Source organism: Streptomyces tibetensis (genome assembly GCF_007655005.1).
Taxonomy (GTDB): domain Bacteria; phylum Actinomycetota; class Actinomycetes; order Streptomycetales; family Streptomycetaceae; genus Streptomyces; species Streptomyces tibetensis.
Map to the genome: position 1 here is coordinate 1 of NZ_SZVW01000012.1, position 114,914 is coordinate 114,914.

Genomic DNA, 114,914 nt, shown 5'->3' on the forward strand with positions numbered 1-114,914 from the left:
GCGGACGGGGCATGCCGCCCGGGGTCGGACGCGCGCCGCCCGGAGCCTGCGGACGAGGACCGCCGCCGGCACCCTGCGGACGGGGACCGCCCTGGCCGCCCTGGCCCTGCGGACGCGGGGCGCCACCGGGCGCACCGGGGCCGCCCGGACGCGGGGCACCACCCGGACGAGGCGCCTGCGGGCGCGCCATGCCGGTGGAACCGCCGGAGGTGAAGGGGTTGTTGCCCGGACGGGGACCCGCCGGACGGGCACCGGGACGCGAGGCGCCGCCACCGGGGCGCGGAGCGCCGGGACGGTCGCCGCGGTCACCACGGCCCTGGCCGCCCTGGCCGGAACCGCCCTGACGGGGGGCACCCGGACGCGGCGCCTGGCTGGCCGGACGCGGGGCGCCCGGACGCGGGCCGGAACCCTGACCCTGGCCCTGGCTCTGGCCCTGGCCCTGGGAGGCAGCCGGTGCGGCGGGAGCCGACGGGGGTGCCGTGAACTCGGGCGTGGTCGGAGCCGGGGACGCCGGGGCGGGCCGCGGCGCGGGCTTCGGGCCCGGGGTGGGACGGGGGCCGGGAGTGGCCGGCGCGGCGGGAGCCGCGGGCGTCTCGGCGGCTGCCGGCTTCGGGGCCGGCGGGCGCGGGGCGGCCGGACGGGCAGCCTGCGCGGGAGAGGGGGCGCCCGGCTTCGCCGGGGCAGCCTTGCGGGCAGGGGCGGACTTGCCGCCTCCGCTGCCCTGCTGGAGGGCGTCCGTCAGCTTGCGTACAACAGGCGCTTCGATCGTCGAAGACGCCGAACGGACGAATTCACCGAGTTCCTGGAGCTTGGCCATGACGACCTTGCTCTCGACGCCGAACTCCTTGGCGAGTTCGTAGACCCGGACCTTAGCCACTTCGCTCCTTTGAGGTCCGGGTTGCGTCCGGACCGTCGCTAGTTCATGGGCGTACTCATCGCGTACTCATCGAGTGCTCATCGCAATCTCGACCTGCTTTCGACTCGCGAGGTACCTAGCCGCACGGGGTTCCGTACGGCACGTCTTACCGTGTTGCCTGCTCGGCAACTGTTGTCTGCTCGACGTACTGGCGCAACGCCTTTGTGTCGAGCGGTCCCGGGACGCGCAGTGCCCTCGGGAACGCCCGGCGGCGTACCGCCTGGTCGAGACAGACCGGTGCGGGGTGAACGTACGCACCCCGGCCGGGCAGCGTACCGCGTGGATCAGGGACGCATGCGTCCCTGATCGCTACGATCCGCAGCAGTTCGGCCTTGGCCGCTCGCTCCCGACACCCCACACAGGTGCGTTCAGGGCATGCGCGGGCGCGCGTCCGGCCAGACACTGCTAAGTCTACCTCCCCGTACGCTCCTCACCCCTTTGGGGCAGGATTCGAACAGTTGCCGCGCATGAACCTGACGTGATCTGAACGGCGCGCGGCTTGGATCTATTCCTCGGAACCGGCCGCGGCCGGTTCGGTGTCCGGGCGGATGTCGATCCGCCAGCCGGTCAGCCGGGCCGCAAGGCGGGCGTTCTGCCCCTCCTTGCCGATGGCCAGGGACAGCTGGTAGTCGGGCACGGTCACCCGGGCCGACCGGGTCGCCATGTCCACGATCTCCACCTTGGAGACCCGGGCCGGGGACAGCGCGTTCGCCACCATGTCGGCCGGGTCGTCCGACCAGTCCACGATGTCGATCTTCTCACCGTTCAGCTCGGCCATGACGTTGCGTACGCGGCCGCCCATGGGGCCGATGCAGGCGCCCTTGGCGTTCAGGCCGGAGCGGGTGGACCGTACGGCGATCTTCGTGCGGTGACCGGCCTCACGGGCGATCGCGGAGATCTCCACCGAACCGTCGGCGATCTCCGGCACCTCCAGGGCGAAGAGCTTCTTCACCAGGTTGGGATGCGTGCGCGAGAGGGTGACGGAGGGCCCGCGGACGCCCTTGGCCACCCGGACGACGTAGGAGCGCAGGCGCATGCCGTGCGGGTAGGTCTCCCCCGGCACCTGCTCCTGCACGGGCAGGATGGCCTCGAGCTTGCCGATGTCGACGAGCACGTTCTTCGGGTCGCGGCCCTGCTGGACCACTCCGGTGACGATGTCGCCCTCGCGGCCGGCGTACTCGCCGAGCGTCGCGTCGTCCTCGGCGTCGCGCAGGCGCTGCAGGATGACCTGCTTGGCCGTGGTGGCGGCGATACGGCCGAAACCGGACGGGGTGTCGTCGAACTCGCGGGCCTCCTGGCCCTCCTCGAGGTCGTCGGGGTCCTCCTTCGCCCACACGGTCACATGGCCGGTCTCCCGGTTGAGCTCCACGCGCGCGTGGCGGCGGCTTCCCTCGGTGCGGTGGTAGGCGATGAGGAGGGCCGACTCGATCGCCTCGACCAGCAGGGGGAAGGAGATCTCCTTCTCCCGAACCAAGCCCCGCAGGGCGCTCATGTCGATGTCCACGGCTACGCCTCCTCTTCCTTCTTGTCCTTGCGGCTGAATTCGACCTGGACACGCGCCCGGACGATGTCGTCGAAGGCGATCCTGCGCGCGGTGGCCTTGCGGCCCTTCACGCCGGGCACCTCGGTGTCGACACCCTCGTCGTCGACCTTCAGGATCCTGGCGACCAGCTCGCCGCCCTCGGCCAGCTGGAACTTCACCAGCCGCTCCGTGGCGCGCACGTAGTGGCGGTGCTCCGAGAGGAGGCGCTCCGCGCCCGGGGTGCCGACCTCGAGGGTGTACTCGCCCTCGCCCATCGCGTCCGTCTCGTCGAGCTTCGCCGAGAGCGCGCGGCTCACATCGGCGATCTGGTCCAGGTCGGCGCCCGTGTCCGAGTCGACGACGACGCGCAGCACACGCTTGCGTCCGACGGAGTCCACCTCGATCTCCTCGAGATCCAGGCCTTGGGAACTGACGAGCGGGTCCAGTAGCTCTCGCAGCCTCTCGCTCTGGGTGGTGCTCATCCGGGTGACTCCTCGGCCGCGTGTGCTGTTGTGGGATGGGTCGCGTGTCTGGTCAAAGGGTATCCGGTCGCGGGGAGTGTTGCCGTCCACCCGGTCACGAACGGTGCCGCTGAGTGATGCCGGGCGGAGGCCCGGGTACCGTGATCACGGGCGCGCAGCCCGTGCGGTCCCTTCTTTCTCTGATCCTTCTCGAATGTTTCTCGACACGAGCCCCGAGGACGTCTGACGTGCCGTTCCCCCCATCGCCGCGTACCCGCTCGGGGCCGCGCAGAAGGAGTCTGCTCGCCGTCGCCCCGGCGGCCCTCGCCCTCACGGGCTGCACCGGCGGGGACGTTGGCGGCCCGGCCGCAGACGGTTCGGCGGCCGCCGACCGGGCACGCGCGCGTGCGGCCCGCGACAGCGAGGAGCTGGCGGAGCGCTACGACGCGGTGATCGCCGCCCGGCCGGGGCTCGCGGGCCTGCTGCGGCCGCTGCGCGAGGAGGTCGTACGGCACGCGCGGGCGTTCGGCGGTGGCCGAAAAGCATCGCCGTCGGCACCCTCATCCGCGTCACCCTCTTCGGCCTCTTCGGCCTCTGGGACCGCAGCCCCGCCCGCGGCCGTGCCGGGGAACGACAAGGACGCCCTCGCCGGGCTCGCCGCGGCGGAGCGGGAGCTCGCCGACCGGCGGGTCAAGGCGCTGGGCGGGGTCCCGGGCGAGCCGGCGCGGCTGCTGGCGTCGGTGGCGGCGGCCGGGGCGGCGCATGTGTATCTGCTGACGAAGGGTGACGCGTGAGCGCGGAGAAGGACGGGGAGCTGCGGGCTCTGCAGGCGGCGCTGGCTGCCGAGCACGCGGCTGTCTACGGGTACGGCGTCGTCGGCGGGAGGATCGGCGAGGAGCAGCGCGCCGAGGCGGTCACGGCGTACGACGCGCACCGGGCGCGCAGGGACGCGCTGGTGCGCGAGGTGAAGGACCTCGGGGGCCGGCCGGTGGCCGCGTCGGCCGGTTACGCGCTGCCCTTCCAGGTGCCGGACGCGGCGGCGGCCGTGCGGCTCGCCGCCGAGCTGGAGGACCGGGTGGCCGGGGTGTACGCCGACCTGGTGCGCGCGGCGGGCGGCGGGCGGCGGGCCCTGGCTGCCGAGGCGCTGCGGGAGGCAGCGGTGCGGGCGGTGCGCTGGCGCGGCGAGAGCGTAGCCTTCCCTGGGCTCGCCGAGCGGGCCGGCACGGCCCCGCCCTCGGCGGCGCCGACGGCGTGACCCGCGCAGGGCGCGCACCGCGGACAGCACGAAGGGAACGACTCGCGCATGGTTTTCGAACCGCCGAAGCGTCTGGTGAGGGCGCTCGGTGAGACGGCGCCGGACGGTGACGACTGGCTGGAGAAGCTGCCCGCGGCGGCGCAGCAGGCCGTCGCGCTACGCGAGTTGACCGTGGAGCGGGTGCAGGTGCCCGGTGGCCGCAGCAGCCTGGTCGTGCTGGTGCGGGCGGCCGACGGGACACCCGCCGTGCTCAAGCTGGCGCCGGGCCGGGCCCGTCCGGAGGCGGAGCGGGCCGCGCTCGCGCACTGGGCCGGGCGGGGTGCGGTACAGCTGCTCGAACCCGTGTCGACCGAAGGGGTGCTGCTGCTGGAGCGACTGCATCCGGATGTGTCGGTGCGGTCGCTGCCGGAGGCGAAGGCGCTGCTGGAGGCGGCGGGAACGCTGCGGCGGCTGTGGGTGGAGCCGCCCGCCGACTTCACCTTCGAGACGGTGGCCGAGCGGACCGGGCGGCAGGCCGAGGCGATGCGGGCGCGGGCCCGGGCCGAGCCCGAGGTGGCCGCGCTGGTCGAGCTGGCGCTGGCGGCGCGGGAGGAGTTGATCGCCGCACCGCCCGAGCACCGGCTGCTGCACGGCACGTTCCGGCAGAGCAAGGTGCTCGGCGGGGAACGGCTGCCGTGGCTGGCCGTGGGGCCCGACCCGGTGGTCGGCGAGTGCGCCTTCGATCTGGCCCGGCTGGTCCGGGACCGGGTGGAGGACCTGATCGCCCAGCCGTCCGGCGCGGCCACGACCCGGCGGCGGGTGAAGCGGCTCGCCGAGTCCCTCGACGTGGACCAGGAGCGGCTGCGGGGCTGGACGTTGTTCCGGGCCGTGGAGTCGGGTGTGCGCGCGGGGCGGGTCGGGCGGCCTCGGGACGCGGAGCTGTTGCTGGAATTCGCGGGGTGGCTGTAGGACGTCGGGGCCGAGGCGGTGGGGTTCGAGGGAGGGGACAGCGAACCCGCACCCGCGGTTCGGCCCGGCCCGGAACCTGGTCGGCCCGACCCTGAACCCCAACTCGGACCGGCCCGGAACCTGGTCGGCCCGACCCTGAACCCCGGCTCGGACCGGCCCGGAACTCTGGTCCGGCCTGGCCCTCAACTCCGGCTCGGACCGGCCCCGCACTCCGGTTGGGGCCCTGCTTTGAAGGCCCGAGGGCCCGGGCGGACTGAAGAGGTCGGCCCGCCCGGCCCTCTCGGTGCTACGCCGTGAGGCGGGCGACGGCCTCCTCGACCGTCAGTTCCTCGCGCTCGCCGGTGCGGCGATCCTTCAGTTCCACCACGCCGTCGGCCGCGCGCCGCCCGGCCACGAGGATCTGCGGTACGCCGATCAGCTCGGAGTCGGTGAACTTGACGCCCGGGGAGACGCCGGGGCGGTCGTCGACCAGGACGCGGACGCCGGCCGCAGCCAGCTTCTGGGAGATGTCCAGGGCCAGTTCGGTCTGGAGGGCCTTGCCGGCGGCGACCACGTGGACGTCGGCCGGGGCGACCTCGGCGGGCCAGCACAGGCCCTTGTCGTCGGCGCTCTGCTCGGCGAGGGCCGCCACCGCGCGGGAGACTCCGATGCCGTAGGAGCCCATGGTGACGCGGACCGGCTTGCCGTTCTGGCCTAGGACGTCGAGCTTGAGGGCGTCGGCGTACTTGCGGCCCAGCTGGAAGATGTGGCCGATCTCGATGGCGCGGTCCAGGACCAGCCCGGTGCCGCACTTCGGGCAGGGGTCGCCCTCCTGCACGACGACGACGTCGACGTACGTGTCGACCTCGAAGTCACGGCCCGCGACGACGTTCTTGGTGTGGGTGCCGGCCTTGTTGGCGCCGGTGATCCAGGCCGTGCCGGGGGCGACGCGCGGGTCGGCGATGTACGTGACCTTGTCCAGGCCCTGCGGTCCGACGTAGCCGCGGACCAGGTCGGGACGGGCGGCGAAGTCCGTCTCGGTGACCAGCTCGACGGCGGCCGGGGCGAAGTGCGCCTCGACCTTGTCCATGTCGACCTCGCGGTCCCCGGGGACGCCGACGGCGACGATCTCGCCGTCGACCTTCACGAGGAGGTTCTTCAGCGTGGCGGAGGCCGGGACACCAAGATGGGCGGCGAGGGTCTCGATGGTCGGGGTGTCGGGGGTCGGGATGTCCTCGGCGGCCGGCACGTCCGAGCCGTCGACGGGCTTCAACTCGTACGCGACCGCCTCGGTGTTGGCGGCGAAGTCGCAGTTCGGGCAGTCGGCGAAGGTGTCCTCGCCGGCCTCGGCCGGGGCCAGGAACTCCTCGGACTTGGAGCCGCCCATCGCACCGGCCGTCGCGGCGCAGATGCGGTAGTCGAGGCCGAGGCGCGCGAAGATCTTCTGGTAGGCCTCGCGGTGCAGGGCGTAGGACTTGGCGAGGCCCTCGTCCTCGGTGTCGAAGGAGTAGGAGTCCTTCATGAGGAACTCGCGGCCGCGCAGGATGCCGGCGCGGGGCCGGGCCTCGTCGCGGTACTTGTTCTGGATCTGGTAGAGGATGACCGGCAGGTCCTTGTAGGAGGACGCCTGGTCCTTCACCAGGAGGGTGAAGATCTCCTCGTGGGTGGGGCCGAGGAGGTAGTCGCCGCCCTTGCGGTCCTGCAGGCGGAACAGCTCGGGGCCGTACTCCTCCCAGCGGCCGGTGGCCTCGTAGGGCTCGCGCGGGAGGATGGCGGGGAGCAGGACCTCCTGGGCGCCTACGGCGTCCATCTCCTCACGGACGATCCGCTCGACGTTGGACAGCACCTTCTTGCCGAGGGGCAGCCAGCTCCAGACGCCGGCGGCGGTGCGGCGTACGTAGCCGGCGCGGACGAGGAGCTTGTGACTGAGGACCTCGGCGTCCGCCGGGTCGTCGCGCAGCGTCTTCGCCAACAACTGGGACATGCGCTGGACCGGTGCGTTTGCCATGGTTCCTCTGCTCCTGCTGCTGGGGGTCCCCCGCTCGAGCGGAGCCGAGAGCGGGGGAAGGTGATGGCAGGAGGTTATCCGGGGGGTGCGCGGCGGTGGAAATCGGTTATCCGCGGCGCAGGGGCAGGGAGGCGCCCATCACCGCGTAGGGCTTCGGCGCGCTGGGGAAGAGGACCTGGCGGGCCAGGTCCTGGTAGCCCAGGGAGCGGTAGAGGGCGCGGGCCGGGCTGTCGGTGTCGATCGCGGAGAGGATCGAGCGGGGTTCGTCGGCGCCGTCGGTGATCGTGGTGATCAGAGAGCGTCCGAGGCCGCGGTTCTGGTACGCCGGGTGGACGTGCAGTTCGGTGATCACGAAGGAGTCGTCGAGCCAGTGGTCGTTGTGCTGGGCGCGGAGGTAGGGCTCGACGACGGTGGACCACCAGTGGGTGCGGTCGTTGGGCAGGCCGTAGACGAAGCCGACGAGCCTGCCGTCGGCTGTGGCGCCGAGGGCCCTCGCCCCCGGGTAGGTCATGTGGCGCAGGACGATCTGGCGGCGGACGGCCACCTCGTCCGGGCCCAGGCCGAAGGCCACGGCCTGGACGGCCAGCGCTTCGTCCACGTGGGCGGAGAGGTCGAGTGGGCCGATCACCAGGTCCATGGCGGGGAGCCTACAGGGGGGTTGCCGTTCATGGCCGGGTGCGGTTTGGATGTGGCTGCTCGCGCGCACGCGGCGGAGCCGCACATCCATCCGGTCCCGCGCCCCCAGAAAGAGGGGCTCGCTTCAGAACAGCACGCTCATGAAAGCGCCGACCTCCTGGAAGCCGACCCTCGTGTACGTCCTCCTTGCGGCGGTGTTGAAGTCGTTGACGTACAGGCTCACGACCGGGGCGACGTCGGCGAGGGCGTAGCGCAGGACTGCCGCCATGCCGGGGGCAGCCAAGCCGGTGCCCCGGTATTCGGGGGCCACCCAGACGCCCTGGATCTGGCAGACGCGGTCCGTCGCGGCGCCGATCTCGGCCTTGAAGACGACCTTGCCGTCCGCGTCGAAGCGGGCGAAGGCGCGGCCGGAGCCGACGAGTTCGGCGACGCGGGCCTGGTAGAGCAGGCCGCCGTCGCCGGCCAGCGGGGAGACGCCGACCTCTTCGGTGAACATGGCCACGCACGCCGGCATGATCGTCTCCATCTCGTCCTTGCGGACGCGACGGACGTAGGGGTCCGGGGTGACGCCGGCCGGGAGACGGTCGGTGACCATGAGCGGCTGGTGGCGGCGGACGTCGCGGGCCGGGCCCCACTGGGGTTCCAGGAGCCGCCACAAATCGGAGGTGGCGCCGGAAGGGCCGACGATGGAGGAACAGCGGCGACCGGCCCGGCGGGCGCGGTCGGCGAAGGCGCGGACGGCGCGCGGGCCCGCGCAGATCGGGACCAGGTTGGCGCCGGCGTAGCAGAGGGAGGTGAGTATGCCGTCCTCGTACCAGCCCCACATCTCACCGCCGAGCCGCCACGGGTCGAGTCCGGCGATCTGAACGCGGGACGTCACGAAGGCGTTCGCGACCGGCTCGCGGTCGAGGACGGCGAGCGCGGCGTCCAGGTCGCTCGGTTCGAGGACCCGTGAGGTGGTCTGCGTCAACACGTGCGGGCCTCACGAACTGGGGTTGCTGGTCTCCGCACTATAGCTGCGCTGCCTGGGTGAGACGCCTGGGAGCCCGGGAGCGACGGTTTTCCGGCGTCTGCGGGTGCGGTGTGGCTCGGCGCGCAGTTCCCCGCGCCCCTGAAAAGCAGGCACGGGGAAGCCGCCGGTCCGTGAAGCTCAGCCCGCGACCGCCACCGACGGTTCGCCCGAGGTCACGCCGTCCTTCTCCATCTGCTCGGCGAGCTTCATGGCCTCCTCGATGAGGGTCTCCACGATCTTGGACTCGGGGACGGTCTTGATGACCTCGCCCTTGACGAAGATCTGGCCCTTGCCGTTGCCGGAGGCGACGCCGAGGTCGGCCTCGCGGGCCTCGCCGGGGCCGTTGACGACGCAGCCCATGACGGCGACGCGGAGCGGGACCTCCATGCCGGTGAGGCCGGCCGTGACCTCTTCGGCCAGCTTGTAGACGTCGACCTGGGCGCGGCCGCAGGAGGGGCAGGAGACGATCTCCAGGCCGCGCTCCTTGAGGTTCAGGGACTCCAGGATCTGGATGCCGACCTTGACCTCCTCGGCGGGGGGCGCCGAGAGCGAGACGCGGATCGTGTCGCCGATGCCCTGCGAGAGCAGCGCGCCGAAGGCCACGGCCGACTTGATCGTGCCCTGGAAGGCGGGGCCCGCCTCGGTGACGCCGAGGTGCAGCGGGTAGTCGCACTGGGCGGCGAGCTGCTTGTAGGCCTCGATCATGACGACCGGGTCGTTGTGCTTGACGGAGATCTTGATGTCGCGGAAGTCGTGCTCCTCGAAGAGCGACGCCTCCCACAGGGCCGACTCGACGAGGGCCTCGGGGGTCGCCTTGCCGTACTTCTGGAGCAGGCGCCGGTCGAGGGAACCGGCGTTGACGCCGATGCGGATCGGGGTGCCGTGGTCCCGGGCCGCCTTGGCGATCTCCTTGACCTTGTCGTCGAACTGCTTGATGTTGCCGGGGTTGACGCGGACCGCGGCGCAGCCGGCCTCGATGGCCGCGAACACGTACTTCGGCTGGAAGTGGATGTCGGCGATGACCGGGATCTGCGACTTGCGGGCGATGGTCGCGAGGGCGTCGGCGTCGTCCTGGGTGGGGCAGGCGACGCGGACGATCTGGCAGCCGGAGGCGGTGAGTTCGGCGATCTGCTGGAGGGTCGCGCCGATGTCGGAGGTGCGCGTGGTGGTCATCGACTGCACCGAGACCGGGGCGTCTCCGCCGACGGCCACGGATCCGACCTGGATCCGGCGGCTCTTCCGGCGCTCGGCGAGCTTGGTCGGAACGGACGGCATGCCGAGAGAAATCGCAGTCATCTGCTGTGCAACCCCAAGTCGTGGATCAAGGTCCGGTCCCGTGAGCAGCGGGCTCCGAGCTTCGAGATTACGGCACATGCCTCGGGGCGAGCACATCCCACCCGCCGTGCCACCCGATGGGGGGCGGCCCGGCGAAAAGCCTGCCGGGCCGCCGTGAACGCCGTATGACTAGGAGATTTTCACCGGGTTGACCACGTCTGCGATCAGCACGAGGATCGTGAAGCAGATGAAGATCCCCGCGACGACGTAGGCGACCGGCATGAGCTTCGCCACGTCGAAGGGGCCCGGGTCCGGCCGGCGCAGCACCTTGGCGAGATTGCGGCGCAGCGACTCCCACAGCGCGCCCGCGATGTGACCGCCGTCGAGGGGCAGCAGCGGGAGCATGTTGAACAGGAACAGCGAGAGATTGAAGCCGGCGACCAGCATCAGGGCCATGGCCAGCTGCTGGGTGGGCGGGATGTCGAGGGTGAAGATCTCACCGCCGACGCGGGCCGCGCCGACCACGCCCATCGGGGAGTCGGCCTCGCGGGGAGCGCCGTCGAAGGCCGCGTTCCACAGGGCCGGGATCTTGCCGGGGAGGGCGGCGAGGGAGTCGACGGCCTCGCCGATCCGGTCGCCCATCCAGGTCACGGAGTCGCCGAAGTCCTGCTTGACCACGCCGGTGGCCGCGCTGAAGCCGAGGAAGCCGGCGGAGACGTACTGGCCCTCGACGATCTGGCCGCTGGAGTCCTTCTTGGCGACCTGGTTGGTGGCGATCTTCGCGTGCAGGGTGACGTCCTGGCCCTTGCGGTCGACGACGATCGGCACCTCCTTGCCGGGGGTGGCGCGGATCAGGTCGGACAGCTCGTTCCAGTCGTCGGTCTTCACCCCGTCGAAGGAGACGATCTTGTCGCCGGCCTTGAGGCCCGCCGCGGCGGCGGGAGCGGCCGGGTCGCCCTTCTCGCACTTGTCGCGGTTCTCGTTCTGCGCGATGACGCACTGGGAGACCGAGCTGACCGTGGTGGTCTGCTGGGTGATGCCGAAGCCCATCAGGACGGTGAGGAACAGCGCCACCGCCAGGATCAGGTTCATGAAGGGGCCCGCGAACATCACGATCACGCGCTTCCAGGGGGCGCGCGTGTAGAACATGCGCTTCTCGTCGCCCGGCTGGAGTTCCTCGTAGGCGGCGGTGCGGGCGTCCTCGATCATGCCGCGCCACGGGGAGGTGGAGCGGGCTTCCATCCGGCCGTCGGGGCCGGGCGGGAACATGCCGATCATGCGGATGTAGCCGCCGAACGGGATGGCCTTGATGCCGTACTCCGTCTCGCCCTTGTTGCGCGAGAAGATCGTGGGCCCGAAGCCGACCATGTACTGCGGCACGCGGATGCCGAAGAGCTTGGCGGTGGACAGGTGCCCCAGCTCGTGCCACGCGATCGAGACGAGCAGGCCGACCGCGAAGAGGACTATGCCGAGGATGAACATCAGGGTCGTCATGCACGGGCCTCCGCCGTCTGTGCCGCCAGTTCCCGGGCCCGGGTCCGCGCCCAGGTCTCCGCTTCGAGGACGTCCGACACCGTGAGCGAGGTTCCCGCACGCGGGGTTCCGTGCTCCTCGACGACCCGGGTGACGGTGTCCATGATCCCGTTGAAGGGCAGTGCCCCCTGACGGAATGCCTCCACGCTCTCCTCGTTGGCCGCGTTGAACACCGCCGGGGCGGTGCCCGCGAGCTCGCCCACGTGCCGGGCGAGGTTCACCGAGGGGAAGGCCTCGTTGTCGAGCGGGAAGAACTCCCAGGTCGAGGCCTTGCTCCAGTCGAAGGTGGGGGCGGCGTCGGGCACGCGCTCGGGCCAGCCGAGGCCGATGGCGATGGGCCCGCGCATGTCGGGCGGGGTCGCCTGGGCCAGTGTCGATCCATCCGTGAACTCAACCATCGAGTGGACATACGACTGGGGATGCACGACCACCTCAATGCGGTCGAAGGGAATGTCGTAGAGGAGGTGTGCCTCGATGACCTCCAGGCCCTTGTTGACGAGGGTCGCGGAGTTGATCGTGATGACCGGGCCCATGGCCCAGGTGGGGTGCGCGAGGGCGTCCTCGACGGTGACGCTCGCGAGCTCGGCCTTGGTGCGGCCGCGGAAGGGGCCGCCGGAGGCGGTGACGACCAGCTTGCGGACGTCGGCGCGGGTGCCCGCGGCCAGGGCCTGGAAGAGGGCGGCGTGCTCGGAGTCGACCGGGATGATCTGCCCGGGCTTGGCGAGGGCCTTGACCAGCGGGCCGCCGACGATGAGCGACTCCTTGTTGGCGAGCGCCAGGGTGCGGCCCGCCTCCAGGGCGGCCAGGGTCGGGGCGAGTCCGATGGAGCCGGTGATGCCGTTCAGGACGGTGTGGCAGTCGGACGCCGCCAGGTGGGTGGCCGCGTCCGGGCCGGCGAGGAGCTCGGGGAGCGGCTCGCCGGGGCCGTACTGCGCGGTGAGCGCCTCGCGCAGGGCCGGTACGACGTCCTCGCGGGCGACCGCTACCGTCCGCACCCGCAGCCGGTACGCCTGCTCGGCGAGGAGGGCGATCCGGCCGCCGTTGGCCGAGAGGCCGGTGACCCGGAACCGGTCGGGATTGCGCAGCACGAGGTCGATGGCCTGGGTGCCGATGGACCCGGTGGAGCCGAGGATCACCACGTCCTTGGGACCGTCGCCCGCGACCGGGTCGTAGACGAGGTGCGGGTCGGCGAGGGGGGCTGGACTGTCGCTCATTGCTCCATTGTTGCCGTAAGGCCGGTGTGTGAGGACAGCGCATCCCCTTCCCGGGGGCGCGCGCCACACCTGCGCACGCCCCCCAGGAAGGCCGGGCCTAACGGATCGGCCGGTGGACGTTCTCCTTCTGGCTCGGTCCCGGTGTCGCGTCCGCGATCCAGGGGCCCTCGCCCGACGGGTCGACGATGCCCTGCTCCAGCCACTCGTACGTGCCGGACAGGACGCCCTTGACGACCTTGCGGTCGAGGTCGTCGGTGTTGGTCCACAGGCGGGTGAAGAGCTCTTCGATCCGGATGCGGGACTGGCGGCAGAAGACGTCGGCGAGCTGGTAGGCCTCGCGGCCGTGGTCGCCCTGGCTGCGCAGGAGCTCCGCCCGCACGCAGGACGCGCTCATGGCGAACAGTTCGGCGCCGATGTCGACGATCCGGCCGAGGAAGCCCTGCTTGGACTCCATCCGGCCCTGCCAGCGGGACATGGCGTAGAAGGTGGAGCGGGCGAGCTTGCGGGCGGTGCGCTCGACGTAACGCAGGTGGCCGGAGAGGTCCACGTCGCGTTTGAACTCCCCGTAGGAGGCGGGCAGCTGGCCGGGGCCGGCGACCAGTTTCGGCAGCCACTTGGCGTAGAAGACGCCCGCGTTCGCACCCGCCCTGGCCTTGTCACCCAGGGACTTCTCGGGGTCGATGAGGTCGCCGGCGACCGAGAGGTGGGCGTCGACGGCCTCACGCGCGATCAGCAGGTGCATGATCTCGGTGGAGCCCTCGAAGATGCGGTTGATGCGCAGGTCGCGCAGGAGCTGCTCGGCCGGGACGCCGCGCTCGCCGCGGGCCCGCAGGGAGTCGGCCGTCTCGAAGCCGCGGCCGCCGCGGATCTGGACGAGTTCGTCGGCCATCGTCCAGGCCATCTCGGAGGCGTACAGCTTGGCGAGGGCGCCCTCGATGCGGATGTCGTTGCGGTCCTCGTCGGCCATCTGCGAGGCCAGGTCGGTGACGGCCTCCAGGGCGAAGGTGGTGGCCGCGATGAAGGAGATCTTGGAGCCGACCGCCTCGTGGTGCGCGACGGGCTTGCCCCACTGCTCGCGGGCCGCCGACCACTCGCGGGCGATCTTCAGGCACCACTTGCCGGCCGCGACACAGGAAGCGGGCAGGGAGAGCCGCCCGGTGTTGAGGGTGGTCAGGGCGATCTTCAGGCCCTGGCCCTCCTCGCCGACCCGGTTGGCGGCGGGGACGCGGACCTGGTGGAAGCGGGTGACGCCGTTCTCGATGCCGCGCAGGCCCATGAAGGCGTTGCGGTTCTCGACGGTGACACCCGGCGAGTTCGTCTCGACGACGAAGGCGGTGATGCCGCCGCGGTGGCCCTCGCTCTTCGGAACCCGGGCCATGACGACCAGCAGGTCGGCGACGACGCCGTTGGTGGTCCACAGCTTCACGCCGTCGAGGACGTAGTCGTCCCCGTCGGGCACGGCCGTGGTGGCCAGGCGGGCCGGGTCGGAGCCGACGTCGGGCTCGGTGAGCAGGAAGGCGCTGATGTCCGTGCGGGCGCAGCGCGGCAGGAAGCGCTCCCGCTGCTCCTGGGTGCCGAACAGCTTCAGGGGCTGGGGCACACCGATCGACTGGTGCGCGGAGAGCAGCACGCCGATCGCGGGGCTCGCGGAGCCGGCCAGGGCGAGCGCCTTGTTGTAGTACACCTGCCCGAGGCCGAGGCCGCCGTACTTGGTGTCGATCTTCATGCCGAAGGCGCCGAGCTCCTTCAGCCCGTCGATCACCTCGTCGGGGATCCGGGCCTCGCGCTCGATGAGGGCCCCGTCGACCTTGGTCTCGACGAAGTCGCGGAGCTTGGCGAGGAACTCCTCGCCGCGCTGGGCCGCCTCGTCGGCAGGGAGGGGGTGGGGGTGGATGAGGTCGAGCCGGAAGCGGCCGAGGAACAGCTCCTTGGCGAAGCTGGGCTTGCGCCAGTGCTGTTCCCGGGCGGCCTCCGCCACCTCACGGGCCTCCCGCTCGGTGACGGCGGGACGGGAAGAAGGGGTGGTGGAAGCGGACATGAGGGGCACCTCGCCGCAACTAGGAAGATGGAGGATCGTTTCGTTACCGACCAGTGCTACTGGATCGTTGGTACCCGAATCCGGACGCTCCCACCAGTCCTCGCGCGTCCGTTCAGCCGAAGGAGGGCGGAGCGCCCCCGGCACTTGTCGCGCGCCTGACGACGGTGTTGCATCGAGATGCCGTCCCGGTGGCGACTCCGGCCCTGAAAGCACTCGGGGAAATCCGCATCGAAGCGCTTCGACAACCTATGGACACCCACCTCTGCTGGGGCTACTGTCGAACCACCCCCACCCACCCGTATCAGTTGCGCGCACTGTCGAAGCGCTTCACAAGAACTTGGAGAGCTGGATGGTCACCCTCGCCGAGGTCGCCCAGCACGCCGGAGTCTCGGCGAGCACGGTGAGCTATGTCCTCAGCGGCAAGCGGTCCATCTCCGCGAACACCCGGCAGCGGGTCGAGCGGAGCATCCGCGAGCTCGGGTACCACCCGAACGCCGGGGCCCGCGCCCTGGCCAGCAGCAAGTCGAACATCATCGCGCTCATGGTCCCGCTGCGCACGGACATGTACGTGCCGGTGATGATGGAGATCGCCATCGCCGTGGCGACCTCCGCCCGCGCCCACGGGTACGACGTGCTGCTGCTCACCGGCGAGGAGGGCCCCGACGCGGTGCGCCGTGTGGCCGGCAGCGGGCTCGCCGACGGCATGATCCTCATGGACGTCGAACTCGACGACGAGCGGCTGCCGCTGCTGCGCGCGACGGACCAGCCGTCCGTGCTGATCGGGCTGCCCGCCGATACCTCGGGGCTGACCTGCGTCGATCTGGACTTCCGGGCGACGGGCGCGCTGTGCGTGGAGCACCTGGCCAAGCAGGGGCACCAGGACATCGCCGTCATCGGTGAGGCCCCGGCCGTCTACGAGCGGCACACGGGCTTCGCCGAGCGCACCCTCGAGGGGCTCAGGTCCCGTTCCGGCGAGCTGGGCGTCCGGTTGCTGCACCGGCCGTGCGAGGGCGGGTACGACGCGATGGCGGTCACCCTCGCCCGGATCCTCGACGAACGCCCCGACACCTCGGGGCTGATCGTGCAGAACGAGTCGGCGATCGAGCCGCTGCTCGCCTTGCTGCGGCAGCAGGGCAGGGCCGTGCCGGAGGACGTGTCGGTGGTCGCGATCTGCCCCGACCAGGTCGCGATGCAGGCCTCGGTGCGGCTCACGTCGGTGGCCATCCCCGCCCAGGAGATGGGCCGGCACGCGGTGGACCACCTGGTCGCCAAGCTCGACGGGCGCGCCAGCGACGAGGTCGTGCTGATCGCGCCCGAGCTGACGGTACGGGGGAGCACGAGTCCGGCGCCGAGCCGGTCGCGGCACCGGTAAGCCCGACCGGGCACGCCCAGCAGCACCAGTACCGCCAGTACCACCAGGCCACGGCGCGACGGTCGTGGGCCCGACCGTCGGCAGCGCCCTTCCCCCACGCCTCGAACACCCCCACCCGCCTCGAACACCGCCCTCCTCTCAGGGCACCCCCATGTCCGCACTCCTCCAGGAGCACAGGAGCACGCGTGAATCAGCCTGCTGAAACCCAGCCCCAGGTGAGTCTGGCGCAGTCCTCCCCCACCGTCGGCACGTTCCGTGAGCGGGACGGCGCGCTGGAGTGGAGCGGCCGCCAGGAGACTGTCCGGATCGAGCCGTGGGGTCCGGACGCGGTCCGGGTGCGTGCCCGGCTCGGCGGCCCGGTCCTGGAAGGGCTCCCGGGCGCCCTGCTCGACGAGGCCCCCGCGACGCCGGCCACGGTGAAGGTCGAGGACGGCACCGGTCTGCTGACCGTCGGCGCGCTCACCGTCGAGGTGAGCGCCGAGGGCCTGATCCGCTTCCTGCGCACGGAGGACTCCGCCGAGATCCTCGCCGAGGACCGCGCCCACTTCTGGTGGCCCGGCTCCCGTCTCTACACGGCCGTCGGCAACGGCCACCACCGCCTGGAGCAGCGCTTCGCCGCCTACGACGACGAGAAGCTGTACGGCCTCGGCCAGCACCAGCACGGGCGCTTCGACCAGAAGGGCCTGGTGCTGGACCTGGTCCAGCGCAACGCCGAGGTCGGCATCCCGGTGCTGACCTCCAGCCGCGGCTACACCCTGCTGTGGAACAACCCGGCAATCGGCCGCGTCGAGCTGGCGCACAACGGCACACGGTGGGTCGCCGACTCGGCCCGGCAGATCGACTACTGGATCACGGCCGGCGATCCGGCCGGCGGCCAGCGCCGCTACAGCGCGGTGACCGGCCGCAGCCCGATGCTGCCGGAGTGGGCGGCGGGCTTCTGGCAGTGCAAGCTGCGCTACCGCACCCAGGACGAACTCATGGCGGTGGCCCGGGAGTACAAGCGGCGGGGACTGCCCATCTCGGCGATCGTCTGCGACTTCTTCCACTGGACGCACCTCGGCGACTGGAAGTTCGACCCGAAGGAGTGGCCGGACCCGGCGGCGATGGTGCGCGAGCTGGAGGAACTCGGCATCAAGCTGGTGGTGAGCGTCTGGCCGTCGGTGTCGCCGCTGAGCGAGAACCACCCGGTCCTGGAACAGCGCGGCTGGTTCATCGGCACCCAGTACGGGCCGATGGCGCACGCCGACTGGCCCGACAAGGAGGTCGCCTCCACGGTCCAGGTGGCCTTCTACGACGCCACCAATCCGGACGCCCGGGAGTTCGTGTGGTCGAAGGTGAAGGAGAACTACCTCGACCCGTACGGCATCACGGCGTTCTGGCTGGACGCCTGCGAGCCGGAGCTGAAGCCGGGCTTCCAGGAGAACCTGCGCTACTGGGCGGGACCGGGCCTGGAGGTCGGCAACGCCTACCCGGCGGAGAACGCCCGCACCTTCTACGAGGGCCTGCTCGCCACCGGTGAGGAGGAGATCATCACCCTCAACCGCTCGGCGTGGGCGGGCAGTCAGCGCTACGGCGCCGCCCTGTGGTCCGGTGACATCGGCACGGACTTCCCCACCCTGCGCCGCCAGATCGCGGCCGGCCTCAACACGGCCCTGTCGGGCATCCCGTGGTGGAACACCGACATCGGCGGCTTCCACGGCGGCGACCCGGACGACCCGGCGTACCGGGAGGTGATGGTCCGCTGGTTCCAGTTCGGCGCACTGTCCCCGCTGATGCGGCTGCACGGCTTCCGCGACCCGGGCATGCCGCTGGGCCCGGCGATGACCGGCGGCCCGAACGAGGTGTGGTCCTACGGCGAGGAGGCCGGGGCGATCCTGGAGCGGTACCTGCGGCTGCGCGAGCGGCTGAAGCCGTATGTGCTGGACGTCATGCGGGCGGCCCACGAGGAGGGTCTGCCGGTGATGCGGCCGCTGTTCCTGGAGTTTCCTGAGGATCAGGCGGCTTGGGGGGTCGACGACGCCTATCTGTTCGGGGCGGATGTCCTGGTCGCGCCGGTACTGACCGCTGGTGCGACGGCTCGTACCGCGTATCTTCCGGCGGGGGCCGTCTGGACCGACGCGTGGACCGGGGAGACGTACGAAGGTGGGGCCACGGTGACCGTGGAGGCTCCGTTGGACCGGATTCCGTTGTTCCTGCGGGACGGGGCGCGGTTGCCGATCCAGGATGTGCCGCGGTAGGTCGTGAGTCGGCTGCGGGCCGGTCGTGGCCGGTCGCGCCCACGCGGCGGAGCCGCAGATCGACACAGCCCCGCGCCCCTGAAGACAAAGGGGCGCGGGTGCCCTGTCAGTTGCGGCAGATCGAGGGCAGGGCTCGGATCAGGGCGCGGGTGTGCAGGGCGTCCAAGTGGTCCTCGTGGTGGACCTGGAAGGCGGCCAGGGCCAGTTCGGGGCGGCAGACGAAGGCGCCGCAGTCCGCGGAGGTGTCTGCGAGGGCTTCGACGAGCGCACTGGTGACCTGGTTGATCTTCTGCCGTACGACGTTCAGGTCCGGCTTGGTCGTCGGTGCCTGGCCGGGGTGGTCGGTCCAGCGCTGGAACAGGCCGCGCTGGACGACCTTGTTCGCCTCGATCTGGTCGCGGAAGATCACCCGGATCTCGTCCGGGTCGGCGCCGAGCTGCTGGGCCTGGGCGGCCACGTTGTCGAGGACCTGCTGTTCGCGGGCGGGGTCGTCGATGGGGCTGTCGGTGCCCCACTTGGCGGCGGCCACGAGGTCGGCGGTGGCCAGGCGCTCGGCGGCCAGATCGACGACGGAGTGCAGGGGGGACAGCGAGACGGCTGCGGCTCGGGGGGCCGCCGCGGTGCCGGAGACCGGAACCGCGACCGCGGAACCCGTCGCCGTGAGGACGACGGCCGCGGTCGCGGTCACGGTGATCAGGGCACGTCGGAGGGGGGCGGAGGTGCGCATGTCCCCATCAAACCCGACGTTTCCCTAAGATAAGGTCAACTGCTGTTCACGGTCAGGTTGTTGGTGGTGAAGTTCAGCCCGCCGGACGACGAGGTGACCTCGTAGCCGAACTGCACGTCACCGATCGTCTCGTTACCCATCCACTTCTTGGTGTCCTTGATCCACTTCAGGATCGACAGGATGTTCACGGTGCCGGAGCTGGAGTTGGAGGTGCGGATGAACGAGAACACCTCGTTGGAGCCGTTGGTGCCCTTGAAGACGTTCCAGGAGTGGCCGCCGAGGCTGACACTGCCCTGCGAGGAGCCGATCGGGCCGACGGGTCCGGTCTTGTTGACCCAGAGCATGATCTCGTAGTCGTGGTCCGTGTCCCAGATGTCGTACGAGGTGTTGTACGCGCCGGACGACGGGACGCTGACGTTGTAGCTGGAGGAGAGCGAGCCCAGCGAGGTGATCGACTTGTTGATCGCCTTCGTCTGGTTCGGGTAGGACTTGATGCCGCCGGTGTTGGGGTGGTTGGCCCAGATTCCCCAGTTGGTACCGGAGTTGGCCCAGATGCACTGGCTGCCGGCGCCGCCGCCCCAGATGTTGTTGTAGAGCGTGTAGCCGTTCAGGTTGGTCTGGCCCCACTGGTCGCAGGTGTTCCAGACGGCGGCGGAGGCGGGGGCGGAGGCGAGGCCGACGGTGGCGCCGAGGGCCAGGGCGGGAGCCAGCAGGGCCTTGGTGACCCTGCTCAGCGTGCTTGATGCCATGGTGTCCCTTCCATGGGTGGGGGGGTGGGGGGGTGGGGGGAACTACCACGTCCTCACGGTGAGGACGTGGTCTTCTCCGGCGACCAGGTGGAGGGATTCTGCGCCGGAGGAAGTCCGCAGTTCGACGCGGTGGGTGCGGCCCGGTCTGATGACGGCGGTGGCGCCGTCCCGCGTCCAGGTGAGATCGAGCTCGGCCCCGAAGCGGGTGCGCACCCCGCGCAGGGCGCCCTCGGGGTACGCCGCCGGCAGCGCGGGCAGCAGGACCAGCCGGTCGGGGGTCGACTGGACCAGCATCTCGATCAGCACGGCGGGCAGGGTGTGCGCGGCGTCGGCGTTGTAGACGTCGCGGCCGGGGTAGTGCGCGCTCATCAGGGAGGCGTGGAAGAAGTCGCCGTCCAGGACCTGACCGAGGGCGTGGGCGACACGGCCCCCGTCCCTGAGCCGGGCCGCGATCAGGGCGTGGTGCAGATGGCCGTGCGCGGAGTCGTTCTCGGCGCCGCGCAGTTCGAGGGCGCAGTGGGCGGCGGCGGCGAGTTCGGGGCTGTCGTAGGGGGTGATCTCGTCGAGCGGCCACACGCCGTAGAGGTGGCTGAGGTGGCGGTGGTCGTAGGAGTCCGTGAGGCCGGGCCACGCCCATTCGGCCAGGGCTCCGTCCTCGTTGATCCGGTGCGGCGGGAGCCGGTCGGCGAGGGCGTGCCAGCGGGCGGCGTCCGCAGTGTCCGGGTGGTAGGCCGCCGCCGTGCGCAGGGCGTGGCGGGCCGCGGAGAGGTCCATGGCGGCGTTGATCGTGCCCCAGCTCGCGTTGGCAGGGCGGTTCTCGGGCGAGTAGGAGGGCACGACGACGAGGTGGCCGTTCTCGTCGGTCCTGGTCAGGAAGTCCTCGTAGAAGACGGCGACTTCGGCGAGGGCGGCGGCGGTGCGCGGGTCGCGGGTGCCGTGGGTCTCGTCGTGGTCGACGAGCGGCTTGAGCAGCCAGTCGGCGCCGGCGGTCCACAGGTGGAGCGGGTACTCGCGGCTGAAGTGGTAGGAGTGGCCGGACTCGCCGTCGGTGTGGGCGGGGGCGACGACGCCTCGGGCGCCGAAGATCACGCGGGCGTTGTCGCGCCAGTCGGGCAGCAGGCGCTGGATCAGCTGCGCGTGGGCCTCGGTGATCTCGGGGAGGGCCGCGGCGGCGGACGAGGCGGTCTGGAGGTTGAGGTTGGCGTCGTTGGTGAACGCGCCCGACCAGGCCGTGTTCCAGTCGCCGGTCCACAGTCCGGTCAGGCGGGGCGGGAAGAGGCCGCTCGCGGAGAGCAGGTGGTAGCGCCCGGCGGCGAAGAGGCGCTCCACAAGGGCGGCGCTGCGTGGCTGCTTCAGCAGCTCCGAGCCCGGCAGGGCGCGGTCGGCGGGGTCGGCTGCGAGGTCGAGGGTGACGCGCTCGTAGGCGGTGCGGTGCAGGGCGGCGTGACGTTCGAGGAGCTCGTCGTGGTCGGTGGGCAGGTCGCGCAGGGCACGGCCCTCGGCGACCACGTCGAGTTCGCCGGTGTGCCGGTGCACCCGGGTGAGGAGCAGCACGGACCGGGCGCCCTCGATGTGCACGCCCGGGGGCACGAGGGTGGTCGTACCCCCGGTGACGACGATCTGGGTGACGCCGGTGCAGGCCCGGTCACTGTCGGGGTAGCGGGCGCGCAGGCTGAGCAGGGCGCCCTCGGAGGTGAGGACGGCTCCGTGACCGATGCCCAGTCGGGCGGGGGCGCCGGGCAGCCGGGGGTCGAGGTCGATGTCGAGGGTGAGGCCGGGTCCGGCGACGTGCTGGACGATGACGTCGTCGGCGCGGGAGACGAAGACGCGGCTCGCCCGGCCGGCGCAGGTCGTGCTCACCACTCCGGTGGTGAAGTCGACGTCCCGGCGGTAGTCGTGGCCGCCGTCCCGGGGCCCGGCCAGCCGGACCTGGAAGGCGGGGTGGAAGGGCTGCACCCACTGGAGGGGGCGGCCGTCCGTGAAATCCTCGGCGGCGGTCGTGTCGCCCGCCAGGAGGCGGTCCTGCAGCCCGGGCAGGCCGTCGGCGAGCTGCGGGGGCCGGGGGGCCCGGCCCCCGGGCCGCACCAGGGTGTGGTGCGTGACGACGACCCGCTCGGCGTGCGGAGGGCCGAACACCAGGGCGCCGTGCCGGCCGTTGCCGCTGAGGAAGCCGTCCTCCCAGCGGGCGGCCGGTCGCGGCTCCCAGGTGCCGTGGACGGGCGCGGAGGTCATGGCCGCAGCACCGCCGCCCCGTGGCGGCCGAGGGTGACCCGGTCGGTGACGTCCGTACCGGTCAGCAGGTCGTGGTGGGTGCCGGGCACCTCCACGGTCACCGGCTCGCGGCCGTGGTTGAGCACGAACAGCACCTCGCCCCGGCGTACGGCCTCCACCTGCTCGGGCAGGCCGTCGAGCACCGGCCGGACGCCCGCTCCGGCGGCGATCGAGGCCAGCAGGTCGCGCAGCGCCTCGGGCTCCGGGAGGGTGGAGACGTACCAGGCGCGGCCCTTGTGCAGGACGGCCGGCATGCCGTCGAGTTCGCCGCCCTTGTAGCAGGTCGTGTCGTCGGGATCGGCGGGCTCGATCTCCTCGGACCACAGCGTGCCCCGGAAGCTTTCGCAGGCCACGGTCTCCCCCGCGTCCAGCGGCCACCACTCGTGCAGCGTGCGGATGCCGAACAGTGCCCGCAGCCGGGCGTCCATGCCGCCGGGGCGCACCCGGTCGTCCTCGTCGGCGACACCCGTCTGGAAGCCGCAGACGAGGGTGCCGCCCTGCCGTACGTAGGCGAGGAGGTTGTCGATCGCGGCGTCCGTGAGGGCGTACAACTGCGGTACGACGACCAGCGAGTACCGCGTCAGGTCGTGCTCGGGGTGGGCGAAGTCGGTGGTGAGGTGCGCCTGCCACAGGGCCCGGTGCCAGGCGCGCAGCACGTCCGGGTAGTCCACCTGGCTGGAGAGGCGGCCGTCCTGGGCACCGGCCCACCAGGAGTGCCAGTCGTGCAGCACCGCGACCCTCGCGGTGAGGTGCCGGCCGGTCACCTCGGGGGCGATGCGTTCCAGGTCGGCGCCGAGCCGCTTGACCTCCTGGTACGTCCGGCCCTCCTCCCCCGCGTGGCTGACCATGCCGGAGTGGAACTTCTCCGCGCCCTGCCGGGACTGGCGCCACTGGAAGTAGCAGACGGCGTCGGCGCCCCGGGCCACGGCCTGGAGGGACCACAGCCGGTTGAGGCCGCGTGGCTTGGGGTGGTTCACACCCCGCCAGTTGACCGGCCCGGCCGCCTGTTCCATCAGCATCCAGGGCCCGCGGGCCTGGGAGCGGGTCATGTCCTGGACGAGGGCGCCGTGCTGTGCGCCGAGCGGATCACGCGGGTCGGGGTAGAGGTCGACGGAGACGACGTCCTCCTCCTCGGCCCAGCGCCACGCGTCCTGCCCGAACCACAGCGGCATGAAGTTGCTGGTGACCGGCAGGTGCGGGGTGTGCCGCCGGACGATGTCCCGCTCGGCGGTGTAACACTCCAGGAGCATGTCGGAGGTGAACCGGCGGAAGTCCAGGACCTGGCCGGGGTTGCGCATGTAGTGGGGCAGGCGGGGCGGCAGGATGCCGTCCCAGGTGTCGTAGCCCTGGCTCCAGAAGGCGGTTCCCCAGGCGGTGTTGAGGGCGTCGAGCGTGCCGTACCTCTCGCGCAGCCAGCGGCGGAAGGCGGCGGCCGCCTCGTCGCCGTGGTCGACGGTGCAGTACTCGTTGTTGATGTGCCACATGGTGAGGGCCGGGTGACCGCCGTAGCGGGCGGCCAGGTCCTCGGTGATGGCGGCGGCGTAGCGCCGGTAGGTGGCGCTGGAGTGCGAGAAGTGCTGCCGGCCGCCCCACCACTCGGTGCGGCCGTCCTCGGTGACGGGCAGGGTGTCGGGGTGCAGCCGGCCCATCCAGGGCGGGGGCGAGGAGGTGGGGGTGGCGAGGACGACGCCGATGCCGCTGTCGTGCATCAGGTCCATCACCGTGTCCAGCCGGCCGAACTCGCGTGCCCCCGGCTCCGGTTCGAGCGTCGACCAGGAGAACACCCCGAGGGTGACGGAGTTGACGCCGGCGTCCTTCATCAGCCGGACGTCCTCGTGCCAGGTCTCCTCGGGCCACTGCTCCGGGTTGTAGTCGCCGCCGAAGAGGAGCCGGCCCCGGGTGGCGTCGCTCAGCCCGGGCCGTTTCCCTTCGCTCATCGGACGGGTTCCCCGTACTGCACGCCGCGTCCGTTGGTGGCGATGTACACGCGGCCGTACACCCGCGGGTCCCCGGTGATGGCGGCTCCGATCCAGCCCCACTGATGGCGGTCGTCGTTGATCCGCGTCCAGGTCTTCGCCTCGTCGTCGGAGCGGTAGACGGCCGTGATGGTCTCCGTGGAGCCGACCATGTAGATCGCCGGGTAGGAGGCGCCCTCGGCGGCCTTGCCGAACCCGAGGGTGTACGAGGCCCAGCAGCTGCTCACCTTGGTGAAGGTCGCGCCGCCGTCGGTCGATCGGTACAGCCCGTTCCACTTGAGGCTCAGCCACAGGTCGCCGGAGCGCCCGGGCGCCGCGACCAGCTGGAACTCGCTGTCGCCGGAGTTCAGGCCGGTGGCCCGCGCGGTGAAGGTCTTGCCGCCGTCGATGCTGGCGTGGAGCGTTCCGGTGGTGGTGTCGAAGGCGTAGAAGCGGGCCGGGTCGACGGGGTCAGCGACCGGCGTGGCGCCCTTCGGGAAGGTGGCGACCTCGGACCAGCCGGCGCCGTTGTCCGCCGAGCGGTAGCCCGGGTTGGCCGTGCCGAAGGACCACAGCAGCACACTGCCGTCGGCGTTGGTGGCGATCGGGCCGGGCGCGGACTTGGCGACGTCCGGCTGAGCCTCGAAAGGGGCCCAGGTCTTGCCGCCGTCGTTCGAGAAGGCGCCGTTGCCGTGGTCGCCCCACCCGGCCCGGACCACGTACGACGGCTCGGCCGCTGCGAGGGACAGGCCCGTCGCCGAGCCGAACACGGGGTTGGACGCCATCCCGCGCGAGGGCGACGCCGTGAGCCGTTCGTGGTACATCACACCGACGTCCCCGCACCCGCTGAGCAGGTGCGCCTTGCCGGCCGGGGGCGAGATCAGATGCCGTGCGGACGCCTCCTCCACACCGCGGATCTGCGGGGCCCAGTGCCTGAGGTCACGGGTGCCGTAGAGGGTGGCGCCGGTGCCGTACACGACGTGCCGGGAGTCGAACGGGTCGAGCCCGACGGCCTGCATCCACCAGCCGAACTTGGGCTTGTCGGCGCCGAAGGTGAGGTACGGCGTCTCGGAGACGTCGAGGACGGCCCTTTCCTTGAGGGATGTCCAGGTGCGGCCGCCGTCGGTGGTCCGGTACACGGTGTCCACCAGCGACCAGCGGTTGTTGGTGGCGACCACGACGGTGCCGGGGCGCCGGGCGTCCACGGCGACACCGCCGTAGGCGAAGGAGTCGGTCCCGCCGTCGCCCGTGGGCCCGCCGGGCTTCACCGGCGTGACCTCGGTCCACTTTCCGGTCGTCGTCCGCAGCTTGTGGACGCTGCCGTCGGACTGGCCGTTGGGGCCGGGGGCGTCGCCGTAGGTGACGTACAGCTCGCGGGTGTGCCGGTCGTACGCGGCCCGGACCGGCACCTTGGCGGCGGTGCCGGTGGGCTGCCCGGGGACGGCCTGCCAGGTGGTGCCGTCGGACGTGCGGTACAGGCTGGGCTTGTCGGCGGTGCCGTCGGAGTCGCCCCAGCCGGCGTAGACGCTGCGGCCGGCGGCGACCAGGAGCGTGACGCCCTGGCCGGTGGCGCTGGGGGCGGCCGGGAAACTCATGGCCTGCCAACTGGCGCCCCGGTCGGTCGACTTGAGCAGTCCGTCGTGCCGGGTGCCCAGCCACAGGGTGTCGCTGTCCCGTGGGTCGACGAGCAGCCGTTCACCACAACCGCGCCCGTCCTCGTTGCCACCCAGCTTCACGGTGAGGTCGGTGCGCTGCCAGGTCGTCCCCCGGTCCTCGGACCGCAGCACGGCCCCGTTGCCGGCCCAGGACTGCGTGTAGGTGCCGAGGGCGAGGTAGACCCGGTTCGGGTGTGCCGGGTCGACGGCCATGGCCTCGACGCCGAGCAGGTTCCAGTCGTCCCAGCCGAGGTGGTCCGTCAGCGGGATCCACCGGTCGGTACGGTCGTCCCAGCGGTAGGCGCCTCCGATGTCGGTGCGCAGGTAGGCGAGGCCCTTGACGGAGGGGTGGAACAGCACGCCGGTGATGAATCCGGTGCCGCCCTGGACGGCGTTGCGCCAGCGGTAGCCGCTCGGCGCCTCGGGGGTTGCGGCGGCTCGGGCCAGCCCCTGGGTCAGCGGCAGGGACCCGGCCGCGGCAGCGACCGCGGTCCCGGCGAGAACGGCACGTCTGGAGAGGCTGGACGCACGCATGAGACACACCTCGTCGTTCTGAAGGGGAGGGGGAAGCGCCCTGAAGGGGCGCGGGGAACTGCGCGACCGGTCACCCGCTGTCCGCGGTCGCCGGACGACCGGAGCACCCCACCGGGTGGGCGCCGATCAACCCTTGACGGCTCCGGTGAGCATGCCCTTCTTGAAGTGCTTCTGGACGAAGGGGGAAAGCACGGCGACGGGCAGCAGGGCCATCACCATCACGGCCATCTGCACCGCCAGCCCGGACAGCTGACCCGTCTTGATGGCCTGCCCCAGTCCCACCGGGGCCTCCTGCTTCTGCACCAGCTGGATCATGACGTTCTGCAGCGGCATCATGTCCTGGTCGTTCAGGTACAGCGACGCGTTGAACCAGGCACTCCAGTACCCGACGGCGTAGAAGAGCGTGATGACCGCGATCACCGCCCGGGACAGCGGCACGACGATCTGCCAGAGGATCCTGAAGTCACCGGCGCCGTCGATCCGCGCGCTGTCGACGAGTTCCTGCGATATCCCCATGAAGAACCCGCGCAGCACGAGGATGTTGAACACGCTCACCGCACTGGGCAGGATGAGCGCCAGATAGGTGTCCGTCAGCCCGAGGGTCTGCACCAGCAGGTACGTCGGGATGAGGCCGGCGCTGAAGAACATCGTCGCCAGCAGCGTCATCAGGATCCAGCGGTGCCCCAGGGACCCCGTCCGGGAGAGCCCGTACGCGCACAGGACGGACACGGTCATCGAGAACAGCGTGCCGATCAGGGTCACGAGAAGGCTGATGACCGTGGCCCGGGTGACCTGGCCGCCGCTCAGCAGTTCCCTGTACGCGATGAAGGTGATCCCCTTGGGCACCATCACCAGCCCGCCGGCCTCGTCGATGGTCTTCCGCGACGACAGGCTCGTCACGACGACGATCCACAGCGGGAAGAGGATGGCGAGGCAGGCCAGGGTCAGTGCGAGGCCCTTGCCCGCGAGGCCGGCCCTGGACGGCTCCTCCTCCCAGGCGGGCCGCGGCGGGGCCTGCCAGCGGCCCGGCTTGCTCACGGGTTTGTCGATGACGGCGGTCACTTCTTGTACACCCCCTGCTCGCCCATGAGATGGGCCACCTTGTTCGCGACGAGGACCAGTCCGAGGCTCACGACACCCTTGATCAGACCGGCCGCGGCCGCGTAGCTGAAGTCCTGGTTGCGCACGCCGTTCCACCACACGAAGGTGTCGAGCACCTCCCCTGCCCCGGGCCCGACGGCGTCGCGCTGCAGCAGGATCTGTTCGAAGCCGACGGTGAGGGCGTCACCGACGCGCAGCACCAGCAGCAGGGCGATCACCGGGCGCAGCGCGGGGAGGGTGACGTGCCACATCCGGCGCCAGCGGCTCGCCCCGTCCATGGCGGCGGCCTCGTAGAGGTCGGGGCTCACCGAGGCGAGCGCGGCGAGGAAGACGATGATCCCCCAGCCGACGTCCTTCCAGATGCTCTCCGCGGTGATCAGCAGCGGGAAGGTCCCCGGGTTGGTCATGATGTCGAGACCGTCGTACCCGTTCTGCCGCAGCAGTTGGGAGAGGATTCCGGCGCCGCCGAAGAGTTGCTGGAAGACGGCGATGACCAGCACCCAGGAGAAGAAGTGCGGCAGGTAGAGCACGGCCTGCGCGACCGCCCGCACCCGGGGCCTGATCACGCTGTTGATGAGCAGCGCGAGCAGGATCGGGATCGGGAAGAACAGCACGATCTGGAGGACGAACAGCACCAGGGTGTTCTCGACGGCGTTCCAGAAGGCCGAGTCCCCGAAGATCCGCTGGAAGTTCTCCAGGCCCACGAAGGGACTGTTCAGAATGGAGACGGCGCCGTTGTCACTGATGTACGGGTCGTACTCCTGGAACGCGACGACGTTGCCGAGGATCGGTATGTAGTTGAAGAGCAGGATCAGACCCAGGGCCGGCAGGGTCATCAGAAGCAGCAGCCGGTCGCGTCTGAACCTGACCTTGAGGCTCAGCCTGCCCGTCGGGCGCTTGTCCGCGGAGCCGGTGGCACCGTCGGAGGCCACCGGACTCCCGGGGCGCGGAATCTTCGTGGTCGCCTCGGCACTGCTGCGAGGCACCGTGCTGTGGGACACGGTCTTCTCCTTGCCTCGAACGCCGGATCAGTTGGCCGCGCTGCCGTTCTCGTCGAGGATCTTCTGGTACCAGTCGCGCAGCTTGTCGCCGCCCTTGCTCTTCCAGTCGGAGACGAACTGCTGCATGTCGCTGATCTTCTTGCGGCCGCGGACGATGTCGTCCTCCAGCTGCTCGGCGTCGTTGGAGAGGTTCGTGTACCGGGCGGGCTCGGTGATCTGCATGCCCCAGAAGGAGGACTTCCTGGCGAAGGCGCCCATCCGCTGCTCCCACTCGACCTGCCCCTTGGCGACCTCGGGGAAGTCGGGGTGGGCGAGGGTCGCGGCGGGGCTCGCGACCATGACGTAGGCGTTCATCACCTCGTTGTTGCCCTTGTCGGTCTTGACGGGGACGCCGTCCTTGACGGTGTAGTGGGTGCCTTCGACGCCGTAGTTGGTCATCATGTACTCCTTGGTGCCGTACGGCGCCGCGGTGACGTTGGCGACGGCCAGCACGTCTCGGATGACCGACTCGGAGGCCTTCTTGCTGACGAAGGCGAAGATGCCGGCGGGCTGATCGGCCCACAGGGTGGGGTCGCCGCCGTCGTGGCCCCAGATGTCCATGCCCCAGATCTTGAAGTCCGGGTTCTGGGTGGCCTGTTCAGCGGTGCGGCCCCACCACTGGGAGATGTTGTTGGGGTAGATCAGGAACTCGCCCGCCGCGAACTTGGGGCCCGGGTCGGGGGCGTTCTTGCCCATCATGGAGTCGGGGTGGACGACCCCGGCGGCGACGAGCTTGCGGGACCACTCCAGCGCCTCGAGGAACTCCTCGGTCTCGATGCGGTTGACGAGCTTGCCGTCGACGAGGTTCCAGCCGAGTGGCTTCTCACTGCCCGAGAGCACACCGAAAGCCTGGAAGGCGGTCCACTTCATGTCCAGGCAGGCCCAACGCTTGGCCCTGGCGTTCGTGATCTCCTTGGCCAGGGCCATGAACTCGTCGCAGGACTTGGGGACTTCGTAGCCCTCCTTCTCGAAGATGTCCTGCCGGTACAGGGGCACCATGGAGGGGGCGGACGGCGCCGGCATCGGCAGGCCGCGCAGCTTGCCGCCGAAGATGGAGCGCCGCCATGCGTCCGTCGGGATCGCCGCGAGGTTCGGGTACTCCTTGACCTTGTCCCCGGAGAGGTAGGGGCCGAGGTCGGCGAACTTGCTGATGATGGCGCTGGGTATCTTGCCGCCCATGTTCCAGCCGGGGACCACCACGACGTCCGGGACGTCGCTGGAGGCGAGGACCGCGCCGAGCTTCTGGTCGTAGGTGTTGCCGTCCTGGTTCTGCCAGAAGACGTCGACACCGATCAGGTCGTTCATCGCCTTGTAGTAGGCGTTGTTCTGCTTCGGCGGCGAGCCCCAGAACGGCGCCATGACGGTGACCTTGCCGCCCTTGCCGAGCTTCTTGGACACCGAGGTCTTCAGGCCGGCGAGGTCGAGCTTGCGGGTGAACCCGAGCGCGGAGCCGTTCTTGGACGGGATGTCCGGCGTCACCACGTTGCTGGCCACGTACGCCGGGAGGAGCTTCTTGGCGTCCTTGCCCGACGTGGTGCCGTCCCGCGACCCGCCCTCCGACCCGCCGCACGCGGCGAGCAGGGGCATCCCGCCCGCCACGGCCGCGGTGGCGACCGCCGTGGAGGCGAGGAAACTTCTCCGGCTCGGTCCGGAGGAGGCGGAGGCGGCGTTCGGCGTCATTGCGTCAACCCTTCATGGCGCACCAGGACACCCGGCGGAAGGCCGTCGGCTGCGGTGTCTCGAGTGGAACTGGCTGAGCAGAAGCGGAACTTCGACCAGAGGGGCCTCTGCAATCGAAGCGCTTCGATGTTGCTGTGAGGTTAAGTGAACACTCATAGGTGCACAAGGGTCGTTCCCAAACTTCCTCGCGGGCATCAGAAGGGACCATTCCTCATGCCCGCCTTGAAGTGGCGGCGCCCGTCTCTTGACACCCGACCCGTCGCCGACCAGCATCGAAGCGCTTCGAAAGCGCCTCGCCGATCCATCGCAAGGGGATCCCCACGTGACCGCACACACGCCACCCACCGCACCGTTCCGTGATCCGCAGCTGCCGTTGGCGAAGCGCGTCGACGATCTGCTCGGGCGGCTCACCCTCGACGAGAAGATCTCCTTCCTGCACCAGTTCGCCCCCGCCGTAGACCGGCTCGGCGTCGCCGCGTTCCGCACCGGCCAGGAGGCCCTGCACGGCGTGGCGTGGATGGGCCCGGCGACGGTGTTCCCGCAGGCTGTCGGCCTGGGCGCGACCTGGAACCCGGAGCTGGTGCGGCGCGTCGGCGACGCGGTGTCCAAGGAGGTCCGCGCGATGCGCGCCAAGGACGACCGGGTCGGCCTGAACGTCTGGGCCCCGACGGTCAACCTGCTGCGCCACCCCCTGTGGGGCCGCAACGAGGAGGGCTACTCGGAGGACCCGAAGCTCACCTCGGCGATCGCCACGGCCTACACGCACGGTCTGCGCGGTGACCACCCCACCTACTGGCGCACCGCGCCCGTGCTGAAGCACTGGCTGGCCCACAACAACGAGACGGACCGCGCCACCACATCGAGCTCGGTGCGCCCGCGCGTGCTGCACGAGTACGACCTGCGGGCCTTCCGCGAGACCGTCGAGGCGGGCGCGGTGGCCGGGGTGATGCCGGCGTACAACCTGGTCAACGGCCGCCCCAACCACGTCTCCCCGTACCTCGCCGAACACCTGCGGACCTGGAGCGACGAGGACCTGCTGGTCTGCTCGGACGCGGGGGCGCCGACCAACCTCGTCGACGCCGAGCACTACTTCGACACCCACGAGGAGGCCACCGCCGCCTCCCTCGTCGCGGGGGTCGACAGCTTCACCGACCACGGCACCGACTCCTCGCAGATCACCGGGCGGCTGCGCGGCGCCCTGGAGCGCGGCCTGCTCACCGAGGCCGATCTCGACACGGCCGTCCGCCGTCAGCTGTCGGTCCGCTTCCGGCTGGGCGAGTTCGACCCGGAGTACGACCCGCACGACGCCACCAGCGAGTTCGACACCCCGGCGCACCGCGCCCTCGCCCAGGAGGCCGCCGAGCAGGCGATCGTGCTGCTCAAGAACGACGGGGTGCTGCCGCTCGTCCCGGACACCCGGATCGCGGTAGTGGGGCTGCTCGCCGACGAGTGCAAGCTCGACTGGTACAGCGGCACCCTCATCCACCGCTCGACCCCGCTGGAGGGCCTGTACGAGCGGTTCGGCGCGGAGCGTGTGGAGTTCGCGGAGGGCGTGGACCGGGTCCGGCTGAAGACCTCCGCGGGTGCGTTCCTGCACGTGCCGGTGGCCGAGGGGGCCGCCGACGAGGTGCGCGGCGCCGAGGGCGCGCTGGACCCGGCGCTGCTCGCGGGCCGCACCGACCTGCCCGCGCTCACGACCGACGCCGCCGGCACCGAGCTGGCGCTGGTCGACTGGGGCGAGGGCGTCCTGACCCTGCGTGCCCCCGACGGCCGCTATCTCTCGGTCGCCGAGGACGGCTGCCTGCGTGCCTCCGCCGACCAGCCGGGCGGCTGGGTCGTACAGGAGACGTTCCGCCTGGAACCGCACGGGGACGGGCACCTCCTGAAGCACCTGGGGACGGGTCGCCACGTGTGTGTCTCCGCCGACGGCGTGAAGGTTGCCGACACGGATCCCGAGGTCTTCGAGCTGGTTGTCGCCGAGCGCGGCGAGGAGGCGGTGGCGCGGGCCGCGGCGGCGGCCGACGTGGTCGTGGTGGTCGCGGGCAACGACCCGCACATCAACGGCCGCGAGACCGAGGACCGTACGACCCTGTGTCTGCCGGGACACCAGGAGCGGTTGCTGCGGGCGGCCCGGGCCGCGAACCCGGCCACCGTGCTGGCGCTGGTCTCCGCCTACCCGTACGCCGTCGACCCGGCCGAGCTGCCCGCCGTGCTGTGGACCGCGCACGGCGGCCAGGCGGCCGGAACCGCCCTGGCCCGCGTCCTGGCCGGTGACGTCTGTCCGGCCGGGCGTCTGCCGCAGACCTGGTACGCCGACGACGCCGACCTGCCGGGCCTGCTCGACTACGACGTGATCGGTGCCCGCCAGACGTACCTGTACTTCGAGGGGACGCCTCTGTTCCCCTTCGGGCACGGCCTGTCGTACACGTCGTTCGCGTACGGCGGCCTGACGGCCCGGGCCGAGGGCGAGACGGTGCGCGTCTCGTTCTCCGTCACCAACACCGGCGACGTCACGGCCGACGAGGTGGCCCAGCTCTACACCCGGGCCGTCGACGCGTCCGTGCCGCGTCCGCGTCGCGCACTGCTGGACCACCGCCGCGTCACCCTCGCCCCCGGGGCGACGGCCGAGCTCGACTTCGACGTCCCGCTGGGCGCCTTCGCGTTCTGGGACGTCGCCCAGGACCGGTGGCGCGTGGAGCCGGGCGCTCACGAGCTGCTGGCCGGGGCGTCCGTCGAGGACGTCCGGCTGCGCACGACGGTCATGCTCGACGGCGCGCCGGCCCTGCCGCGCGCGGTCCTCACGAAGGGCCTGGCCGCGGCCGGGTTCGACGAGCAGCGGGGCATCGAGATCGTCGACCGGACGAAGGTCTCGGGCGACGCGGTGACTGCGGCGGGCCCGGAGACGGGCGAACTGGTCTACCGCGCCTGCGACTTCGGCCGGGGCGTCTCCCAGGTGACGGTGGAGGTGGCCGGCGAGGGCACGGTCGAGCTGTCCCTCGACGGCGGCCCCGCGCTCGCGGTGCTGTCGCCCGCCGCACCGACCTCGGGTCCGTACGACTACGTCGTGCTCAGCGCGTCGATCACCGCCGCGGGCGCCCACGACGTGCACCTCAGGCTGCGCGGCCCGTTGCGGCTCGCGCACGTCGGCTTCTCCGGTTGAGGGTCCGGAGCAGGCCGGCGTAAAGAAGGGGCCCGGCACCGGAAGGCATCGGTGCCGGGCCTCTTCGCAGAGCTTATATGAAAATGGTTTCCATAAGCCAGAGGGTGGGTCGGAGGTGCGTCAGAGGTCGATGCCGGTGAGGACCAGCACCCGCTCGTACGTGTAGTCCTCCATGGCGAACCGCACGCCCTCGCGGCCCACACCGGACTGCTTGACGCCGCCGTACGGCATCTGGTCGGCGCGGTAGGACGGCACGTCGCCGATGACCACGCCGCCGACCTCCAGGGCCCGGTGGGCGCGGAAGGCGGTCTGCAGGTCGTGGGTGAACACGCCCGCCTGGAGGCCGTACTTGGAGTCGTTGACGGCGGCGAAGGCAGCGGCCTCACCGTCCGCCTTCTGCACGGTGAGGACCGGTCCGAAGACCTCCTCGCAGGAGATCGTCACGTCGGACGGGACCTCAGCCAGGACGGTCGGCGCGTAGGAGGCGCCGTCGCGCTTGCCGCCGGTGAGCAGCTGCGCCCCGGCGTCCACGGCCTCCTGCACCCACGTCTCGACGCGCTTGGCGGCATTCTCGTCGACCAGCGGGCCGACGTCCGTCTTGTCGTCACCCGGGTCGCCGGTGACCTGGGCCTCGACGGCGGCGACGATGCGCGGCAGCAGCCGGTCGTATACCGAGGCGTCGGCGATGACCCGCTGCACGGAGATGCAGGACTGGCCGCCCTGGTAGTTGGAGAAGGTGGCGATGCGGTTCGCCGCCCGGTCCAGGTCCTCGTCGCTCGCCCAGTCGGCGAGGACGACGGCCGCGCCGTTGCCGCCCAGCTCCAGGGTGCAGTGCTTGCGCGGCACCGAGTCCATGATCGCGTAGCCGACCTTCTCGGAGCCCGTGAAGGAGATGACGGGCAGGCGCTCGTCCTGCACGAGGGCCGGCATCTTGTCGTTGGCGACCGGCAGGATGCTCCAGGAGCCGGCGGGCAGCTCGGTCTCGGCCAGCAGGTCGCCGATGATCAGGCCGGACAGCGGGGTCGCCGGGGCGGGCTTGAGGATGATCGGGGCGCCGGCGGCGATGGCCGGGGCGATCTTGTGGGCGCAGAGGTTCAGCGGGAAGTTGAAGGGCGCGATGCCGAGCACGACACCCTTCGGGAAGCGGCGGGTGAGGGCGAGCCGGCCCTGACCGCCGAGGTCGGTGTCGAGGCGCTGGGCCTCGCCGCCGTTGAACCGCCGGGCCTCCTCGGCCGCGAACCGGAACACCGACACGGCCCGGCCGACCTCGCCGCGCGCCCACTTCAGCGGCTTGCCGTTCTCGGCGGAGATCAGCTGCGCGATCTCCTCGGTGCGCTCGACGAGGCGCTTGCTGACGTGGTCGAGGGCGGCGGCCCGGACGTGGGCGGGGGTGGCGGCGAACTCGTCCAGGACGGCGTGCGCGGCGGCCACGGCCTCCTCGACCTGCGCGTCCGTCGGCACGCTCACCGTGCCCACGAGCCGCCCGTCCCAGGGGGAGGTGACGTCGAAGGTTTCCTCGCCGGTGGCCTGGCGGCCGGCGAGCCAGAAGGCGTGGGTGGAGGTCATGTGGGTTCCGGCCCTTCGGCGTTGGGGGTGATCCTGTGCTAGGGGACCAACGGTAGGCGCGAGATGGCCGAAGGGCGTTTGTCCGAGCCGTAGCAGTGCGGGGCGCGGATACTCCGGTTTGGCTACTCGGTGGAGGCCGCCTTCAGGGCCAGCCACAGCTCCATCCGGACGTCCGGGTCGTCCAGGGACCGGCCGAGGATCTCCTCGACGCGGCGCATGCGGTAGCGCAGGGTGTGCCGGTGGACGCCGAGCTCGGCCGCCGCCGCGTCCCACTGGCCGTGCTTGGACAGCCAGGCGCGCAGGGAGGCCACGAGGTCGCCGCGGCCGGTGGCGTCGTGCTCGTACAGCGGCCGCAGCATGCCGTCGGCGAAGGCCCGGACGGCGTCGTCCGCCAGCAGCGGCAGCACCGATCCGGCCGCCATCCGCTCGTGCTCCACGAGGACCCGGCCGCGCCGCCTCGCCACCGACAGTGCCTGCTCGGCCTGCTTGTACGCGGCGGAGGCGGCGATGGGCCCGGCCGGTGCCGACAGGCCGACGACCAGTTCGTCGTCCTCGCCGCCCGGCACCTTCTCGCGTATGCCGGCCCGGGCCGTCTCCAAGGCGGCCGCGTACTCACCGCAGGCCGCCGCGGCGGCGCCGCCGTCCGCGGCCAGCACCACCAGCCGCTCGCCCTCCGGCACCACCAGCACGGCCTCCCCGGCCCGGGCCGCCGCGGACTCCATGACGTCGGCGAGGACCGCGAGGGGGTCGCCGCCGGCGTCGGCCGCGGCGAGCGCGGCGGCCGAGGACCGCTCGGCGGGCGGCGCGCCCTTGCGCGCCTCGGCACGGGCCAGCGCCGCCGACGCCGACACCGGCACCCGCTCCGCGACCAGCATCCGGAACGGCGCGTCCAGCAGTTCGCCGTACAGGTCCCCGGCGACGGCGCGGGCGTGGTCCGGCTCACCGGCCAGCAGCATGCGCAGCACCGCCGCTCCGACGCGCTGCTCGGCCGCCTGGAGGGACCGGGAGCGTTCCGTGGTCAGGGTCAGCAGCGCGATGGCCGAGTGGACGGCGTAGCGCTCGGCGGTGCCCGGGGCGCCGGCCGTGCCCACGGCGAGGGCCGCGCGGGGGCGACGGCCGATGCCTATGGTGTGCAGCTCGACCCGGTCCTCGTTCTCCGGCCCGCCGGCCACGGAGGAGGCGGGCGCGGGGCGGTCCCGCAGCTTCTGCACGTCCCCGGTGAGCCGCGCGGCACGCCGCCCCGCCCACTCCGGTGCCGTGGCGACGACCGCGCCCGAGGCGTCGTACAGCGCCGCCCATCCGTCGACCTGCGCGGCCAGCGCGGCCAGCAGCCCCTCCGGGCCGCCGGTCTGGGCTTGCCGGGTCAGTTCGCGCTGGGCGGCGAACCCGGCGGTGACGGCCCGGTACTGGTCGGCGGCGATCGCGGCGGAGACGGCCTTGCTGATGGCGAGGAACGGCGTGCGGCGGGGCACCTCCAGCAGCGGCAGGCCCTCCTTCCCGGCCGCGTCGACGAGCGCCTTGGGGATCTCCTCGTAGTTGACGCCGACGGCGAAGCCCAGCCCGACCACTCCGGCCTCCGCCAGCCGGTGGACGTAGCGGCGCATGGCCTCCGGGTCCTCGGCGTCCAGCTTGAGCGCGGTGATCAACAGCAGTTCGCCGCCCTCCATGTAGGGGACGGGGTCGGCGAGCTCGCTGACGTGCGCCCAGCGGACCGGCACGTCGAGGCGGTCTTCGCCCGCCCGCACGGTCAGTTTCAGCGCGGAGTGGTGGACGAGCGAGGCGAGCGTCGGGGGCATGAGGCCTTCTGCGTCAGGGCTGTGTGGTCTCTGTGGTCTTTTGGCCGCCACGTATGAACGACCTGTGACGATTCTGCCTCACCGTACGGTCCCCGCGTACCCGCGCAGGTGGGAAGGGCTCAGCTCCGCAGATCCACCAGCAGGGGCGGCGCGTGCTCGCCCTTGACGTCGGTCAGCGACAGCACCGCGTGGCCCGCCGGCACGGCGTGCGCCAGCTCGGAGGCGGACCAGCGCTCCCGCTCGACCTGCCGCACGGTCACCGCCCGCGCGGTCGGGGCCTTGCCGGTGATCACCCGGCGCAGCATGTGCACGGCCTTGCCGGCCGGCGTCTCCGCGATGATCTGCCGGTCGGTGACGTCCCGGGCCTCGGTCCACTCCTTGCCCCACACCTCGGCGAAGTCCTGCCCGTCCCACGGTGTGAGCCCCGACAGGGCCATCCGGCAGCCGGTCGCGCCGAGCAGCGGGCCGCGCAGCGGCCGGGCCACGTCGTCGAGTGTCCGCAGGGTGAGCACGACCCCGGCGTTGCCGGACCGCAGCCGCTGGATACCGCGCACGGCCTCGGGTGTCACCACCCCGGTCGCGTCGTCCAGGAGCAGGCAGGCGAACAGCGACCGGTCCTCGCGTACCGCGACACTCGCCGTGAACTGCGCGAGCACCAGCCGGGCCAGCATCTTGGAGGCGTCGGCGTGCCCGCGCTGGGGCAGGTCGATGCGCACCCGCACCGGGTGGTCGAGGGCCTTGAGCGTGAAGGGCCGGGACCGCCCGGAGGTGTCGAAGAACCCGGCGAAGGCGGGCCGATCCAGCAGGGCGACGCGATCGCCCAGCACCCCGCCGACGTCACCGGGCTGTCCCATCTGCCGCTCCCGGGCGTCGAGCTCCCTGAGCAGCGACTCCTGCCCGGCCTCCTGGAGCCCCTGCCGCAGCGCGGCGAACGGCCCCGGCGCCCCGTCGAGCAGCTGCCGCAGCTCCGGTACGGAGGGGAAACGCCCGTGCACGGCCCGGAACGGCCCGAGCAGCTGGGCGAGGACGGTGGTGGAGCGGCGGCTGTCACTGCCGGGGTGCGGGTCGGCGAGATCCCCGACGAGCGCCTCGGCGAGCACAGCCGCGGCCTCGTCCGGGTCACTGGTGCCGCCGTACAGATCGAGGTCGTACTCGGACTCCTGGTTCCCGATCCGTACGACCACGTCGTACGCGTCGGCCGGTCCGAGCCCCGCACCGGCCGCCCCGACGACGACCACGGCGGCCCGCCCGGCGAGAGCGTGCAGGCAGAGCGACTCGGCAAGGGGGCGGACGACGGTCCCGGTCTTGCCGGACCCCGCGGGGCCGACGGCGACGAGCGAGGTGCCGAGCAGGTCGGGCCCGAGGGCGAGCCCCGTGCCGCGGTAGGTGTACGGGTTGCGGGCGTCGTCCACGGTGGTCCCGAGCCGCACCTGCCCGGTGACGAGATCGTGCCGGGCGAGCCGGGCGGGCAGGTCGCGCTCCCCGGAGGGGTGCAGGCACGCGGTGGCACCGTCCTTGAGCACGGCCCCGCTGAAGGTGGCGAGGCTGTGCCGTCCGGTGCGCACGCCCTGCCAGGCACGCAGGATCCGGGCGTGGTCGACGTCCCGCATCAGCCCGGAGCGGGCCTCGGCGGCGAGCCGCTCGGCGGCGTCGGGGGCCCCGGCGGCACGCAGCTCGTTCCACTGGGCCGGGTCGTCCTCGGGCGCCGTGCGGGTCTCCTGGGCCGCCGGCCGGCGGAAGCGGGGGGTGACGAAGCGGCGCCACACCTCGCCCCAGCGGCCGAGCCGGGCCGCCCCGATCATGATGGCCAGGGCGACGAGCAGCTCGTACCCCTGGTAGACGATGAACGTCCCGGTCTCCCCGAGGTCGCTGTCGCCACCCCGCCAGGCGTCGGGGACGATCAGGTCGAACGGCACCCACCACCAGGTGCCGAGGTAGCCGTTCTGCAGCAGCGACCAGATCAGCCACCCCACCAGGAAGGCGATCAGCGCCCCGCTCAGCAGCTGCCGGGTGGGGATCTCCTCGGGTTCCTCCGCCGGCCGCGGCCGGTGCCCGAACCGCCACACGCCGGGGGCGGCCTCGGGGCGCGGCGCCCGCAACCAGGTGAGGAACGCCGACCCGTCCGTCGGCGGCGGCACCCCCGGCGCCCGGGGCGGCAGCGGAGGCATCGCGGGCACCTCCACAGGCCCCGCCGGACGCGGCACAGGGCTCGCATGCGTACCCCGCGCCTCCTGCGTCCCGTCGCTGTCCATCGCCGTTGCCCCCTGACCAGCCGCTCCGTCCACCATCAGCGAGCCAATCTAACGCCCTCTCCTGGGGAGTTCACCGCTTACACGGCCGGGTCATGGGCACCGGTCCACGAGAGTGCCATGTCCACCCCGGACAAGGCGCCCCGCCGACAACGCCCACATGGAGCATGCCCACCCCCCTTCCCCCGCCCTAGCCTGCGAGAAAAGAAGCCAAGCGTCCGCTGAGACCATCCGCACCACCCCAGGAGCCCCGCATGACCGCACTTCCGCAGGAGCGCCGCGTCGTCACCGCCATTCCCGGTCCGAAGTCGCAGGAGCTGCAGGCCCGCCGTACCGCCGCGGTCGCGCAGGGCGTGGGGTCCGTGCTGCCCGTGTTCACGGCGCGCGCGGGCGGCGGGATCATCGAGGACGTCGACGGCAACCGGCTCATCGACTTCGGGTCGGGCATCGCCGTGACGTCCGTGGGCGCCTCGGCCGAGGCCGTCGTACGGCGGGCGTCGGCGCAGCTGGCCGACTTCACCCACACCTGTTTCATGGTCACGCCCTACGAGGGGTACGTCGAGGTCGCCGAGGCGCTCGCCGAGCTGACCCCCGGTGACCACGCCAAGAAGAGCGCCCTGTTCAACTCGGGCGCCGAGGCCGTCGAGAACGCGGTGAAGATCGCGCGGGCCCACACCAAGCGGCAGGCCGTCGTGGTGTTCGACCACGGCTACCACGGGCGCACCAACCTGACGATGGCGCTGACCGCCAAGAACATGCCGTACAAGCACGGCTTCGGCCCGTTCGCGCCCGAGGTCTACCGCGTGCCGGTGGCGTACGGCTACCGCTGGCCGACCGGGCCCGAGAACGCCGGCCCCGAGGCCGCCGCGCAGGCCATCGACCAGATCAGCAAGCAGGTCGGCGCGGAGAACGTCGCCGCGATCATCATCGAGCCGGTGCTCGGCGAGGGCGGCTTCATCGAGCCGGCCAAGGGCTTCCTGCCGGCGATCAGCAAGTTCGCGCAGGACAACGGCATCGTCTTCGTCGCCGACGAGATCCAGTCGGGCTTCTGCCGTACGGGCCAGTGGTTCGCGTGTGAGGACGAGGGCATCGTCCCGGACCTCATCACGACGGCGAAGGGCATCGCCGGCGGTCTGCCGCTCGCGGCCGTCACCGGGCGCGCCGAGATCATGGACGCCGCGCACGCCGGTGGCCTGGGCGGCACCTACGGCGGCAACCCGGTCGCCTGCGCCGGTGCGCTCGGCTCGATCGAGACGATGAAGGAGCTCGACCTCAACGCCAGGGCGAAGAACATCGAGGCGATCATGAAGGCCCGTCTCACCGCCATGGCCGAGAAGTTCGACATCGTCGGCGACGTCCGTGGCCGCGGCGCCATGATCGCCATCGAGCTGGTCAAGGACCGCGCCACCAAGGAGCCGAACCCGGAGGCGACCGCCGCGCTCGCCAAGGCGTGCCACGCCGAGGGCCTGCTGGTCCTGACCTGTGGCACCTACGGCAACGTGCTCCGTTTCCTGCCTCCGCTGGTCATCGGCGAGGACCTGCTGAACGAGGGCCTCGACATCATCGAGCAGGCGTTCTCCCACATCTGAGCCCTCGGCACGCGCATCTGAGCCGCCGTCCGGGCAGGTGAGCCGCCCCGGTTCCGCTACCGGGGCGGTGAGAGGCAGAGCGTGTGAAGAAGGTGTGCGAGGTGGATGACAGGGGGCCCTGCGGCCTGTCCTGCGCCCCGGCGCTGTCGTAGGTTCTACCCAGATGAGAGATACACCCCGCCCACAGGGGACTGTGGGTGACATCAGGCCGGGGCCTCCCCAGCTTCGACCTGGTCGTGCCCTCGCGCACACAACCGGAGCCTGAGGCTCTGGATCTCCTCACCGATCGGACAGTCGCCCGCCCCATACCCCCCGGGGCGCGCGGCGTTCCGGTCCGGAACGGCCGCCCCGGAACTCCCCCCCCCTGTTCCGGGGCGGCCGACCTCTCTTTCGGCCCCTTGTGCGACACCGTGAGTCGCGGTCAGTCCTTGGTGAGGGGCGCGGGCTCCGGGCGGTGGATCCCCCGCGGGCGGTAGCCGAGGAGGTCGGCCACGCCGAGTACGTCCGCGAGCAGCCAGATGATCGCCAGCCACATCTCCGTGCCCTTCAGGCCCGGTTCACGACCCGGCCCGGAGCCGTCGGGGGTGGGGCCGAAACCGAAACCCCGGCCGGCGTGCCATCGGCGCAGGGCGGCGGTGAGCTGGTTCGCCGCCCAGGAGCGGGTCTCCTCCGAGCGATGGGCGGTCTGCCGGGCGCAGAGCCACAGAGGGTGGATCACGTCCAGGACGTTGCAGGCGTTCTCCCGGCCGGGCGCGAAGTGGCGGGGGTCGCGGGCGTGGTCGAGGACGGTGTCGATCACCCGCTCCGGGTACGGCACGGGCAGACCGAACTGGGCGAAGGAACCGCGGGTGAGCCGGTAGTAGCCGTTGACCATCTGCAGGCGTCCGGCCTCCCGGGTGGGTGAGCCCCACATCCCGGTCCACGGGTCGGCATGGGTGTGCAGCCAGCCGAACAACGCCTCCAGCGCGCCGGGTGCGGCCGCTTCGGCCCCGGCGCGACGGTTCCAGTGCGCGGCGGTGGCCCAGGAGTCGACCCACGCCCCGGCGTGCCAGGCACGGTCGGGCCAGGGCAGCGCGCCGAGGTGGGGTACCAGCCGCTCGGCCGTCGTGGTCCGCACCGCGTGGACCGGGTGGGCGAAGGAACTGCCGAGCAGGTCCAGCGCGTAGCCGACGCACAGCACGTGATAGGCGGGGTCGCCGTCCGGCACCCCGGCGGGGCCCGGGAGCGGGGCGGGGGCGCCGAACCGGGGGACCAGACCGGTGGCGGGGTCCTGCAACGCCCGGAGCCGCTCCACGTGTTCGGCGGCGGACAGCTGCGGCGGTGCGTCCCCGAGCAGCAGGTCGGCGATCTCGACGGCGTCGCAGTGGGCCCGTACGGTCGGCTCGGCGCCGGGCCGGTCGACGTAGCGGCCGGTGTCCGCACGCCAGGACCGCTCCAGCAGCCCGGTCGCCTGAGCCCGGGCGGTCTCGCCGAAGGCCGGCAGTTCCTCGGCGAGGTTTGCCGCGCCGGCAGTGGGCTTCGCCCCGCGCGGCTCGCGCCGGTCCCGGATCGGGCGGGCCGGGTTTCCCGCCGCGACCGTCCAGGCGGGCAGGTCCTTCGTCACGACCGCCCCCGCGCCGATGACGCAGTGGTCGCCGATGGTGACCCCGTCCACGACGACCACGTGCGAGCCGATCCACACGTCGTCGCCCACCGTGATCCCCCGGCTGGTGACCGGCTGCTGATGGACCGGCAGGTCCGGCGCGGAGCCGTGGTTGAAGCCGAGCAGTGAGGTGTGAGCGCCGATGCGCACCCCGTCCCCGAGGGTCACGGTGCCGCGTACCACCGTGAAGGGGTTGATCGTGCAGTCGGCGCCCGTGCGCAGGGCGTCGGTGACGTAGGCGTGGGCGGCGATGTACGAGCGGTCTCCCAGGTGCAGGACGTCCGGGTGCACGGCCGCCGTCCCGGCCACGAAGCAGCCTTCGCCCAGGAGCACCTGCCCGGGCCCCGCCGGCAGCCGCCGCTGCCGCTCCTGCTGTGCCGCGCGCTGCCCGTCGGAGGCCCGCTCGGAGAAGAGCCAGGGGCAGTGGTCGAAGAGGCTGTCGTCCTGGGACGGCTGGTTCACGTGATCCTCCGAAGGGCCGCGAGTGGGCGTCTGCGCTCGTGCCAAGCTGTGCCCCATGCCGATCTCCGCGAACCAGGACCGTGCCGCTCCCCCGGGCCTCCTCGCCCTCCTGCTCGCCCTTCCGGCCGTCCTCTTCGCGCTGATCACCTGGCAGGTCGTCGCGGACGGCCCGCTCGTCCGGCTCGACGAACGCCTCAGCCGCGTCCTCGTGAACCCGGACCGCTGCTCCGAACTCCTCGCCGACCTGGGCAACGTCCAGGTCGCGGTCCCGGTCCTCGCCGTCGCGCTCGGGTACGCCGCGGTACGTCACCGTCGTACCGGCGCGGACCGCTGGTGGCTGCCCGTCGCCGGCGCGGCCCTGCTCATGGCCCTGGTCCCGGCGCTGGTCGTCCCGCTGAAGGAACTCACGGCCCGCCCGGGCACCCCGGCCGTCCCGCCCGGCATCGGTTACTACCCCTCGGGGCACACCGCCACCGCCGCCGTCGCCTACGGTTGCGCGACCCTGCTTCTGCTCCCCTGGCTCCGCACCACCCTGGCGCGCCGCTCCCTGGTCGCCGTCTGCGTCGCCCTGGTCCTCGGCGCGAGCTACGGCCTGGTCCGTCGCGGCTACCACTGGCCACTCGACGTGCTGGCCAGCTGGTGTCTGTGCACGGTGCTGCTGGCGGCGCTGTGGCTGCTCGTCCGGACCGTGGCGACACCCGGGCGGTCTCAACCACCATCTGACCGTCGCTCTGCGTCGCCAGGCCCCGGGCGGTCTCAACCACCCGTAGCCTGACCGTCGTTCTCCGTCGTCGCCAGGGCCGCCGCGGCCTCGTGCATCGCCAGTTCGAGCAGGGCCGGGTCCGTCAGCATGCCCGAGCCGTCCGGGGGGACCAGCCAGCGGACGCCGCCGGGTGAGGAGCGGCCCGGGTACGGCACGACGATCCAGGTGCCGGCGCCCGCCGTGCGGATGCCCGTGCCGAGCCAGCGGGTCGCGGTGCCCGGCGGCACGAAGAATCCCATGCGGGCGTCGCCGAAGTCGACGAGAACGGGGCCCGGCCGGTCCAGGACCCGGGTGAGCACGTCGAGCGTGGCGTACCCGAGTTCGCCGGGCAGGATGAGCACGTCCCAGGCGCTGCCGGCCGGCAGCAGCGTGACCCCGAGCGGGTTGCGCTCCCATTCCCAGCGGCATGCCTCGGGATCGGGTGCGACGGATGCGAGCCACTCGACCGCCGTCTTCGCACCGGTCATCGTCAAAGACCCCCTTCTCATCCACGAACCTCACGGACGCGCTGGGCGTCCGGAGGGCATCACGAGGGAGAAGGGGGTGTCCCCCGGCCATTACGCGGGTTCCGGTTCCTCGTCGGAGTGAACCGGATCACACCCGGTCGATCAGCTGTCGAATCCCAGCCCCAACCGGTCCATCGTGCGCAGCCACAGGTTGCGGCGGCCGCCCTGGGCGTCCGCGCGGGCCAGTGACCACTTGGTGAGGGCGATGCCCGTCCAGGCGAAGGGTTCCGGCGGGAAGGGCAGGGGCTTCTTGCGGACCATCTCCAGTTCCGTGCGCTCGGTGCGCTCCCCGCTCAGCAGGTCCAGCATCACGTCGGCGCCGAAGCGGGTGGCGCCGACTCCGAGGCCGGTGTACCCGGCCGCGTAGGCCACCTTGCCCTGATGGGCGGTGCCGAAGAACGCCGAGAAGCGGGAGCAGGTGTCGATCGCGCCGCCCCAGGCGTGGCTGAAGCGGACGCCCTCCAGCTGCGGGAAGCAGGTGAAGAAGTGCCCGGCGAGCTTGGCATAGGTCTCGGGGCGGTCGTCGTACTCGGCGCGCACCCGGCCGCCGTAGGGGTAGATCGCGTCGTAGCCGCCCCAGAGGATCCGGTTGTCGGCGGACAGCCGGAAGTAGTGGAACTGGTTGGCGCTGTCGCCGAGGCCCTGGCGGTTCTTCCAGCCGATCGAGTCGAGCTGCCCGGCGGTGAGCGGCTCGGTCATGAGGGCGTAGTCGTAGACCGGGACGGTGTACGAGCGGACCCGTCGGACCAGGTTCGGGAAGATGTTGGTGCCGAGGGCGACCTGGCGGGCGCGGATGCGGCCGTAGGGGGTGCGGACGGCCATGCCCGCGCCGTAGGGCTTCAGGGTCAGGGCGGGGGTGTTCTCGTAGACGCGCACGCCCAGTTCCCGGCACGCCCGCTTCAGGCCCCAGGCGAGCTTGGCCGGGTGCAGCATGGCGACGCCCCTGCGGTCCCACAGGCCGGCCTGGAAGGTGGGTGAGTTCACCTGCTCCTGTACTGCGTCGGCGTCCAGGAACTCGACGCCCTCGGCCAGTCCCCGGCGGGACGTCTCCTCGTGCCACTCGCGCAGTTCGCGCGCCTGGTACGGCTCGGTGGCGACGTCGATCTCGCCGGTGCGCTCGAAGTCGCAGTCGAGGGAGTGCCGGGCGACGGCCGCCTCGATCGCGTCGAGGTTGCGGTCGCCCAGCTCCTGGAGCCTGTGGATCTCGTCGGGCCAGCGGGCGAGGCCGTTGGGCAGGCCGTGGGTGAGGGAGGCGGCGCAGAACCCGCCGTTGCGGCCGGAGGCGGCCCAGCCCACCTCGCGGCCCTCCACCAGCACCACGTCCCGCTGCGGCTCGCGCTCCTTGGCGATCAGCGCCGTCCACAGTCCGCTGTAGCCGCCGCCGACGACCAGCAGGTCGCAGGTCTCGGAGGTGGTGAGGGCGGGTTCGGGACGGGGCCGGCCGGGGTCGTCCAGCCAGTACGGGACCGGCTGGGCGTCGGAAAGCGAACGGGTCCACTGATTCATGGCACTCGGGGCCATGATGTCAACTCCCTACGGTTATGCCTTTTGTCTGTTGCGGCGATTTCCGGCGAGCATGGAAACCAGGACGAACAGTACGGCGACGACGAACATGGTCGTGCCGATGACATTGATCTGGACGGGCGTTCCGCGCTGCGCCGACCCCCACACGAACATGGGGAAGGTGACGGTCGAGCCCGCGTTGAAATTGGTGATGATGAAGTCGTCGAAGGAGAGGGCGAAAGCGAGCAGTGCGCCCGCCGCGATTCCCGGTGCGGCGATCGGCAGGGTCACCCGGACGAAGGTCTGGAACGGACCCGCGTACAGATCCCTCGCCGCCTCCTCCAGCTTCGGGTCCATCGACATCACGCGGGCCTTGACGGCCGTGACCACGAAACTCAGGCAGAACATGATGTGGGCGATGAGAATCGTCCAGAAGCCCAGCTGAGCGCCCATGTTGAGGAACAGGGTGAGCAGCGAGGCGGCCATGACGACCTCGGGCATCGCCATCGGCAGGAAGATCAGCGAGTTCACGGCGCCGCGGGCGCGGAACCGGTAACGGACCAGGGCGAAGGCGATCAGGGTGCCGAGGAGCGTGGCGCCGAGCGTCGCCCAGACCGCGATCTGGAGGCTGAGGGACAGTGACCCGCACAGTCCGGAGACCCCGCACGGGTCCTTCCAGGCGTCCAGGGAGAACTGCTGCCATTCGTAGTTGAAGCGCCCCTTCGGTTTGTTGAAGGAGAACACCGTCACGACGACGTTCGGCAGGAGCAGATAGCCGAGGGTCAGCAGTCCCGCGAGGACGACGAGATTTCTCTTGAGCCAGTTGACGAAGGGCATCAGACCAGATCCTCCGTCCCGGACCTGCGGATGTAGAGCGTGACCATGAGCAGAATGGCCGCCATGAGGATGAAGGAGAGCGCCGCGGCCGTCGGATAGTCGAGGACTCTCAGGAACTGCGTCTGGATGACGTTTCCGACCATGCGGGTGTCGGTGGATCCGAGCAGATCGGCGTTCACGTAGTCACCGGCCGCCGGAATGAAGGTCAGCAGCGTTCCGGAGACGACACCCGGCATCGACAGCGGGAAGGTGACCTTGCGGAACGTGGTCCAGGGGCGGGCGTACAGGTCCCCGGCCGCCTCGTGGAGCCGTCCGTCGATGCGCTCCAGCGAGGTGTACAGCGGCAGGATCATGAACGGCAGGAAGTTGTACGTCAGACCGCACACCACCGCGAGCGGGGTGGCCAGGACGCGGTCGCCGGCGGTCATGCCGAGCCAGTCGGTGACGTCCAGGACGTGCAGCGTGTTGAGCGCGCCGACGACCGGGCCGCCGTCCGCGAGGATCGTCTTCCAGGCGAGGGTGCGGATCAGGAAGCTGGTGAAGAACGGCGCGATCACCAGGATCATGATCAGGTTCTTCCAGCGGCCGGCGCGGAAGGCGATCAGGTACGCCAGCGGGTAGCCGAGCAGCAGGCACAGGATCGTCGCCGTGCCCGCGTAGAGCACCGAGCGGACGAACTGCGGCCAGTACGCGGACAGCGCGTCCCAGTACGTGGCGAAGTGCCAGGTGACCTTGTAGCCCTCCTCCAGGGAGCCCGTCTGCACGGACGTGGAGGCCTGGTAGATCATCGGCAGCGCGAAGAAGACGACCAGCCAGAGGATGCCGGGCAGCAGCAGCCAGTACGGCGTCCAGCGACCCCGGCGCTTCGGGGGCTTCGGTTCGGGCGCTTGGGGTGCGAGGGGCGGTGGCGCCTCGGTGAGTGTCGACATCAGGCCGCCTCTTCCACGCCCGCGTCGGCGTCCTGGGCGGCGTCCAGGCCGAAGGTGTGGGCCGGGTTCCAGTGCAGGACGACCTCGGCGCCGGGTACCAGGCGGGGGTCGCGGTCGATGTTCTGGGCGTAGACCTCGAAGCCGGAGCAGACCGGGCTGTCGACGACGTACTGCGTGGAGACGCCGATGAAGCTGGAGTCGGCGATCCGGCCGGTGATGCGGTTGCGGCCCTCGGGTATCTCGCCGGCGTCGTCGGCGTGGGTGAGGGAGATCTTCTCCGGGCGGACCCCGACCAGCACCTTGCCGCCGGTCGTCGCGGGGGCGGAACATCGCGCTTCGGGCAGGACGAGCTTGCCGCCGCCCGCCTTCAACACGATCTCCTCGCCGCTCTCGGAGTCGACCTCGGCCTCGATGAAGTTCGAGGTGCCGAGGAAGTTGGCGACGAAGGTGGTGCGCGGGTTCTCGTAGAGGTCGGTGGGCGCGCCCAGCTGCTCGACGCGGCCCGCGTTCATCACGGCGACCGTGTCGGCCATGGTCATGGCCTCCTCCTGGTCGTGCGTGACGTGGACGAAGGTGATGCCGACCTCGGTCTGGATGCGCTTGAGCTCCAGCTGCATCTGGCGGCGCAGCTTCAGGTCGAGGGCGCCCAGCGGCTCGTCGAGCAGGAGCACCTTGGGGTGGTTGATCAGGGCACGGGCGACGGCGACGCGCTGCTGCTGGCCGCCCGAGAGCTGGTGCGGCTTCTTGCGGGCCTGCTCGCCGAGCTGGACGAGGTCGAGCATCTCGTCGACCTGCTTCTTCACCGACTTGAGGCCACGCCGGCGCAGGCCGAAGGCGACGTTCTCGAAGATGTCGAGGTGCGGGAAGAGGGCGTAGGACTGGAAGACCGTGTTCACCGGCCGCTTGTAGGGCGGGAGGGCCGTCACGTCCTGGTCGCCCAGGAAGACGGTGCCGGCGGAAGGTTCCTCCAGCCCGGCGATCATGCGCAGGGTGGTGGTCTTGCCGCAGCCGGAGGCGCCGAGCAGGGCGAAGAAGGAGCCCTGCGGCACGGTCAGGTCGAGCGGGTGGACGGCGGTGAAGGCACCGTAGGTCTTGGCGATGCCCGTGAGGCGGACGTCGCCGCCGGGGTCGGTCTTGTTCGTCATGGTGGTCACGCCCCCGTCAGCTTCGCGAACTTCGCTTCGAACTCGGTCTCTTCCTTCGAGCTCAGCGAGCGGAAGGCATGGGACTTGGCGGCCATGGCCTTGTCGGGAATGATCAACGGGTTGTTCGCCGCGTCCTCGTCGATCTTCTCCAGCTCGGCCTTCACGCCGTCGACCGGGCACACGTAGTTGATGTACGCGGCGAGTTCGGCGGCCGGCTTCGGCTCGTAGTAGAAGTCGATGAGCCGCTCGGCGTTGGTCTTGTGCCGGGCCTTGTCGGGGATCAGCAGGTTGTCGGTCGACGTCACGTAGCCGCTGTCCGGGATGAGGAAGTCGATGTCGGGGCTGTCCGCCTTGAGCTGGACGACGTCACCGGCCCAGGCGACGCAGGCCGCGAAGTCGCCGCTGGTCAGGTCCGAGGTGTAGTCGTTGCCGGTGAAGCGGCGGATCTGGCCCTTGTCGACGGCCTTCTGCAGGCGGGCGATGGCCGCGTCGTAGTCGTCTGCGGTGAAGTCGGCCGGGTCCTTGCCCATGTCGAGCAGCGTCATGCCGATGCTGTCGCGCATCTCCGACAGGAAACCGACCCGGCCCTTGAGCTTGGGGTTGTCCAGCAGGTCGGATATCGACTTCACCTCGACGCCGTCGAGAGCCTTCTTGTTGTACGCGATGACGGTGGAGATGCCCTGCCAGACGTACGAGTAGGCGCGGCCCGGGTCCCAGTCGGGGCTGCGGAACTGGGCCGACAGGTTGGCGTAGGCATGGGGAAGGTTGCTCGGGTCGAGCTTCTGCACCCAACCGAGGCGGATCAGCCGGGCGGCCAGCCAGTCGGTGAGGACGATCAGGTCGCGGCCGGTGTCCTGGCCCGCGGCGAGCTGCGGCTTGATCTTGCCGAAGAACTCGTTGTTGTCGTTGATGTCCTCGGTGTACTTGACCTTGATGCCGGTCCTCTTGGCGAACTGGTCCAGGGTCGGGTGGCGTTTGCCGCTGTCGTCGACGTCCATGTACTCGGTCCAGTTGGAGAAGTTCACCGTCTTCTCCTCGGCCGAGTGGTCCTCGGCCGGGACGCCGCCCTTCGACTGGCCGGCCGCCGGGATGCCGCAGGCGCTCAGCGCCCCCAGTCCGCCGGCCGCGAGTGCCCCGCCCGCGGAGGCGCGCAGCAGGGACCGCCGGGTGAGAGCGGCCCTGCCGTTCTTGAAACTGCGCCGCAGGGCGGCCACTTGGGCCGCGGACAGGCGGTCGGGCTCGTACTGCTCCATGCGCGTGGTGCCCTTTCGGAGGGTGGACGGCCGTTGGTAAGGCGGCCTGCATACGGCTATCGATCCCCGAACACGGTGCGGTGCCAGTCCTTCGCGGCCACCGCGGTGTTGTCGAACATGACGTGCTTGATCTGGGTGTACTCCTCGAACGAGTAGGCGGACATGTCCTTGCCGTAGCCGGAGGACTTGTAGCCGCCGTGCGGCATCTCGCTGATGATCGGGATGTGGTCGTTGATCCAGACGCAGCCGGCCTTGATCTCGCGCGTGGCCCGGTTCGCCCGGTACACGTCCCGGCTCCAGGCGGAGGCGGCCAGCCCGTACGGGGTGTCGTTGGCGAGCGCGAGGCCCTCGTCGTCGGTGTCGAACGGCAGCACGACCAGGACCGGGCCGAAGATCTCCGACTGAACGACCTCGCTGTCCTGGGCCGCGTCGGCGATCAGGGTGGGCCGGTAGTAGGCGCCCTTGGCGAGCTCCCCCTCGGGCGCCTCGCCGCCGGTGACCACGCGCGCGTAGGCCCGCGCCCGGTCGACGAATCCGGCGACCCGGTCGCGCTGCACGTGTGAGATCAGCGGGCCGAGGTCGGTGCCTGCGGCGAAGGGGTCGCCGAGCCGGACCGTCTCCATGAGCGCAGCGGTCCGCTCCACGAAGGCCTCGTACAGCGGCCGCTGCACGTACGCGCGCGTGGCGGCCGTGCAGTCCTGCCCGGTGTTGATGAGGGAGCCCGCGACCGCGCCGTGGGCGGCGGCCTCCAGGTCGGCGTCGTCGAAGACCACGAAGGGCGCCTTGCCGCCGAGCTCCAGATGGAGGCGCTTGACGGTGGCGGTGGCGACCTCGGCGACGCGCTTGCCGACGGCGGTGGAGCCGGTGAAGGAGGTCATGGACACGTCGGGGTGGCCGACGAGGTGCTCTCCGGCCTCCCTGCCGGTGCCGGTGACGATGTTGATCACACCGTCCGGGATCCCGGCGTCGGTGGCCGCCTGGGCGAAGAGCAGCGAGGTCAGCGGGGTGAGCTCGGCGGGCTTCAGAACGATGGTGTTGCCCGCGGCGATCGCCGGGAGGATCTTCCAGGCGGCCATCTGGAGGGGGTAGTTCCAGGGCGCGATCGACCCGACGACGCCGATGGGCTCGCGCCGGATGTACGAGGTGTGCTCGCCGGAGTACTCACCGGCGGACTGGCCCTGCAGATGCCGTGCGGCACCGGCGAAGAAGGCGGCGTTGTCGATGGTCCCGGGGACGTCGAACTCTCGCGTCAGCTTCAGCGGCTTGCCGCACTGGAGCGACTCGGCCCGGGCGAAGTCCTCGGCCCGGTCGGCCAGGACCGCCGCGAACCGGTGCAGGGCGTCGGACCGCTCGCCGGGGGTGGTCCCCGCCCAGCCGGGGAAGGCCGCGCGGGCGGCGGCGACGGCCCGGTCGACGTCGGCCGTACCCGCCAGCTCGTAGGTGAGGACCTCCTCGCCCGACGCCGGGTCGACGACCGCGTGCGTGCGGCCGGAGGTGCCGCTGGTCAGACGGCCCGCGATGTACTGCGCGCCCTCCGCGAAGCGCTCCTCGGCCGGAAATCGGTCCGGGGTGGCAATGCCCGGGTTGTGCATGTCGCTCTCCTCCGTGTCCCCTGGTGGGGGCCGGCGTGGCTCAGGCTCGATTTGAGTGCCGATCCTGACAGAGGTATGCCACTCCAACAAGTGATTCCGTTGTTGATTTTTGGTTACGCGACGGAATCTGTCGACCAGGTGTCGAGTCCACCGCGAAAAGGCAGGACGCTGTGTCAGTGGCGCGTGCCAGACTCGCCTGCATGGAGAAGATCACGGGGGCGGTCGGCTCGCAGGAGGCCCTGATCAGGGCGGTCCGCGAGGGGGCCAGGATCAGGTATCTGCACTTCTGGGGGCACCGGCCGCGGCCGGACGGCCGGATCGGGGCGAGCTGTCTGAGCCAGTGGTGGCCGGCGCCGTTCACGGTGGACGGCGTGGCCTACGCGACGGCCGAGCACTGGATGATGGCCGCCAAGGCCCGGCTCTTCGAGGACGCGGCGGCGGAGCGAGCCGTGCTGGCCGCGGCGCATCCCGCCGAGGCGAAGAAGGCCGGGCGGCTGGTACGCGGGTTCGACGAGGCGGTCTGGGCGCGGGAGCGGTTCAGAATCGTCGTGGAGGGCAGCGTCCACAAGTTCGGTGCGCATCCCGAGCTTCTGGGGTATCTGCTGGGCACGGGCGACCGGGTGCTGGTGGAGGCGAGCCCCGTGGACCGGGTGTGGGGCATCGGGCTGGCCGCGGACGACGAGGCGGCGGTCGATCCGCAGCGGTGGCGGGGGCCCAATCTGCTGGGGTTCGCGCTGATGGAGGCGCGGGAGCGGCTGCGGGCGGAGAGCGTATGAGCAAGGGGCCGGTCCTCGGGACCGGCCCCCTGGTGAACTGCGGGAGCTCCGTTCAGGAAGCCGCGCCGAGCCCGCCCATGATGCTGGCGAACAGCAGGAAGCCCAGCAGCGGCAGGATCACGGTGGCGATGATGCCGCAGACCAGGCCCGCGGTCGCCGCGCCCTTGTTGGTGGCCTCGCCGCGGGTGGCCCTGCCGCGGCCGATGGCGCCGAAGATGATCGCGAGAATGCCCAGGATCACGCCGAAGAACCACATGATGAACGTCACGCTGCACACCACGCCGATGATGCCCAGCACCAGTCCCGTGGTCCCCATGCCGTTGCTCGGCTGCGCGGGCATCCCGTAGCCGGGCGCCTGCGGGTAGCCCACGGGCGGCGCGGCCGGGTAGCCGGGGCCGCCCTGGGGGTAGCCGTAGCCCGGGGCGGCGGGCGGCTGCTGCGGATAGCCGTAGCCGGGGGTGCCGGGCGGCTGCTGCGGGGGCTGGGCCGGCGGGCCGAAACCACCGGGGGGTGGATTGGTGTTGGACATGGACGTTCTCCCCTCCGTTGTCAGACCAGGGCATCGTAGTGGCCAAGTCGGCCGCGCAGAGCCTGAGTTTCAGCGGTGGGACGGGGCGGTGGCCACCGGACCGAGGGTGCCGTAGGAGGAGTCGTCGTCGTAGCTGTCACTGTTGATCGCGGCCGTGATACCGACGGCGATCAGGACGATCACGGTGATGCCGAGGATGATCCCGATGATGCCCATGATCAGACCGGCCTGGGCCTGACCGTGGTTGGTGGCCACCCCGGCCTCGGCGCGCTTGCGGCCCTTGATGCCGAAGACGATGGCGAGGATGCCGGTGACCAGCGAGACCACGCCGTAGAGGCAGAAGAGGGTGCAGGAGACGATGCCGAGCACCATCGCGGCGATGCCCAGGCCGTTCTGGGGGGCCGGGGGCATTCCGGGCCAGCCGTAGCCGGACTGGGTGTATCCGGGCTGGGTGTATCCGGACTGCGGGTAGCCGGGGTAGCCGTAGCCGCCGGGCGCTCCGGGGCCGGTGGGGGCCACGGGCGGGGGCGGGACGGCACCGGCACCGGCACCGGCACCGGACGGGTCGTACTGCGGCGTGCCGGTGGGCGGGGTGAAGCCCGGCATGGAGGTGACCGTGGCCTGGTCGTGGACGGACGGCGGCCGCGGCGTCTGGTTCTTGTCGAGCGAGGGCGTGCTCTCCGGCGGCGCCCACGGGTCGTGGCTGCCTCCGTCGGGCTGCGTCGCGTCCGTCATCGTGCGGTCCCCCCTGGGTCGATCGTGTGGTCATGCTACGGGGCGGTTCGGTGCGTGCCACAGTGCGGGTGGGCGGGGATCGCTCGCGCCCACCCGGCGCAGCCGCACCCAGGCAGAGCCCCGCGCCCCCGAAAGAAGGGCACGGGACCGCGGCATACGATGAAGCCGAGTCATCGATCAGCCGATCACCCGCGCCCGCCCGCCCTGCGCCGGCCGGAGCGCCGTTCCGGGGAGGAACCTTGACCCAGCATCTCGTCGACCCCCGCGCCTCGCGCGACCTCACGGCGTTCATCGCGGAACTGCCCAAGGCCGAACTGCACGTGCACCACGTGGGATCCGCCTCCCCCCGGATCGTCTCCGAACTGGCCGCGCGCCACCCCGACTCGAAGGTGCCGACCGATCCCGAGGCCTTGGTCGACTACTTCACGTTCACCGACTTCGCGCACTTCATCGACGTGTACCTGTCGGTCGTCGACCTGATCCGCACCCCGGAGGACGTCCGGCTGCTGACCTACGAGGTGGCCCGGGACCTGGCGCGGCAGCAGGTGCGGTACGCCGAGCTGACCATCACCCCCTTCTCGTCCACCCGGCGCGGCATCGACGAGCGCGCCTTCATGGACGCGATCGAGGACGCCCGCAAGGCAGCCGAGTCCGAGTTCGGGACCCTACTGCGCTGGTGCTTCGACATCCCCGGCGAGGCGGGCCTGGAGGGCGCCGAGGAGACGACCCGGCTCGCCACCGACGACCGGCTGCGCCCGGAGGGCCTGGTCTCCTTCGGTCTCGGCGGACCCGAGGTGGGTGTGGAACGGCCGCAGTTCAAGCCGTACTTCGACCGGGCGATCGCCGCCGGGCTGCACTCCGTACCGCACGCCGGTGAGACGACCGGCCCGCAGACGGTGTGGGACGCGCTGACCCACCTGCGGGCCGAGCGCATCGGGCACGGCACCAGCTCCGCGCAGGACCCGAAGCTGCTCGCGCACCTCGCCGAGCACCGGATCCCGCTGGAGGTGTGCCCGACCTCGAACATCGCCACGCGCGCGGTGCGCACCCTCGACGAGCACCCGATCAAGGAGTTCGTGCGCGCCGGGGTCGTCGTCACCGTCAACTCCGACGACCCGCCGATGTTCGGCACCGACCTCGACAACGAGTACGCGGTCGCCGCCCGGCTGCTGGAGCTCGACGAGCGGGGTCTGGCCGAGCTGGCGAAGAACGCCGTCGAGGCGTCCTTCCTGGACGCGGCGGGCAAGGCCCGGATCGCCGGCGAGATCGACACGTACACCGCGCAGTGGCTCGGCCGGTGACGCCCGCCCCGGTCGCCGTGGGCCACCGGGGCGATCCCTACCGCGTCCGTGAGAACACCGTCGCGTCGCTGCGTTCCGCGCTGCGCCGGGGCGCGGACGCGGTGGAGATCGACGTACGGCTCACCCGGGACGGTGTGCCGGTGCTGCTGCACGACGCGACGCTGAAACGGCTCTGGGAGCACGAACGGCCCCTGCGCGCCCTGTCGTCCGAGGAGGTGCGCGGGCTGACCGGCGGCGGGGTGCCGACCCTGGCCGAGGCTCTGCCCGCGACCGACGGGCACCGGGTGATGATCGACCTGCCCGGGTCGCCCGATGTGCGGGCGGTGCGCCGGATCACGGGCGTCGTGGCGGAGGCCGGGGCGGCGGAGCGCGTCTACTACTGCGCGGGCGCCGACGCCATGCTCGCCGTGCGCGCGGCGGATCCGGCCGCCGAGATCGCCCTCACGTGGACGACGCTGGCCCCGCCCCGGCCGGTGCTGCTGGAGGCGATCCGCCCGCGCTGGCTCAACTACCGTTTCTCCCTGGTGGACCGCCCCCTCGCCGAGCGCGTGCACCGCGACGGCCACCTGCTGTCCGTCTGGACCCCCGACACCCGCCGCTCCATGCGCCGGCTGCTTCAGGCGGGCGTGGACTCGATCACGACGAACCGTGTCGACGTGCTGTGCGCTACACGCGCGAGCGCTGCGGCACCGTCGCCGGATCGGCCGGGGTCGCGCGCGTGAGGTACTGCGGCACCGGTGCGCGGTCCGTGCCGGTGTCGCGGACGAGCCCGTAGCGGATGGCGCCCTGGGGCGGGCCCTGGTCGATGTCCTCGACCACCGCGTCCCGGTTCGTCGGGAAGACGATGAGGCCGTAGTCGCAGCCGCGCTCGTTCTGGGTGAGGGTGACGGTGCCGTCGAGGTAGAAGTACTCGTTCTGCCACATCTGCTGGGTGCCGGGCGAAAGGACGGCGTAGCCGATGGCGGGGCCGCCCATGCCGGTGGCGTAGCCGTTCGGGGCGCCGGGCAGCGGGTCGTCCATCCGCCGTGAGCCGCCGGACGCCACGTGGAACAGCCTGCCCTTCAGGCCGGTCCAGGACGGCATGACCAGCGCGCCGGGCCGGGACCCGGGCGAGATCTGCCAGCGGACCAGGACGTAGCCCCGGCCGGTGAGGGTCACGTGGTCGCCGCGGTGCTGCATGACGGCCTTCGGGCCGCCGGTGCTGGTGACGCCGGACTCGGGGCGGCGCGGCAGGGCGGCGGGCCGGGCGTTCGGGTCGGGGGCGCGGTCGACGGCGTCGACGACCGTGCCGTACGGGTCGGTCTTCTTCGTCGCCGACGGCGAGGACTTGGGGGCGGGGGCGGGGGCGGGCGGGGCGGAGGTTCGCGGCGGTGCGGAGGTCCGCGGCCCTGCGGAGCCGGCCGTGGCCGTCGGGGTGACCGCGGCCCGGGGCGGCGGGGCGTCCGGCGGCTGGGTGACGACGTAGGCGCCGCCCGCGACGATCGTCGCGCCCGCCGTCATCGCGACGGCCGGCTTGGTGAGCGCGCCGAGCAGCTTGGCGGACCAGCCGGCCGAGGTGGCGGCCGCCGCGGTCTTGCCGCCGAGGGCGAGCGACAGGGTGAAGCCGACGGGCAGCGGGACGAGGGCGATACCGGCCAGGAGGCGTTCGGCCGGGACGACGGTCTCGCGGGTACCGCCGCAGTAGCCGCAGCCGCGCAGATGCCGGGCCAGCCGCTTGCGCCACACCGAGTCGGGCCGGCCGTTCCACCGGCCGGTCACCTCCCGCAGGCCGGGGCAGGCGCCGTCCAGGGCGCGGACGATGCCGCGCGAGGTCTCCAGACGCTCCTTCATCCGCTGGACGCGCACGGCGGCGTGCTGCCGGGTGATGCCCACGGCGGCGGCCAGTTCGCGCCGGGTCAGTTCGCCCGCGACCTCCAGCCACCACAGGGACAGCAGCTGCCGGTCCTCGTCGTCGAGCCACCGCACCGCCTCGGCGACCTCGCGCCGCTGCCCCTCCAGCTGGAGTCGCAGCACGGTCAGGTCGGCGAAGTCGGAGGCCACCGCCTCCTCCAGCCGGTCCGGGGTCCTGCGCCGGGCCCGGTCGCGGATCTGCCGCATGGCGATCGCCACCAGCCAGGACCGGAAGCTGTCCGGGTCGCGCAGTGAGCCGAGGTTTCCGACTGCGCGCAGCATGGTCTCCTGCACGACGTCGTCGACGTCGGCGTGCCCGTTCAGGGCCCGGCCCACGATGTTGTAGACCAGCGGCAGCCAGCCCTCGACCAGCTCGTCCAGGGCCCGCCGGTCGCCGGCCTGTGCCGCCGTGATGACGGCCCGCCAGTGCTGACCGTCCACGGTGGCCTCTTCACGCCTGGTGTCACTGATGTTCCGCACACACCCTCTCAGCCGGTCCCGGGGTCCTCGCCATGTCGGGGGTCACATGCGGGGAGACGACGTGAAGGTTCTCGGGATAACAGTTTTTCCTCAGACGCCCGGCACGGGCACGGCCACCGGCGCGGTCAGCGCCTCCAGCCGCTTGATCCGCTGCCGTACGACGTACAGCGGGATCACGCCGAACACGCCGAAGGCCATGTCGATCACCGACCACCAGAAGGGGATGCCGCGGATCGGCCCGCAGATCAGGGCGAGCGGGACGATGCCCGCGCAGGCGATCATCCCGAACTCGACCACCCAGATGTTGCGGACCGGGTCGCGGTAGGGCCCGTAGAAGGCGACCGCGATGACCAGGTGCGCGAAGGCCAGCCAGTCCGTGCCGTAGAGGAGGAAGGGGTATTCGGCGTCGGCCTCGTCGAGACCGGCCCGCACCCGCCCGATCCAGTCCGTCAGCCCCGGCAGGTGGTCGCCTACGGACAGCGCCCGCAGCAATTCCTCGGTCCACCGCAGTTCGTGGACCAGGGGGAAGGCGGTGGCGCCGCTGAGCACCAGACACACCACGAAGAAGACCAGCCACGCACGGATGCCCTTCAGCAGGGCGGCTCTCTCGCTCATGCGGCGCACTCTACGCCTACAATTGAACACGTTCAAAAAGGGGTGGCGCTTCGTCGCCCCGCACGCGAACGGCCCCGGACGGAGAGGAACCGTCCGAGGCCGTTCAGCAGTGCGGGAAGTGACTACGCGTCCAGCGACGTCATCACGTGCTTGATCCGCGTGTAGTCGTCGAAGCCGTAACCCGAGAGGTCCTTGCCGTAGCCGGACTTCTTGAAGCCGCCGTGCGGCATCTCCGCCACCAGCGGGATGTGCGTGTTGATCCACACGCAGCCGAAGTCGAGCTTCTTGGACATCCGCATGGCACGGCCGTGGTCCTTGGTCCACACGGAGGAGGCCAGCGCGTACTCCACGCCGTTGGCCCACTCCACGGCCTGCTCCTCGTCGGAGAAGGACTGCACGGTGATGACCGGGCCGAAGACCTCCTGCTGGATGATCTCGTCGGTCTGCTTCAGGCCCGAGACGACGGTCGGCGCGTAGAAGTAGCCCTTGTCGCCGACCCGCTTGCCGCCGGCCTCCACGCGCGCGTGCGCGGGCAGCCGGTCGATGAAGCCCTCGACCTGCTTGAGCTGGTTGGGGTTGTTGAGCGGGCCGAACAGCACGTCCTCGTCGTCCGGCTGGCCGGTCTTCGTCTCGGAGGCGGCCTTGGCCAGCGCGGAGACGAACTCGTCGTGGATGGACTCGTGCACGAGCACGCGGGTCGCGGCCGTACAGTCCTGGCCGGCGTTGAAGTAGCCCGCGACGGAGATGTCCTCGACGGCCTTGGCGATGTCGGTGTCCTCGAAGACCACGACCGGGGCCTTGCCGCCCAGCTCCAAGTGGACGCGCTTGACGTCCTTGGCGGCGGACTCGGCGACCTGGATGCCGGCGCGCACCGAGCCGGTGATGGAGGCCATCGCCGGGGTGTCGTGCTCGACCATCAGGCGGCCGGTCTCGCGGTCGCCGCAGATGACGTTGAAGACGCCCTTGGGGACGATCGAGCCGATGATCTCGGCCATGAGGACCGTCGAGGCCGGAGTCGTGTCCGACGGCTTCAGGACGACGGTGTTGCCCGCCGCGATCGCCGGGGCGAACTTCCACACCGCCATCATCATGGGGTAGTTCCACGGCGCGACCTGCGCGCAGACGCCGACCGGCTCCCGGCGCACGATGGAGGTCAGGCCCTCCATGTACTCACCGGCCGAGCGGCCCTCGAGCATCCGCGCCGCGCCCGCGAAGAAGCGGATCTGGTCGACCATCGGCGGGATCTCCTCGGAGCGGGTCAGCCCGATGGGCTTGCCCGTGTTCTCCACCTCGGCCGCGATCAGCTCCTCGGCGCGCTCCTCGAAGGCGTCCGCGATCTTCAGCAGGGCCTTCTGGCGCTCGGCGGGCGTGGTGTCGCGCCAGCCGGGAAAGGCCTCGGCGGCCGCCGCCATCGCCGCGTCCACGTCCGCCTGCCCGGACAGCGGAGCGGTCGCGTACGCCTCACCCGTCGCGGGATTGACCACCTCGGTGGTCCGTCCGTCGGCGGCGTCCCGGAACTCACCGCCGATGTAGTTGCGCAGACGACGAAGCTCGGTGCTCACTGCCGGCCCTCCAGTTCGGATGTCCAGTACTTGAGACACCCACCCTAGTCGGCCGACCCACGTTTTCAACACCCCCGCTCCCTTCGATCGTGCGGAATCCGCAGGAGTCGTGGACTCAAACAACGGATTTCATCGATCCAGGCTTGCGGAAGTGTCGAGACCTCGTGCACAGTGACCTCGTGGCCAGTCGAAGCGCAGACCAGAAGGGCTCGCGGGAGCACCGCGAGTCCTCCCGCGAGTCCAGGAACGGCAGCTCGCCGCAGCTGGACCCCGTCTCCCTCGCCATCATCGAGCAGCTCCAGGAGGACGGCCGCCGGCCGTACGCCGCCATCGGCAAGGCCGTGGGCCTGTCGGAGGCGGCCGTGCGCCAGCGCGTCCAGAAGCTGCTCGACCAGGGGGTGATGCAGATCGTCGCCGTCACGGACCCGCTCACCGTGGGCTTCCGCAGACAGGCGATGGTCGGCGTCAACGTGGAGGGCGACGTGGAGTCGGTCGCGGACGCGCTGTCGGCCATGTCCGAATGCGAGTACGTGGTGATGACCGCAGGCTCCTTCGACCTGATGGTGGAGATCGTCTGCGAGGACGACGACCACCTTCTGGAGGTCATCAACAAACGCATACGGGCCGTGCCCGGAGTGCGCTCCACCGAGAGCTTCGTCTACCTCAAGCTCAAGAAGCAGACCTACATGTGGGGAACCCGATAACCGTGAGGACCCGATAGCCGTGAGCAAGGACCTCTCCCAGTCCGCGTACGACCACCTGTGGATGCACTTCACGCGCATGTCGTCGTACGAGAAGGCCCCCGTCCCCACCATCGTCCGGGGCGAGGGCACCTACATCTACGACGACAAGGGCAAGCGCTACCTGGACGGCCTCGCCGGCCTCTTCGTGGTGCAGGCCGGGCACGGCCGGGTCGAGCTCGCCGAGACCGCCTTCAAGCAGGCGCAGGAGCTCGCGTTCTTCCCGGTGTGGTCCTACGCCCACCCCAAGGCCGTCGAGCTGGCCGAGCGCCTCGCCGGGCACGCGCCGGGCGATCTGAACAAGGTCTTCTTCACCACCGGCGGCGGTGAGGCGGTGGAGACCGCCTGGAAGCTCGCCAAGCAGTACTTCAAGCTGGTCGGCAAGCCCACCAAGCACAAGGTGATCTCCCGCGCGGTGGCCTACCACGGCACCCCGCAGGGCGCCCTGTCCATCACCGGCCTGCCGGCCCTCAAGGCCCCCTTCGAGCCGCTGGTGCCGGGCGCGCACAAGGTCCCGAACACCAACATCTACCGGGCCCCGATCCACGGCGACGACCCCGAGGCCTACGGCCGCTGGGCCGCCGACCAGATCGAGCAGCAGATCCTCTTCGAGGGCCCGGACACCGTCGCGGCGGTCTTCCTGGAGCCGGTGCAGAACGCGGGCGGCTGCTTCCCACCCCCGCCCGGCTACTTCCAGCGGGTCCGCGAGATCTGCGACCGGCACGACGTGCTGCTCGTCTCGGACGAGGTCATCTGCGCGTTCGGCCGCCTGGGCACGTACTTCGCCTGCGACAAGTTCGACTACGTGCCGGACATGATCACCTGCGCCAAGGGCATGACCTCGGGCTACTCCCCGATCGGCGCGTGCATCATCTCCGACCGCCTGGCCGAGCCGTTCTACAAGGAGGACAACGTCTTCCTGCACGGCTACACCTTCGGCGGCCACCCGGTCTCCGCGGCCGTGGGCCTGGCCAACCTCGACCTGTTCGAGCGCGAGAACCTCAACCAGCACGTCCTGGACAACGAGGGCAACTTCCGCGCCACCCTGGAGAAGCTCCACGACCTGCCGATCGTCGGCGACGTCCGCGGCAACGGCTTCTTCTACGGCATCGAGCTGGTGAAGGACAAGAACACCAAGGAGTCCTTCGACGAGGAGGAGACCGAGCGCGTCCTGTACGGCTTCCTCTCCAAGGCGCTGTACGACAACGGCCTGTACTGCCGCGCCGACGACCGCGGCGACCCGGTCGTCCAGCTCGCCCCGCCGCTGATCTCCGACCAGTCGACGTTCGACGAGATCGAGCAGATCCTGCGCGCCACCCTCACGGAGGCGTGGACGAAGCTCTGACGCCCGTCGCTCCGATCGTCTGCCTGGATGGTCAACACCGGCCCCGGTGCCGCCCGTTCGAGTGAGAAACGGCGGCCCGGGGCCGCGTGCTGTCCGGCGTCCCGCCGCCTTCTGCCTAGCGTGCCCAGTGACCGATCGGCCCCGCCTTCGTTCCCCCGCACGGGGGATGGCACGGGAACTACGGATCTGAACCGAGGTGTACGCGCATGGAGGCCCCGCCGGACAACGACGTGCTCTGGGCACGCGCCCTGCACTTCCAGCACGACGACGGCTCGCCCGCGCTCTGCGGCGTCTCGCTCGGCGTGCGCGAGGGCGAGATCCTCGCCCTGAGCGGCCCGCGCGGCAGCGGCAAGACGACCCTGCTGCGGTGCCTGTCCGGCCTGGTCCCCGTCCGGCGCGGCGAGGTCTGGTTCAACAGCGTGCCCGTGCACACCATGGGCCCCCTCACCCGCGAGCGGCTGCGCCGCGACCGCTTCGGCTGGATCGACCCGGCCCCCTCCCTCGTCCCGGAGCTCAACGCCTGGGAGAACACCGCCCTGCCGCTGATGCTGCGCGGCACCAGCCGGCGCCGCGCCAAGAAGGCGGCCCTGGAGTGGCTGGAGCGGCTGGACATCGGCGAGAGCGCCCGCAAACGCCCGCACCAGCTGGTGCAGGCCGAGCGGCAGCGGGTCTGCATCGCCCGCGCGCTGGCCCCCGCGCCCTCGGTGCTGTTCGCCGACGAGCCCACGGCGCCCCTGCACCGCGCCGACCGCGCCCAGGTGCTGCGCACCCTCACCACCGCGGCCCGCTCCCACCGCATCACCGTAGTCCTGGCCACCCACGACGCGGATACCGCGGCCCTCGCCGACCGCACGGTGTCCCTGCTCGACGGGCGGCGTGTGCAGACGGTGCACCTGCCGCCGGTCGCCGAGACCAACGAGCCGGAAGGCCGGGCCGCGTGCTCGCTCTCCGTCTGACCCGCGCCGCCCACCCCGCCGTCCAGCTGCGCCGTCTCCTGGTCGCGGCCGCCTCGGCGGGCACGGGCTTCCTGCTGCTCTGCGCCCTCGGCTACGCGCTGGGCCACCCCGGCGCCCCCGGTTCCGCCGCGCTGCGGCTGGCCTGGTGCGCGGCCCCGCTGGCCGCCACGGTGTACTTCGCGGTCGCGGTCGCCCGTACCGACCCCGCCACCAAGCCCCGCGCCTCTCTCTCGGCGATCGGCCTCGGCCCGGTGCGCATGATGGCCGTCTCGGCGACGACGACGGCCCTGTCCTGCACGCTCGGCTCGATGCTGGCCCTGCTCGTCTTCCTGCACCTGCGGGGCGACCTGACGGGCCTGCCCTTCGACGGCGCCGCCGCCGAGTCGCTCGCCGCGGGCCTGCCCCTGCCGCTGCCGGCCGCCCTGACCCTGCTGTCGCTCGTGCCCGTCGGCGCGTCGGTGGCGGTGGCACTGGTGCTGCGGCCGCGCGAGGCGGGGCCCACCGGGCCCCGGTCGGCCCGGGCGTACGGCCGCTTCGGCGCGTACCGGCGCACCCCCACCCGCGAGACCTTCGGGGCGTACGGCCGGTTCGGCCGGCAGATCGTCCGGCCCACGGTCGGCACAGCAGCCGCCGAGCCCGCCGCGAAGAGCGGCCCGCCGGCGGCCCGGACGAGCGGGTCGGCCTCGGCGGCGGTCGCGGGTCCCGGAGGGACGGTGAGCGCGGTCGCGGACCGTCCGGCCCGGGTGCCGGGCCACACGCTCGTCGGACCGGCCGAGCCGGCCACCCCGGAGACGGACGCCGGGGATCCGGCCCGGCTCCCCGCGGCCCCGCACCCGGCCCCACCGGAGGCAGCGGCCGCGAGCGCCCCGGCCGGCGATCCCGCCCAGTGGCTCAGCCCCCGCGCGGCGGAGCCGGACGCGGCAGGCGCCATCAGCCCCGCCGGGGCCCTGGCGAGGCATCCGGGCCCACCTGCCGCGGCCCACGGCGCGCCCGCCGACTTCCCCGCCCCCGACGCGGCCCTGCCGGACACCATCGCCGCCCCCTCCAATCTCCCCTGGGGCATCACCGTGCTGGCCGCGGGCCTGGCCGTGGAGAGCTACACGAGCCGGACCGCCCCCACGCCCCCCGACCTGTCCTTCTCCGGTGCCTCCCCCGGCGTGATGGCGGGCTGGGCGCTGGCCGTCGTCGGCCTGGCCCTGGCCGGTCCTGGCCTGACGCACCTGTGCGGACGGCTGCTCCAGTCGGCCCGTCCCGGCGCCCGGCGGCTCCTGGCCGGCCGCATCCTCATGGCGGAGTGCGTCCGCATCGGGCGCCCCCTGGGCGTCGTCTGCGCGGTCCTGTCCGCCGCGTGGGCCATGGCGCTGCTGCACGCCCCGGACGGACTCGCGCTCGGTCCGCTCACCACCCTCGGCGTGCTCCTCGTGACCGGCTGCACCACGGCGACGCTCCTGACGGCCGCCGTCGAGGCCCGTCAGGCCCGCGCCGGCACCACCGCCGCGCTGCTGCGGCTCGGTGCCCCCGCCAGGATGCTGCGCAGCGCCGCCGCCCTGCGCGCGGGCGCCCTGCTCGCCCTGTTCGGTCCCCTCACCCTGACGGTCGCGGAGCTGGCGGCGCTGCCCCTGGCGCGTTGAGCCCGCCACCCTCGCCGGAAAACCGTACGAAGAAAATCTCCGCACGGCGATGAGTTCCGGACCGGCCCCCGGTCTATCCCGCGTAACGACACGGACGTGATGGGAGAGACCTCGCATGTACCAGCAGATGATCTTCGTGAACCTGTGCACCGGCGACCTCGGCGCCTCGAAGAAGTTCTTCACGGAGCTGGGCTTCACGATCAACGAGCAGTTCAGCGACGACACGACCGCCTCGGTCGTGATCAGCGACACCATCGTGGTCATGGCGCACACCAAGGAGAAGTACCTCCAGTTCACCAAGAAGGAGATCGCGGACTCGACGAAGACGAGCGAGGTGCTGATCGCGCTGAGCGCCGAGAGCCGCGAGAAGGTCGACGAGCTGGTCGAGAAGGCGGTCGCGGCGGGCGGTTCCGTCTCGGGCGAGACCCAGGACCACGGCTTCATGTACGGCCGCGCCTTCGACGACGTGGACGGCCACACCTTCGAGGTCGTGTGGATGGACCCGGCGGCCGTCCAGGGCTGACGGCGGCTGTGCCAGCATGGGCGCGTGCAGACGATGCCCGCCCATGCGGCCCACCACGACGACCGTGAGATAGAGAGCCTCGAGGAGTTCGACGCGACCGTCTCGGCGCGCGGCACCCTCGCCGGATACCGCGTCCAGGCCGTCGATCTGACGGACCGTACGCGCGAACTGCTCACCCACGACACGGCGGGCGCGGTCTTCCTCGGCTGCGCGATGCGCGAGGACGCGGCCGCCAAGGTCCGCGGCGACGGCGCCCTGGTCTTCCCTCCGGTCCCGGGCCTGCCGTTCGACCCGTACCGCGGCCTGGTCTACTCGCCGGACGAACTCTTCGCGTCGCTGGCCGACGGCTACGAGGCCACGCCCGACGCCCTCGCCTACGCCTGGTTCCAGCGCACGAAGGCGGACCGCGACATCCACGCGTCCATGCTGCGCTCGATCCACGACGACTCCGTGTCGGACGCGCTCGACGAACTCCTGTCCGGCGCCCGGGTCGTGGGTGTGATGGGCGGTCACGCGATGGCCCGCGGCACCGAGGAGTACGCGGGCGCCGCACGGCTCGGCCGGGAGCTGGCCCGGGCCGGCTTCACGATCGCGACCGGCGGCGGCCCGGGTGCGATGGAGGCGGCGAACCTCGGCGCCTACGCCGCCCCCTTCGACGACACGATGCTCACCGAGTCGCTGGAACTGCTCGGCAAGGCGCCGCACTTCACCCCGTCGATCACCCAGTGGGCCGCGGCCGCCTTCGAGATACGCACCCGCTGGCCCCAGGGCGGCCGTTCGGTCGGCATCCCGACCTGGTTCTACGGCCACGAGCCGCCGAACGCCTTCGCCTCCCACATCGCCAAGTACTTCGCCAACGCCACCCGCGAGGACGGCCTGCTGGCCCGGTCGAACGCGGGTGTGGTGTTCCTGCCGGGCGCCGCCGGGACCGTCCAGGAGATTTTCGACAACGCGACGCCCAACTACTACGAGTCGCGCGGCGAACCCACGCCGATGGTGCTGGTGAACCGCGTGCACTGGACGGAGCGGCTGCCCGCGTGGCCGCTGCTCCGGTCACTGGCCGGGGGGCGCTCCATGGAGGCGCGGATCGCGCTGGTGGAGCGGATCGAGGAGGCGCCCGAGGCGTTGAAACGTCTCGGTAGTTAATAAGAAGGCAAAGCAAGTGCTTGCAGGCTGCATATGCGTTGACACTACTTATGCGGCGCTTATAGACCTGTGAGCCTCACGGTAGTGCTGATGCCCAGTCAACACTGCCCCAGCCCCCCGCATCAGCAATCCTGTAAAGGACAAACGTGGCAGTTCTGTCCGTATCCCACCGCGCACGTGCCGTGCGCATCCTCGGTGTCGTCTCCGCCTCGGCCGCGCTCGCGCTCGGCACCGCCGGCAACGCGCTCGCCTGCAACATCAGCGAGTTCTCCGCCGAGGCGAAGTGCGACGGCGACAAGGGCGTCATCACGGTCACCGACGTGGACCCCGCCGGCATCCCGGCGACGGTCACCGTGTACCTGCAGAACAACGGCGCCGATGCGAAGAAGGTCGGCGAGCAGGTCGTCAAGGGCTCGCGCGAAGGCACCACCATCACCTTCGCCGACGACTGGAAGGCGAACGCCGAGTACCGCATCCACGTCAAGGCGTCTTCGTACGTCGACGAGGACATCAAGCCGAACCTCGTCACCCCGGCCACGGCCTGCAAGAAGGAGGAGGAGCCCCCGGCTTCGACTCCCCCGGCGACTCCGACCCCGTCGGCGTCCCCGTCCAAGCCCGCCGAGGAGAGCCAGAGCCCGGCTCCGGAGCCGTCGGAGAGCCAGAGCAGCTCGCCTGCGGGCAACGCGCCCGCCCCGGCCGGTGACTCCAACCTCGCCGAGACCGGCGCCAACTCCAACACCGGCCTCATCGCCGGCATCGCGGCGGCCCTGGTCGTCATCGGTGGCGGTGCGGTGTTCTTCGGCATGCGCCGCCGCGGAGCGAACAGCGACAGCTGAGGCCCGCGCAGACCGTGACGTGGCCCGTCCCCCGACCCGGGGGGGGCGGGCCACGTCCCGTCTCACCCGAACGTCGCCCGCTCCAGCCAGAACTCCAGCAGGTCCCGCTCGCCCAGCACCTCCAACTCGGCCGCGTCGAGCGGAAGCCGGCGGTAGAACGCCAGCAGGACGGAGGTGAGCGGCCCGCGCAGGGCCACGTCCGCCTTCCGGTGACCCCGATGCCAGGCGACGCCGTCCTCGGTGAGTTCCACGAGCCACTCGGCGTTCAGCTCCGGCTCCGTGTCGGTGGCGTGGAGGTGGATGCCGCGGCCGGCGCCGCGCAGTTCTTTCGCCGGGTGCTGCGGCACCGTCCGCTGCACGTACGCCACGATCTGCAGCCACTCGTCGATCGCGTCGGCGGCCACCTCGGGCGCGACCTCGTAGGGCAGCCCGGCGGCCAGCGTGGCGTCCGCCCGGTGCACGGTGATCTCGTGTGTCACCCGCCGGGCCCAGAACCCGGCGTCGCGGATCCCCGCCCACCCCCACACCTCCGCACCGGGGCCCGCCTCCCGCAGTGTGGCGACGACCTGCTTCCCCGCCTCCGCCAGCCAGGCGTCCAGCGCGACGGCATCCCCTCGCGCCTCGGGCCCGGCCGCACCCGGTACCCGCTCCTCCGGCACTTCCTCCTCGGCCCGGATGCGCACCATGAGCTCCACCCAGCGCAGAGCGCCTCCAGGTGCCGTACGAGGTCCTCCAGCGACCACTCCGGGCAGGTCGGCACCGTGGCGGACAGGTCGGCTCCGGAGGTGACAACAGACCTCAACAGGCTTATTTGATGGGTGATTTCGTCGCAGTAGCTCTCGTGTGTGAGGGGCGTCATGCCCCGCACCCTAGGGCGGGGACGATCAGTCGAGCACCACGATTTCGGCCGCGTCGAACTCCACGCCGACCTCGTCCCCCACCCCGGGTGCCGCCCGCAGCGCGCACGCCGCCTCCAGGCGCGGGGCGTCCTGCGGCTGGAGGTGGAGGGCGACATGGGTGCCCTTGAAGGTGCGTGCGGTCACCGTGCAGCGCAGCCCCGTGTCGGCGGGTACCAGGCGCACCCCGGCGGGCCGCACCAGCAGGGTGCGGCTTCCCTGCGGGGCTTTCTCCGGGACCGGCACCTTGCCCCAGGGCGTGTCCGCCGCCTCCGACCCGACCGTCGCCTCGACCACGTTCTCGAAACCGAGGAAGCGGGCGACGAAGGCGTCGGCGGGCCGCTGCCACACTTCGAGGGGCGTACCGGACTGGGCGATCCGCCCGTCCCGCATCACCACGACCCGGTCGGCCAGCGCGAAGGCCTCCCCCTGGTCGTGCGTCACGGCGAGCACGGTCGTGCCCAACCGGCCGAACAATTCCTTCAGTTCGACGACCAGCCGTTCCCGCAGCGACCGGTCGAGCTGTCCCAGCGGCTCGTCCAGCATCAGCAGCCGGGGGTTCGGGGCGAGGGCCCGGGCCAGCGCCACCCGCTGCTGCTCCCCGCCGGACAGCGCGGCGACGGCCCGGCGGCCCGCGCCCGGCAGCCCCACGAGGTCCAGCAACTCCTGCACCCGCTCGACCTGTTGCCGCTTCGGCTCGCCGCGCATCCGCAGCCCGAACGCCACGTTTTCGGCCACGTCCCGCTGCGGGAACAGCTGGTGGTCCTGGAACATCAGCCCGACGCCCCGCCGGTGCGCGGGCACGCCCGCCTGGTTCCGGCCGTCGAGCACCACCCGCCCTGCGTCGAGGGGCTGCAGCCCGGCCACCGCCCGCAGCAGGGTCGACTTGCCGCTGCCGCTGGGCCCGAGCACACACACGATCTCGTGCTCGGCGACCTCCAGGTCGACGGCGTCCAGCACGGCACGCCCCCCGAAGCGGACCGTCGCGCCCTGCAGGGCCAGCAGCATCAGAACTCCCCCGTCCGGTCCGTACGGAGCCTCTCCAGCACCAGCAGGGCCACCGCGCACACCACCATCAGAATCGTCGAAAGGGCCATCGCCTGGCCGTAGTTGAGGTCGCCGGGCCGCCCGAGCAGCCGCGCCACGGCCACCGGCAGCGTCGGCCGGTCGGGCCGTGCGATGAACACCGTCGCCCCGAACTCCCCGAGCGACACGGCGAAGGCGAACCCGGCCGCGATCAGCAGCGCCCGCCGCACCATCGGCAGGTCGACCTCCCGCCACACCCGCCAGGGCGAGGCCCCGAGCACCGAGGCCGCCTCCCGCAGCCGTACGTCCACCGCGCGCAGCACGGGCAGCATGGTCCGCACCACGAACGGCACCCCGACGAGCGCCTGCGCGAGCGGCACCAGGATCCAGGAGGACCTGAGGTCCAGCGGCGGCTCGTCGAGGGAGATCAGGAACCCGAAGCCGACCGTCACCGCGGACACCCCGAGCGGCAGCATCAGCAGGGCGTCGAAGCCGCGCACGAACCGCCCGGCGTCCCGGCGGGTGAGCGCGACCGCGGCGAGAGCGCCGATCACCACCGCGATGAGCGTGGCGGCGACGGCGTACGACAGGGAGTTGCCGATCGCCTCGATCGGCGGGACCAGGAACACTCCCCCGTCCTCGCGGGTCAGCGCCCGGTAGTAGCCGAAGCCGGGCGCGCCCAGGGAGCGCTGCACCAGCACGGCCAGCGGCAGCACGAGCAGCACGGCGACGGTGACGAGCACCCCGCCGAGCAGCGCCCACTCCCCCGCGCCGCGCGGCCGCCGCGCGGTCAGGGAGGCGTCCACCAGCCGCAGCGCCGTCTCCCGCCGCCGCACGGTCCAGGCGTGCAGGGCGAGGATCGCGCCCACCGCGACGAACTGGACGAGGGTCAGCACGGCCGCCGTGGACAGGTCGAAGATCTCCGAGGTCTGCCGGTAGATCTCCACCTCCAGGGTGGAGAAGGTGGGCCCGCCGAGGATCTGGACGACACCGAAGGAGGTGAAGGTGAACAGGAAGACCATCAGCGCGGCGGCGGCCACGGCCGGGGCGAGCGCGGGCAGCGTGATCTGCCGCCAGGCCTTCAGGGGCGACGCCCCGAGCATGCGCGCGGCCTCTTCCTGCCGCGGGTCCAGCTGCGCCCAGAGCCCGCCGACCGTCCGGACGACGACCGCGTAGTTGAAGAAGACGTGCGCGAGCAGGATGGCCCACACGGTGGTGTCCAGCCGTACGCCCCACAGCTCGTCGAGCAGCCCGCCCCGCCCGACGAGCGCCAGGAACGCCGTACCGACGACGACCGTCGGCAGCACGAACGGGACGGTCACGACCGCCCGCAGGACCTGTTTGCCGGGGAAGTCGAAGCGCGCGAAGACGTACGCGCCGGGGAGGGCGACGAGCAGCGTGAGCGCGGTGGAGACCACCGCCTGCCAGGTGGTGAACCACAGGACGTGCCGGACGTCGGACTGCGCCAGCACCTCCCCGATCCGCCCGAGGTGCCAGGCCCCGTCGCTCTTGAGGCCGCGCGCGACGATCGCGGCGACGGGGTAGGCGAAGAAGACCGCGAAGAACGCGACGGGCACGGCCAGCAGACCGAACCGCGCCGCCGCGCCCCGCCGCCGGGCGGCTACTTCAGTACGAGTGAGGTCCACGACTTGACCCACTGGTCACGGTGGTCGGCGATCTTCGCCGGGTCCATGGTCTCCGGGTCCTTCGCCTGCGGCCCGTACTTCACGAACTCCGGCGGAACCTGGGCGCCCTCGGTCACCGGGTACACGAACATGTTGAGCGGCATGTCCTCCTGGAACCTCTTGCTGATGAGGAAGTCGAGGAGCGCCTTGCCGCCCTTGGTGTTCTTGGCGTTGCCGAGCAGCCCCGCGTACTCGACCTGCCGGAAGCAGGTGTCCTCGGCGACGCCGGTCGGGGCGGTGCTCGGCTTGGGGTCGGCGTAGACGACCTCGGCGGGCGGCGAGGAGGCGTACGACACGACGAGCGGCCGGTCGCCCTTGGCCTTCTTGCCGCCGGCCGACCCCGAGAATTCCTCGTTGTAGGCCTGCTCCCAGCCGTCGACGACCTTGACGCCGTTGGCCTTGAGCTTCTTCCAGTAGCCCTCCCAGCCCCCGTCGCCGTACGCGGCGGCGGTGCCGAGCAGGAAGCCGAGGCCGGGCGAGGAGGCGGAGGCGTTCTCGGTCACGAGCAGGTTGTTGTACTGCGGCTTGACGAGATCGTCGAAGCTCCGCGGCGGCTGCAGCTTGTGGTCGGCGAAGTACTTCTTGTCGTAGTTGACGCAGATGTCGCCGGTGTCGATGGGCGTGACCCGGTGCTTGTCCTGGTCGACCCGGTACGCGGCCTTGATCCGCCCGGACCCCTTCGCCTCGTACGACTGGAACAGGCCGTTGTCGAGGGCGCGGGACAGCAGGGTGTTGTCGACGCCGAAGAAGACGTCGCCCTGGGGGTTGTCCTTGGTGAGGATGGCCTTGTTCACGGCCTGCCCGGCGTCGCCGTCCTTCAGGACGTTCACCTTGTAGCCGGACTGCTTCTCGAAGGCCGCGATGACGTCCTTGGACGCGGCCCACGAGTCGTGGCTGACGAGCGTCACGGTCTTGGAGTCGCCGGACCCCTGGCCGCCGTCGGACGACCCGCACGCGGCGAGCGTGCCGGCCATGCCGAGCCCGACGACGACGGCCGTCAGTCGCTTCTTGTTGTTGCTCACTGGATTCCTCCTGGGGTGACCAGGAGAAGACGCGGCCCTGCCCGGGACTTCTGGGAGTCCCGGGCAGGGCGCAACAGCTCGAGTGGTGACCGATCTCCCTACCCAGAATGACCTGGGCGAGGTTCGGAGGGTCTGCGGCCGTGTGCCGCACTCTCAGCGCTGTGGCGCTCCCCTGTCGGAATATGCAGGTGTGGATGTGAAGGTGCCGTTTATGAAGATGTACTGACGACAGTCAGACTACCGTTCGGTGGCGGCGAGCTGACCACACGCCCCGTCGATCTCCTGACCACGGGTGTCCCGGATCGTCACCGGCACACCATGGGCGGCGATGGCCTCCACGAAGGCCTTCTCGTCCTCGGGCCGGGAGGCCGTCCACTTCGACCCGGGCGTCGGGTTCAGCGGAATCAGGTTCACGTGCACGGGCTTGCCCTTGAGCAGCCGCCCGAGGCGGTCACCACGCCAGGCCTGGTCGTTGATGTCCCGGATCAGCGCGTACTCGATGGACAGCCGCCGACCTGACTTGGCGCTGTACTCGAAGCCGGCGTCCAGCACCTCACGGACCTTCCAGCGCGTGTTCACCGGCACGAGGGTGTCACGCAGCTCGTCGTCGGGCGCGTGCAGCGAGATGGCGAGACGGCACTTGAAGCCCTCGTCGGAGAACCGGTGGATGGCCGGGACGAGGCCGACGGTGGAGACGGTGATGCCGCGCTGCGAGAGGCCGAGGCCGTCGGGCTCGGGGTCGGTGAGCCGACGGATGGAGCCGGCGACCCGGTTGTAGTTGGCGAGGGGCTCGCCCATGCCCATGAAGACGATGTTGCTGAGCCGGGCCGGGCCGCCGGGGACCTCCCCGTCCCGCAGCGCCCGCATGCCGTCGACGATCTGGTGCACGATCTCGGCGGTCGACAGGTTCCGGTCCAGTCCCGCCTGCCCGGTCGCACAGAACGGGCAGTTCATCCCGCATCCGGCCTGCGAGCTGATGCACATGGTCACCCGGTCCGGGTAGCGCATCAGCACGGACTCGACGAGCGTCCCGTCGAACAGCCGCCACAGAGTCTTGCGGGTGGTGCCCTGGTCGGTCGACAGATGCCGCACGACGGTCATCAACTCGGGCAGCAGGGCTTCCTGCAGCCGCCCCCGGGAACCGGCCGGAATGTCCGTCCACTGCTCCGGATCATGCGCGTACCGCGCGAAGTAGTGCTGCGAGAGCTGCTTGGCACGAAACGGCTTCTCCCCGACCGCGGCAACGGCCTCCTTGCGCTCGGCAGGAGTGAGATCGGCAAGATGCCGCGGCGGCTTCTTGGCTCCGCGGGGGGCGACGAAAGTGAGTTCTCCGGGCTTCGGCATAACCCTCCCAGTGTCGCAGATCAACTCGGGCAGCCCAGGCCGGAGTGGGGTGGGGGTGGTCACCCGTACCGGGACGGGAAAGGTGCGTGATCGCCGGGGAGCGGTTGAAGGTGGGGGCTGACTGACAGAAGCTGACTGACAGAATAGGGCGGACCATCACACGAAGCGGGGGATCGAGCATGCTCGTGCTCATACTGTCGGTCGTCGTTGCGCTCCTCATCGGCGGCTGCGTCTGCGTGTTCTGGTCGGCCCGCGGCGACGCCCCCCGCTGGGCGCGGGGTGTGGCCAAGGTGACGCTGCTCGGCAGCGAACTGGCCCGCAGCACGAGCCGGAGTTCCCGCTCACATCAGAGTGGCGACGATGACTAGGGTCCGTCCGGGGAACTGAGTCCGGCGGCGGTCGTAGCTGCTCGGCCGCAATGGTCTGGCGGGCAAGGGGGCGTCGCCGCCGTGCGGCGTGGCCTGTGGCCGGCGTCGTCGCGGGCGATCAGACGCACTGTCCGCCCGGCCAGGTGCCGGCGCCGAGCCGGCTGTTCTGCGCAGGGAGCGACGTCCGCATCCGGACGGCTCGCGCTCGATGATGTCCAGGCACTCCCCTGCCGTCCCGTCGAACCCCCGGCCTGCGGAACCGAGTGTTCCCGCGTTGCGGCAGAACGGCCGGTGTTCGCCCGGCGGCGCTGAACCGAGCCGCCTGGGGACGCCCTACTCGGCCGTGTGCTCCAACCGGTCCTTGAGGAGTTGCTCGTTGCGTGGGAGTTCCTTGCGGACCTGGGGGCGTACGACCAGCGGGACCAGGACCTTGCCCATGCCGTGGCCCTCGAAGTCGATGTCGATCGTGACGTGCGAGCGGCGGCCCTCGTCGTAGGGCTCGACCTCGCCGTGCACCTGCGCCCGGACAGGACCGTCGACACCGCGCATGCCCCAGCTGTACGGCGGGTCGTACTCGGTGACCTCCATGGTCATCGGCATGACGCGACGGCCGACGTGCCGGGTCACCCGGACCTTGGTGCCGATGCCGACGGGCCCCTCGTCCAGGCGCTCCGCGGAGACGGCGCTCAGCTGCCATTCCGGCATGCGCCCGGCGTCCATGACGTAGTCGTAGACCTCCTCCGGACGGCGCTCGACGTCGATGCTCTCTCGGATGATGGCCATGGTGGCCTCCTTTGGGAGATACATCTGAATCGTCCCATGTCAGGCCCCCGGGCGTCTCCCCGAGACGGCAGCGAGCCCCCGACCGGAAGGACGGGGGCTCGCTGACAGAAGTCGCCTCAGCCGGACCCGACGAACAGCACGAGCAGCAGCCACACCACCGGAGCCGTGGGCAGCAGCGAGTCGAGCCGGTCCATGATGCCGCCGTGCCCCGGCAGCAGCGTGCCCATGTCCTTGATGCCGAGGTCCCGCTTGATCATGGACTCGCCGAGGTCGCCGAGCGTGGCGGTGACCGCGACCGCGAGGCCGAGCACCAGCCCCTGCCACCAGGCCCCGTCGTCGATGAGGAACTGCATGCACAGCGCCCCCGCGACCATGGCGAAGGAGACCGCGCCGAGCAGGCCCTCGCGGGTCTTGCCGGGGCTGATGCGCGGGGCGAGCTTGTGCCGGCCGAACCGCCAGCCGACGGCGTACGCCCCGGTGTCGCTGACGACCGTCAGCAGCAGGAAGATGAGTACCCGCTGCGGCCCGTCGTCCGCGGTCAGCATCATGGCGACGAAGGTCGCCAGGAACGGCACGTAGAACGCCGCGAAGACACCCGCGGTGACGTCCCTCAGGTAGCCCTCGGGCGGTTCGGTCATGCGCCAGACCAGGACGGCCAGTGTCGTGAGCGCCATCGCCACCCACGCGCCCTCGGCGCCCCGCACGTACCCGGCGACGACCATCGCGGCACCACCGAGCGCGAGCGGCACGATCGGCGCCCGGATGCCCTTGCGCTCCTCCAGTCGCTTGGTCAGCTCCCACAGGCCCACCACCACGGCCACCGCGACGACACCGACGAACACGGCCTTGACGACGAACAGCGAGGCGACGATCACCACACCGAGCCCGACACCGACCCCTATCGCGGCACTCAGGTCGCGCCCCGCGCTCTTCTTCGGCGGCTTGGGCGCCGGCTGCGAGGCGTCGGGCATGGGCTCCGGATTCGTGTCGTTTCGGACCGGGGTGCCACTCACGCGAGCAGCTCCCCGGTCGTCATCCTGGTTTCCGCCGAATTCGGTCACGTCGGGCACGATGGGCATGGGGCGAGTCTGAGGCGCTTCATACGCATCGTATGCGGGACCCGCCGGAGCGGCCCCTTGGACGTGCCCGTGGCCCGGACCCCGGACGTGCCCGTGACCATGCCCTTGGTCGGTGGGCCCCCAGTACCCGGCCTGTGGCGGCGCCCCCCAGGAAGAGTCGTTCATCAGACCTCGAGCAGCTCCGCTTCCTTGTGCTTCAGGAGCTCGTCCACCTGCGCGACGTACTTCGACGTGGTGTCGTCGAGCTCCTTCTCGGCACGGCGGCCCTCGTCCTCGCCGACCTCGCCGTCCTTGATCAGCTTGTCGATGGCTTCCTTGGCCTTGCGGCGCACGGAGCGGATCGAGATCTTCGCGTCCTCGCCCTTGCTCTTGGCCACCTTGATGTACTCGCGGCGGCGCTCCTCGGTGAGCTCGGGGAACACCACACGGATGATGTTGCCGTCGTTGCTCGGGTTGACGCCCAGGTCGGAGTCGCGGATCGCCTGCTCGATGTTGCGCAGCGCGCTCTTGTCGAACGGGGTCACCACGGCCATGCGCGGCTCGGGCACGGAGAACGAGGCCAGCTGGTTGATCGGCGTCGGCGCGCCGTAGTAGTCGGCCACGATCTTGTTGAACATCGCCGGGTGCGCACGGCCGGTGCGGATCGCGGCGAAGTCCTCCTTGGCGACCACGACGGCCTTCTCCATCTTCTCCTCGGCCTCGAGGAGGTTCTCTTCGATCACCACTTGCTCCTGCGTGTCTTGAGTAGGCCCGGCTGCGGTTCCATGTGGGGCGGCGGCCGGCTGCGTCGCGTCTTCTTCCTGCACGGTTCCCGACCGGCAGGACATTGTCCATCCCCCGGCCCGGCTCCGTCCCGTCCGTCCCCCGGACGGGGTTGTACCCGGGATGTCAGTCCCGGCTGCCGGGGTCCCCCACCAGCGTGCCGATCTTCTCACCCTTGACGGCACGTCCGATGTTGCCCTCCGCCAGCAGCTCGAAGACCACGATCGGGAGCTTGTTGTCGCGGCACAGCGTCACGGCGGTGGCGTCGGCGACCTTGAGATCGCGCGTGATGACCTCGCCGTAGCCGAGGTGGTCGAACTTCACCGCGTCCGGGTTGGTCTTGGGGTCGGAGTCGTAGACCCCGTCCACGCCGTTCTTGCCCATCAGCAGCGCCTCGGCGTCGATCTCCAGGGCGCGCTGGGCGGCGGTGGTGTCGGTGGAGAAGTACGGCATGCCCATCCCGGCGCCGAAGATGACCACACGGCCCTTCTCCAGGTGCCGTACGGCACGCAGCGGGATGTACGGCTCGGCGACCTGGCCCATGGTGATGGCGGTCTGCACCCGGCAGTCCACGCCGACCTTCTCCAGGAAGTCCTGGAGGGCGAGGCAGTTCATGACCGTGCCGAGCATGCCCATGTAGTCGGAGCGGGCCCGGTCCATGCCACGCTGCTGGAGTTCGGCGCCGCGGAAGAAGTTGCCACCGCCGATGACGATGGCGATCTCCGCGCCGTCGCGTACGACGGCCGCGATCTCGCGGGCGATCTTGTGCACCACGTCGGGGTCGACGCCAAGGCCGCCGCCACCAGAGAAGGCCTCTCCGGACAGCTTCAGCAGAAACCGGCCGCGCACTTTGCCGTCGTCGCTCTTCTGGGCCTTGGTGGTCATGGGGGATCCCGCCTCTTTCACGTGTTGCACATACCAAGAAGGCCATTGCCGGTGGGGCGTGTTTCGCATCCCATACGGCAATGGCCTCCTCGTCAGATCTGCTGTCGTCCGCCACCCATGTGACGGCGTACGCGGACGACTGCTGTCGACCCTATCGGGGTCGGGCGTCGAGCGCGGTACGGACTCAGATGCCGACCTTGATGCGCGTGAAGCGCTTCAGGGTGACACCGGCCTCGTCCAGAACCTTCTGGACCGACTTCTTGTTGTCGAGCGCGTACGGCTGGCCGAGCAGCGTGGCGTCCTTGAAGAAGCCGTTGAGGCGACCCTCGACGATCTTCGGCAGGGCGGCCTCGGGCTTGCCCTCGGCGCGGGTGGTCTCCTCGGCGACGCGGCGCTCGGACTCGACGACCTCGGCCGGCACGTCCTCCTTGGAGAGGTACTTCGGCGCGAAGGCGGCGATGTGCTGGGCGACGCCCTTGGCGATCTCCGCGTTCGGCTTGTCCAGCTCGACGAGGACACCGATCTGCGGGGGCAGGTCGGGCATCGTGCGGTGCATGTACGCCGTCACGAAGCCGTCGGCGTACTGCGCGAAGCGGTCCAGGACGATCTTCTCGCCCAGGTTGGCGTTGGCCTCGTCGACGAACGCCTGGACGGTCTTGCCGGCCTCGATCTCGGAGGCGAGCAGGGCCTCGAGGTCGGCCGGGGAGGTCTTGGCGACGTGGTCGGCGATGGTCTTGGCCACGGCCTGGAACTTGTCACCCTTGGCGACGAAGTCCGTCTCGCACTTCAGCTCGACCAGGACACCGGAGGAGTTGTCGTCGGCGATGATCGAGACGACGGCACCGTTCTCGGCGGAGCGGCCCTCGCGCTTGGCGACGCCCTTCTGGCCCTTGATGCGGAGCGCCTCGACGGCCTTCTCGACGTTGCCCTCGGCCTCGTCCAGCGCCTTCTTGCAGTCCATCATGCCGGCGCCCGTGAGCTCACGGAGCTTCTTGACGTCGGCGGCGGTGTAGTTCGCCATGAGTCTGTGAATCTCTCTCGAAGTCTGGAAGATCGAAGATCTGCGGATCCTGCGGTGCGCCCTCATGGAGCCTGAGGGCGCTGTCCTTCCGCTGACCTACAGGTGAACGGCGGGAGCGGACTTCACCGCGCCGAGGGCGCTGGTACGCAGTACCGCTCCCGCCGTCACCACGGGACTGACGGGGTCAGGCCTGCTCGGCCTCGGCCGGCTTGTCGCCCTCGGCCGGCTTCTCGGCCTCGGCGGCGGGGGCCTCAGCCGGAGCGGCCTCGGCGGCGGGGGCGGCCTCAGCAGCCTCGGCCGGCTTCTCGGCCTCGGCGGCCGGAGCGGCCTCAGCAGCGGGGGCGGCCTCAGCAGCGGGGGCGGCCTCGTCGGCCTTCTTCTCGCCCTCGAGCAGGTCGCGCTCCCACGCGGCCAGCGGCTCGCCCGCGGCCTTGTCGCCCTTGCCCTCGGTGGCGACACCGGAGCGGGAGATGAGGCCCTCGGCGACCGCGTCCGCGATCACACGGGTGAGCAGCGTGACGGAGCGGATCGCGTCGTCGTTGCCCGGGATCTTGTAGTCGACCTCGTCGGGGTCGCAGTTGGTGTCGAGGATGGCGACGACCGGGATGTTGAGCTTCCGGGCCTCACCGACCGCGATGTGCTCCTTCTTGGTGTCCACGATCCAGACGGCGCTGGGCACCTTGGACATCTCGCGGATACCACCGAGGGTCTTCTCCAGCTTGGCCTTCTCGCGCGAGAGCACGAGAAGCTCCTTCTTGGTGAGACCCGACGCGGCGACGTCCTCGAAGTCGATCTGCTCGAGCTCCTTGAGGCGCTGCAGACGCTTGTAGACGGTCGAGAAGTTGGTGAGCATGCCGCCCAGCCAGCGCTGGTTGACGTAGGGCATGCCGACGCGGGTCGCCTGCTCGGCGATCGCCTCCTGCGCCTGCTTCTTCGTGCCGACGAACATGACCGTGCCGCCGTGGGCGACGGTCTCCTTGACGAACTCGAAGGCGCGGTCGATGTACGACAGCGACTGGAGCAGGTCGATGATGTAGATGCCGTTGCGCTCCGTGAAGATGAAGCGCTTCATCTTCGGGTTCCAACGACGGGTCTGGTGACCGAAGTGGACGCCGCTCTCCAGCAGCTCCCGCATCGTGACGACGGCCATGGCCGTATCTCCTTGATTTTCTCGGTTGTGCCGCGGATGCCGGACGGCTTCCGCGCCTGACGCCCACTGCGCGCCGTTCCACGAGGGACCGAGGGGCGCTGACACGGGCCCGTTGCCGGGGTTCGTGTCGGGGCGTGCGAAGTCGACCCGATGGCTCGGGTCGCCACCAGAAGTGTACGGGACCCACGGGGTGCCGGGTGACGCCGTTGTCCACAACCGGTGGGTGATCCACAGCCGGCGGCCGCCAGGGGCGATGGTCCGGGACGCTCTTGTCCATGCGAGTGAACCGGTGTGTCCGCGTGTGTACGCGTCTGATCCTGCTGCTGCTCCTCACGGCGTGGGCCTTGCTGGCCCCGCCGCCGCGGCTGCTCGCGGCGGGCTCCGCCCTCGGGGACCCCGCCGTGCCGGCGGTCGGCCGCGCATGGCCCGTGGGCCTGCGCCCTCCGGTCCTGCGCGGGTGGGAACCCCCGGCGACGGTCTACGGCCGCGGCCACCGGGGCGTGGACCTGGCGGCGGCACCGGGAACGCCGGTGCGGGCGGTGGCGGCGGGCCGGGTGTCCTTCGCGGGCAGGGTGGCCGGAAAGGGAGTGGTCTCGGTGGAGCTGACGGGTACCGGCGAGCCGCCTCTGCGCACGACCTACGAACCGGTGACGGCGTCGGTGGAGGAGGGCGATGAGCTGGAACCGGGCGAGGTGATCGGCACGGTGGACGCGACCGGCTCGCATTGCACGGCCACATGCGTGCACTGGGGCCTGCGCAGGGGCGAGACGTACCTGAATCCCCTGGACCTGTTGCCGCCGTGGCTACTGCATCGAGGCCCCTCCCGGCTCCTGCCGGTCTGGTCGTAGCCGCGGACCCGCCCCGGCACGGATGTGGCTCAGCCCCGTACGCCCCGCAGCGCCATGGACACCGCCGCGTCCGCGATGGTCGCCGGCTCCTCCGCCGCCCCCAGTTCGATCCTGCGCACGGCCGCGTCCACCACGCCCTGCACCAGCATCGCCGCGAGCCGAGGCTGCTGGTGCCCGAGCTCCCCCAGCGCCTCGACGATCATCGCGACCAGCCCGCCGTGCGCCGCCCGGATCTTCTCCCGCGCCCCCGCGTCGAGTTCACTCGCGGAGATCGCGACCACGGCCCGGTGCCGCCGGTCCGCGACCAGCTCCAACTGCTGCCGCACATATGCCTCGACCTTGGCCTCGGCCGTCTCCGCCCGCTCCATCGCCGCCGACACGTCCGCCGCCCAGACCGGGAAGTCGACCTCGCACAGTTCCTCGACCACGGCCGCCCGCGAGCGGAAGTACTCGTAGACGGACGAGCGCGCGAGGCCCGTCCGCTCGGCGAGGGCCGGGAAGGTCAGCGCCTCCGTACCGCCCTCGGACAACAAGGAACGAGCCGCGTCCAGCAGGGCGGCTCGCTGCATCGACCGGTGCTCGGCCACGGAGGCCGCTCGAATCCTTGGCACGTCAACACTCTACGGACGCGCCCCGCCACGCGGGAGTGGTTGATGCCGACCCGAGGACATCCGGCCAGGTCAGCGTCCGAAGCTCGCCAGTTTCGCTCTCAGCTGCAGCACCGACTTGGTGTGGATCTGGCTGACCCGGCTCTCGGTCACACCCAGCACGTTCCCGATCTCGGCCAGGGTGAGGCCCTCGTAGTAGTACAGCGTGACCACGGTCTTCTCCCGGTCGGGCAGCGTGTTGATCGCCCGTGCCAGGAACCTCCTCAGCTCCCGGTCCTCGGCGACCTCGACGGGGTTGTCGGCGGCGGTGTCCTCGAGCGTGTCCATGACGCTGAGCCCGTCGCCGCCCTCACCGCCCCCGTGCAGCAGCTCCTCCAGGGCCACCACGTTGGCCAGCGACAACTGGCTGAACACCGCGTGGAGTTCCTCGACGGCGATGCCCATCTCGCAGGCCACCTCGCTCTCGGTCGGCGTGCGCCGCAACCGCGCCTCCAGCGTGGCGTACGCCCGCTCCACGTTGCGTGCCTTCTGCCGTACCGAGCGGGGGATCCAGTCCAGGGCCCGCAGCTCGTCGATCATCGCGCCGCGGATCCGGGTGATCGCGTAGGTCTCGAACTTGATCTCCCGGTCGATGTCGAACTTCTCGATCGCGTCGATCAGCCCGAACACCCCGGACGAGACGAAGTCCGCCTGCTCCACGTTGGACGGCAGGCCCACGCTGACCCGCCCGGCGACGTACTTCACCAGCGGCGAGTAGTGCAGGATCAGCTGCTCCCGCAGCCGCTCGTCCCCCGTCGCCTTGTACGACCGCCACAGCTCGTCGAGCGTCGAGGGAGCGGGCGGCCGCACGCTGCCACCGTCACGGGCGGCTGGGGGGATCGCCGCCCGGTCGGACCCGGAGGTGTGCTGGGGCATTCGTCGCCTTGTGCCGTTCTGCTGCGGAGTGGTGCTGCCGGGGTGAGCTGTCTGTGATGTCGAGTTGCCTGTCCGTGTCGGGACCTCGCGAGCGTAGCGTGACTGTGGCGTCGCGGTGCGCGAAGGGCAGAGGCCAGGGCGGGCGCAGATACGTTCCTCAGGACGCCCCCTCGGGGTGACGCGGTCGCTCGGTGTGATCACCGCAGGGCCCCAACTGGGCGCATTTCCAAGGGATGTCGGGGTTCCCCCGGACGGCCGAACACAGGCCGTCAGCACGGCCCGCGAGCGTCGCGGACCGACATCACCGCCTGGCGTGTCAACTTCCAGCCGTCGCCGTGTCGTTCGACGTAACCGAGTGCCCGGAGTTCGTACAGTCTCGCGATCGCGTCATCCGGTGCGGTCTGTGCGGAGCGCGCGATCTCGTCCGGCCCGGCCGTGCCGCGTCCCGGCAGCGCGTCGAGCACCTGCCGGGCGGCCGGCTCCAGCAGGTCCCGGGGCAGGACGGGGCCTCGCCGGTCGGGGGCCAGTTCCCCCATGCCACCGACCAGTTCCACGACGTCCGCGGCATCGGTGACCAGGACAGCCTCCTCGCGCAGCAGCTCGTGCACCCCGGCGGAGAGGGCGCTGGTGGCCGGGCCCGGCACGCCCATCGTGTGCCGGCCGAGGCGCTGTGCCGCCCGCGCGGTGACCAGGGAGCCGCTGCGGTGGGCGGCCTCGACGACCACCGTGCCGCGGGTGAGCGCGGCGATCACTCTGTTCCGCAGGATGAACCGGCTCGGCGTGGGGTGATCCCCGGGTGGCAGCTCGCCGATCACCAGCCCCTGTTCGGCGATCCTGCCGATCAGCCGGGTGTGACCGCGGGGGTAGGGCCGGTCGACGCCGCAGGCGAGGACGGCGACGGTGGCGCCGCCGGCTCCGAGGGCTCCGCGATGGGCGGCACCGTCGACTCCGTAGGCGCCGCCCGACACCACGACCCAGCCCCGCTCGGCTAGCCCGGCCGCGAGGGTGGCGGCCATGTGGGCCCCGTACTCGGTGCAGGCCCGGGCACCGACCACGGCGACCGACTTCAGCGCCCACATCCGCAGACCGGCCCGCCCGCGCACCCACAGGCCCAGCGGCCGGGCGTCCCCGAGATCGTCGAGTTGTCCCGGCCACTCCGCGTCCCCGGGGGAAACGAAGCGCACGCCGGCGTCCCGGGCGGCCGCCAGATCCCGGTGGGGCCGGGCGGCCTCGGCCCTGGCCACCAGCCCGGCCCACCGCTTCCCACTCGCCCCCGGCAGCGCGGCCTCGCCCTCTTTCAGCCGCCGCACCACTTCCCCGACCCCGAACTCCCGCACCCATCGCCCGCCGACTTCGTCCCCGGGCTCGATGACGCGGGTGAGAAGGACACGGCACAGCAGGTCGTCGTCCGCTGCACCGTGGACGCTCATGTCAGTGCCCCGATGGCCATCGGGACGCCTCGCGGCACGCCCGTGCGCAATTGGAGCGCGAGGGCGACGTCCATGGCGTCGGGCCGGTCGTGGCCAACGAGGTCTGCGACGGTCCAGGCCACGCGCAGTACGCGGTCGAGGCCGCGGACGGTCAGAACCCCCCGCTCCAGGTTCCGCTCGGCCTCGTCCATGGAACCGGGCTCGGCGTACCAGCGGCTGCGCAGCTCACGGCCGGGGACCTCGCTGTTCGTGCACCAGGGGGTGCCGGCAAGACGCTCGGCAGCCCGTTCCCGAGCCGCCCGCACCCGATCGGCGACCGTCGCGGTCGACTCGCCCCTGGCGCCGACGGCTGTCAGTTCGGTGCGGGTAATGCGGTCCACCTCGACACGCAGGTCGACCCGGTCCAGCAGCGGACCGGAGAGCCTGGCCTGGTAGCGGCGGATCGCCGAGGGCGGGCACTCGCACAGGTCGTCCCGCTGCGAGAACCGGCCGCAGGGGCAGGGATTGGCCGCGAGCACCATGAGGAACTTCGCGGGGAAGCGCACGACTCCCGCACTGCGTGCGATCACGACGTGTCCGGCCTCCAGCGGCTGGCGCAGGGCGTCCAGGGCCTGGCTGCTGAACTCCGGCGTTTCGTCCAGGAACAACACCCCGCGATGGGACAGCGACACCGCCCCCGGCCTAGCGATGCCGTGGCCGCCGCCGACGAGGGCCTGCATCGTGGCCGAGTGGTGCGGGGCGCAGTAGGGGGCAACGTCGACCAGCGGCTTACCCGGGGGCAGCAGGCCCGCCACCGAGTGGACCGCCGTGACCTCCAGCGACTCCTGCCGGCCGAGCCGGGGCAGGATGGCCGGCAGCCGTTCGGCGAGCATCGTCTTGCCGGCGCCGGGCGGCCCTTCGAGGAAGAGGTGGTGCCCGCCCGCCGCGGCCACCTCCACGGCTGTGCGCGCCGAGGTCTGGCCGACGACGTCTGCCAGGTCATGGCCGTGATCGAGCTGGGAGGCGCCGGCACTGTGCATGCCCGTGGCCGCGCCGGTCCCCGGCACGCGCAGCCCGGCGAGGAGCGGGTCCGGGCGGCCTTGCTCGTCGGGTTCCTCGTCGGGCACGGGTTCGTCGGTCAGAACCGCAATGAGCTGCCGCAGGCTCCGCACGCCCAGCACCGAAAGCCCTGGTACCAGCGACGCCTCAGGCACCGCGCACTCCGGCACCACCACCTGCTCATACCCCGCCTCGGCCGCCGCCAGCACCGCCGGCAAGACGCCCCGCACCGGCCGCACACGCCCGTCCAGTCCCAGTTCGCCGATCATCACGATGTCGGCCAGGACCCTCGGGTCGATGCGCTCCGCCGCGCCGAGGACCGCCGCAGCGACGGCCAGGTCGAAGCCGCTGCCGGACTTCGGTACCGAGGCCGGGCTCAGGCCGACGGTGAGTTTCTTCTGGGGCCAGGCCGAGCCCGAATTGACGACCGCGGCGCGCACCCGGTCCTTGCTCTCCGTGAGGCTCTTGTCGGGCAGCCCCACCAGCGTGAAGGCCGCGACGCCCGGTTCGAGGTCGGCCTGGACCTCGACGACCACTCCCTCGACGCCGACCAGTGCCACCGAACACGTACGGGCGAATGCCATTCAGGCCACCCCCCGCGCATGCTCGACCACGGCGGCTCCGCGGGCCGGCAGCAGCACGCCGACCACGTCGATGCGGACGCCGCCGGGCGGTGCGCCCCCGTGTGTCTGGATCCACCGCTCGGCCAGGCCCCTCAGCCGCTCCGCCTTCTGCGGGGTCACGGCCTCCATCGGATGCTGGAAGGGCCCCTCCCTGCGGGTCTTCACCTCGCAGACGACCAGGACGTCCCCGTCCCTGGCCACGATGTCGATCTCGCCGGCCCGGCCGGAGCGCCAGTTGCGCTCCAGGACCGTCAGACCGGCCTCGGTCAGCCGCCGTGCGGCCAGCGTTTCCCCGTACCTGCCCATGGCACTGCGTGCCAGATGTGCGGTCATGTCGGCACCACCTCCGGCGCCAACGATCACGCCCCCGTCCCCACGGAGTGGATCTTGGTGGACGGCTCAGCGACTGTGGAAAACCTCGCCACCCACCCGGGTGATCGAGCCCCCCGGGCTCCCACAACCGCCACCGGCACGACTGCCACCGGCACGGCCGCCTGCCCGCACGGCCCTCACCCGCTCGGCAGCTCCAGATCGCTCTTGTTCAGTTCCTCGATGTTCACGTCCTTGAACGTGAGGACCCGCACCTGCTTCACGAACCGCGCCGGCCGGTACATGTCCCAGACCCAGGCATCCGCCATGGAGACCTCGAAGAACACCTCACCCTGGACCGAGTGCACCTGCATCTCGTAGTCGTTGGTCAGGTAGAAGCGTCGCTCGGTCTCGATCACGTATTTGAACAGACCGACGACATCGCGGTACTCCCGGTAGAGCTTCAGCTCCATCTCGGTCTCGTACTTCTCGAGGTCCTCGGCGCTCATGGCATGTTCCCCTTCAGCCGTGCGATCCCCCCATTGTGCGCCAGTCCTGTGAGCCCCTAGACGATTTCCGGGTCAAGGATCACTGGCCTGGCCGGGGGACCTTCGTCGAGCAGCGTGCGCAGCAGCCCGGCGAGTCTGGTCGGATACACCGTCTCATGTGCCCGGCTCAGTTCCGGACACGTCCACCAGCGCGCTCCGGCGACACTGCGCCGTTCCAGCTCGGTCAGCCCGGTGGCGGCCACCGCCGTGCGATCCGTACGGGCCAGGTAGTACCACTCGTCCTGGTCCCAGCGGCGGCCGGCGAACGGGAAGGAGCACCTGCGCCGCCACAGCACCGGACCGAGCTCGACCTCGGTGATGCCCGTCTCCTCGGCGAGTTCCCTCAGGGCGGCCTGTTCACGGGTCTCGTCGCCCTCCACGCCCCCGCCGGGGGTGAACCACCAGTCGTCGGCCGGATCGTCCGGTTCGTGCCCGTGCAGCAGCAGGATGCGGTCCTGCGGGTCGAGCAGCACGACCCGGGCGACCCTGCGCAGCCCGCCCTCGTAGGTGTCCTGGCCCGTTCCCACGGCCTCAGCGGACACCTGCGGGCTCCGCGGCGCTCTCCCGCCGGGCCCGGGCGGCGCCCGCGCGCTTGGCGATGGGCCCGTAGGCACCTCCGCCCAGGACGAGCACGGCGCCGGCGATCACGAGGGCGGTGATCGTCCGCAGCGGCCCGGGCGAGGAGAGGGCGCCGAGCGGCTCGAAGCCGGTGGGGCGCTGCAGCATGCCCTTCATGGGCCACACGACGGTGTCGACACGGGCGTCCACCGCGGAGCGTGCCACCGTGCCACTGGCGGCGTCGGTCAGGTGGGCCGTGGAGTCCACGGAACTGCCCCGCTCGTCGCCGAGCAGGAAGAGCCGGCCCTCGGGGACGGTCACGGTCGGGAAGTTGCTCATCTCGGCCGGTGTGCCCTTGGGCAGGTACGTTTCGTCGATCTCCTTGCCGTTGACCTTCAGCTTGCCGTCCTGGCAGCAGGAGACCGTGTCACCGCCCACGGCGACCACGCGCTTGACCATCGGCGCGTTGGCCCAGGTCGCGTCCTTGAAGACGACGACGTCACCGCGGCGCACCTCGCCGCCGTCGACGCGCTGCGCCAGGATCCGGTCGCCCGCGTCGATCGTCGGGGTCATCGAACTCGTGGGTACGGTGTACGGCCGGTAGACCACCGCTCCCCAGGCGAACCCGCCGAGAAACAGCACGAGGCCCAGTGCGACGGCCAGCCCGGACAGTCGCTGTCCGGTCCGGCTGCCCACCGGGCCCGTGCCCGAGCCGCCGCTGCGCGGGGCCGTGTGCGTCATGCTCTCGCCACCCATGGGTCCGCACCCTACCCGGGGGTACCGGCCGGGGTCAGCCCATGGTCGGGATCACTGCTTCCGGCGACGCCAGAGCACCACCGGCACCACGCCGAGGAGCGCGATTCCCTGCGGCGCGACCGTCAATCCCGCGGCGGCCGGCTGGGCGTTCAGCCCGGGCTGGTCGAAGGTGTCCGGCACCGGCAGGGTGGCCCAGCGGTTGATCGGCCAGGCGACGACGACGGCGCGTCCGACGACGTCCTTGACCGGGACCATGCCGTGGTTCTTGTCGGACTGGTTGTAGCGGGAGTCCCGCGAGTTCTGCCGGTGGTCGCCCATGACCCAGATGTAGCCCTTGGGGACCTTGACCTTGAACTGGCCGCCCTGGTCGTCGACGCTGCACGGCGTGTTGCCGGCGTAGACGTAGTCCTGCTCGTCCAGCGCCTTGCCGTTGACCATGAGCGGGCCGGTGTTCTTGCACTCGATCGTGTCGCCGCCGACGCCGACGACGCGCTTGATGAGGTCCTTCTCCTCCGCGGACGGCATGAGGCCGATCCAGCTGAGGAAGGTCTGCAGCGCGTTCGGGTCCGTGGTCGGCTCCCCCGCCAGCCAGTTGTCCGGGTCGTGGAACACGACGACCTCGCCGCGCTCGGGCTCGGAGCCGAACCAGGGCGTGAGCTTGTCGACCAGGACGCGGTCACCCTGCTGGAGGGTGTTCTGCATCGAGTCGGAGGGGATGGAGAACGCCTGCACCAGGAAGGTCTTGATCAGCAGCGCCAGCACCAGCGCGATACCGATCAGGATGGGCAGCTCCTTCCAGAAGGAGCGCGGCTTCTTCGGTGTCCTGGCCGTACCGCCCGGTCCCTGGCCCTCGGCTGTCGTGTGCTCGCCCGTCACCCTGCCGTCCTCGACTGCCCCGGAGTCATTCCCGGAGGTCACGGCGCTGTCCGCGGCCGGGACGGCGGATTGCGCGGGGCGTCCGCGGTGCTCCTCGCCGTCGTGTCCGGACCGTGCGCCAACCGCCACATCCCCCACGCCAACTCCTCACTCTGTGCCGCCGCCTGCCCCATACGCGGCGCAGGCCCACCACTCCCATAACGAGCGGGAGTTCCGCAGGGGTCGGGAGCTGGATCGTTCCGTTCGGATCGTAGGGGCCAACCCTATGCGACAGTTCGGGAGCAGCGGTCGACCCGGTGGCCGAGTCGGACACGGTGGCGTACGTATTCGGCTCCTCCAGCATGTTCCAGTGCCCGAAGGGCCAGGCGATGACCATGGCGCGGCCCACCACCTCGTCCTGGGAGACCGTGCCCCCGTAGTCGGTGTCCTGGTGGGCGCGGGAGTCCGCGGAGTTGTTCCGGTGGTCACCCATCACCCACAGCCGCCCCTGAGGGACAATGATGTCGAACGGCGTGTCGGACGGGGCGGCGCCGGGGTACAGGTAGTCCTCGTTCAGCGGGACGCCGTTGACGGTCACCCGCCCTTGCGTGTCGCAGCACTTGACGCGGTCGCCGCCGACGCCGACGACCCGCTTGATGAGGTCCTTCTCGTTCTCGGACGGCAACAGGCCGATGAAGGTGAGCCCTTCCTTCACCTGCTTGATGACGACGGGGTCGGACTTCTGCGTGGTGGGCTGCTCGTCCTGGAGCCAGCCGCCGGGGTCCTTGAAGACGACGACGTCCCCGCGCTGCGGCTCCGAGCCGAACCACGGGGTGAGTTTGTCGACCAGGACGCGGTCGCCGATCTGGATCGTCTGCTCCATGGAGCCGGACGGGATGACGAAGGCCTGGACGAGGAACGTCTTCAGCACGAGCGCTATCAGGACCGCCACGCCCACGAGGAGCGGTATCTCCTTCACGGCACCGCGCCTGCGGCGCCGCTTGACCTTGCGCTGGAGCTTGCGGCGCTCGGCCCGGGTACGGCCGCTGCCGGACGGACCGGCGGCCCGCCGGGCGCCGGTGGGCAGCAGGTTCTCCGCGGGGCCCGCAGGGACGCCGCGCGGTTTGCCGCGGTTACCCATGGGCGCCCGCCCGGCCGGCGTCGGGCACGCGCGCGTAGGCGTCCGGCCGGTGCAGCCGGGTGGCGTGACCGAACGGCCAGGTGATCCAGTCGGCGCGGCCGATCACGTCGTCGACGGGGATCATGCCGCCGCCCGGCGAGCCGAGGTGGTCGCGGGAGTCGCTGGAGTCGCTGCGGTGGTCGCCGAGGACGAACAGGGTGCCGCCGGGCACGACGACGTCGAAGGGCACCGTGGACGGGCTGTCGCCGGGATACAGGAAGCCCGACTCGTCGACCGGCCGGCCGTTCACCTGGATCCTCCCCTCCGTGTCGCAGCAGACCACGCGGTCTCCCCCCACACCGACAACGCGTTTGACGTAGTCCGCGTGCCCGAAGTACCCGGTCCCGTCGAACACGACGATGTCTCCCCGCTGCGGCACGGCACCGAAACGGTACGCCAACTTATTTACGAGAACCCGGTCCCCGATCCTCAATCCCGGCTCCATCGATCCGCTGGGGATCTGGAACGGCCGCAGCACGAACGTGCTGAGCAACAGCAGGAACACCAGGCAGACCAGCAGGGTGAGGGTGATCCGGCCGCCCGGGACCCAGGAGCTGACGCGCGCCACCAACGCGAAACGCGACCGGTCCTCCGGCCCTGCGGGTTCCGAGGTGGTCGTCTCGGAGCCGGAAGGGCGGGAGGAGCGGTCGCGCTCCGTGGGCTGTGCTTCGGTGTCCATCGGAGCCAGATGCTATCCGGCCCCGACGCGAACCCCGGAGAGCGCTCAGTTCTCGCGCTTCTCCTTGATCTTCGCGGCCTTGCCGCGCAGCTCGCGCAGGTAGTACAGCTTGGCGCGGCGGACGTCACCCTTGGTGACGAGCTCGATCTTCTCGACGATCGGGGTGTGCACCGGGAAGGTGCGCTCGACGCCGACGGAGAAGGAGACCTTGCGGACCGTGAAGGTCTCGCGCACGCCGGAACCCTGGCGGCGGATCACGACGCCCTTGAACTGCTGCACACGGGAGCGGTTGCCCTCGATGACGCGGACGTGCACGTTGACGGTGTCACCCGGACGGAAGGCGGGGACGTCGTCGCGCAGCGACGCGGAGTCGACAGTGTCGAGCAGGTGAGACATTTCGTCTGCTTTCCTCGCTGATGCCACAGGTCATCAACGGAAACTAGGTGTTTCGGAATCAGGGATGTGCGGGTCGGGACGGACGTCGTCTCCCCCTGTGGCAGGGGCGCACGCCGGACGGACGCACAACAGCTCGCTATTCTTCCACGCCGTCGGTCCTGCGCCAAAATCGGCCGTACGGCTCCCCCGCCGGGTCGGGTGCCCAGCCCAGGATGGAGAGCATCTCGCGGTCCTTCTTGTCGAAGGCCTTGGGGTCGCAGCGCTCGATGAGGTCGGGCCGGTGGGCGGTGGTGCGCTTGAGGGCCTCGTCGCGGCGCCAGCGGGCGATCTTCCCGTGGTGGCCGCTGAGCAGCACGTCGGGGATGTCCCGGCCGCGCCACTCGGGGGGCTTGGTGTAGACGGGCCCTTCGAGCAGGTTCGCCATGGCGCCGGGCGCGAAGGAGTCGTCCCGGTGGGACTCGGCGTTGCCCAGGACGCCCGGCAGCAGCCGCGCCACGGCCTCCGTGACGACGAGGACGGCCGCCTCGCCGCCGGCCAGGACGTAGTCGCCGATGGACACCTCGTACACCGGCATCCGTGTCGCGTACTCGTCGACGACGCGGCGGTCGATGCCCTCGTAGCGGGCCGGGGTGAAGATCAGCCAGGGGCGCTCGGAGAGGTGGACGGCGAGTTCCTGGGTGAAGGGCCGGCCGCTGGGCGTGGGCACGATGAGGGCGGGCGCCCGGGAGCCCGTCTCGTAGCCGTCGGCGAGGACGGAGTCCAATGCGTCTCCCCACGGCTCGGTCTTCATGACCATGCCGGGGCCGCCGCCGTACGGGGTGTCGTCGACCGTGTTGTGACGGTCGTAGGTCCAGGACCGCAGGTCGTGGACGTGCACGTTCAGCTGTCCGCGCGCTCGCGCCTTGCCGACGAGGGAGACGTTCAGCGGTTCCAGGTACTCGGGGAAGATCGTGACGACGTCGAGGCGCATCACGACTCGTCCTGGCCGGAGACGTCGTCCCGGCTGGAGGCGATCTCGGCGCGGTCGTCGATCAGGCCCGGCGGCGGGGTGATGACGGCCTTCTGCTCCTCGAGGTCGATCTCGGCGACGATCTCCTCGACGAAGGGGATCATCACCTCGCTGCCGTCGGGACGCTCCACGATGAACAGGTCCTGGGTGGGCAGGTGCGAGATCTCCGTGATCCGGCCGACCTCGGTGCCGTCCGCGGTGACCACGTCGAGGTCGATGAGCTGATGGTCGTAGTACTCGTCCTCGCCCTCGGGCAGTTCCTCCGGGTCGATCTCGGCGATCAGGAGGGTGTTGCGCAGGGCCTCGGCGCCGGTGCGATCGCTGACGCCCTCGAAGCGCAGCAGGAGACGGCCGCTGTGGACGCGGCCCGTCTCGATGGTGAGCGGTCCCGCGGATGCGGGATCGGTGGTGAGCACGGCACCGGGGCCGAGCCTCAGCTCCGGCTCGTCGGTCCGTACCTCGACGGTGACCTCACCCTTGATGCCATGGGCACGGCCGATCCGTGCGACTACCAGCTGCACGTGTCCATTCTCCTGTCATACGACTGCGGGCCGGGGACGGCCCAGTGGCCCTCCCCGGCCCGAGCCGGAACTGCTCCGAAAGCGTCAGCGAACGTGGTCCACGTCGACGAGGTCGACGCGGACGCCCCGGCCGCCGATGGCGCCCACGACGGTACGCAGGGCACGAGCGGTGCGGCCGTTGCGGCCGATCACCTTGCCGAGGTCGTCCGGGTGGACCCGGACCTCGAGCACGCGACCGCGACGCAGGTTGCGCGAGGCGACCTGCACATCGTCAGGGTTGTCGACGATGCCCTTCACGAGGTGCTCGAGAGCCTCCTCGAGCATGCTCAGGCCTCGGTCGAAGCGGACTCGGCGGCCTCGTCCTTCTTCTCGGCCTTCTTCTTCTGGGTGATCGCCTCACCCTTGCCCTCGTCGTCGCCGCCGATGGCCTCGAACGACGGGCGCGCGGCCTTCTCGGGCTGCGTCAGCAGCGGAGCCGGGGCGGGCTCGCCCTTGTACTTCTGCCAGTCGCCGGTCTTCTTGAGGATGGCCATCACGGGCTCGGTCGGCTGGGCGCCGACACCGAGCCAGTACGCCACACGCTCGGCGTCGACCTCGATCACCGACGGGTTGTACGTCGGGTGGTACTTGCCGATCTCCTCGATGGCCCGGCCGTCACGGCGGGTACGGGAGTCGGCGACGACGATGCGGTAGTGAGGCGAACGGATCTTGCCCAGACGCTTCAGCTTGATCTTGACTGCCACGGGAGTGGGTTCTCCTGGATTTGACGTGGTTGGGCACGGCGAGAATGCCGCGTGGGGTTGCGGTACCCGAGTGCCCGATGGACGCGTCAGCCGGAGGCGAGAGGGTTCCTGTGCGGCTGTCGAGTACAGCTAGCCATTGTGCCACACCCGGCGGGTCGCTCCGGGCCGGGGGCCTGATCCGCTGTGCGGGCACGCCGATGGCGCACCCGGCGTGAGAGGTGAGGCACGTCGGGTGCGCCATCGGCCCGAGCCCTGCGCCGAAGACCGGCAGCCACGAGATGCCGGTGCGGGGCGTCAGCTCGCTACCGCTCCCACGATGTCCGGGATCCGGAACGGCTTGCCGCAGCCGCCGCAGACGATCGGGGCCTGGGCGAGGACGGACGGGACGACCCGGACGTTGCGTCCGCAGTCGCAGACCGCCTTGACGCGTACACCGCCGCCCGAGGAGCCGTGCCGGGCGGCCGGACCCCGGAAGGTGCGGGACGTGTCGGAGGAGGTCGCCGCGGTGTGGGCCTTCAGGGCACGCTGGAGACGCTCCATCGTCGGGCGGTAACGGCGCTTCGCCTCGGGGGTGAGCGTGACCAGGGAGAATCCGCTGCTGGGATGCGGTTCCTCGGGGTGGTCCAGGCCCAGCTCCTCGGCGATCGCGAGGAATCTGCGGTTGTGGTAGCGGCCGGCACGGGAGGTGTCGCGAACGCCGCGCGAGGCGGCGATGCCATGGACTGCCTCATGGAGCAGTCGCTCGAAGGAGAGCTCGTGACCGCACGCGGACGACGACTCCCCGATCAGGGACTCTGGCGCGGCAAGGTCGGGCAGCTCGGGGTGGTACCGCTGAATATCGGCCCACGCCTGTGCCAGCTCTGCGGCGAGTACAGGTGGTGTCTGTGTCGTGCTCACGTAATGACAACGAGCCGGGGTGCCCCAGTGTTCCGATTCCGGGCCATCCCAAATAATTTGCACGTACCCGTCAGTTGCCTCTGATGCGTCCTGACGAGGGCGGGTGCGCAGATCTGTGGATAAGCCTCACAGCTCACCACAAGGTGGTGCGTACTCCCGCGTACGCCCGCCCGTCTCCCGCCACCACCCTCAACCGAGGCCCTTCGGGCCACCCTCTGGCTGGGGCGTAAAACACGTCCGTGCGCCAGCTGGGGCGCAGAACACGTCCGCGCGCCGGGGCGACAGAGGTGTGTGGATCCGCAAGAGGCGTTTCGGCCGCCTTGCGCCTCACTCAGTAAGCGCGTGCGACGACCGCGACGTTACCGGGTGCGTCGTCGGCGTCCGGCACCGACCCGTCCTCGGCGACCAGACACCGTACGGTCACCGCGCGATCGGCGAGCTTGGCCTCGCCCTCCTCGCCCAGGACGGCCCAGGGGATGCGGGCCCAGCCGCCGTCGGTGGCCACCTCGACGGCCTCCTCGAAGGTGGAGACCTCGGCCGTACGGGACTCCCGGCGTTCACGGGACTGCTCCAGCAGGAGTGCCTGGTCCTCTTCGAGGACCTTCGGCAGCAGCGCGACCAGCTCGTCCAGCGGCACCGGGCCCTTGCCTCCGGGGATGCGGCGGGCCAGCATCGCGGTGCCGTTCTCCAGGTCGCGCGGGCCGATCTCGATCCGGACCGGCACGCCCTTGAGCTCCCAGTCGACCGCGCGACGGCCGAAGGGGGTGTCGGTGCGGTCGTCGACGTGGACGCGGACACCGGCCGCCTTCAGCCGGTCGCCGAGCTCACGGACCTTGGCCAGAACCGTCTCGTCGCCCTTGATCGCGAGCACGACGGCCTGGATCTGCGCCAGCCGCGGCGGGACGCGCAGGCCGTTGTCGTCGCCGTGCATCATCACCAGGGCACCGATCATGCGGGTGGTGGAACCCCAGGAGGTCTGCCAGACCAGCTCCTGCCGGCCGCCCTTGGACAGGTACCGGGTGTTGAAGGCCTTCGCGAAGTTCTGGCCCAGTTCGTGGCTCGTGGCCATCTGCAGGGCCTTGCCGTCGCCCATCATGCCTTCGAGGGTGAGGGTGTTGATCGCGCCGGCGAACCGCTCCCTGACGGTCTTGCGGCCGGGGACGACGTCCATCGCGAGGACGTTCAGCATGAAGTCCTCGTAGACCGCCCGGTGGATGCGCGCGGCGAAATCGCGCGCCTCCTCGTAGGTGGCGTGCGCGGTGTGACCCTCCTGCCAGAGGAACTCGGAGGTCCGCAGGAACAGGCGAGGCCGCAGTTCCCAGCGCACGACGTTCGCCCACTGGTTGATAAGCAGCGGCAGATCACGGTAGCTCTGCACCCACTTCGAGAAGTACTCGTTGATGATCATCTCGGAGGTGGGCCGGACCACGGCGGGCTCTTCGAGCTCCTTGCCACCACCGTGGGTGACGACGGCCAGCTCGGGCGCGAAGCCCTCGACGTGGTCGGCCTCCCGGGCGAGGTACGACTCGGGGATCAGCAGGGGGAAGTACGCGTTCTGGGTGCCCGTCTCCTTGATGCGGGCGTCCATCTCCGCCTGCATCCGCTCCCACAGCCCGTATCCGTACGGTCGGATGACCATGGTGCCGCGCACCGGCCCGTTGTCGGCGAGCTCCGCTTTGGTGATCAAGTCCTGGTACCAGCGCGGGAAATCGTCCGCCCGAGGGGTGAGAACAGGTGCCTTCGCCATGGCGAGATGGTACGGGCCCAGATTGCCGGAATGTGAAATCTCGCCATAGGCACATGACAACTCACAGACCCTGCCGCATTCCACTGGACGACGGGTCGAGGGGGGAGTTTCCTGGCATACGGGGGTAGTGCGAGCGCACTGTCACGGGGGCCATGGAATCGGGCAAGAGGCAACTCTCGGCGGATTGGGGCGCTTACTTATGACACCTACGCTCGTGCGGCAGCACCTGCCTCACGCGGGGGCCGCACCCCGCGTGGACCTGCGTGCACGCGCGCGTGACTGGTCCGAGATCCAGGAGCGGATGCTCGTACCGCTCTACGAGGCCGTCTACGAGCGACTGGACGTGGGTCCCGCGACGCGGCTGCTCGGCCTCGGCTGCGGTTCCGGGCTCTCCCTGCTGATGGCCGCCGCCCGGGGAGCGGCGGTCACCGGTGTCGACGCTTCCCCCGAAAGAATGGCCCTGGCGCGGGAGCGGCTGCGCCCCGAGGCGGCGGGCACGCGTGCGCGTCCGGAAGCCCGGCTGGTCGACGGCTCGCCCCGGGACACCGCGGAGCCGGGCGCTCCCGGCTACACCCTGGTGACCGCCTTCGAGCCGATCGGGTGCCTGGCGGGCGACTCGGAGGGGCTGGCCGGAGTACTCGCGGAGGCGATGCCGCTCGCCCGGCGCGGTGCGGCCGTGGTGCTGGCGGGCTGGGGTCCGCCGGAGCGCTGCGCCACGGCGTCCGTGATGCGGGTGGCCACGAAGCTGGCCGAGCCGCTGCGCACCTCGGGCAGCTGGCGCCCCGCCTGCCGGGACGACCTGGAGGACGTCGCCCACCGGGCCGGGCTCAGGCCGGACGGGTCGGGGCGGGTGGCGTGCCCCTTCGGCTACGCCGACGTGGACAGCGCGGTACGCGGCCTGAAATCCACGGGTCTGTTCGACGCGGCGATGACGGCGACGGACCAGGCGCAGGTCGACAAGGAGCTGACCGAGGCCCTGCATCCGCACCAGCGGCAGGACGGGACGGTGTGGATGCCGAACGTGTTCCGGTACCTGATCGCCCGGACACCCTGAGGAACAGCACAGCACTCCCGATGCAGGCGTGAATGGTGTGAAGAAAGCACCAAGGGGAGCTTGTGGTCCCATCAAGTGGATCATGAACGCTTCATCTGATCCACCGCATGCCTTCTGCGAGACGTACGTGGTCCCGGCGAACGCCAAGAGCGTCGAGGTCCACTGGTCCGAGGAGGACGGCGAGCCGTACGTCTGGAAGTTCCCGAACGGCTGACCGGCGAGCCGCCGACACGCCGCTGAGGGCGCCCCCCTTTCGACAGGGGGGCGCCCTCAGCGCGGTCGGGACGGGCCGTCAGCCCATGAACTTCTTGAACTCGTCGGGCAGTTCGAAGTCCTTGCCGCCCTGCTGCGGCAGTCCGAAGGCGCTACCGCCCTCGGCCGCGGCGGCCCGGCGGGCGGCCTCCTCCTGCTCCTGCTGCTTGCGCTTCATCGGGTTGCCGGAGCGCTGCTTGCCCTTGGCCTGCTTCTGCTTCTTCTTGGCGCGGCCGGGGCCACCACCCATGCCGGGCATCCCCGGCATCCCGGGCATGCCGCCGCCCTGGGCCATGCGGGACATCATCTTGCGGGCCTCGAAGAACCGCTCGACGAGGTTCTTGACCGCGCTGACCTCGACGCCGGAGCCCTTGGCGATACGGGCGCGGCGCGAGCCGTTGATGATCGTCGGCTCCTGGCGCTCGGCCGGGGTCATCGACTTGATGATGGCGGCCGTGCGGTCGACGTCCCGCTCGTCGAGGTTGTTGATCTGGTCCTTCATCTGGCCCATGCCCGGCAGCATGCCGAGCAGCTTGGAGATGGAGCCCATCTTGCGGACCTGCTCCATCTGGGCCAGGAAGTCGTCCAGGGTGAAGTCCTGGCCCTTCTTGGACGCCAGCTTGGAGGCCATCTTCTCGGCCTCTTCCTGGCTGAACGTCTTCTCCGCCTGCTCGATCAGGGTGAGCAGGTCACCCATGTCGAGGATGCGGGAGGCCATCCGGTCAGGGTGGAACGCGTCGAAGTCGTCGAGCTTCTCGCCGTTGGAGGCGAACATGATCGGCTTGCCGGTGATCTGCCGGATCGACAGGGCGGCACCACCGCGGGCGTCACCGTCGAGCTTGGAGAGCACCACGCCGTCGAAGCCGACGCCGTCGCGGAAGGCCTCGGCGGTGTTGACCGCGTCCTGGCCGATCATCGCGTCGACGACGAACAGGATCTCGTCCGGGGAGACGGCGTCGCGGATGTCCGCGGCCTGCTGCATCATCTCCTGGTCGATACCGAGACGGCCGGCGGTGTCCACGATCACGATGTCGTGGACCTTGGACTTGGCGTGCTCGATGGAGTCCTTGGCGACCTTGACCGGGTCACCGACGCCGTTGCCCGGCTCCGGCGCGTAGACGCTGACGCCGGCGCGCTCGGCGACGACGCTCAGCTGGTTCACGGCGTTGGGGCGCTGGAGGTCACAGGCGACCAGCAGCGGCGAGTGGCCCTGCTCCTTCAGCCAGTGGCCGAGCTTGCCCGCGAGGGTGGTCTTACCGGCACCCTGGAGACCCGCCAGCATGATCACGGTGGGCGGGTTCTTGGCGAAGCGCAGGCGCCGGGTCTCGCCGCCGAGGATCGTGACCAGTTCGTCGTTGACGATCTTGAGGACCTGCTGGGCGGGGTTCAGCGCCTTGCTGACCTCGGCGCCGAGGGCGCGCTCCTTGACGTTCTTGATGAACGTCCGGACGACGGGAAGCGCCACGTCCGCCTCGAGCAGCGCGATCCGGATCTCGCGCGCCGTGGCGTCGATGTCCGCCTCGGAGAGCCGTCCCTTGCCGCGCAGGTTCTTGAAGGTCGCTGAGAGGCGATCGGAAAGAGTATCGAACACGGCGCTCGCGGTCCTCGGGGTCGGTGGCTACAGGGAATCGCCCTCCAGGGTATCCCGGCGTGACAAGTCGCCGGGTCGGCCTCACCCTCGCAGTGTCTCCTCCAGCTTCCGCGCCACCGCCGCCGCCTCGTCGCCGGGCAGCGGCGCGCCTTCCGGGCCGGTCACGTAGAAGGCGTCGACGGCGTTGGCGCCGAGGGTCGAGACATGGGCGCTGCGCACCCGCACGTTCGCGTCCTCCAGGGCGCGGCCGATGCGGAACAGCAGGCCCGGGGCGTCCTGGGAGCGGACCTCGATGACCGTGGCCAGCCGGGAGGCGGCCGGGTGGACCGACACCCGGGCCGCGGGGGCGATCACGCCCCGGCGGCGCGGATAGGCCGCGTCCCGTTCGGCGAGGCGGCCGGCGATGTCCAGGGAGCCGTCCAGGGCCCGGACGAGGTCCGAGCGCAGCCGGGCGGCCTGCGGCAGCGAGCCGTACTCGGCCGCGACGCGCCAGTCCAGCAGCAGGACGGAACCGTCCACGCCGTCCGGCAGGTGCAGGGAGCGCAGTTCCGCGGTGCGAACGGTCAGCCGGTGCATGGCGAGGACGCCGGCCACCGCGGGCAGCACCCCGGGCTGGTCGGGCACGGCGATGAGCAGCTCCACGCCGAGCGGCTCGGGGTCGCCGGACGGCTCCTGCCCGGCGGGCGGCTCGGTCTGGGCCCGCAGCGAGAGCACCGGGCTGCCCGTCGCGGCCGCCTCCAGGGCGAGCCGCTCCTGCTCGGCGGTCGGCGCGGCCTCCTCGGGGTCGTCCGGGGCGTCGCCGGCGAGCACCGCCGAGACCCGTTTGACCAGGTCGGCGACGAGCGAGCCGCGCCAGGACGACCAGGCTGCCGGGCCGGTGGCGAGGGCGTCGGCCTCGGTGAGCGCGTGCAGCAGCTCCAGCGTGCCCTCGGAGCCGACGGCCTCGGCGACCGAGCGCACGGTGGCCGGGTCCTCCAGGTCGCGCCGGGTCGCGGTGTCGATCAGCGTGAGGTGGTGCCGCACGAGGGTGGCGATGACGGTCACGTCGTGGCGGTCGAAGCCGATGCGGGTGGCCACGTCCTTGGCGATGATCTCGCCCGCCACGGAGTGGTCGCCGGGCCAGCCCTTGCCGATGTCGTGCAGCAGCGCGGCGACCAGCAGCAGGTCGGGGCGGCTGACCCGGCGGGTGAACTCGGAGGCGCGCACCGCGGTCTCGATGAGGTGCCGGTCGACGGTCCACAGGTGCACGGCGTTGCGCTGCGGGCGGCAGCGGACCCGCTCCCAGTCGGGCAGCAGCCGGGTGATCAGCCCCTCCGCCTCCAGCGCCTCCCAGACCTCGATGGTGGGGCGGCCGGAGCCGAGCAGGGTGACGAGCTGTTCACGGGCCTCGGCGGGCCAGGGCGTGGGCAGCGGGCGCACGGTGGCCGCCAGGCGCCGTACGGCGTGCAGCGAGAGCGGGAGGCCGGCCTGCGCGGCGGCGGCCGCGGCGCGCAGCGGCAGCACGGGGTCGCGTTCGGGGCGCGCGGCGCGGGCGAGCACCACCTCGCCGTCCTGCTCCACCACACCCTCGGCCAGCGGAGAGCGCTCGGCGGTCGGTTTCCCGCTGCCGAGCGCCCGCCCGCCGCCCAGCATGGCGCGCAGCCGGGGCCGCACGGCGCGCGACCGCAGGACGCGCCCCACCTCGCGCCAGGTGACATCACTGGCGTACGAGATGAGCCGGGCCGCCTCGTACACCTGCCGCAGCAGGGTGTCCGCGTCGAGCAGGCCCAGCTCGGCGGCCACCTGGTCCTGCTCCTGGAGGGCGAGCCGGTCGGTGGCGCGCCCGGTGGCCAGGTGCAGGGCGTCCCGGATGTCCAGGAGCCGGCGCCGGGCGTCGGCCAGGCCCTCGCGCGGGGCGTCGGCGAGCCAGGAGGCGGCGACGGCGCGCAGCGCGGTGGCGTCGCGCAGTCCGCCGCGGGCCTCCTTCAGGTCGGGTTCCAGCAGGTACTGCAGCTCGCCCTGGCGCTCGGCGCGTTCGGCGCACAGTTCCTGGAGTTCGGGCAGGCGTTTGGGGGCCTGGTTGCGCCAGTCGGCCAGGACGGCCGTACGCAGCGAGGCGGTGAGGCCGAGGTCACCGGCGATGTGCCGGGCGTCCAGCAGTCCGAGCTGCACCTTGAGGTCCTCACCGGCGGTCTTGCGGGCCTCGGCCGGTGTGCGGACGGAGTGGTCGAGGTCCAGGCCCAGGTCCCAGACGGGGTACCAGAGTCGGTCGGCGAGGGCGGCGACGGCCTTGGCGTCGCTGCCGTCGTGCAGCAGGAGCAGGTCGAGGTCGCTGCGCGGGGACAGCTCGCCGCGTCCGTAGCCGCCGACGGCGACGAGGGAGGCCCCGCGCAGGCCCTCGGCGCCCGCCGCGAACAGGCCGGTGAGCCAGTCGTCCGTGAGCTCGGCCAGCGCCGCACGGCGCGGCGGCCCGGACCGCGCCTCCTCGGTGAGGAGACGCAGCCGGGCCGCCGCGTAGCCGCTGGGTCCCGAGTCCTCTGCTTCCTTCTGCACGTCCGTACCCGTCACCCAGCGACTCCTGTTCCGTTGCCTGCCTCGAGGGTCTTCAGAGCGCGTCGGGACCGCGCTCGCCGGTCCGGACCCGTACGGCCGTGTCGACCGGGATCGACCAGACCTTGCCGTCACCGATCTTGCCGGTGCGGGCCGCCTTGACCACGACGTCGATCAGCTGCTCGGCGTCGTCGTCCTCGACCAGGACCTCGATGCGGATCTTGGGGACCAGGTCGACGGTGTACTCGGCGCCCCGGTAGACCTCGGTGTGGCCCCGCTGACGACCGTAGCCGCTCGCCTCGGTGACCGTCAGGCCGTGTACGCCGAAGGCCTGGAGGGCCTCCTTGATCTCGTCGAGCCGGTGCGGCTTCACGACGGCGGTGATGAGCTTCATGCGTCCACCTTCTTGCTCGCGGCTGCGGCGACGGGGGCCGTGACGGCCGTCTTGGCGGCACCGCCACCGGCGCCGCTGAAGTCGTATGCGGTCTCGGCGTGCTCGGCCTGGTCGATGCCGGCCACCTCGTCGTCCTCGGTGACCCGCATGCCCATGGTCTTGTCCAGGATGAAGGCGAGGATCGCGGAGACGATCAGGGAGTAGGCGAGGACCGCGAAGACACCGGCGCACTGCTTCCAGAACTGGGTCAGGCCGCCGCCGTAGAAGAGGCCCTCGGCCGTGGACTGGCCCTTGCCGCTGGCGAAGAAGCCGATCAGCAGGGAGCCGAGGACACCGCCGACCAGGTGGACACCGACGACGTCCAGGGAGTCGTCGTAGCCGAACCGGTACTTCAGGCCGACGGCCATGGCGCACAGCACACCGGCGATGGCGCCGACCGCGATCGCGCCGAGCGGGGTGACCGCGCCACCGGACGGGGTGATGGCGACCAGGCCCGCGACCGCGCCGGAGGCGGCGCCCAGCGTGGTGAACGCGCCGTGGCGGATCTTCTCGTAGATGAGCCAGGCCAGCATGGCGGCGGCGGTGGCGATCTGCGTGTTGACGAACATCAGCGCGCCGACGCCGTCGTCGTTGCCGAGCCAGGAGCCGGCGTTGAATCCGAACCAGCCGAACCACAGCAGACCGGCGCCGAGCATGACCAGCGGCAGGCTGTGCGGGCGCATCGGGTCCTTCTTGAAGCCGACGCGCTTGCCGATGACGAGGATCACGCCGAGCGCCGCGGCACCGGCGTTGATGTGGACCGCCGTACCGCCGGCGAAGTCGATGACGCCCAGCTCGAAGGCCCAGCCGCCGGCGCCCCAGACCCAGTGCGCGACCGGGAAGTAGACGACCGTGGCCCACAGGGCGATGAACAGCGCCCACGCGCTGAACTTCACCCGGTCCGCGAGAGCACCGCTGATCAGGGCGGGGGTGATGATCGCGAACATCAGCTGGAAGACCATGAACACGAACACCGGGATGGTGTAGCCGGGCCACAGCTCCGTAAGGCCGATCTTGTCGAGGCCGAGCCAGTCGGAGTTCCAGCCGATGAGGCTGCCCGAGTCGGTGCCGAACGCCATGGAGAAGCCGTACAGCACCCACAGGATGGTGACGATCCCGAGGCTGATGAAGCTCATCATCAACATGTTCAGGGTGCTCTTGACGCGAACCATGCCTCCGTAGAAGAAGGCCAGGCCCGGCGTCATGAGCATCACCAGGGCGGAACAGATGAGCATGAACCCTGTGTTCGCGGCAGACAGCTTGGGCGCTTCTGCGGCAAGGGTGATGGCTGGTGCCATCGGCGTCTCCTCGTCATTGGTACGGCCCCGTGCGGGCGAAGCCTCGAGCGGAATGAGGGGTGGGCCGGTTATGCGCCACGAGATTGACGCAGCGCGGTTTCCGTCGAAGCCCCTCGTTGTTTCGCGACCGTGACGAAGGCGCCTTCTGTGTTACGCGTCGATGAACTGCCGGATTGCGGGCGAGCCGATCGTTATCGTGGCGCAACCTTCGGCTTTCAGGCAGCCGTGGGCGCACAGACCGGCCGCGGTCGGCCTTCCGATGACCTGGCATGGGGGAGCCGAGTCGGGCAGTTCGGGAGGGCCGGCCACGGCCGGGGTTCAGGGAGGTCGGACGGCTTCTCAGACCGCCTCGGCGGTCTCGGGCAGTTCCGCCGCGAGCCGCTCGGTGAGGTCGACGACCTCACCGAGGTCGCCGAATTCGCGGGCGGCGGTGTCGACCGTCTTCCGGATCCGGGTGTTGACGCGCTCGGAGCGGACCTTCTTGGCGACCTGCATGGCCTCGGTGGCGAATACCGTGCTCCGCTCGGGCTCGCGCTGGAGGAGGTTCACCGTGGCCATGCCGATCAGGTTCAGTGCGTACGACCGCTGGTGCTCGCCGTCCTCGGCGAAGAGCTTCACAGCCCGGTTCATCAGGGGCTCGGCCAGCGAGGCGTACGTGGGGCTGCGGCCCGCGACATAGGCCAGGTCGCGGTAGGAGTGGGAGTTCTCGCCGTGCAGCTCGGCCTCGGAGAAGAAGCGGATCCAGTCGGGGTCCGGCTCGTCCCACTCGTCGGCTTCGGAGAAGGTGTCCTCGGCCATCCGCACCGCCCGCTTGCACTTGCCGGGCTGCCCCATGTTGGCGTAGGCGCGGGCCTCCATCGCATACAGCATCGACTGGGTGCGCGGACTGGCGCAGTCGCGGCTGCCGTACTGCGCGAGGTGGATCAGCTCCAGCGCGTCGTCGGGCCGACCGAGGTGGATCATCTGGCGGCTCATGCTGGACAGCACGTACGAGCCGAGCGGCCGGTCACCGGCCTCCTTGGCGGCGTGCAGCGCGAGGACGAAGTACTTCTGGGCCGTCGGCTGGAGCCCGACGTCGTACGACATCCAGCCGGCCAGCTCGGCGAGTTCGGCGGCGACCTTGAACAGGCGTCGGGTGGTGGACTCCGGCTGGGGCTCCTGGAGGAGGTCCGTCACCTCGTGCAGCTGTCCGACGACCGCCTTGCGGCGCAGGCCTCCGCCGCACTGGGCGTCCCACTGCCGGAACATCACCGTCGTGGACTCCAGGAGGTCCAGCTCCGGCTTGGAGAGCCGGCCGCGGGCACGCCCGGAGCCGCCCGTATGACCGGGCTCGGAGCGCGGGGCCGGGGGCGAGGGCACGAGCCAGCGCTGGATGGGCTCGATGAGGGCCGGGCCCGCAGACAGGGCCAGCGAGCTCCCGAGGAAGCCGCGCCGCGCCAGCATGAGGTCGCTGCGCGAGAACTCGCTGAGCAGGGCCACGGTCTGCGGGCCCGTCCAGGGCAGGTCGACGCCGGTCGCGGAGGGCGACTGGCGCGCGGTGCGCAGGCCCAGGTCCTCGACGGAGACGACGACGCCGAAGCGCTCGGAGAACAGCTCGGACAGGATCCTGGGGATCGGCTCGCGGGGGTTCTCGCCGTCGAGCCAGCGGCGCACCCGCGAGGTGTCCGTGGAGATGTGGTTGGCGCCCAGCTGCCGTGCCCTGCGGTTGACCTGGCGGGCGAGCTCGCCCTTGGACCAGCCGCTGCGCACGAACCAGGAGGTGAGCAGCTCGTTGGGGCGCTTGTCAGCGTGCGTCGCGCTCGCAGCGCTCGTTCCGCTTCCGCCGTTGCCGCTCACTGGAACGCCCCCATCCCTGAGACCACTTGTCGCCGAGTGCGCCAAGCCCTATCAGCATGCCGCTTCGTACGGCCCTCCGTCCGGCCCTTGTCACCCTTCGAACGGAATGACGACTTGCCTCCGGCATACCCACGAGCGCATGTGCCCCCAGGGCTCGTGCACACAGAGTAATCCTACGATCACCCGTCCAGCCACGGCTCACACGGAAACGCCACCATTCGCCACCCCTTCGAATGAACTCACGTACGCCTGGGCGCGATTCACTTGACACAGCACAACCAAGAGTGGGTGCAGCGATGCACTTGGGGGCGCGCGCCGCCGGACGCGCCACCCGGGGCACATCCGGGCGCCGAGTGGGCGGGCCGCCATCGGGAAGGCGGAAACAGAGAGTCACGTACCGCGTCCGCTGCGTAACCACCGGGCGCCGGACCCGTTGGAGGGGGCATGGGGTTCACGATCGGCATCAACCGTGGCATGCGCGACATCCGGTCCGGCTCACGCCGCCGCCGCACGTCGGACGGCACGGCCGTGGCCGAGTACACCGGGCTGTGGGGCTGGGACGTGGTGCCGGGCGCCCGGGCCTCGGCCGGCGCCTGCTCCTGCGGCCGCGGCGACTGCCCCGCGCCGGGCGCGCACCCGCTCGATTTCGCGCCGGTGCTCGCGGCCGGCGCGACGCTGGACGCCGTGACCGAGACGTGGGGCGAGTTCCCCGGCGCCTCGGTGATGCTCCCGGTCGGCCGGGCCTTCGACGTCATCGAGGTGGCCGAGCCCGCCGGCTGCCGGGCACTGGCCCGGCTGGAGCGCATGGGTCTGCCCGTCGGCCCGGTGGCCGCGACCCCGGACGGCCGGGCGCACTTCTTCGTCGCGCCCGGCGCCGCCGCCGATCTCCCCGGCCTGCTGTACCGCATGGGCTGGGACGACCCTGACTCCCTCGATCTGCACGGCCTCGGCCCGGGCTCGTACATCACCGCCCCGCCCTCCGACCGCGGCGGCCTGGGCCCGGTGCGCTGGCTGCGCTCCCCCGCCCTGGACTCGGCGTGCCGGCCGCCGGAGGCCCGCCTGGTGCTGGGCACGCTGGCCTACGTGGCACACCGGTCGCGGGCCTAGTCCGTTACGGACGTACACAGCGAAGCGCCCGTCCCGATCGCGCATCGGGGCGGGCGCTTCGTGTGCGGATACGGATGTCCGGAGGTCACTCCACGGCTGAGTGGCGCACTCACTCTCCGATAAGGGCGTCGACGAACGCCTCCGGCTCGAACGGCGCCAGGTCGTCCGCGCCCTCGCCGAGGCCGACGAGCTTGACCGGAACACCCAGCTCGCGCTGGACCGCGACCACGATGCCGCCCTTGGCCGTGCCGTCGAGCTTGGTGAGCACGATGCCGGTGATGTCGACGACCTCGGAGAAGACCCGGGCCTGCACCAGGCCGTTCTGTCCGGTGGTGGCGTCCAGGACGAGCAGCACCTCGTCGACCGGGGCCTGCTTCTCCACGACCCGCTTGACCTTGCCGAGCTCGTCCATGAGTCCGGTCTTGGTGTGCAGGCGGCCGGCGGTGTCGATGAGCACGACGTTCGCACCCGTCTCCTTGCCCTCCTTGACCGCGTCGAAGGCCACGGAGGCCGGGTCGCCGCCCTCCGGTCCGCGCACGGTGTGGGCGCCGACGCGCTCGCCCCAGGTCTGGAGCTGGTCGGCGGCGGCGGCGCGGAAGGTGTCGGCGGCGCCGAGCACGACGCTCTGCCCGTCGGCCACCAGGACGCGGGCGAGCTTGCCGGTGGTGGTGGTCTTGCCGGTGCCGTTGACGCCGACGACCATGACGATGCCCGGCTTGCGGTCCTCCGGCTCGGTCTTGACCACGCGGTCCATGTCGGGGCCGACCAGCGTGACCAGTTCCTCGCGGAGCAGGGTGCGCAGTTCCTCGGGGGTGCGGGTGCCGAGCACCTTCACCCGCTCGCGCAGCCGCTCGACCAGTTCCTGGGTGGGCTGCACGCCGACGTCCGCGGTGAGCAGCGTGTCCTCGATCTCCTCCCAGGTGTCCTCGTCGAGATGCTCGCGCGACAGCAGGGTGAGCAGCCCCTTGCCGAGGGCGTTCTGCGAGCGGGAGAGCCGGGTCCGCAGCCGCACCAGGCGGCCGGCGGTCGGTTCCGGGATCTCGATCTGGGGAGCTTCGGCGGGCGGCTCCTCGACTACGACCGGAGCCGAGCCGTCCGGGAGATCCACCTCCTCGATGGTGCGCCGCGGTTCCTCCCGCGGCGTCTCGGCCTCGTCGCCGACGTGCGGCTCGGCCGGTGGGGCGGTGATGTCGGGCGCTGCGGGCGGGGGCGGGGGCAGCTGCTTCTTGCGCCGGCTGCCGACGATGAGCCCGCCGAGCGCGCCGAGCACGACCACGGCGATGACTACAGCAAGGATGACGATGTCCATAACGGGTCCAGTATCAGTCATGGGCCCCCGGGTCACCCCGCTCACACCGCCCCGCCGGGCCGGGCGCCGCCGGATCTCCACACCCCTGGATGTCTGACGCATCGTCAGCTAACGTCCCCCGGACACCCGCCCGGCGGAGGGAGACGCCCCCATGCCCGTCACGGTCGTACGCTTCAACCTCGTCGCTCCCGGGGCGACGCCCGCCCAGCTCGGTGCCCGCTACCGGGCGGCCCTGGAGATGGCCGCGTACGCCGACGACCGGGGTGTGAGCACGGTGCAGACGGAGGAACACCATGGGGCGGACAACAACTGGCTGCCGTCGCCGTTCGCCTTCGCGGGGGCCGTCTTCGGTGCGACCCGGCGTGTCGCGGTCACCGTCTCGGCGATCATCGGCCCGCTGCACGACCCGCTGCGGCTGGCCGAGGAGATCGCCGTGCTGGACCTGCTGAGCGGCGGGCGGCTGGTGACGGTCGCCGGGATCGGGTACCGGCCGCAGGAGTACGAGCTGTTCGGGGTGGACTTCGCTCGGCGCGGGAGACTCCAGGACGAGCTGCTGGAGACACTGCTGGCGGCCTGGACGGGCGAGCCCTTCTCCTACCGGGGCCGCACGGTCCGCGTCACCCCGCGTCCGTGCACCGAACCGCACCCGCTGCTCCTGGTCGGGGGCTCGTCCCGGGCAGCGGCCCGCCGCGCCGCCCGGCTCGGACTGCCCTTCTTCCCCAGCGCCCACCTGCCGGAGCTGGAGGCGTACTACAAGGAACTGCTCGTCGAGTACGGCACCGAGGGCTGGGTGATGATGCCCGCCGCCGAGACGCCCCTGCTGCACGTGGCGGAGGATCCGGACCGTGCCTGGGCGCAGTACGGGCGGCACTTCCTGCACGAGGCGCGGACGTACGCCTCCTGGCAGCCGGGCGGGATGCGCTCGGCGGTGAAGTCGGCCGCGGCGACGGTCGAGGAGCTGCGCGCGGAGGGCGTGTACCGGATCCTCACCCCGGAGGCGTGCGTGGCGCTGGGGCTGGAGTCCTGTGTCCTGCATCCGCTGGCGGGCGGGATGCCGGTGGAGGAGGGGTGGCGGAGCCTGCAGCTGTTCTGCGAGCGGGTGCTGCCGGGCCTGGATCGCTGACGTCGGCCGGAGGTCGAAGTCCGGTGCACGACAGACCGCCGCCCCGGCTCGGGCAGTGACCGAACCGGGGCGGCGGCGGGTTACGGGGAGAGGGGCAGCGGGGACTTGGCCCTTCCCCCCGAGTCGCGGGAGGGGTCTAGCCCATCTCCTCCAGGGCCTTGCCCTTCGTCTCCTTGACGAACTTCAGGACGAACGGGATCGAGAGCGCGGCGAACGCGGTGTAGATCACGTAGGTCACGGAGAGGTTCCAGTCGGCCAGCGACGGGAAGCTCGCGGTGATGGCCCAGTTGGCGATCCACTGCGCGGCGGCGGCCACGCCCAGGGCGGCGGCCCGGATCCGGTTCGGGAACATCTCGCCGAGCATGACCCAGACGACCACACCCCAGGACAGGGCGAAGAAGAGGACGAAGACGTGCGCGGCGATCAGGGCGATCCAGCCCTGCGTGGCCGGCAGCTTGCCGTCCACGAGGTGGTGGGAGAACGCCCAGGCCTCCAGGGCCAGGCCGACGACCATGCCGACCGAGCCGATGATCGCGAGCGGCCTGCGGCCGATGCGGTCGACGAAGATCATCGCGATGACGGTGCCGACGATGTTGATGATCGACGTGGTGAAGGAGTAGAAGAACGAGTCGGCGGGGTCGACGCCGACCGACTGCCACAGCGTCGCGGAGTAGTAGAACGCGACGTTGATGCCGACGAACTGCTGGAAGACCGACAGGCCGATGCCGATCCAGACGATCGGCTTGAAGAAGAAGCCGCCGCCGAGCAGGTCCTTGAAGCTCGACTTGTGCTCGCTCTGCATGGCGCCCTCGATCTCGGCGACACGGGCGTTCAGGTCGACGTCCTTGCCCTCGACCTCGGCGAGGATCTCCCGGGCGCGCTCGTGCTTGCCGACGGAGATCAGGAAGCGCGGGGACTCGGGGATGGCGAAGGAGAGCAGGCCGTAGAGGACGGCCGGGACGACCATGACGCCGAGCATGACCTGCCAGGCCTCCAGGCCCATCAGCTTGCCGCGCTGGTCACCACCGGCGGCGTTCAGCAGACCCCAGTTGACCAGCTGCGACACGGCGATGCCGATGACGATCGCGGCCTGCTGGAAGGAGCCGAGCCGGCCGCGATAGGCGGGCGGGGCGACCTCGGCGATGTAGGCCGGGCCGATCACGGAGGCCATGCCGATGGCGAAGCCGCCGACGACACGCCAGAAGGCGAGGTCCCACAGCGCGAAGGGCACCGCGGAGCCGACGGCGCTGACGGTGAAGAGGGCCGCCGCGATCTGCATGCACCGGATGCGGCCGATGCGGTCGGCTATGCGGCCGGCGGTCGCTGCGCCGACGGCGCAGCCGATGAGGGCGATGGCGATGACCTGGGCGAGGGCCGCGGAGCCCACGTCGTAGCGGTCACGGATGGCCTCGACGGCGCCGTTGATCACGGAGCTGTCGTAGCCGAAGAGGAAACCGCCCATCGCTGCTGCCGCCGCGATGAAGATGACGTGCCCGAGATGATCGGGGTGAGCCGTCCTGGCTCCTGACTGGGGTGCCTGCGCTGTGCTGGTCACGTGTACTCCTCGGGCCACCGGCAACGCTGCCGGAGGGGATCAGCCCTTCGAGGTGCCACCTGAAGGTACCTGAAGGTAAAAGGAACGTTGCCGAGACTATGCCTTCAAGTTTCGAAGTCAATAGGTCAGCGACTGAGAATCTGAGGCAGGAATGTGGGGGCAATGTGTTCAAGTGTTGAAGTCATGAAGAGGCGCAGGTGAGGCCGGTGTAACGCACACGCATCTAGCGGAGACGCTGGCTGATGACCTTCGACACACCGTCGCCCTGCATGGAGACGCCGTACAGCGCGTCGGCGACCTCCATGGTGCGCTTCTGGTGGGTGATCACGATCAGCTGGGAGGCTTCCTGGAGCTCCTGCATGATCCGGATGAGGCGCTGGAGGTTGGTGTCGTCGAGGGCGGCCTCGACCTCGTCCATGACGTAGAACGGGCTGGGCCGTGCCTTGAAGATCGACACGAGCATCGCCACCGCGGTCAGCGACCGCTCCCCGCCCGAGAGCAGCGACAGCCTCTTGACCTTCTTGCCCGGCGGGCGCGCCTCGACGTCCACGCCCGTGGTGAGCATGTTGTCGGGGTCGGTGAGGATCAGCCGCCCCTCGCCCCCGGGGAACAGCCGGCTGAAGACGCCCTCGAACTCCCGGGCCGTGTCCCGGAAGGCCTCGGTGAAGACCTGCTCGACGCGCTCGTCGACCTCCTTCACCACCTGCAGGAGATCGGCCCGCGTCTTCTTCAGGTCCTCGAGCTGCTCGCTGAGGAACTGGTGGCGTTCCTCCAGTGCCGCGAACTCCTCCAGGGCGAGCGGGTTCACCTTGCCGAGCTGCTGGTAGGCACGCTCGGCGGCCTTCAGCCGCTTCTCCTGCTCGGCCCGGAGATACGGCTTGGGCCGGTTGCGGGGGTGCTCCGGGTCCTCCGGCAGCTCCTCACCCTCGGCGGGGGGCGAGGGCGGCACGAGCTGGTGTGGTCCGTACTCCGCCACCAGCCCGGCCGGTTCGACACCCAGCTCCTCCAGCGCCTTGGTCTCCAACTGCTCGATGCGCAGCCGCTTCTCGGCGCCGAGTACCTCGCCACGGTGGACCGAATCCGTCAACTTGTCGAGCTCGCCTTTGAGATCACGCCCCTCGGTGCGGGCGCGGGCGAGTTCCTGCTCGCGGCGGGCCTTCGCGGCCTCGGCGGCGGTGCGCTCCTCGTCGGCGCGGGCCAGGGAGACCTCGACGTGCGCGAGCAGCTGCCGGGCACCGGAGCCGACGGCCTCGGCGACGGCCGCCTCGTGCCGCAGCCGGGCCCGTCGCTGCTCGGCACGCGCGCGTGCCTCGCGCTCCGCGCGCGCGGCCCGGTCCAGGGAGTCGGCCCGCCCGGCCAGCGCTTTGACCCGTTCCTCGTGCGTACGGGCCTGGAGCCGGGCCTCCATCTCGGTCTGGCGCGCGTTGGCACCGTCGGCGGCGAGCCGGTCCCGTGCGGAGGTGTCGGGCTCCTCCTCCATCGGCATCTCCTCGGCGACGGCGAGCCGCTCGGCGAGTTCCTCGACCTCCTGGAGCGCCTTGTCCAGGGCATCCTGCGCCCGGGCCGCCGCGGCGGCGGACCGCTCGGCCTCCCCCGCCGCGCCTCGTGCCTGCCCGGCGAGGCGGCCGAGCTGCTGGGCGACGGCCGACCTCTCCCGGTCGCCGGCCCGGCGCCGCTCCCCCAGCTCCTCGACCAGGGCGGCACATTCCCTGCGCCTGTCGACCGCCGCGTGCTGCGTCTCGGTGAGCGCCTCGCAGCGGACGGCCAGCTCCTCCAGCTCGGCGGCGGCCTCGTCGACGGAGGCCTGGACTTCGAGGAGGCTGGGGGCGCCGGCGGAGCCGCCGTGGGCGAAGTGGGCGCCCAGCAGATCGCCTTCGGCGGTGACCGCGGTGAGGTGGGGGTGGCTGTATACGAGGTCTTCGGCGTCTTCGAGGGTGCCGACGACGACGATTCCGTGGAGCAGCCGGCGGACGGCCGGCATCAGGTCGGAGGGGCCGCGGACCAGGTCCGCGGCGTAGGTGTGGCGGGCGTCTGCAGGGCCGTTGTGGCTGGTCGCGCCCCGCGGCGGAGCCGCAGATCCACACAGCCCCGCGCCCCTGAGGGCGTCATCTCCTGCCAGGAGAAGGGTGGCCCTGCCCCCGTCCTGTTTGCGGAGGAGCCGGATCGCGTCGGCCGCGGACGCCGGGGACGTGACCGCGATGGCGTCCGCCGCCGCCCCGAACGCGGCGGCCAGGGCGACCTCGTGGCCGGAGGTCACCGTCAGGAGCTCCGCCGCCGGGCCGAGCAGGCCGGAGATGCGGTCCTTCGCCGCGAGCAGTATTCCGGTGCCGTCCTTGCGGCGCAGGCCCATAGCCAGGGCCTCGTGGCGGGCCTGGGTGGCGGCCCGCTTCCGTTCCGCCTGGGTGGCGGCCTCCCGGGCGGCCGTGAGGGCGGCCTCGGCGTCGGTGAGCTGCTGCTTGGCCGACTCGTGCTGTTCGGCGAGGTCGGCGTCGCCCGCGTCGAGGCCGTCGACCTCGGCCTTGAGGGCCTCGTACTCCTCCTGGGCGGCGACGGCACGTTCCTGCGCCTCGTCGCGGGCGGCGGCCAGGCGTTCGATCTCGGCCTGGGCGGAGGCCGCGCGGGAGCGGGCGGCGTTGACCTGGCCGCTGAGGCGGGCGAGGCCCTCACGCCGGTCGGCGATGGCACGGGCGGCGTCCTTCAGGCGCCGTTCCTCCTGGGTCAGCGCGCGCTCCAGCTCGGCGCGGTGGGCGACCGTGTCCTCCAGGGCGCGTTCGGCCGCCTCCAGGGCCGCCTCCAGCTCGGCCTCCTGCTCACGGATCCGGGCGGCCTCGCGCTCCATGTCCTCCGGGTCGCGTCCGCGGCGCTCCTCGGGGGGCGCCGAGGTGGCGCTCTTCACCCGGGCGTCGGCCAGTGAGATGGTGCCGCGCACGCGCTCGGCGAGCTGGGAGAGCTCGTACCAGGTCTGCTGGGCGCGCTGGAGTCGCGGCGTGAGCCGGCGGACCTCGTCCTCCAGGAGGGCCTCGCGCTGGAGCGCCTTGCGCAGCTCCTGCTCGGCGGACTCCTTGCGCTCCTTCAGCGCGGCCTCGTCGGCGATCTCGGCCTTGAGGGCCTCCCGGAGCCGCACGAGGTCGTCGGCCAGCAGGCGCAGCCGGGCGTCGCGCAGGTCGGCCTGGATGACGGCGGCCCTGCGGGCGACGGCGGCCTGGCGGCCGAGGGGCTTGAGCTGGCGCCGGAGCTCGTCGGTGAGGTCCTGCACGCGCGCGAGGTTGGCCTGCATCGCGTCCAGCTTGCGCAGCGCCTTCTCCTTGCGCTTGCGGTGCTTGAGGACGCCGGCGGCCTCCTCGATGAAAGCGCGCCGGCCCATGGGGTCGGCGTGCAGCACGGAGTCGAGCTGGCCCTGCCCGACGATCACATGCATCTCGCGGCCGATGCCGGAGTCGGAGAGGAGTTCCTGAATGTCGAGGAGACGGCAGGTGTCGCCGTTGATCTGGTACTCGCTGCCGCCGTTGCGGAACATGATCCGCGTGATGGTGACCTCGGCGTACTCGATGGGCAGGGCCCCGTCGGAGTTGTCGATGGTCAGGGACACCTCGGCGCGGCCCAGCGGAGGGCGGCCGGTGGTGCCGGCGAAGATGACGTCCTCCATCTTGCCGCCGCGCAGCGACTTGGCGCCCTGCTCGCCCATGACCCAGCTGAGCGCGTCGACGACGTTGGACTTGCCCGAGCCGTTCGGTCCGACGACGCACGTGATCCCCGGCTCGAACCGGAGGGTGGTCGCCGAGGCGAACGACTTGAACCCGCGGAGGGTCAGGGCCTTGAGGTGCACGCCGCCGGACTCTACCGCCCGGGTGTGTCTCACTCCATGAACCCGCGGTTTCGCCACTGAACGCGCAGGGCACATCAGACGTTAAAGACGGTGAAAGGATGCGGGGGCAAAGAAAGAAGGGACGCCGACAGGGGCGTCCCTTGCACTTCTGACAACTAGGCGGTTGTGACGGGCGTCCCAACCACTGCTGTGCTGTTGTGGAGCGATGCAGTGATCAGGTGAGCGCAGGCTCCGCCTGGTGTGCGTCAACGCTCTCCATGATCCTGTCGTGAGAAGCGGCAGCCGTCAGCGCCTCGTTCTCCGCCTGGATTCGTCCGAGCTCGGATTCCAGGTCCTGGACGCGCTGCTGGAGCCGTCGCATCTCGGCGAGGAGTCGCGGGTCGGAGCCGCCGACGTAACCGAGAAGCGCCTTTGCCATGATGGATGGTCCTCCACAATGCGTGACCGACCGCTGCGGTGTGGGTCGTGAGGGATTCGCACCCGCGGTTTTGGCAGGGCCTGGAGTTGTACTGCCGTTCAGCCATGCCAAACAGCTAAGGTGCGCGGGGCTTTCAGCGTCTCACCAAAAAGTTTGACGGTCAACACGATCACGCCCCGTATTGGAGGGCGGCCCGGGCGCGCGCGGCCTGGAACGGCCGTACTGCGGCTTCTGCGGGGCCCTCGGGGCGTGGCGATCATCCTTGCGTGCGGAGCGTGGCAAGGCAAGCGGTTCCGGCAATCACCAGCAAGTTTCCTCTCCGGGCGACTGTCGGCACACCCCCCGGAGGCCACCTCGGGAGCCGTCCGGCGGGCGTGATCAGCGGATGGCGAAGCCGTCGTAGCCGCCGCGTGGTGTGTCCCAGATCTCGGTGACGCCGTCCACGCGGCCGGGCGTGTCGTCGCCCTGGAGCCACTCCAGCAGGCCCTCGCAGCCCTCGCGCCCGCCCTCGGCGACCACTTGGACACGGCCGTCGCCCAAATTGAGAGCAAAGCCACTCAGGCCGCCGATCTCCAATGCCTTGGCCCGCGTGAACCAGCGGAAACCCACACCTTGGACGCGTCCACGCACCCAGGCGACCAGTCGCACATCCTCGCTCATGACTGCAACCTAACCGCCCAAACTCTCTCCGGGCACTTCCTCCACTTGCGCCATGCGGTACCGTCCCCCCTCAACGAATCTCATATGAAACTCACACGATCGAGTGAGTTTGGTGTTGATCTCGAGGACGAGTCGACCGCCAGGACGAGGAAGGCCAGGACATGGGACGCCACCGACGCTCCGACGCCGGCCGCGCCGCCACGGGCCGCGCCACGGGAATCACCCACGCCGACGGCTTCGCGGAGGGTCACGATCCGCTGTACCCCGCCGCGGACGACGCCCCGACGATGGGCATCGCGCCCTATCTGAACCCGGAGGCGTACGCCGACAGCTACGCGAAGAGCGAGGCGTACCTGTTCGCCGCCGAGGGGTCCGCCGCGGGTGACCGCTACGGCGACACGACCGTCTTCGCGAGCGACGGTTTCACGCCCGACGGCGGCGCCCGGCGCGCCGGCTCCCATCGCCGCCGTAAGAAGGCCGCCCGGCCGATGCGCACCGGGCTGCTCGGCGTCTCCGCCGCCGTCGCCCTCGGCACGGTCGCGGTCGCCACAGGCGCGGTGCCCGGCCTCGACAACTACAAGCTCGGCGGGGGCGGCGGGGCCGACAAGGTCCAGGCCGGGGACACGCCGACGAACACCCCGGTCGAGCAGGGCGGCACCGCCGGCAGTGCCGACAGCCGGGACGAGACGTCCACCAGCCGGGACGCCGAGCGGTCCGGCACACCGTCGCCGTCCGCCTCCAAGACCTCGGCCGCGCCGACGAAGACGCCGGAGAAGCCCGAGAAGACGCAGGAGAAGACTCCGGAGAAGCAGAAGCCGGCGGCCACCCCGAGCGAGAAGCCGGAGACCACGCCCTCCCGTACGGCCACGAAGGCGCCGAGGACACCCAGCGCCTCCGCCGCCCTGTCCGGGGAGTCCGCCGCCGCGGCTCAGGTACTCAGCCTCGTGAACGAGGAGCGGGCCAAGGTGGGCTGCAGCCCGGTCGCCGCGAACAGCGCTCTGACGGACCTGGCCCAGAGCTACAGCGAGGACATGGCTGCGCGCGGCTTCTTCGACCACACCGACCCGGACGGCCACACCCCCTGGGACCGGGCCGAGAAGGCCGGGATATCCAACCTCGGCGGCGAGAACATCGCCCGCGGCCAGGCGAACGCCGCGGCCGTGATGGACGCCTGGATGAACAGCCCCGGTCACCGCGCCAACATACTGAACTGCGACTTCAAGACGCTGGGCGTGGGGGTCGAGCTCGGCTCCGGTGGCCCCTGGTGGACGCAGAATTTCGGCTACTGAGACAGCCGCAGGTCAGAGACCCAGGGGCCACCGGTGCCGGCTCGGGACCGTCACCCGATGACTCTCCCTCCTCGAAGACTCGGTCACAGGAGCAGCAGCGGAGCATGTGGCCTGCCCTCAAGGCCTCCACTCCACCTGCCGGGCCGTCTCGGGGCCGTCGAAGGGCACCCGACGACGACGGCGTGAGAAAGCCGTCACCCCATTGCCGGCTGCGCTAACTTTTGGTTAGCGCAATCTACTGGTCGGCGCTGCGCTGGCGTACGCTGGGCCTATGACCACCACCGAGGGGCTCACGGAGGGCCTCGAAGACCTCCCGTTCAACGTGTTCGCCAAGGCCTGCCCGTCGCGCGGCACGCTGGAGCACGTCACGGGCCGCTGGGGCGGCCTCGCGCTCGGCGCCCTGTACGAGGGGTCGCTGCGCTTCAACGAGCTGCGCCGCCGGGTCGACGGCGTGAGCGAGAAGATGCTGTCCCAGACGCTGCACGCCCTGGAGCGCGACGGACTGGTCCACCGCGAGGCCCAGCCGACCAATCCGCCCCGGGTGGACTACGAACTGACACCGCTCGGGCGGGACGTGGCCGAGCGGCTGCTCGCCCTGATCCACTTCGTGGAGGGCAGCATGGAGCAGGTGCTGGCCGCGCGCGAGCGGTACGACTCCGCTAAGGCGTGATCCTGGGCGGCCGCTGACACTTCGGGCAGTAGTAGCTCGACCGGTTCATCCAGGGCCGTCGCCGCATGGGCGTGCCGCAGCGCCGGCAGGGCAGGCCCTCGCGCCCGT

At 71.2% G+C, this 114,914-nt stretch carries 100 protein-coding genes and 1 pseudogene (1 of these 101 running past the window's edge); 26 read left to right on the forward strand and 75 right to left on the reverse strand.

Translation table 11 applies throughout. The features are described from left to right. The 4 genes from FDO69_RS20680 to rimP form a co-directional block, all read right to left on the reverse strand. A partial coding sequence (locus FDO69_RS20680; protein ID WP_170320917.1) for a translation initiation factor IF-2 N-terminal domain-containing protein occupies positions 1-877 on the reverse strand: 877 nt, incomplete at its 3' end. A 145-nt stretch (positions 878-1,022) separates the two neighbouring features. Beyond that, positions 1,023-1,319, reverse strand: a complete 297-nt coding sequence (locus FDO69_RS20685) for a YlxR family protein (protein WP_104781351.1) — start codon at positions 1,317-1,319, stop codon at positions 1,023-1,025. Positions 1,320-1,421: 102 nt separating this feature from the next. Further along, on the reverse strand, positions 1,422-2,420 hold the full coding sequence (gene nusA, locus FDO69_RS20690) for a transcription termination factor NusA (RefSeq protein ID WP_104781352.1): 999 nt from the start codon (positions 2,418-2,420) through the stop codon (positions 1,422-1,424). Positions 2,421-2,422: 2 nt separating this feature from the next. Beyond that, positions 2,423-2,920 carry a ribosome maturation factor RimP gene (rimP, locus tag FDO69_RS20695; RefSeq protein WP_104781353.1) on the reverse strand — a complete coding sequence of 166 codons (498 nt, stop codon included), beginning with the start codon at positions 2,918-2,920 and terminating at the stop codon, positions 2,423-2,425. A gap of 227 nt (positions 2,921-3,147) precedes the next feature. On the opposite strand from rimP, the gene FDO69_RS20700 reads away from it, so the two are divergent. Genes FDO69_RS20700 through FDO69_RS20710 form a run of 3 tightly spaced genes read left to right on the forward strand, consistent with a single transcriptional unit; the run spans position 3,148 to position 5,102 of the window. After that, positions 3,148-3,693, forward strand: a complete 546-nt coding sequence (locus FDO69_RS20700) for a hypothetical protein (RefSeq protein ID WP_104781354.1) — start codon at positions 3,148-3,150, stop codon at positions 3,691-3,693. Further along, positions 3,690-4,154 (forward strand): ferritin-like domain-containing protein, encoded by a 465-nt coding sequence (locus tag FDO69_RS20705; RefSeq protein WP_104781355.1) that lies wholly within the window; start codon positions 3,690-3,692, stop codon positions 4,152-4,154. Before FDO69_RS20700 ends, FDO69_RS20705 begins: the two co-directional genes overlap by 4 nt. Positions 4,155-4,202: 48 nt before the next feature. After that, the gene (locus tag FDO69_RS20710; RefSeq protein WP_104781356.1) at positions 4,203-5,102 is read left to right on the forward strand and encodes an aminoglycoside phosphotransferase family protein; all 900 of its coding nucleotides are present in this window, start codon (positions 4,203-4,205) and stop codon (positions 5,100-5,102) included. Positions 5,103-5,388: 286 nt separating this feature from the next. On the opposite strand, the gene FDO69_RS20715 is transcribed toward FDO69_RS20710, so the two are convergent. The 7 genes from FDO69_RS20715 to FDO69_RS20745 form a co-directional block, all read right to left on the reverse strand. Next, entirely contained in the window at positions 5,389-7,089 is a 1,701-nt protein-coding gene (locus FDO69_RS20715; RefSeq protein WP_104781357.1) for a proline--tRNA ligase, read from the reverse strand. A 106-nt stretch (positions 7,090-7,195) separates the two neighbouring features. Further along, on the reverse strand, positions 7,196-7,726 hold the full coding sequence (locus FDO69_RS20720) for a GNAT family N-acetyltransferase (RefSeq protein WP_104781358.1): 531 nt from the start codon (positions 7,724-7,726) through the stop codon (positions 7,196-7,198). 123 nt (positions 7,727-7,849) lie between these two features. Next, positions 7,850-8,698, reverse strand: coding sequence for a GNAT family N-acetyltransferase (locus FDO69_RS20725; protein WP_104781359.1), 849 nt, complete (start codon positions 8,696-8,698; stop codon positions 7,850-7,852). Between the two features lie 177 nt (positions 8,699-8,875). Next, complete coding sequence (ispG, locus tag FDO69_RS20730) at positions 8,876-10,033, reverse strand: flavodoxin-dependent (E)-4-hydroxy-3-methylbut-2-enyl-diphosphate synthase (RefSeq protein ID WP_104781360.1); 1,158 nt, start codon at positions 10,031-10,033, stop codon at positions 8,876-8,878. A 168-nt stretch (positions 10,034-10,201) separates the two neighbouring features. After that, positions 10,202-11,494 carry a M50 family metallopeptidase gene (locus tag FDO69_RS20735; protein ID WP_104781580.1) on the reverse strand — a complete coding sequence of 431 codons (1,293 nt, stop codon included), beginning with the start codon at positions 11,492-11,494 and terminating at the stop codon, positions 10,202-10,204. Positions 11,495-11,502: 8 nt separating this feature from the next. After that, complete coding sequence (gene dxr / locus FDO69_RS20740; RefSeq protein ID WP_104781361.1) at positions 11,503-12,759, reverse strand: 1-deoxy-D-xylulose-5-phosphate reductoisomerase; 1,257 nt, start codon at positions 12,757-12,759, stop codon at positions 11,503-11,505. 97 nt (positions 12,760-12,856) lie between these two features. Next, a complete protein-coding gene (locus tag FDO69_RS20745) occupies positions 12,857-14,797 on the reverse strand; it encodes an acyl-CoA dehydrogenase family protein (RefSeq protein WP_104781362.1) in 1,941 nt (646 codons plus the stop codon). A gap of 349 nt (positions 14,798-15,146) precedes the next feature. Here FDO69_RS20745 and FDO69_RS20750 point away from each other — a divergent pair, with 349 nt between their 5' ends. Next, positions 15,147-16,169 (forward strand): LacI family DNA-binding transcriptional regulator, encoded by a 1,023-nt coding sequence (locus FDO69_RS20750; protein ID WP_104781363.1) that lies wholly within the window; start codon positions 15,147-15,149, stop codon positions 16,167-16,169. A 185-nt stretch (positions 16,170-16,354) separates the two neighbouring features. Next, positions 16,355-18,406, forward strand: a complete 2,052-nt coding sequence (locus FDO69_RS20755; RefSeq protein ID WP_104781364.1) for a glycoside hydrolase family 31 protein — start codon at positions 16,355-16,357, stop codon at positions 18,404-18,406. A gap of 106 nt (positions 18,407-18,512) precedes the next feature. On the opposite strand, the gene FDO69_RS20760 is transcribed toward FDO69_RS20755, so the two are convergent. The 8 genes from FDO69_RS20760 to FDO69_RS20795 form a co-directional block, all read right to left on the reverse strand. Further along, complete coding sequence (locus tag FDO69_RS20760) at positions 18,513-19,133, reverse strand: chorismate mutase (protein ID WP_104781365.1); 621 nt, start codon at positions 19,131-19,133, stop codon at positions 18,513-18,515. A gap of 35 nt (positions 19,134-19,168) precedes the next feature. Then, on the reverse strand, positions 19,169-19,882 hold the full coding sequence (locus FDO69_RS20765; RefSeq protein ID WP_104781366.1) for a glycoside hydrolase family 12 protein: 714 nt from the start codon (positions 19,880-19,882) through the stop codon (positions 19,169-19,171). A 42-nt stretch (positions 19,883-19,924) separates the two neighbouring features. After that, the gene (locus tag FDO69_RS20770; RefSeq protein WP_104781367.1) at positions 19,925-22,114 is read right to left on the reverse strand and encodes a glycosyl hydrolase family 95 catalytic domain-containing protein; all 2,190 of its coding nucleotides are present in this window, start codon (positions 22,112-22,114) and stop codon (positions 19,925-19,927) included. After that, positions 22,111-24,090, reverse strand: coding sequence for a beta-galactosidase (locus FDO69_RS20775; protein WP_104781368.1), 1,980 nt, complete (start codon positions 24,088-24,090; stop codon positions 22,111-22,113). Before FDO69_RS20775 ends, FDO69_RS20770 begins: the two co-directional genes overlap by 4 nt. Beyond that, positions 24,087-26,297 (reverse strand): WD40/YVTN/BNR-like repeat-containing protein, encoded by a 2,211-nt coding sequence (locus tag FDO69_RS20780; RefSeq protein WP_104781369.1) that lies wholly within the window; start codon positions 26,295-26,297, stop codon positions 24,087-24,089. The genes FDO69_RS20775 and FDO69_RS20780 overlap by 4 nt, the downstream gene beginning before the upstream one ends. A gap of 126 nt (positions 26,298-26,423) precedes the next feature. Further along, on the reverse strand, positions 26,424-27,359 hold the full coding sequence (locus FDO69_RS20785; protein ID WP_104781370.1) for a carbohydrate ABC transporter permease: 936 nt from the start codon (positions 27,357-27,359) through the stop codon (positions 26,424-26,426). After that, positions 27,356-28,399, reverse strand: a complete 1,044-nt coding sequence (locus FDO69_RS20790) for an ABC transporter permease (protein WP_104781371.1) — start codon at positions 28,397-28,399, stop codon at positions 27,356-27,358. The genes FDO69_RS20785 and FDO69_RS20790 overlap by 4 nt, the downstream gene beginning before the upstream one ends. A gap of 27 nt (positions 28,400-28,426) precedes the next feature. After that, the gene (locus FDO69_RS20795; RefSeq protein WP_104781372.1) at positions 28,427-30,118 is read right to left on the reverse strand and encodes an extracellular solute-binding protein; all 1,692 of its coding nucleotides are present in this window, start codon (positions 30,116-30,118) and stop codon (positions 28,427-28,429) included. Between the two features lie 322 nt (positions 30,119-30,440). On the opposite strand from FDO69_RS20795, the gene FDO69_RS20800 reads away from it, so the two are divergent. Then, positions 30,441-33,278 carry a glycoside hydrolase family 3 C-terminal domain-containing protein gene (locus tag FDO69_RS20800; protein ID WP_104781373.1) on the forward strand — a complete coding sequence of 946 codons (2,838 nt, stop codon included), beginning with the start codon at positions 30,441-30,443 and terminating at the stop codon, positions 33,276-33,278. A gap of 120 nt (positions 33,279-33,398) precedes the next feature. Here the strand turns inward: FDO69_RS20800 and FDO69_RS20805 are convergent, their stop codons facing one another. From FDO69_RS20805 to FDO69_RS20815, 3 genes are all read right to left on the reverse strand, one after another. Then, complete coding sequence (locus FDO69_RS20805; protein WP_104781374.1) at positions 33,399-34,844, reverse strand: aldehyde dehydrogenase family protein; 1,446 nt, start codon at positions 34,842-34,844, stop codon at positions 33,399-33,401. A 122-nt stretch (positions 34,845-34,966) separates the two neighbouring features. Then, positions 34,967-36,640: a PucR family transcriptional regulator gene (locus tag FDO69_RS20810; protein ID WP_104781375.1), complete on the reverse strand. Its 1,674-nt coding sequence runs from the start codon at positions 36,638-36,640 to the stop codon at positions 34,967-34,969. 119 nt (positions 36,641-36,759) lie between these two features. Continuing rightward, entirely contained in the window at positions 36,760-38,892 is a 2,133-nt protein-coding gene (locus FDO69_RS20815; protein WP_104781376.1) for an ATP-binding protein, read from the reverse strand. A gap of 251 nt (positions 38,893-39,143) precedes the next feature. Between FDO69_RS20815 and gabT the strand changes: the two genes are divergently transcribed. Further along, entirely contained in the window at positions 39,144-40,478 is a 1,335-nt protein-coding gene (gene gabT, locus FDO69_RS20820) for a 4-aminobutyrate--2-oxoglutarate transaminase (protein WP_104781377.1), read from the forward strand. Positions 40,479-40,899: 421 nt separating this feature from the next. Here the strand turns inward: gabT and FDO69_RS20830 are convergent, their stop codons facing one another. Continuing rightward, positions 40,900-42,639 (reverse strand): acyltransferase, encoded by a 1,740-nt coding sequence (locus tag FDO69_RS20830; protein WP_104781378.1) that lies wholly within the window; start codon positions 42,637-42,639, stop codon positions 40,900-40,902. On the opposite strand from FDO69_RS20830, the gene FDO69_RS20835 reads away from it, so the two are divergent. Continuing rightward, positions 42,638-43,357 carry a phosphatase PAP2 family protein gene (locus tag FDO69_RS20835; protein WP_104781379.1) on the forward strand — a complete coding sequence of 240 codons (720 nt, stop codon included), beginning with the start codon at positions 42,638-42,640 and terminating at the stop codon, positions 43,355-43,357. The genes FDO69_RS20830 and FDO69_RS20835 overlap by 2 nt on opposite strands. On the opposite strand, the gene FDO69_RS20840 is transcribed toward FDO69_RS20835, so the two are convergent. The 7 genes from FDO69_RS20840 to FDO69_RS20870 form a co-directional block, all read right to left on the reverse strand. Next, positions 43,339-43,812: a hypothetical protein gene (locus FDO69_RS20840; protein WP_104781380.1), complete on the reverse strand. Its 474-nt coding sequence runs from the start codon at positions 43,810-43,812 to the stop codon at positions 43,339-43,341. The two genes, FDO69_RS20835 and FDO69_RS20840, sit on opposite strands and share 19 nt — an antisense overlap. Before the next feature lie 141 nt (positions 43,813-43,953). Continuing rightward, positions 43,954-45,372, reverse strand: a complete 1,419-nt coding sequence (locus FDO69_RS20845) for an NAD(P)/FAD-dependent oxidoreductase (RefSeq protein WP_104781381.1) — start codon at positions 45,370-45,372, stop codon at positions 43,954-43,956. Positions 45,373-45,390: 18 nt separating this feature from the next. Next, positions 45,391-46,191, reverse strand: coding sequence for an ABC transporter permease (locus tag FDO69_RS20850; RefSeq protein ID WP_104781382.1), 801 nt, complete (start codon positions 46,189-46,191; stop codon positions 45,391-45,393). Further along, complete coding sequence (locus FDO69_RS20855) at positions 46,191-47,120, reverse strand: ABC transporter permease (protein WP_104781383.1); 930 nt, start codon at positions 47,118-47,120, stop codon at positions 46,191-46,193. Before FDO69_RS20855 ends, FDO69_RS20850 begins: the two co-directional genes overlap by 1 nt. Continuing rightward, positions 47,120-48,265 carry an ABC transporter ATP-binding protein gene (locus tag FDO69_RS20860; protein WP_170320921.1) on the reverse strand — a complete coding sequence of 382 codons (1,146 nt, stop codon included), beginning with the start codon at positions 48,263-48,265 and terminating at the stop codon, positions 47,120-47,122. Before FDO69_RS20860 ends, FDO69_RS20855 begins: the two co-directional genes overlap by 1 nt. A 5-nt stretch (positions 48,266-48,270) precedes the next feature. After that, positions 48,271-49,518, reverse strand: coding sequence for a polyamine ABC transporter substrate-binding protein (locus FDO69_RS20865; protein WP_104781385.1), 1,248 nt, complete (start codon positions 49,516-49,518; stop codon positions 48,271-48,273). Positions 49,519-49,574: 56 nt separating this feature from the next. Further along, positions 49,575-51,110, reverse strand: a complete 1,536-nt coding sequence (locus tag FDO69_RS20870; protein WP_104781386.1) for a gamma-aminobutyraldehyde dehydrogenase — start codon at positions 51,108-51,110, stop codon at positions 49,575-49,577. Positions 51,111-51,310: 200 nt separating this feature from the next. Here FDO69_RS20870 and FDO69_RS20875 point away from each other — a divergent pair, with 200 nt between their 5' ends. Continuing rightward, positions 51,311-51,886 carry an NADAR family protein gene (locus tag FDO69_RS20875; protein ID WP_104781387.1) on the forward strand — a complete coding sequence of 192 codons (576 nt, stop codon included), beginning with the start codon at positions 51,311-51,313 and terminating at the stop codon, positions 51,884-51,886. 52 nt (positions 51,887-51,938) lie between these two features. Here FDO69_RS20875 and FDO69_RS20880 read toward each other — a convergent pair whose 3' ends face one another. Together FDO69_RS20880 and FDO69_RS20885 are read right to left on the reverse strand one after the other, a co-directional pair. Further along, positions 51,939-52,415 carry a DUF4190 domain-containing protein gene (locus FDO69_RS20880; protein ID WP_104781388.1) on the reverse strand — a complete coding sequence of 159 codons (477 nt, stop codon included), beginning with the start codon at positions 52,413-52,415 and terminating at the stop codon, positions 51,939-51,941. A gap of 69 nt (positions 52,416-52,484) precedes the next feature. Then, a complete protein-coding gene (locus tag FDO69_RS20885; protein ID WP_104781389.1) occupies positions 52,485-53,150 on the reverse strand; it encodes a DUF4190 domain-containing protein in 666 nt (221 codons plus the stop codon). Between the two features lie 239 nt (positions 53,151-53,389). Between FDO69_RS20885 and FDO69_RS20890 the strand changes: the two genes are divergently transcribed. Continuing rightward, complete coding sequence (locus FDO69_RS20890; RefSeq protein WP_104781390.1) at positions 53,390-54,451, forward strand: adenosine deaminase; 1,062 nt, start codon at positions 53,390-53,392, stop codon at positions 54,449-54,451. Further along, positions 54,448-55,173 carry a glycerophosphodiester phosphodiesterase gene (locus FDO69_RS20895; RefSeq protein WP_234388021.1) on the forward strand — a complete coding sequence of 242 codons (726 nt, stop codon included), beginning with the start codon at positions 54,448-54,450 and terminating at the stop codon, positions 55,171-55,173. Before FDO69_RS20890 ends, FDO69_RS20895 begins: the two co-directional genes overlap by 4 nt. On the opposite strand, the gene FDO69_RS20900 is transcribed toward FDO69_RS20895, so the two are convergent. The 3 genes from FDO69_RS20900 to FDO69_RS20910 all read right to left on the reverse strand — a co-directional run bounded on the left by FDO69_RS20900 (position 55,118) and on the right by FDO69_RS20910 (position 58,998). Continuing rightward, positions 55,118-56,782 carry an RNA polymerase sigma factor gene (locus FDO69_RS20900; RefSeq protein ID WP_104781581.1) on the reverse strand — a complete coding sequence of 555 codons (1,665 nt, stop codon included), beginning with the start codon at positions 56,780-56,782 and terminating at the stop codon, positions 55,118-55,120. The genes FDO69_RS20895 and FDO69_RS20900 overlap by 56 nt on opposite strands. Positions 56,783-56,911: 129 nt before the next feature. Continuing rightward, entirely contained in the window at positions 56,912-57,436 is a 525-nt protein-coding gene (locus FDO69_RS20905; protein ID WP_104781392.1) for a hypothetical protein, read from the reverse strand. 122 nt (positions 57,437-57,558) lie between these two features. Next, the gene (locus FDO69_RS20910; RefSeq protein WP_104781393.1) at positions 57,559-58,998 is read right to left on the reverse strand and encodes a gamma-aminobutyraldehyde dehydrogenase; all 1,440 of its coding nucleotides are present in this window, start codon (positions 58,996-58,998) and stop codon (positions 57,559-57,561) included. A 164-nt stretch (positions 58,999-59,162) separates the two neighbouring features. Here FDO69_RS20910 and FDO69_RS20915 point away from each other — a divergent pair, with 164 nt between their 5' ends. The 7 genes from FDO69_RS20915 (at position 59,163) to FDO69_RS20945 (ending at position 66,175) form a co-directional block, all read left to right on the forward strand. Continuing rightward, the gene (locus tag FDO69_RS20915; RefSeq protein ID WP_104781394.1) at positions 59,163-59,702 is read left to right on the forward strand and encodes an Lrp/AsnC family transcriptional regulator; all 540 of its coding nucleotides are present in this window, start codon (positions 59,163-59,165) and stop codon (positions 59,700-59,702) included. A 19-nt stretch (positions 59,703-59,721) separates the two neighbouring features. After that, entirely contained in the window at positions 59,722-61,083 is a 1,362-nt protein-coding gene (locus FDO69_RS20920; RefSeq protein ID WP_420878524.1) for an aspartate aminotransferase family protein, read from the forward strand. A 206-nt stretch (positions 61,084-61,289) separates the two neighbouring features. After that, on the forward strand, positions 61,290-62,039 hold the full coding sequence (locus tag FDO69_RS20925) for an ABC transporter ATP-binding protein (RefSeq protein ID WP_104781396.1): 750 nt from the start codon (positions 61,290-61,292) through the stop codon (positions 62,037-62,039). Further along, a complete protein-coding gene (locus tag FDO69_RS20930) occupies positions 62,021-63,670 on the forward strand; it encodes a hypothetical protein (protein ID WP_104781397.1) in 1,650 nt (549 codons plus the stop codon). Before FDO69_RS20925 ends, FDO69_RS20930 begins: the two co-directional genes overlap by 19 nt. A 115-nt stretch (positions 63,671-63,785) precedes the next feature. Beyond that, positions 63,786-64,193 (forward strand): VOC family protein, encoded by a 408-nt coding sequence (locus FDO69_RS20935; RefSeq protein WP_104781398.1) that lies wholly within the window; start codon positions 63,786-63,788, stop codon positions 64,191-64,193. A 24-nt stretch (positions 64,194-64,217) separates the two neighbouring features. Beyond that, positions 64,218-65,339 carry an LOG family protein gene (locus FDO69_RS20940; RefSeq protein WP_104781399.1) on the forward strand — a complete coding sequence of 374 codons (1,122 nt, stop codon included), beginning with the start codon at positions 64,218-64,220 and terminating at the stop codon, positions 65,337-65,339. Between the two features lie 146 nt (positions 65,340-65,485). Further along, entirely contained in the window at positions 65,486-66,175 is a 690-nt protein-coding gene (locus FDO69_RS20945) for an LAETG motif-containing sortase-dependent surface protein (RefSeq protein ID WP_107502213.1), read from the forward strand. A gap of 62 nt (positions 66,176-66,237) precedes the next feature. Here the strand turns inward: FDO69_RS20945 and FDO69_RS20950 are convergent. The 5 genes and pseudogenes from FDO69_RS20950 to rlmN all read right to left on the reverse strand — a co-directional run bounded on the left by FDO69_RS20950 (position 66,238) and on the right by rlmN (position 72,148). Beyond that, positions 66,238-67,034 (reverse strand): annotated as a pseudogene (locus tag FDO69_RS20950) (maleylpyruvate isomerase family mycothiol-dependent enzyme). 25 nt (positions 67,035-67,059) lie between these two features. After that, positions 67,060-68,079 carry an ABC transporter ATP-binding protein gene (locus FDO69_RS20955; protein ID WP_104781400.1) on the reverse strand — a complete coding sequence of 340 codons (1,020 nt, stop codon included), beginning with the start codon at positions 68,077-68,079 and terminating at the stop codon, positions 67,060-67,062. Beyond that, positions 68,079-69,743 carry an ABC transporter permease gene (locus FDO69_RS20960; protein WP_104781401.1) on the reverse strand — a complete coding sequence of 555 codons (1,665 nt, stop codon included), beginning with the start codon at positions 69,741-69,743 and terminating at the stop codon, positions 68,079-68,081. Before FDO69_RS20960 ends, FDO69_RS20955 begins: the two co-directional genes overlap by 1 nt. Next, the gene (locus FDO69_RS20965) at positions 69,719-70,756 is read right to left on the reverse strand and encodes a thiamine ABC transporter substrate-binding protein (protein WP_167526652.1); all 1,038 of its coding nucleotides are present in this window, start codon (positions 70,754-70,756) and stop codon (positions 69,719-69,721) included. Before FDO69_RS20965 ends, FDO69_RS20960 begins: the two co-directional genes overlap by 25 nt. Before the next feature lie 285 nt (positions 70,757-71,041). Further along, the gene (gene rlmN / locus FDO69_RS20970) at positions 71,042-72,148 is read right to left on the reverse strand and encodes a dual-specificity RNA methyltransferase RlmN (protein ID WP_104781403.1); all 1,107 of its coding nucleotides are present in this window, start codon (positions 72,146-72,148) and stop codon (positions 71,042-71,044) included. A 179-nt stretch (positions 72,149-72,327) separates the two neighbouring features. On the opposite strand from rlmN, the gene FDO69_RS20975 reads away from it, so the two are divergent. Then, the gene (locus tag FDO69_RS20975) at positions 72,328-72,516 is read left to right on the forward strand and encodes a hypothetical protein (RefSeq protein WP_104781404.1); all 189 of its coding nucleotides are present in this window, start codon (positions 72,328-72,330) and stop codon (positions 72,514-72,516) included. Between the two features lie 333 nt (positions 72,517-72,849). Here FDO69_RS20975 and FDO69_RS20985 read toward each other — a convergent pair whose 3' ends face one another. The 6 genes from FDO69_RS20985 to rpsB all read right to left on the reverse strand — a co-directional run bounded on the left by FDO69_RS20985 (position 72,850) and on the right by rpsB (position 78,196). Then, complete coding sequence (locus tag FDO69_RS20985) at positions 72,850-73,299, reverse strand: SRPBCC family protein (RefSeq protein ID WP_104781405.1); 450 nt, start codon at positions 73,297-73,299, stop codon at positions 72,850-72,852. A 116-nt stretch (positions 73,300-73,415) separates the two neighbouring features. Further along, complete coding sequence (locus tag FDO69_RS20990) at positions 73,416-74,543, reverse strand: phosphatidate cytidylyltransferase (RefSeq protein ID WP_104781406.1); 1,128 nt, start codon at positions 74,541-74,543, stop codon at positions 73,416-73,418. Then, complete coding sequence (gene frr, locus FDO69_RS20995; protein WP_104781407.1) at positions 74,543-75,100, reverse strand: ribosome recycling factor; 558 nt, start codon at positions 75,098-75,100, stop codon at positions 74,543-74,545. Before frr ends, FDO69_RS20990 begins: the two co-directional genes overlap by 1 nt. Before the next feature lie 166 nt (positions 75,101-75,266). Continuing rightward, positions 75,267-76,025, reverse strand: coding sequence for a UMP kinase (gene pyrH, locus FDO69_RS21000; RefSeq protein WP_030852122.1), 759 nt, complete (start codon positions 76,023-76,025; stop codon positions 75,267-75,269). 184 nt (positions 76,026-76,209) lie between these two features. Next, the gene (gene tsf / locus FDO69_RS21005; protein WP_104781408.1) at positions 76,210-77,046 is read right to left on the reverse strand and encodes a translation elongation factor Ts; all 837 of its coding nucleotides are present in this window, start codon (positions 77,044-77,046) and stop codon (positions 76,210-76,212) included. A gap of 184 nt (positions 77,047-77,230) precedes the next feature. Further along, positions 77,231-78,196 carry a 30S ribosomal protein S2 gene (gene rpsB, locus FDO69_RS21010; RefSeq protein WP_104781409.1) on the reverse strand — a complete coding sequence of 322 codons (966 nt, stop codon included), beginning with the start codon at positions 78,194-78,196 and terminating at the stop codon, positions 77,231-77,233. Between the two features lie 275 nt (positions 78,197-78,471). On the opposite strand from rpsB, the gene FDO69_RS21015 reads away from it, so the two are divergent. Next, the gene (locus FDO69_RS21015) at positions 78,472-79,044 is read left to right on the forward strand and encodes a M23 family metallopeptidase (protein WP_104781410.1); all 573 of its coding nucleotides are present in this window, start codon (positions 78,472-78,474) and stop codon (positions 79,042-79,044) included. Between the two features lie 29 nt (positions 79,045-79,073). Here FDO69_RS21015 and FDO69_RS21020 read toward each other — a convergent pair whose 3' ends face one another. The 18 genes from FDO69_RS21020 to proS all read right to left on the reverse strand — a co-directional run bounded on the left by FDO69_RS21020 (position 79,074) and on the right by proS (position 93,856). Further along, the gene (locus FDO69_RS21020; RefSeq protein WP_104781411.1) at positions 79,074-79,631 is read right to left on the reverse strand and encodes a TetR/AcrR family transcriptional regulator; all 558 of its coding nucleotides are present in this window, start codon (positions 79,629-79,631) and stop codon (positions 79,074-79,076) included. Positions 79,632-79,724: 93 nt separating this feature from the next. Further along, positions 79,725-80,567: an RNA polymerase sigma factor WhiG gene (whiG, locus tag FDO69_RS21025; RefSeq protein ID WP_104781412.1), complete on the reverse strand. Its 843-nt coding sequence runs from the start codon at positions 80,565-80,567 to the stop codon at positions 79,725-79,727. 269 nt (positions 80,568-80,836) lie between these two features. Further along, entirely contained in the window at positions 80,837-81,997 is a 1,161-nt protein-coding gene (gene dprA / locus FDO69_RS21030; protein ID WP_104781413.1) for a DNA-processing protein DprA, read from the reverse strand. Then, a complete protein-coding gene (locus tag FDO69_RS21035; protein ID WP_104781414.1) occupies positions 81,994-83,619 on the reverse strand; it encodes a YifB family Mg chelatase-like AAA ATPase in 1,626 nt (541 codons plus the stop codon). Before FDO69_RS21035 ends, dprA begins: the two co-directional genes overlap by 4 nt. Continuing rightward, positions 83,620-84,021, reverse strand: a complete 402-nt coding sequence (locus FDO69_RS21040; protein ID WP_104781415.1) for a YraN family protein — start codon at positions 84,019-84,021, stop codon at positions 83,620-83,622. Positions 84,022-84,167: 146 nt separating this feature from the next. After that, positions 84,168-84,476, reverse strand: coding sequence for a DUF2469 domain-containing protein (locus tag FDO69_RS21045; protein WP_003993268.1), 309 nt, complete (start codon positions 84,474-84,476; stop codon positions 84,168-84,170). Between the two features lie 56 nt (positions 84,477-84,532). Then, the gene (locus FDO69_RS21050) at positions 84,533-85,057 is read right to left on the reverse strand and encodes an NUDIX hydrolase (protein WP_104781416.1); all 525 of its coding nucleotides are present in this window, start codon (positions 85,055-85,057) and stop codon (positions 84,533-84,535) included. Next, entirely contained in the window at positions 85,047-85,829 is a 783-nt protein-coding gene (lepB, locus tag FDO69_RS21055) for a signal peptidase I (RefSeq protein WP_104781417.1), read from the reverse strand. Before lepB (FDO69_RS21055) ends, FDO69_RS21050 begins: the two co-directional genes overlap by 11 nt. Positions 85,830-85,880: 51 nt before the next feature. Further along, positions 85,881-86,843, reverse strand: a complete 963-nt coding sequence (gene lepB, locus FDO69_RS21060) for a signal peptidase I (RefSeq protein WP_104781418.1) — start codon at positions 86,841-86,843, stop codon at positions 85,881-85,883. Next, complete coding sequence (gene lepB, locus FDO69_RS21065) at positions 86,731-87,825, reverse strand: signal peptidase I (protein WP_104781419.1); 1,095 nt, start codon at positions 87,823-87,825, stop codon at positions 86,731-86,733. The genes lepB (FDO69_RS21060) and lepB (FDO69_RS21065) overlap by 113 nt, the downstream gene beginning before the upstream one ends. Next, positions 87,818-88,543: a signal peptidase I gene (gene lepB, locus FDO69_RS21070; protein WP_104781420.1), complete on the reverse strand. Its 726-nt coding sequence runs from the start codon at positions 88,541-88,543 to the stop codon at positions 87,818-87,820. Before lepB (FDO69_RS21070) ends, lepB (FDO69_RS21065) begins: the two co-directional genes overlap by 8 nt. 45 nt (positions 88,544-88,588) lie before the next feature. Then, a complete protein-coding gene (rplS, locus tag FDO69_RS21075; protein ID WP_104781421.1) occupies positions 88,589-88,939 on the reverse strand; it encodes a 50S ribosomal protein L19 in 351 nt (116 codons plus the stop codon). A 136-nt stretch (positions 88,940-89,075) separates the two neighbouring features. Continuing rightward, the gene (gene trmD / locus FDO69_RS21080; protein WP_104781422.1) at positions 89,076-89,909 is read right to left on the reverse strand and encodes a tRNA (guanosine(37)-N1)-methyltransferase TrmD; all 834 of its coding nucleotides are present in this window, start codon (positions 89,907-89,909) and stop codon (positions 89,076-89,078) included. Further along, entirely contained in the window at positions 89,909-90,469 is a 561-nt protein-coding gene (gene rimM / locus FDO69_RS21085; protein ID WP_104781423.1) for a ribosome maturation factor RimM, read from the reverse strand. Before rimM ends, trmD begins: the two co-directional genes overlap by 1 nt. 84 nt (positions 90,470-90,553) lie before the next feature. Then, positions 90,554-90,793, reverse strand: a complete 240-nt coding sequence (locus FDO69_RS21090) for an RNA-binding protein (RefSeq protein ID WP_003973401.1) — start codon at positions 90,791-90,793, stop codon at positions 90,554-90,556. Positions 90,794-90,795: 2 nt separating this feature from the next. Next, positions 90,796-91,212, reverse strand: coding sequence for a 30S ribosomal protein S16 (gene rpsP / locus FDO69_RS21095; RefSeq protein WP_104781424.1), 417 nt, complete (start codon positions 91,210-91,212; stop codon positions 90,796-90,798). Positions 91,213-91,506: 294 nt separating this feature from the next. Beyond that, complete coding sequence (locus tag FDO69_RS21100; RefSeq protein ID WP_104781425.1) at positions 91,507-92,109, reverse strand: hypothetical protein; 603 nt, start codon at positions 92,107-92,109, stop codon at positions 91,507-91,509. A 331-nt stretch (positions 92,110-92,440) separates the two neighbouring features. After that, positions 92,441-93,856 (reverse strand): proline--tRNA ligase, encoded by a 1,416-nt coding sequence (proS, locus tag FDO69_RS21105; protein ID WP_104781426.1) that lies wholly within the window; start codon positions 93,854-93,856, stop codon positions 92,441-92,443. 199 nt (positions 93,857-94,055) lie between these two features. Between proS and FDO69_RS21110 the strand changes: the two genes are divergently transcribed. Together FDO69_RS21110 and FDO69_RS42725 are read left to right on the forward strand one after the other, a co-directional pair. After that, positions 94,056-94,910 carry a methyltransferase domain-containing protein gene (locus FDO69_RS21110; protein WP_104781427.1) on the forward strand — a complete coding sequence of 285 codons (855 nt, stop codon included), beginning with the start codon at positions 94,056-94,058 and terminating at the stop codon, positions 94,908-94,910. 82 nt (positions 94,911-94,992) lie between these two features. Further along, complete coding sequence (locus FDO69_RS42725) at positions 94,993-95,124, forward strand: hypothetical protein (protein WP_267896247.1); 132 nt, start codon at positions 94,993-94,995, stop codon at positions 95,122-95,124. A 78-nt stretch (positions 95,125-95,202) separates the two neighbouring features. On the opposite strand, the gene ffh is transcribed toward FDO69_RS42725, so the two are convergent. The 5 genes from ffh to nsdA form a co-directional block, all read right to left on the reverse strand. Further along, a complete protein-coding gene (gene ffh, locus FDO69_RS21115; RefSeq protein ID WP_104781428.1) occupies positions 95,203-96,753 on the reverse strand; it encodes a signal recognition particle protein in 1,551 nt (516 codons plus the stop codon). 81 nt (positions 96,754-96,834) lie between these two features. After that, positions 96,835-99,300: a [protein-PII] uridylyltransferase gene (locus tag FDO69_RS21120; protein ID WP_104781429.1), complete on the reverse strand. Its 2,466-nt coding sequence runs from the start codon at positions 99,298-99,300 to the stop codon at positions 96,835-96,837. Positions 99,301-99,337: 37 nt separating this feature from the next. Continuing rightward, positions 99,338-99,676 carry a P-II family nitrogen regulator gene (locus FDO69_RS21125; protein WP_003993253.1) on the reverse strand — a complete coding sequence of 113 codons (339 nt, stop codon included), beginning with the start codon at positions 99,674-99,676 and terminating at the stop codon, positions 99,338-99,340. Beyond that, a complete protein-coding gene (locus tag FDO69_RS21130; protein WP_104781430.1) occupies positions 99,673-101,013 on the reverse strand; it encodes an ammonium transporter in 1,341 nt (446 codons plus the stop codon). The genes FDO69_RS21125 and FDO69_RS21130 overlap by 4 nt, the downstream gene beginning before the upstream one ends. 339 nt (positions 101,014-101,352) lie before the next feature. Next, positions 101,353-102,849 carry a transcriptional repressor NsdA gene (gene nsdA / locus FDO69_RS21135; protein ID WP_104781431.1) on the reverse strand — a complete coding sequence of 499 codons (1,497 nt, stop codon included), beginning with the start codon at positions 102,847-102,849 and terminating at the stop codon, positions 101,353-101,355. A 444-nt stretch (positions 102,850-103,293) separates the two neighbouring features. On the opposite strand from nsdA, the gene FDO69_RS21140 reads away from it, so the two are divergent. Then, on the forward strand, positions 103,294-103,956 hold the full coding sequence (locus FDO69_RS21140) for a bifunctional DNA primase/polymerase (RefSeq protein WP_104781432.1): 663 nt from the start codon (positions 103,294-103,296) through the stop codon (positions 103,954-103,956). Positions 103,957-104,065: 109 nt separating this feature from the next. On the opposite strand, the gene ftsY is transcribed toward FDO69_RS21140, so the two are convergent. Then, positions 104,066-105,265, reverse strand: a complete 1,200-nt coding sequence (ftsY, locus tag FDO69_RS21145) for a signal recognition particle-docking protein FtsY (protein ID WP_104781433.1) — start codon at positions 105,263-105,265, stop codon at positions 104,066-104,068. 151 nt (positions 105,266-105,416) lie between these two features. Between ftsY and FDO69_RS21150 the strand changes: the two genes are divergently transcribed. Continuing rightward, positions 105,417-106,388, forward strand: a complete 972-nt coding sequence (locus FDO69_RS21150) for an LLM class flavin-dependent oxidoreductase (RefSeq protein ID WP_104781434.1) — start codon at positions 105,417-105,419, stop codon at positions 106,386-106,388. Positions 106,389-106,524: 136 nt separating this feature from the next. Here FDO69_RS21150 and FDO69_RS21155 read toward each other — a convergent pair whose 3' ends face one another. The 4 genes from FDO69_RS21155 to FDO69_RS21170 all read right to left on the reverse strand — a co-directional run bounded on the left by FDO69_RS21155 (position 106,525) and on the right by FDO69_RS21170 (position 112,847). Then, positions 106,525-107,943, reverse strand: coding sequence for a sugar porter family MFS transporter (locus FDO69_RS21155; protein WP_104781435.1), 1,419 nt, complete (start codon positions 107,941-107,943; stop codon positions 106,525-106,527). Between the two features lie 223 nt (positions 107,944-108,166). Next, entirely contained in the window at positions 108,167-111,769 is a 3,603-nt protein-coding gene (smc, locus tag FDO69_RS21160) for a chromosome segregation protein SMC (protein WP_104781436.1), read from the reverse strand. 214 nt (positions 111,770-111,983) lie between these two features. After that, a complete protein-coding gene (locus FDO69_RS21165) occupies positions 111,984-112,187 on the reverse strand; it encodes a hypothetical protein (RefSeq protein WP_030852030.1) in 204 nt (67 codons plus the stop codon). Between the two features lie 378 nt (positions 112,188-112,565). Further along, positions 112,566-112,847, reverse strand: coding sequence for an acylphosphatase (locus FDO69_RS21170; RefSeq protein WP_031108009.1), 282 nt, complete (start codon positions 112,845-112,847; stop codon positions 112,566-112,568). A 161-nt stretch (positions 112,848-113,008) separates the two neighbouring features. Between FDO69_RS21170 and FDO69_RS21175 the strand changes: the two genes are divergently transcribed. Then, positions 113,009-114,136, forward strand: a complete 1,128-nt coding sequence (locus FDO69_RS21175; RefSeq protein ID WP_104781437.1) for a CAP domain-containing protein — start codon at positions 113,009-113,011, stop codon at positions 114,134-114,136. A 271-nt stretch (positions 114,137-114,407) separates the two neighbouring features. Then, a complete protein-coding gene (locus tag FDO69_RS21180) occupies positions 114,408-114,806 on the forward strand; it encodes a winged helix-turn-helix transcriptional regulator (RefSeq protein ID WP_104781438.1) in 399 nt (132 codons plus the stop codon). Here FDO69_RS21180 and mutM read toward each other — a convergent pair. Next, a protein-coding gene (mutM, locus tag FDO69_RS21185) for a bifunctional DNA-formamidopyrimidine glycosylase/DNA-(apurinic or apyrimidinic site) lyase (RefSeq protein WP_104781439.1) crosses the window boundary here: on the reverse strand, positions 114,796-114,914 show its end. It continues 742 nt past the right edge of the window; the window shows 119 of its 861 coding nt (coding positions 743-861); its start codon lies beyond the right edge, outside the window; the stop codon is at positions 114,796-114,798. The genes FDO69_RS21180 and mutM overlap by 11 nt on opposite strands.

Excerpts from the sequence above, each read along its gene's own strand:
- rimP (WP_104781353.1), bottom strand. The coding sequence starts at position 2,920 with ATGAGCACCACCCAGAGCGAGAGGCTGCGAGAGCTACTGGACCCGCTC.
- FDO69_RS20710 (WP_104781356.1), top strand. The coding sequence starts at position 4,203 with ATGGTTTTCGAACCGCCGAAGCGTCTGGTGAGGGCGCTCGGTGAGACG.
- FDO69_RS20715 (WP_104781357.1), bottom strand. The coding sequence starts at position 7,089 with ATGGCAAACGCACCGGTCCAGCGCATGTCCCAGTTGTTGGCGAAGACG.
- FDO69_RS20720 (WP_104781358.1), bottom strand. The coding sequence starts at position 7,726 with ATGGACCTGGTGATCGGCCCACTCGACCTCTCCGCCCACGTGGACGAA.
- ispG (WP_104781360.1), bottom strand. The coding sequence starts at position 10,033 with ATGACTGCGATTTCTCTCGGCATGCCGTCCGTTCCGACCAAGCTCGCC.
- FDO69_RS20735 (WP_104781580.1), bottom strand. The coding sequence starts at position 11,494 with ATGTTCATCCTCGGCATAGTCCTCTTCGCGGTCGGCCTGCTCGTCTCG.
- dxr (WP_104781361.1), bottom strand. The coding sequence starts at position 12,759 with ATGAGCGACAGTCCAGCCCCCCTCGCCGACCCGCACCTCGTCTACGAC.
- FDO69_RS20745 (WP_104781362.1), bottom strand. The coding sequence starts at position 14,797 with ATGTCCGCTTCCACCACCCCTTCTTCCCGTCCCGCCGTCACCGAGCGG.
- FDO69_RS20750 (WP_104781363.1), top strand. The coding sequence starts at position 15,147 with ATGGTCACCCTCGCCGAGGTCGCCCAGCACGCCGGAGTCTCGGCGAGC.
- FDO69_RS20760 (WP_104781365.1), bottom strand. The coding sequence starts at position 19,133 with ATGCGCACCTCCGCCCCCCTCCGACGTGCCCTGATCACCGTGACCGCG.
- FDO69_RS20765 (WP_104781366.1), bottom strand. The coding sequence starts at position 19,882 with ATGGCATCAAGCACGCTGAGCAGGGTCACCAAGGCCCTGCTGGCTCCC.
- FDO69_RS20770 (WP_104781367.1), bottom strand. The coding sequence starts at position 22,114 with ATGACCTCCGCGCCCGTCCACGGCACCTGGGAGCCGCGACCGGCCGCC.
- FDO69_RS20775 (WP_104781368.1), bottom strand. The coding sequence starts at position 24,090 with ATGAGCGAAGGGAAACGGCCCGGGCTGAGCGACGCCACCCGGGGCCGG.
- FDO69_RS20780 (WP_104781369.1), bottom strand. The coding sequence starts at position 26,297 with ATGCGTGCGTCCAGCCTCTCCAGACGTGCCGTTCTCGCCGGGACCGCG.
- FDO69_RS20795 (WP_104781372.1), bottom strand. The coding sequence starts at position 30,118 with ATGACGCCGAACGCCGCCTCCGCCTCCTCCGGACCGAGCCGGAGAAGT.
- FDO69_RS20805 (WP_104781374.1), bottom strand. The coding sequence starts at position 34,844 with ATGACCTCCACCCACGCCTTCTGGCTCGCCGGCCGCCAGGCCACCGGC.
- FDO69_RS20810 (WP_104781375.1), bottom strand. The coding sequence starts at position 36,640 with ATGCCCCCGACGCTCGCCTCGCTCGTCCACCACTCCGCGCTGAAACTG.
- FDO69_RS20815 (WP_104781376.1), bottom strand. The coding sequence starts at position 38,892 with ATGGACAGCGACGGGACGCAGGAGGCGCGGGGTACGCATGCGAGCCCT.
- gabT (WP_104781377.1), top strand. The coding sequence starts at position 39,144 with ATGACCGCACTTCCGCAGGAGCGCCGCGTCGTCACCGCCATTCCCGGT.
- FDO69_RS20835 (WP_104781379.1), top strand. The coding sequence starts at position 42,638 with ATGCCGATCTCCGCGAACCAGGACCGTGCCGCTCCCCCGGGCCTCCTC.
- FDO69_RS20830 (WP_104781378.1), bottom strand. The coding sequence starts at position 42,639 with ATGGGGCACAGCTTGGCACGAGCGCAGACGCCCACTCGCGGCCCTTCG.
- FDO69_RS20840 (WP_104781380.1), bottom strand. The coding sequence starts at position 43,812 with ATGACCGGTGCGAAGACGGCGGTCGAGTGGCTCGCATCCGTCGCACCC.
- FDO69_RS20845 (WP_104781381.1), bottom strand. The coding sequence starts at position 45,372 with ATGGCCCCGAGTGCCATGAATCAGTGGACCCGTTCGCTTTCCGACGCC.
- FDO69_RS20850 (WP_104781382.1), bottom strand. The coding sequence starts at position 46,191 with ATGCCCTTCGTCAACTGGCTCAAGAGAAATCTCGTCGTCCTCGCGGGA.
- FDO69_RS20855 (WP_104781383.1), bottom strand. The coding sequence starts at position 47,120 with ATGTCGACACTCACCGAGGCGCCACCGCCCCTCGCACCCCAAGCGCCC.
- FDO69_RS20860 (WP_170320921.1), bottom strand. The coding sequence starts at position 48,265 with ATGACGAACAAGACCGACCCCGGCGGCGACGTCCGCCTCACGGGCATC.
- FDO69_RS20865 (WP_104781385.1), bottom strand. The coding sequence starts at position 49,518 with ATGGAGCAGTACGAGCCCGACCGCCTGTCCGCGGCCCAAGTGGCCGCC.
- FDO69_RS20870 (WP_104781386.1), bottom strand. The coding sequence starts at position 51,110 with ATGCACAACCCGGGCATTGCCACCCCGGACCGATTTCCGGCCGAGGAG.
- FDO69_RS20875 (WP_104781387.1), top strand. The coding sequence starts at position 51,311 with ATGGAGAAGATCACGGGGGCGGTCGGCTCGCAGGAGGCCCTGATCAGG.
- FDO69_RS20880 (WP_104781388.1), bottom strand. The coding sequence starts at position 52,415 with ATGTCCAACACCAATCCACCCCCCGGTGGTTTCGGCCCGCCGGCCCAG.
- FDO69_RS20885 (WP_104781389.1), bottom strand. The coding sequence starts at position 53,150 with ATGACGGACGCGACGCAGCCCGACGGAGGCAGCCACGACCCGTGGGCG.
- FDO69_RS20905 (WP_104781392.1), bottom strand. The coding sequence starts at position 57,436 with ATGAGCGAGAGAGCCGCCCTGCTGAAGGGCATCCGTGCGTGGCTGGTC.
- FDO69_RS20925 (WP_104781396.1), top strand. The coding sequence starts at position 61,290 with ATGGAGGCCCCGCCGGACAACGACGTGCTCTGGGCACGCGCCCTGCAC.
- FDO69_RS20935 (WP_104781398.1), top strand. The coding sequence starts at position 63,786 with ATGTACCAGCAGATGATCTTCGTGAACCTGTGCACCGGCGACCTCGGC.
- FDO69_RS20955 (WP_104781400.1), bottom strand. The coding sequence starts at position 68,079 with ATGCTGCTGGCCCTGCAGGGCGCGACGGTCCGCTTCGGGGGGCGTGCC.
- FDO69_RS20965 (WP_167526652.1), bottom strand. The coding sequence starts at position 70,756 with ATGGCCGGCACGCTCGCCGCGTGCGGGTCGTCCGACGGCGGCCAGGGG.
- rlmN (WP_104781403.1), bottom strand. The coding sequence starts at position 72,148 with ATGCCGAAGCCCGGAGAACTCACTTTCGTCGCCCCCCGCGGAGCCAAG.
- FDO69_RS20975 (WP_104781404.1), top strand. The coding sequence starts at position 72,328 with ATGCTCGTGCTCATACTGTCGGTCGTCGTTGCGCTCCTCATCGGCGGC.
- FDO69_RS20985 (WP_104781405.1), bottom strand. The coding sequence starts at position 73,299 with ATGGCCATCATCCGAGAGAGCATCGACGTCGAGCGCCGTCCGGAGGAG.
- FDO69_RS20990 (WP_104781406.1), bottom strand. The coding sequence starts at position 74,543 with ATGAACGACTCTTCCTGGGGGGCGCCGCCACAGGCCGGGTACTGGGGG.
- pyrH (WP_030852122.1), bottom strand. The coding sequence starts at position 76,025 with ATGACCACCAAGGCCCAGAAGAGCGACGACGGCAAAGTGCGCGGCCGG.
- tsf (WP_104781408.1), bottom strand. The coding sequence starts at position 77,046 with ATGGCGAACTACACCGCCGCCGACGTCAAGAAGCTCCGTGAGCTCACG.
- rpsB (WP_104781409.1), bottom strand. The coding sequence starts at position 78,196 with ATGGCCGTCGTCACGATGCGGGAGCTGCTGGAGAGCGGCGTCCACTTC.
- FDO69_RS21015 (WP_104781410.1), top strand. The coding sequence starts at position 78,472 with ATGCGAGTGAACCGGTGTGTCCGCGTGTGTACGCGTCTGATCCTGCTG.
- whiG (WP_104781412.1), bottom strand. The coding sequence starts at position 80,567 with ATGCCCCAGCACACCTCCGGGTCCGACCGGGCGGCGATCCCCCCAGCC.
- dprA (WP_104781413.1), bottom strand. The coding sequence starts at position 81,997 with ATGAGCGTCCACGGTGCAGCGGACGACGACCTGCTGTGCCGTGTCCTT.
- FDO69_RS21035 (WP_104781414.1), bottom strand. The coding sequence starts at position 83,619 with ATGGCATTCGCCCGTACGTGTTCGGTGGCACTGGTCGGCGTCGAGGGA.
- FDO69_RS21045 (WP_003993268.1), bottom strand. The coding sequence starts at position 84,476 with ATGAGCGCCGAGGACCTCGAGAAGTACGAGACCGAGATGGAGCTGAAG.
- lepB (WP_104781417.1), bottom strand. The coding sequence starts at position 85,829 with ATGGGTGGCGAGAGCATGACGCACACGGCCCCGCGCAGCGGCGGCTCG.
- lepB (WP_104781419.1), bottom strand. The coding sequence starts at position 87,825 with ATGGGTAACCGCGGCAAACCGCGCGGCGTCCCTGCGGGCCCCGCGGAG.
- lepB (WP_104781420.1), bottom strand. The coding sequence starts at position 88,543 with ATGGACACCGAAGCACAGCCCACGGAGCGCGACCGCTCCTCCCGCCCT.
- rplS (WP_104781421.1), bottom strand. The coding sequence starts at position 88,939 with ATGTCTCACCTGCTCGACACTGTCGACTCCGCGTCGCTGCGCGACGAC.
- trmD (WP_104781422.1), bottom strand. The coding sequence starts at position 89,909 with ATGCGCCTCGACGTCGTCACGATCTTCCCCGAGTACCTGGAACCGCTG.
- FDO69_RS21090 (WP_003973401.1), bottom strand. The coding sequence starts at position 90,793 with ATGCTCGAGGAGGCTCTCGAGCACCTCGTGAAGGGCATCGTCGACAAC.
- proS (WP_104781426.1), bottom strand. The coding sequence starts at position 93,856 with ATGGCGAAGGCACCTGTTCTCACCCCTCGGGCGGACGATTTCCCGCGC.
- FDO69_RS21110 (WP_104781427.1), top strand. The coding sequence starts at position 94,056 with ATGACACCTACGCTCGTGCGGCAGCACCTGCCTCACGCGGGGGCCGCA.
- FDO69_RS42725 (WP_267896247.1), top strand. The coding sequence starts at position 94,993 with ATGAACGCTTCATCTGATCCACCGCATGCCTTCTGCGAGACGTACGTG.
- FDO69_RS21125 (WP_003993253.1), bottom strand. The coding sequence starts at position 99,676 with ATGAAGCTCATCACCGCCGTCGTGAAGCCGCACCGGCTCGACGAGATC.
- FDO69_RS21130 (WP_104781430.1), bottom strand. The coding sequence starts at position 101,013 with ATGGCACCAGCCATCACCCTTGCCGCAGAAGCGCCCAAGCTGTCTGCC.
- FDO69_RS21140 (WP_104781432.1), top strand. The coding sequence starts at position 103,294 with ATGGGGTTCACGATCGGCATCAACCGTGGCATGCGCGACATCCGGTCC.
- ftsY (WP_104781433.1), bottom strand. The coding sequence starts at position 105,265 with ATGGACATCGTCATCCTTGCTGTAGTCATCGCCGTGGTCGTGCTCGGC.
- FDO69_RS21150 (WP_104781434.1), top strand. The coding sequence starts at position 105,417 with ATGCCCGTCACGGTCGTACGCTTCAACCTCGTCGCTCCCGGGGCGACG.
- FDO69_RS21165 (WP_030852030.1), bottom strand. The coding sequence starts at position 112,187 with ATGGCAAAGGCGCTTCTCGGTTACGTCGGCGGCTCCGACCCGCGACTC.
- FDO69_RS21170 (WP_031108009.1), bottom strand. The coding sequence starts at position 112,847 with ATGAGCGAGGATGTGCGACTGGTCGCCTGGGTGCGTGGACGCGTCCAA.
- FDO69_RS21175 (WP_104781437.1), top strand. The coding sequence starts at position 113,009 with ATGGGACGCCACCGACGCTCCGACGCCGGCCGCGCCGCCACGGGCCGC.
- FDO69_RS21180 (WP_104781438.1), top strand. The coding sequence starts at position 114,408 with ATGACCACCACCGAGGGGCTCACGGAGGGCCTCGAAGACCTCCCGTTC.